Source organism: Paenibacillus nitricinens, from assembly GCF_052056485.1.
Lineage (GTDB): Bacteria > Bacillota > Bacilli > Paenibacillales > Paenibacillaceae > Paenibacillus_AQ > Paenibacillus_AQ nitricinens.
Genome location: NZ_CP183948.1, coordinates 5,594,139 through 5,709,481 on the forward strand (window position 1 = coordinate 5,594,139; position 115,343 = coordinate 5,709,481).

Annotated in this window: 95 protein-coding genes and 2 riboswitches (2 of these 97 cut by a window edge); of the genes, 25 read left to right on the forward strand and 70 right to left on the reverse strand. The window is 46.1% G+C overall.

What is annotated here, in order from left to right:
* Both ACN6KS_RS24955 and ACN6KS_RS24960 read left to right on the forward strand, forming a co-directional pair.
* Positions 1 to 252 carry the 3' portion of an RNA polymerase sigma factor gene (locus tag ACN6KS_RS24955; protein WP_440960726.1) on the forward strand. Its footprint begins 282 nt before the window's first position, so the window shows 252 of its 534 coding nt (coding positions 283–534); the start codon falls outside the window, past its left edge; its stop codon occupies positions 250 to 252.
* Positions 239 to 1,408: a DUF4179 domain-containing protein gene (locus tag ACN6KS_RS24960; protein ID WP_440960727.1), complete on the forward strand. Its 1,170-nt coding sequence runs from the start codon at positions 239 to 241 to the stop codon at positions 1,406 to 1,408. Before ACN6KS_RS24955 ends, ACN6KS_RS24960 begins: the two co-directional genes overlap by 14 nt.
* Before the next feature lie 128 nt (positions 1,409 to 1,536).
* Here ACN6KS_RS24960 and ACN6KS_RS24965 read toward each other — a convergent pair whose 3' ends face one another.
* The 16 genes from ACN6KS_RS24965 to ACN6KS_RS25040 form a co-directional block, all read right to left on the reverse strand.
* Positions 1,537 to 3,489 carry an AraC family transcriptional regulator gene (locus tag ACN6KS_RS24965; RefSeq protein WP_440960728.1) on the reverse strand — a complete coding sequence of 651 codons (1,953 nt, stop codon included), beginning with the start codon at positions 3,487 to 3,489 and terminating at the stop codon, positions 1,537 to 1,539.
* A 472-nt stretch (positions 3,490 to 3,961) separates the two neighbouring features.
* Complete coding sequence (locus tag ACN6KS_RS24970; protein WP_094877982.1) at positions 3,962 to 4,426, reverse strand: phage tail protein; 465 nt, start codon at positions 4,424 to 4,426, stop codon at positions 3,962 to 3,964.
* A 92-nt stretch (positions 4,427 to 4,518) separates the two neighbouring features.
* Positions 4,519 to 5,418, reverse strand: coding sequence for a hypothetical protein (locus tag ACN6KS_RS24975; protein WP_094872606.1), 900 nt, complete (start codon positions 5,416 to 5,418; stop codon positions 4,519 to 4,521).
* Between the two features lie 145 nt (positions 5,419 to 5,563).
* Entirely contained in the window at positions 5,564 to 5,962 is a 399-nt protein-coding gene (locus ACN6KS_RS24980) for a hypothetical protein (protein ID WP_341135640.1), read from the reverse strand.
* A 151-nt stretch (positions 5,963 to 6,113) separates the two neighbouring features.
* Positions 6,114 to 6,527, reverse strand: coding sequence for a hypothetical protein (locus ACN6KS_RS24985; protein WP_440960729.1), 414 nt, complete (start codon positions 6,525 to 6,527; stop codon positions 6,114 to 6,116).
* Between the two features lie 32 nt (positions 6,528 to 6,559).
* Positions 6,560 to 8,299: an ABC transporter ATP-binding protein gene (locus ACN6KS_RS24990; protein ID WP_440960730.1), complete on the reverse strand. Its 1,740-nt coding sequence runs from the start codon at positions 8,297 to 8,299 to the stop codon at positions 6,560 to 6,562.
* A complete protein-coding gene (locus ACN6KS_RS24995; protein WP_094872672.1) occupies positions 8,296 to 10,077 on the reverse strand; it encodes an ABC transporter ATP-binding protein in 1,782 nt (593 codons plus the stop codon). Before ACN6KS_RS24995 ends, ACN6KS_RS24990 begins: the two co-directional genes overlap by 4 nt.
* Positions 10,078 to 10,247: 170 nt before the next feature.
* Positions 10,248 to 11,273: a helix-turn-helix transcriptional regulator gene (locus ACN6KS_RS25000; RefSeq protein WP_094872613.1), complete on the reverse strand. Its 1,026-nt coding sequence runs from the start codon at positions 11,271 to 11,273 to the stop codon at positions 10,248 to 10,250.
* A 187-nt stretch (positions 11,274 to 11,460) separates the two neighbouring features.
* Positions 11,461 to 13,194 carry a family 10 glycosylhydrolase gene (locus ACN6KS_RS25005; RefSeq protein ID WP_341135643.1) on the reverse strand — a complete coding sequence of 578 codons (1,734 nt, stop codon included), beginning with the start codon at positions 13,192 to 13,194 and terminating at the stop codon, positions 11,461 to 11,463.
* 37 nt (positions 13,195 to 13,231) lie between these two features.
* Positions 13,232 to 14,878, reverse strand: coding sequence for an extracellular solute-binding protein (locus tag ACN6KS_RS25010; protein ID WP_280787861.1), 1,647 nt, complete (start codon positions 14,876 to 14,878; stop codon positions 13,232 to 13,234).
* Between the two features lie 34 nt (positions 14,879 to 14,912).
* Positions 14,913 to 15,803, reverse strand: a complete 891-nt coding sequence (locus ACN6KS_RS25015; protein WP_094877989.1) for a carbohydrate ABC transporter permease — start codon at positions 15,801 to 15,803, stop codon at positions 14,913 to 14,915.
* A 95-nt stretch (positions 15,804 to 15,898) separates the two neighbouring features.
* Entirely contained in the window at positions 15,899 to 16,825 is a 927-nt protein-coding gene (locus tag ACN6KS_RS25020) for an ABC transporter permease (RefSeq protein ID WP_283908901.1), read from the reverse strand.
* Between the two features lie 24 nt (positions 16,826 to 16,849).
* A complete protein-coding gene (locus tag ACN6KS_RS25025) occupies positions 16,850 to 18,148 on the reverse strand; it encodes a 6-phospho-beta-glucosidase (protein ID WP_440960731.1) in 1,299 nt (432 codons plus the stop codon).
* Positions 18,145 to 19,122 carry an N-acetylglucosamine kinase gene (locus ACN6KS_RS25030; protein WP_094872621.1) on the reverse strand — a complete coding sequence of 326 codons (978 nt, stop codon included), beginning with the start codon at positions 19,120 to 19,122 and terminating at the stop codon, positions 18,145 to 18,147. The genes ACN6KS_RS25025 and ACN6KS_RS25030 overlap by 4 nt, the downstream gene beginning before the upstream one ends.
* Before the next feature lie 21 nt (positions 19,123 to 19,143).
* Entirely contained in the window at positions 19,144 to 20,133 is a 990-nt protein-coding gene (locus ACN6KS_RS25035) for a LacI family DNA-binding transcriptional regulator (RefSeq protein WP_094872622.1), read from the reverse strand.
* Between the two features lie 389 nt (positions 20,134 to 20,522).
* Entirely contained in the window at positions 20,523 to 20,747 is a 225-nt protein-coding gene (locus ACN6KS_RS25040; RefSeq protein WP_019908812.1) for a helix-turn-helix domain-containing protein, read from the reverse strand.
* Positions 20,748 to 20,994: 247 nt separating this feature from the next.
* Between ACN6KS_RS25040 and ACN6KS_RS25045 the strand changes: the two genes are divergently transcribed.
* The 8 genes from ACN6KS_RS25045 to nagA all read left to right on the forward strand — a co-directional run bounded on the left by ACN6KS_RS25045 (position 20,995) and on the right by nagA (position 30,078).
* A complete protein-coding gene (locus tag ACN6KS_RS25045) occupies positions 20,995 to 21,162 on the forward strand; it encodes a hypothetical protein (protein ID WP_179281690.1) in 168 nt (55 codons plus the stop codon).
* Positions 21,163 to 21,706: 544 nt separating this feature from the next.
* The gene (gene efeO, locus ACN6KS_RS25050; RefSeq protein ID WP_379425053.1) at positions 21,707 to 22,603 is read left to right on the forward strand and encodes an iron uptake system protein EfeO; all 897 of its coding nucleotides are present in this window, start codon (positions 21,707 to 21,709) and stop codon (positions 22,601 to 22,603) included.
* Positions 22,604 to 22,608: 5 nt separating this feature from the next.
* Complete coding sequence (gene efeB / locus ACN6KS_RS25055; protein WP_440960732.1) at positions 22,609 to 23,940, forward strand: iron uptake transporter deferrochelatase/peroxidase subunit; 1,332 nt, start codon at positions 22,609 to 22,611, stop codon at positions 23,938 to 23,940.
* Between the two features lie 57 nt (positions 23,941 to 23,997).
* Complete coding sequence (locus tag ACN6KS_RS25060) at positions 23,998 to 25,797, forward strand: FTR1 family iron permease (protein WP_440960733.1); 1,800 nt, start codon at positions 23,998 to 24,000, stop codon at positions 25,795 to 25,797.
* Between the two features lie 288 nt (positions 25,798 to 26,085).
* Positions 26,086 to 27,063, forward strand: a complete 978-nt coding sequence (locus ACN6KS_RS25065; RefSeq protein WP_341135652.1) for a LacI family DNA-binding transcriptional regulator — start codon at positions 26,086 to 26,088, stop codon at positions 27,061 to 27,063.
* Between the two features lie 233 nt (positions 27,064 to 27,296).
* On the forward strand, positions 27,297 to 28,175 hold the full coding sequence (locus ACN6KS_RS25070) for a MurR/RpiR family transcriptional regulator (protein ID WP_094872654.1): 879 nt from the start codon (positions 27,297 to 27,299) through the stop codon (positions 28,173 to 28,175).
* Positions 28,175 to 28,903, forward strand: a complete 729-nt coding sequence (gene nagB / locus ACN6KS_RS25075) for a glucosamine-6-phosphate deaminase (protein WP_094872656.1) — start codon at positions 28,175 to 28,177, stop codon at positions 28,901 to 28,903. The genes ACN6KS_RS25070 and nagB overlap by 1 nt, the downstream gene beginning before the upstream one ends.
* Positions 28,891 to 30,078, forward strand: coding sequence for an N-acetylglucosamine-6-phosphate deacetylase (nagA, locus tag ACN6KS_RS25080; RefSeq protein ID WP_440960734.1), 1,188 nt, complete (start codon positions 28,891 to 28,893; stop codon positions 30,076 to 30,078). Before nagB ends, nagA begins: the two co-directional genes overlap by 13 nt.
* Positions 30,079 to 30,166: 88 nt before the next feature.
* Here the strand turns inward: nagA and ACN6KS_RS25085 are convergent, their stop codons facing one another.
* Positions 30,167 to 31,282, reverse strand: coding sequence for a YhcN/YlaJ family sporulation lipoprotein (locus tag ACN6KS_RS25085; protein ID WP_440960735.1), 1,116 nt, complete (start codon positions 31,280 to 31,282; stop codon positions 30,167 to 30,169).
* A 202-nt stretch (positions 31,283 to 31,484) separates the two neighbouring features.
* On the opposite strand from ACN6KS_RS25085, the gene ACN6KS_RS25090 reads away from it, so the two are divergent.
* Positions 31,485 to 32,555: a glycosyltransferase family 4 protein gene (locus ACN6KS_RS25090; protein ID WP_341135655.1), complete on the forward strand. Its 1,071-nt coding sequence runs from the start codon at positions 31,485 to 31,487 to the stop codon at positions 32,553 to 32,555.
* Between the two features lie 63 nt (positions 32,556 to 32,618).
* Here ACN6KS_RS25090 and ACN6KS_RS25095 read toward each other — a convergent pair whose 3' ends face one another.
* The 12 genes from ACN6KS_RS25095 to ACN6KS_RS25150 all read right to left on the reverse strand — a co-directional run bounded on the left by ACN6KS_RS25095 (position 32,619) and on the right by ACN6KS_RS25150 (position 43,948).
* On the reverse strand, positions 32,619 to 33,659 hold the full coding sequence (locus ACN6KS_RS25095; protein ID WP_440960736.1) for a glycosyltransferase family 4 protein: 1,041 nt from the start codon (positions 33,657 to 33,659) through the stop codon (positions 32,619 to 32,621).
* A complete protein-coding gene (locus tag ACN6KS_RS25100; protein WP_440960737.1) occupies positions 33,656 to 34,378 on the reverse strand; it encodes a glycosyltransferase in 723 nt (240 codons plus the stop codon). Before ACN6KS_RS25100 ends, ACN6KS_RS25095 begins: the two co-directional genes overlap by 4 nt.
* A 31-nt stretch (positions 34,379 to 34,409) precedes the next feature.
* Entirely contained in the window at positions 34,410 to 34,985 is a 576-nt protein-coding gene (locus tag ACN6KS_RS25105; protein WP_440960738.1) for a class I SAM-dependent methyltransferase, read from the reverse strand.
* Positions 34,986 to 34,992: 7 nt separating this feature from the next.
* Positions 34,993 to 35,709: a glycosyltransferase gene (locus ACN6KS_RS25110; protein ID WP_440960739.1), complete on the reverse strand. Its 717-nt coding sequence runs from the start codon at positions 35,707 to 35,709 to the stop codon at positions 34,993 to 34,995.
* A complete protein-coding gene (locus ACN6KS_RS25115) occupies positions 35,706 to 36,689 on the reverse strand; it encodes an NAD-dependent epimerase/dehydratase family protein (RefSeq protein ID WP_440960740.1) in 984 nt (327 codons plus the stop codon). The genes ACN6KS_RS25110 and ACN6KS_RS25115 overlap by 4 nt, the downstream gene beginning before the upstream one ends.
* Positions 36,686 to 37,525 carry a dTDP-4-dehydrorhamnose reductase family protein gene (locus ACN6KS_RS25120; protein ID WP_440960741.1) on the reverse strand — a complete coding sequence of 280 codons (840 nt, stop codon included), beginning with the start codon at positions 37,523 to 37,525 and terminating at the stop codon, positions 36,686 to 36,688. Before ACN6KS_RS25120 ends, ACN6KS_RS25115 begins: the two co-directional genes overlap by 4 nt.
* On the reverse strand, positions 37,522 to 38,508 hold the full coding sequence (locus ACN6KS_RS25125; protein WP_076285977.1) for a polysaccharide biosynthesis protein: 987 nt from the start codon (positions 38,506 to 38,508) through the stop codon (positions 37,522 to 37,524). The genes ACN6KS_RS25120 and ACN6KS_RS25125 overlap by 4 nt, the downstream gene beginning before the upstream one ends.
* Complete coding sequence (gene wecB, locus ACN6KS_RS25130) at positions 38,498 to 39,592, reverse strand: non-hydrolyzing UDP-N-acetylglucosamine 2-epimerase (protein WP_094872670.1); 1,095 nt, start codon at positions 39,590 to 39,592, stop codon at positions 38,498 to 38,500. The genes ACN6KS_RS25125 and wecB overlap by 11 nt, the downstream gene beginning before the upstream one ends.
* A 101-nt stretch (positions 39,593 to 39,693) precedes the next feature.
* Complete coding sequence (locus ACN6KS_RS25135) at positions 39,694 to 40,038, reverse strand: hypothetical protein (protein ID WP_440960742.1); 345 nt, start codon at positions 40,036 to 40,038, stop codon at positions 39,694 to 39,696.
* Positions 40,039 to 40,058: 20 nt separating this feature from the next.
* Positions 40,059 to 41,522 (reverse strand): glycosyltransferase family 4 protein, encoded by a 1,464-nt coding sequence (locus ACN6KS_RS25140; RefSeq protein WP_341135659.1) that lies wholly within the window; start codon positions 41,520 to 41,522, stop codon positions 40,059 to 40,061.
* Between the two features lie 242 nt (positions 41,523 to 41,764).
* Positions 41,765 to 42,880 carry a CgeB family protein gene (locus tag ACN6KS_RS25145; protein ID WP_094874808.1) on the reverse strand — a complete coding sequence of 372 codons (1,116 nt, stop codon included), beginning with the start codon at positions 42,878 to 42,880 and terminating at the stop codon, positions 41,765 to 41,767.
* Positions 42,881 to 42,931: 51 nt separating this feature from the next.
* Positions 42,932 to 43,948 (reverse strand): CgeB family protein, encoded by a 1,017-nt coding sequence (locus ACN6KS_RS25150; RefSeq protein WP_094874807.1) that lies wholly within the window; start codon positions 43,946 to 43,948, stop codon positions 42,932 to 42,934.
* Positions 43,949 to 44,462: 514 nt separating this feature from the next.
* Between ACN6KS_RS25150 and ACN6KS_RS25155 the strand changes: the two genes are divergently transcribed.
* The gene (locus ACN6KS_RS25155; RefSeq protein ID WP_094871710.1) at positions 44,463 to 45,218 is read left to right on the forward strand and encodes an AAA family ATPase; all 756 of its coding nucleotides are present in this window, start codon (positions 44,463 to 44,465) and stop codon (positions 45,216 to 45,218) included.
* A gap of 51 nt (positions 45,219 to 45,269) precedes the next feature.
* Here ACN6KS_RS25155 and wsfD read toward each other — a convergent pair whose 3' ends face one another.
* The 10 genes from wsfD to ACN6KS_RS25205 form a co-directional block, all read right to left on the reverse strand.
* Complete coding sequence (wsfD, locus tag ACN6KS_RS25160; protein ID WP_440960743.1) at positions 45,270 to 46,685, reverse strand: glycan biosynthesis hexose transferase WsfD; 1,416 nt, start codon at positions 46,683 to 46,685, stop codon at positions 45,270 to 45,272.
* Between the two features lie 8 nt (positions 46,686 to 46,693).
* Positions 46,694 to 48,586, reverse strand: coding sequence for an LTA synthase family protein (locus tag ACN6KS_RS25165; RefSeq protein WP_440960744.1), 1,893 nt, complete (start codon positions 48,584 to 48,586; stop codon positions 46,694 to 46,696).
* A 199-nt stretch (positions 48,587 to 48,785) separates the two neighbouring features.
* Positions 48,786 to 50,123 carry a 5'-deoxyadenosine deaminase gene (locus tag ACN6KS_RS25170; RefSeq protein ID WP_440960745.1) on the reverse strand — a complete coding sequence of 446 codons (1,338 nt, stop codon included), beginning with the start codon at positions 50,121 to 50,123 and terminating at the stop codon, positions 48,786 to 48,788.
* Positions 50,124 to 50,190: 67 nt separating this feature from the next.
* Positions 50,191 to 50,289: riboswitch (purine riboswitch) on the reverse strand.
* A 123-nt stretch (positions 50,290 to 50,412) separates the two neighbouring features.
* The gene (locus ACN6KS_RS25175; RefSeq protein WP_094876888.1) at positions 50,413 to 50,931 is read right to left on the reverse strand and encodes a hypothetical protein; all 519 of its coding nucleotides are present in this window, start codon (positions 50,929 to 50,931) and stop codon (positions 50,413 to 50,415) included.
* 583 nt (positions 50,932 to 51,514) lie between these two features.
* Positions 51,515 to 52,033, reverse strand: a complete 519-nt coding sequence (locus tag ACN6KS_RS25180) for a GNAT family N-acetyltransferase (protein ID WP_440960746.1) — start codon at positions 52,031 to 52,033, stop codon at positions 51,515 to 51,517.
* A gap of 206 nt (positions 52,034 to 52,239) precedes the next feature.
* Complete coding sequence (locus tag ACN6KS_RS25185; RefSeq protein ID WP_440960747.1) at positions 52,240 to 52,656, reverse strand: hypothetical protein; 417 nt, start codon at positions 52,654 to 52,656, stop codon at positions 52,240 to 52,242.
* A 4-nt stretch (positions 52,657 to 52,660) separates the two neighbouring features.
* Positions 52,661 to 52,963 carry a hypothetical protein gene (locus ACN6KS_RS25190; protein WP_042130853.1) on the reverse strand — a complete coding sequence of 101 codons (303 nt, stop codon included), beginning with the start codon at positions 52,961 to 52,963 and terminating at the stop codon, positions 52,661 to 52,663.
* Complete coding sequence (locus ACN6KS_RS25195; RefSeq protein WP_042191502.1) at positions 52,960 to 53,304, reverse strand: hypothetical protein; 345 nt, start codon at positions 53,302 to 53,304, stop codon at positions 52,960 to 52,962. Before ACN6KS_RS25195 ends, ACN6KS_RS25190 begins: the two co-directional genes overlap by 4 nt.
* A 24-nt stretch (positions 53,305 to 53,328) precedes the next feature.
* On the reverse strand, positions 53,329 to 53,616 hold the full coding sequence (locus ACN6KS_RS25200) for a hypothetical protein (RefSeq protein WP_042191504.1): 288 nt from the start codon (positions 53,614 to 53,616) through the stop codon (positions 53,329 to 53,331).
* A gap of 203 nt (positions 53,617 to 53,819) precedes the next feature.
* Positions 53,820 to 58,979: a glycosyl hydrolase family 8 gene (locus ACN6KS_RS25205; protein ID WP_440960748.1), complete on the reverse strand. Its 5,160-nt coding sequence runs from the start codon at positions 58,977 to 58,979 to the stop codon at positions 53,820 to 53,822.
* Positions 58,980 to 59,255: 276 nt separating this feature from the next.
* Here ACN6KS_RS25205 and ACN6KS_RS25210 point away from each other — a divergent pair, with 276 nt between their 5' ends.
* Complete coding sequence (locus tag ACN6KS_RS25210; RefSeq protein WP_094871714.1) at positions 59,256 to 60,134, forward strand: AraC family transcriptional regulator; 879 nt, start codon at positions 59,256 to 59,258, stop codon at positions 60,132 to 60,134.
* A 98-nt stretch (positions 60,135 to 60,232) separates the two neighbouring features.
* On the opposite strand, the gene ACN6KS_RS25215 is transcribed toward ACN6KS_RS25210, so the two are convergent.
* The 5 genes from ACN6KS_RS25215 to ACN6KS_RS25235 form a co-directional block, all read right to left on the reverse strand.
* Entirely contained in the window at positions 60,233 to 60,964 is a 732-nt protein-coding gene (locus ACN6KS_RS25215) for a sugar phosphate nucleotidyltransferase (protein ID WP_094871694.1), read from the reverse strand.
* A 47-nt stretch (positions 60,965 to 61,011) separates the two neighbouring features.
* A complete protein-coding gene (locus tag ACN6KS_RS25220) occupies positions 61,012 to 61,749 on the reverse strand; it encodes a glycosyltransferase family 2 protein (protein ID WP_094871692.1) in 738 nt (245 codons plus the stop codon).
* The gene (locus tag ACN6KS_RS25225; RefSeq protein ID WP_094871690.1) at positions 61,746 to 62,729 is read right to left on the reverse strand and encodes a glycosyltransferase family 2 protein; all 984 of its coding nucleotides are present in this window, start codon (positions 62,727 to 62,729) and stop codon (positions 61,746 to 61,748) included. The genes ACN6KS_RS25220 and ACN6KS_RS25225 overlap by 4 nt, the downstream gene beginning before the upstream one ends.
* Positions 62,726 to 63,568, reverse strand: coding sequence for a glycosyltransferase family 2 protein (locus tag ACN6KS_RS25230; RefSeq protein ID WP_440960749.1), 843 nt, complete (start codon positions 63,566 to 63,568; stop codon positions 62,726 to 62,728). Before ACN6KS_RS25230 ends, ACN6KS_RS25225 begins: the two co-directional genes overlap by 4 nt.
* A 309-nt stretch (positions 63,569 to 63,877) precedes the next feature.
* Positions 63,878 to 68,923, reverse strand: a complete 5,046-nt coding sequence (locus ACN6KS_RS25235; protein ID WP_440960750.1) for a WIAG-tail domain — start codon at positions 68,921 to 68,923, stop codon at positions 63,878 to 63,880.
* A 239-nt stretch (positions 68,924 to 69,162) separates the two neighbouring features.
* Here ACN6KS_RS25235 and ACN6KS_RS25240 point away from each other — a divergent pair, with 239 nt between their 5' ends.
* Together ACN6KS_RS25240 and asd are read left to right on the forward strand one after the other, a co-directional pair.
* Positions 69,163 to 70,257 (forward strand): YheC/YheD family endospore coat-associated protein, encoded by a 1,095-nt coding sequence (locus ACN6KS_RS25240; RefSeq protein ID WP_094876882.1) that lies wholly within the window; start codon positions 69,163 to 69,165, stop codon positions 70,255 to 70,257.
* Positions 70,258 to 70,343: 86 nt separating this feature from the next.
* Positions 70,344 to 71,135: an archaetidylserine decarboxylase gene (gene asd / locus ACN6KS_RS25245; RefSeq protein ID WP_094871683.1), complete on the forward strand. Its 792-nt coding sequence runs from the start codon at positions 70,344 to 70,346 to the stop codon at positions 71,133 to 71,135.
* 73 nt (positions 71,136 to 71,208) lie between these two features.
* Here asd and ACN6KS_RS25250 read toward each other — a convergent pair whose 3' ends face one another.
* From ACN6KS_RS25250 to pdxR, 5 genes are all read right to left on the reverse strand, one after another.
* Complete coding sequence (locus ACN6KS_RS25250; RefSeq protein ID WP_440960751.1) at positions 71,209 to 78,072, reverse strand: glycoside hydrolase family 3 N-terminal domain-containing protein; 6,864 nt, start codon at positions 78,070 to 78,072, stop codon at positions 71,209 to 71,211.
* A 574-nt stretch (positions 78,073 to 78,646) separates the two neighbouring features.
* Complete coding sequence (locus ACN6KS_RS25255) at positions 78,647 to 79,639, reverse strand: ABC transporter substrate-binding protein (RefSeq protein WP_440960752.1); 993 nt, start codon at positions 79,637 to 79,639, stop codon at positions 78,647 to 78,649.
* 216 nt (positions 79,640 to 79,855) lie between these two features.
* Positions 79,856 to 80,599 carry a 2,3-diphosphoglycerate-dependent phosphoglycerate mutase gene (gene gpmA / locus ACN6KS_RS25260; RefSeq protein WP_094876879.1) on the reverse strand — a complete coding sequence of 248 codons (744 nt, stop codon included), beginning with the start codon at positions 80,597 to 80,599 and terminating at the stop codon, positions 79,856 to 79,858.
* 550 nt (positions 80,600 to 81,149) lie between these two features.
* Entirely contained in the window at positions 81,150 to 81,935 is a 786-nt protein-coding gene (locus tag ACN6KS_RS25265; RefSeq protein WP_094871677.1) for a helix-turn-helix domain-containing protein, read from the reverse strand.
* A gap of 214 nt (positions 81,936 to 82,149) precedes the next feature.
* On the reverse strand, positions 82,150 to 83,655 hold the full coding sequence (gene pdxR, locus ACN6KS_RS25270) for a MocR-like pyridoxine biosynthesis transcription factor PdxR (protein ID WP_094871675.1): 1,506 nt from the start codon (positions 83,653 to 83,655) through the stop codon (positions 82,150 to 82,152).
* Positions 83,656 to 83,798: 143 nt separating this feature from the next.
* Here pdxR and ACN6KS_RS25275 point away from each other — a divergent pair, with 143 nt between their 5' ends.
* The 3 genes from ACN6KS_RS25275 (at position 83,799) to ACN6KS_RS25285 (ending at position 86,169) form a co-directional block, all read left to right on the forward strand.
* Positions 83,799 to 84,416 (forward strand): pyridoxamine 5'-phosphate oxidase family protein, encoded by a 618-nt coding sequence (locus ACN6KS_RS25275; protein WP_094871674.1) that lies wholly within the window; start codon positions 83,799 to 83,801, stop codon positions 84,414 to 84,416.
* Between the two features lie 179 nt (positions 84,417 to 84,595).
* On the forward strand, positions 84,596 to 85,897 hold the full coding sequence (locus ACN6KS_RS25280) for an aminotransferase class I/II-fold pyridoxal phosphate-dependent enzyme (protein WP_094871713.1): 1,302 nt from the start codon (positions 84,596 to 84,598) through the stop codon (positions 85,895 to 85,897).
* Positions 85,898 to 86,046: 149 nt separating this feature from the next.
* Positions 86,047 to 86,169 carry a YjcZ family sporulation protein gene (locus ACN6KS_RS25285; RefSeq protein WP_218641867.1) on the forward strand — a complete coding sequence of 41 codons (123 nt, stop codon included), beginning with the start codon at positions 86,047 to 86,049 and terminating at the stop codon, positions 86,167 to 86,169.
* Positions 86,170 to 86,310: 141 nt separating this feature from the next.
* On the opposite strand, the gene ACN6KS_RS25290 is transcribed toward ACN6KS_RS25285, so the two are convergent.
* The 5 genes from ACN6KS_RS25290 to ACN6KS_RS25310 all read right to left on the reverse strand — a co-directional run bounded on the left by ACN6KS_RS25290 (position 86,311) and on the right by ACN6KS_RS25310 (position 91,136).
* Complete coding sequence (locus tag ACN6KS_RS25290; protein ID WP_094876877.1) at positions 86,311 to 87,531, reverse strand: ABC transporter permease; 1,221 nt, start codon at positions 87,529 to 87,531, stop codon at positions 86,311 to 86,313.
* 1 nt (position 87,532) lies between these two features.
* A complete protein-coding gene (locus tag ACN6KS_RS25295) occupies positions 87,533 to 88,279 on the reverse strand; it encodes an ABC transporter ATP-binding protein (protein ID WP_094871670.1) in 747 nt (248 codons plus the stop codon).
* Positions 88,276 to 89,778: a DEAD/DEAH box helicase gene (locus tag ACN6KS_RS25300; RefSeq protein WP_440960753.1), complete on the reverse strand. Its 1,503-nt coding sequence runs from the start codon at positions 89,776 to 89,778 to the stop codon at positions 88,276 to 88,278. The genes ACN6KS_RS25295 and ACN6KS_RS25300 overlap by 4 nt, the downstream gene beginning before the upstream one ends.
* Before the next feature lie 97 nt (positions 89,779 to 89,875).
* Positions 89,876 to 90,652, reverse strand: a complete 777-nt coding sequence (locus tag ACN6KS_RS25305; RefSeq protein WP_076300333.1) for an SDR family NAD(P)-dependent oxidoreductase — start codon at positions 90,650 to 90,652, stop codon at positions 89,876 to 89,878.
* A 28-nt stretch (positions 90,653 to 90,680) separates the two neighbouring features.
* Entirely contained in the window at positions 90,681 to 91,136 is a 456-nt protein-coding gene (locus ACN6KS_RS25310) for a chemotaxis protein CheX (protein ID WP_042130872.1), read from the reverse strand.
* Positions 91,137 to 91,389: 253 nt separating this feature from the next.
* Between ACN6KS_RS25310 and ACN6KS_RS25315 the strand changes: the two genes are divergently transcribed.
* Together ACN6KS_RS25315 and ACN6KS_RS25320 are read left to right on the forward strand one after the other, a co-directional pair.
* Positions 91,390 to 92,292 carry a LysR family transcriptional regulator gene (locus ACN6KS_RS25315; protein WP_094871667.1) on the forward strand — a complete coding sequence of 301 codons (903 nt, stop codon included), beginning with the start codon at positions 91,390 to 91,392 and terminating at the stop codon, positions 92,290 to 92,292.
* Between the two features lie 69 nt (positions 92,293 to 92,361).
* Entirely contained in the window at positions 92,362 to 93,171 is an 810-nt protein-coding gene (locus ACN6KS_RS25320; RefSeq protein ID WP_094871666.1) for a histidinol-phosphatase, read from the forward strand.
* Between the two features lie 98 nt (positions 93,172 to 93,269).
* Here the strand turns inward: ACN6KS_RS25320 and ACN6KS_RS25325 are convergent, their stop codons facing one another.
* The 7 genes from ACN6KS_RS25325 to ACN6KS_RS25355 all read right to left on the reverse strand — a co-directional run bounded on the left by ACN6KS_RS25325 (position 93,270) and on the right by ACN6KS_RS25355 (position 100,009).
* On the reverse strand, positions 93,270 to 94,010 hold the full coding sequence (locus ACN6KS_RS25325; protein ID WP_440960754.1) for an NADPH-dependent oxidoreductase: 741 nt from the start codon (positions 94,008 to 94,010) through the stop codon (positions 93,270 to 93,272).
* Positions 94,011 to 94,184: 174 nt separating this feature from the next.
* Positions 94,185 to 94,727, reverse strand: a complete 543-nt coding sequence (locus ACN6KS_RS25330; RefSeq protein WP_094876874.1) for a GNAT family N-acetyltransferase — start codon at positions 94,725 to 94,727, stop codon at positions 94,185 to 94,187.
* Positions 94,728 to 94,761: 34 nt separating this feature from the next.
* Positions 94,762 to 95,694 (reverse strand): metallophosphoesterase, encoded by a 933-nt coding sequence (locus tag ACN6KS_RS25335; protein ID WP_094876873.1) that lies wholly within the window; start codon positions 95,692 to 95,694, stop codon positions 94,762 to 94,764.
* Positions 95,695 to 95,713: 19 nt separating this feature from the next.
* Complete coding sequence (locus ACN6KS_RS25340; protein ID WP_440960755.1) at positions 95,714 to 96,505, reverse strand: DUF3891 family protein; 792 nt, start codon at positions 96,503 to 96,505, stop codon at positions 95,714 to 95,716.
* 187 nt (positions 96,506 to 96,692) lie between these two features.
* Positions 96,693 to 97,457, reverse strand: a complete 765-nt coding sequence (gene sdhB / locus ACN6KS_RS25345) for a succinate dehydrogenase iron-sulfur subunit (protein ID WP_042130877.1) — start codon at positions 97,455 to 97,457, stop codon at positions 96,693 to 96,695.
* 75 nt (positions 97,458 to 97,532) lie between these two features.
* Positions 97,533 to 99,275, reverse strand: coding sequence for a succinate dehydrogenase flavoprotein subunit (gene sdhA / locus ACN6KS_RS25350; protein WP_094871658.1), 1,743 nt, complete (start codon positions 99,273 to 99,275; stop codon positions 97,533 to 97,535).
* Positions 99,276 to 99,343: 68 nt separating this feature from the next.
* On the reverse strand, positions 99,344 to 100,009 hold the full coding sequence (locus ACN6KS_RS25355) for a succinate dehydrogenase cytochrome b558 subunit (protein ID WP_094871656.1): 666 nt from the start codon (positions 100,007 to 100,009) through the stop codon (positions 99,344 to 99,346).
* A 402-nt stretch (positions 100,010 to 100,411) separates the two neighbouring features.
* On the opposite strand from ACN6KS_RS25355, the gene ACN6KS_RS25360 reads away from it, so the two are divergent.
* Entirely contained in the window at positions 100,412 to 101,314 is a 903-nt protein-coding gene (locus ACN6KS_RS25360) for a LysR family transcriptional regulator (RefSeq protein WP_341135676.1), read from the forward strand.
* A 71-nt stretch (positions 101,315 to 101,385) separates the two neighbouring features.
* Here ACN6KS_RS25360 and ACN6KS_RS25365 read toward each other — a convergent pair whose 3' ends face one another.
* The gene (locus tag ACN6KS_RS25365; RefSeq protein WP_094871653.1) at positions 101,386 to 102,054 is read right to left on the reverse strand and encodes a potassium channel family protein; all 669 of its coding nucleotides are present in this window, start codon (positions 102,052 to 102,054) and stop codon (positions 101,386 to 101,388) included.
* 13 nt (positions 102,055 to 102,067) lie between these two features.
* Complete coding sequence (locus tag ACN6KS_RS25370; protein WP_094871711.1) at positions 102,068 to 103,363, reverse strand: TrkH family potassium uptake protein; 1,296 nt, start codon at positions 103,361 to 103,363, stop codon at positions 102,068 to 102,070.
* 133 nt (positions 103,364 to 103,496) lie between these two features.
* Positions 103,497 to 103,678: riboswitch (cyclic di-AMP (ydaO/yuaA leader) on the reverse strand.
* A gap of 314 nt (positions 103,679 to 103,992) precedes the next feature.
* On the opposite strand from ACN6KS_RS25370, the gene ACN6KS_RS25375 reads away from it, so the two are divergent.
* On the forward strand, positions 103,993 to 105,678 hold the full coding sequence (locus ACN6KS_RS25375) for a CPBP family intramembrane glutamic endopeptidase (RefSeq protein WP_440960756.1): 1,686 nt from the start codon (positions 103,993 to 103,995) through the stop codon (positions 105,676 to 105,678).
* A 106-nt stretch (positions 105,679 to 105,784) separates the two neighbouring features.
* Here ACN6KS_RS25375 and uvrC read toward each other — a convergent pair whose 3' ends face one another.
* Together uvrC and trxA are read right to left on the reverse strand one after the other, a co-directional pair.
* Positions 105,785 to 107,737 (reverse strand): excinuclease ABC subunit UvrC, encoded by a 1,953-nt coding sequence (uvrC, locus tag ACN6KS_RS25380; RefSeq protein WP_280787889.1) that lies wholly within the window; start codon positions 107,735 to 107,737, stop codon positions 105,785 to 105,787.
* Between the two features lie 121 nt (positions 107,738 to 107,858).
* Positions 107,859 to 108,176, reverse strand: coding sequence for a thioredoxin (trxA, locus tag ACN6KS_RS25385; protein WP_042130884.1), 318 nt, complete (start codon positions 108,174 to 108,176; stop codon positions 107,859 to 107,861).
* A 356-nt stretch (positions 108,177 to 108,532) separates the two neighbouring features.
* Between trxA and ACN6KS_RS25390 the strand changes: the two genes are divergently transcribed.
* Positions 108,533 to 108,688: a YqzM family protein gene (locus ACN6KS_RS25390; RefSeq protein ID WP_094871648.1), complete on the forward strand. Its 156-nt coding sequence runs from the start codon at positions 108,533 to 108,535 to the stop codon at positions 108,686 to 108,688.
* A gap of 329 nt (positions 108,689 to 109,017) precedes the next feature.
* On the opposite strand, the gene dnaI is transcribed toward ACN6KS_RS25390, so the two are convergent.
* The 3 genes from dnaI to ACN6KS_RS25405 form a co-directional block, all read right to left on the reverse strand.
* On the reverse strand, positions 109,018 to 109,974 hold the full coding sequence (gene dnaI, locus ACN6KS_RS25395) for a primosomal protein DnaI (RefSeq protein WP_094871647.1): 957 nt from the start codon (positions 109,972 to 109,974) through the stop codon (positions 109,018 to 109,020).
* Positions 109,975 to 109,992: 18 nt separating this feature from the next.
* Complete coding sequence (locus tag ACN6KS_RS25400) at positions 109,993 to 111,531, reverse strand: DnaD domain protein (protein WP_440960757.1); 1,539 nt, start codon at positions 111,529 to 111,531, stop codon at positions 109,993 to 109,995.
* A gap of 292 nt (positions 111,532 to 111,823) precedes the next feature.
* Positions 111,824 to 112,120 carry a YuiB family protein gene (locus tag ACN6KS_RS25405; RefSeq protein WP_042130887.1) on the reverse strand — a complete coding sequence of 99 codons (297 nt, stop codon included), beginning with the start codon at positions 112,118 to 112,120 and terminating at the stop codon, positions 111,824 to 111,826.
* 483 nt (positions 112,121 to 112,603) lie between these two features.
* Here ACN6KS_RS25405 and hemQ point away from each other — a divergent pair, with 483 nt between their 5' ends.
* Complete coding sequence (gene hemQ, locus ACN6KS_RS25410) at positions 112,604 to 113,356, forward strand: hydrogen peroxide-dependent heme synthase (RefSeq protein WP_094873342.1); 753 nt, start codon at positions 112,604 to 112,606, stop codon at positions 113,354 to 113,356.
* 51 nt (positions 113,357 to 113,407) lie between these two features.
* Here the strand turns inward: hemQ and ACN6KS_RS25415 are convergent, their stop codons facing one another.
* A complete protein-coding gene (locus ACN6KS_RS25415; protein ID WP_094873340.1) occupies positions 113,408 to 113,686 on the reverse strand; it encodes a hypothetical protein in 279 nt (92 codons plus the stop codon).
* Position 113,687: 1 nt separating this feature from the next.
* Complete coding sequence (locus ACN6KS_RS25420) at positions 113,688 to 114,881, reverse strand: NAD(P)/FAD-dependent oxidoreductase (RefSeq protein ID WP_042130890.1); 1,194 nt, start codon at positions 114,879 to 114,881, stop codon at positions 113,688 to 113,690.
* Positions 114,882 to 115,212: 331 nt separating this feature from the next.
* On the opposite strand from ACN6KS_RS25420, the gene ACN6KS_RS25425 reads away from it, so the two are divergent.
* Positions 115,213 to 115,343, forward strand: partial view of an NAD(P)/FAD-dependent oxidoreductase gene (locus ACN6KS_RS25425; protein ID WP_094877850.1) — the 5' portion only. Its footprint extends 844 nt past the window's final position; only the first 131 of its 975 coding nucleotides appear in the window; its start codon is at positions 115,213 to 115,215; the stop codon falls past the right edge of the window.

The following is a 115,343-nucleotide window of genomic DNA, read 5'->3' on the forward strand; positions in this document are numbered from 1 at the left end:
CTTCCCGAAGTCCCTTCCATTTCCAAGGATTATGAGAAAATCGAAATATGGGATGCCGTTCAACATCTTGAGGAGAATCTACGGATTGTCATTCACCTTCATTACCTACAGGACATGCCGATCAGTCAAATTTCCGACATTCTCGAAATTTCTACGGTAGCCGTGAAGACCCGGCTGCATCGCGCCCGCAAAAAGCTAAAGCATTCATCTCAATTCATTCAAGAAATGGAGTTGCGACATGGTAAACACTAAGTTAGAAGAACAATTAAAGAGCTGCCAAAGCCTACTTCCCAATCAGTTATCGGATATTGCCCGCTCCAAGCTGAATGAGACTTACCAAATCATCAGGGAAACCGATAATTCCAATTCCCACGTTCAGAAAAAGAAAAATGTATCAAAATCTTTTAATAGATGGTGGATTTCCACTGCAGCCGCTGCAATTCTTGGAGTTACAGTCCTTGCTTCCGGCTTTGTATCGCCCGCAATGGCTGATGCACTCAAGCAAATTCCGGTTCTGGGACAAATCTATTCATTATGGGGCGAAAACAACGGAGATCCCGGTGTTCAACAAGCCGAGGATTTCATCACAAACGTAAACCAAAGCGTGACCCATGGCAATGTTACTATGAATATTCCAACGTTGTTATTTGACGGGACCCGGATTCTTATGAACATAACCACTCCTGGAAACCGTCTGGCTTCGGAGCCCAATTCGCCGCCTTCAGATGCCAATAAAGGAGCGGTGGATAAGTTTGAGGTTCTCTATAAAGGCCAACCTCTGCTCTGGAGTTACGAACACATGGACGGTGAGACTGCTTCCAGCATAATGGTTCAGGTTTTGGACACTTATTATGAGCCGAGCACGACAACACAGACTGTCCAGTTCCCTGATCAGTTTGACTTGACTGTAAATGTAACGTTAAAAGGCTACGATGCCCCGTTCGAATTCGTTCTGCCTGTCACAAAATCAACGCCCGTTACCGCACTAACTTCAGAGGAAACCAAGCATCACGATAACATTAACTTGCAGATCAGTAAGGTGGAAATCACCCCAATCACAACGCAGTTATCCATTGAGTACACAACCAAACCGGGCCAGAGCAAAGAAGAAATGCTTGCTTCTATCCCTTCGAAATATAAGGGTGCTAACGGAAGCGTCATCGCTCTTCAGTTTGACATTGTGGATGAACGTGGTGTTCAACTGAAGCCCATCGGTGCTCACCCCTTAAACGAATCTTATAATGTTCGTTTTGAGCCTTTCAAGACTATACCGAGTACCATAACCATCAAACCGTACTTAGTCGTTTCCGAAGGTCAAGCCCCAGCTGGGACTACAGGACTGTGGGAAGACAACAATATGGTCAAGGAATATATTCCTGAGCTGGAGACTATACTTTCGGTGCAATAGCATTTGTAAAAAGGACCTAATACTCCAGGAATAAAAGGGTGTGTAAACCTACAAAAGACGAAGCCATAATTGGCTTCGTCTTTTGTTTGATATTTAAATGAATTCAGATAGATTCAATTCCAATAAGGTTATTTAGATGAAGCCAGCTTCGATATTTTGTCGGCAATATCTTCCGCTTGTAACAAGGAGGAGTAGGAATCTGCTGCAAAATATTTCTCCATATCAATCTCAATCACTCGATTATTTTTAACTGCATCTAACATTTTCCATGTTGCTGGTAACTTAGGCGGCTGTTTGTCTTTCACAGTAAGGACAATGACATAGTCGCCTACATAATCATTTACGGTTTCCCAAGAAACTTCAACACGGCTCATTTCCTTATCAATGATTTCACTTTGAACTTTTGGAGTAGGTTTCATACCCAAAATATCGTAAGTAGCTCTGCCGCCTCTCTCCCCCTGATTACCAATGACCATTAAAAATTTCTCTACCGTGATATAATCTACGATAGAAATAGTTGCATCTTTTGCAATGGCATTTTTAATTTTTTCGCGGGCAGCTATTTTACGTTTTTCGAAACCTGCCACAAACTGTTTAGCCTCTTCTTCTCGATCAAGGATTTCTCCCATAGCTGTAATCTCTTCTTGAATCGTTGCGTATTTACTTGTATCAAATAATACGGTCGGTGCGATCTTAGAATAGTTACTATAAGCATCTTTATTCCAGGTTATGATGATGTCTGGCGCTAGCTCTAATACTTTCTCAAAAGAAATACTTCCTTCTGCCCCTATGTCCTGTACTGTCTCATCTAAGAAAGGTTTGAGAAACTGAGAATACTCCAATTGTGTATTTGATGCTCCAACCGGTATTACCCCAACTGCTAAGACTGGCCCCAAATCCCAATCAACTACAACACGTTGGGGATTGGCTGGAACATTAACATCCCCCATGACTGTTGTTATTTTCCGTAAACCCGTATTTTCAATGGCTTGATTGGAAGGCGTACTCTGTGTCGGTTCTACTATCTGATTGCTATTACGGCTAGTGCTCCCATTTCCACAAGCTGAAAGTAACAGTGTAAACACAAGCATTAGCGTTAATCCTATTTTCGTTTCGGTCCCCTTAAACATCTGTTTATCTCCTTCAAGTTTATATTGATAATGATTATCATAATCAATATAACAAGAAGAGGAATTTTTGCCCATGGAGGATAAGAACTCTTGCCATGGACTATCTGAAACGATCAAACCTGTCTTCACCTTATTTTTGTATTGAACTGGCGTCGTCCCGACCTGCTTTTTAAACAGACGGGTAAAATAAAAAACATCACTATAACCTACGCTTACAGCAATCTCCTGTACGGTAGCATCGGTCTGAATCAGTATCTCCTTCGCTTTAGCCATCCTCGTCTGAATTACATATTCAATGGGACTTCTCCCTGTCCGGCGTTTGAACTGCCTCGATAAGTACTGAATGCTATAATTCCATTCTTCGGCCATAGATTCAAGTGAAATAGGCCCATTATAATGTTTGTGAATGTATTGAATGATCTGTTCAACTAAATCTGTTTCTTTTAGGGCAACTCCCTGAAGCTGTAACTGCTGTGCAAGTGTATATACGAACTGATAAAGCTGGATTTTCCCTTGAAACCGTTCCATAACCTGCCTGCGATTCCATTCCTCATACATCGATTCCACATGACGATATAAAACAATCGGAGAAACAGGTTTACATGCATATTGCAGATGAAAAGGATTGTTTATATGATAAGATTTCAATATTGTTTTACTAGCTTTAGCAGAAATACTACCTTTATATAAAATGTAATAGTAGGTGACATCCTCAGGTCCAACCTCGAACTTGATGTTACTTCCTTTTCCCGCATGTAAAACAAAGAATCGTTCTAATGGATGTCGATTACCATCCAACCAGATCGTACCTTGTCCACGCACGACAAATATAAAACTACTAGCTGGGAGTACATGTTGCTGCTTACTCTCTCTGCGTATCACATGTTGGCGAATATCCACCAGTTGAATCCATGAAGTGTCCCATATCTGGATATATTCTTCCCAATTCACTGTTAATCCTCCCAAGTCCAATAGCTTGCTAATCCTTTGCAGCTGCAAATCCCTATACAAGCCAAAATCGTAAACGATAACCATTATCATTGTCAAATGATTGGTGACTAGTCAAACCAATTTTAATAGATCAAATCTGACGCCCCTGGAGAGTCTCCAACCAAGTCGATATAGCCATAGCTACCTCAGCTCTTATCTGCGGGATTTATACCGTACATTCCACCACTCCAGCCATCTCAGCTCTTTTCTACGGGATTTATACCGTACATTCCAGCATCTCAGCTACTCATGCAAAGTAATTGTTAAGTAGGCACACTACTCCAGTTTTCGTTGCTCTATATAATAAATTCGGCCTCTTAAATGAGAGTCCAATCCCATAGATAACCTAAGCAAATTATTTATACCGGCAAGATTTAGGGCCATCCTTTTACAGGATGGCCCTCTCATTGATTAAGTTGCAATTTTGCTAACCTTAATACTGTCCTTTAATTACAAAAAACGAACCCCGAATTGTTCCGGCTAGCTTGGACTTCTGCCTAGCAAACTTAAACTTCTCTTCTAGCTCCTTTGGGATCTCCATCCCCTCAGAAAGCTTAAAACCAACAGCCCGCTTCTTAGGGTCATCCACCGTATACATAACGTTGACTGCAAGACCATCCTCATAAAAGACATAAGCAAATTTAATATTTCCCACTTGAAAACGCGACGTTTCTAAAGGTTTGGCCGCAAACTCAATATCACGTTCTTCTTTTAAAATTCGGTTCACATAATCAAGGGTCTCCTGACTTTCACTGGCTTGTACAACCGTAAACTCATGTTTGTATTTGTTCATAAAGTAACGGGCCTCATTAGCACGCAGACCAGCAAGTGCATCTACTACAGGTGAAGATTCTAACCCAACCGTAGACACATTTTTGAATTCAACGATATAGGACATTTTCATCTCTCCTTTTCTCTCATTATTACCAAAAAAACTTATCGTTACTTAGGATACGGTTCGCGTGCTGTCTGTAACGGCAAGTTTCTGTGTTAACTGCTGTGCTCTTTTTCTATTAAAGTGACCATCTCGCGCTTCCACTTTTCTCGCTCCTCTGGCGGGATCGGCTTCCCTTTGTCATACAGAAATCTAATCATATAGAACCCATCCTTCGTAAGCAGGCTGGTAACAAGTTCATGCTCTAATACATTATTGTTCATCAACTGCGTCTCCACTATAGAGCTATTAACAGTCTGATGCAGTACTTGAGCAGTCAACAAGGTTTCTTGGGAGATATAGTCCGCTGTATGCTTCTCTACAGAAGACGCTGCTATTTCATCAAAATAATTAATCGTGAACGTATGCGAAGGTTCGTACCGATGGTATTCTCCTAGCGGATAATATCCGATAAATTGACTGTTACTGTAGACATGGAATGTTGCAGGTACATAGCTGTCAAGCTGAAAATAAGGGATGAATCGCGCAATGCCTGAATTGATCTCTTCTCCAGGAGGAATGACAGCATCCACACCACTAAGGAAATCACCCTTCTTATCTACAAAAATCGTGCTATAAGGGCTGTACCTCGTAATCCAAATTGAACCATTCTCCTTCACAGCCTCAACGAAATAACTGATAATTTGATTTCTTTTTTCCTCACGTTCATCGGCGGGGTTGATACAGGTATGAATGTGCTTCCGAGTGTATGTAAAGACTGCTTTAGTGGCATCCATTGACAGCAATTCAAATTCAAGAATTTCAGATTTTATATTATAGATTTGAAATGTCATCATTAATTGAAAGTGATTTAAAAAGGACATTCCCCTCTTATCTGGATGAAATCTTTTGCTCAAACCTTCTTCATCCTTATCCATATAAGCCTGCTCCAAGCCTTCAACCAGGGCATGCAGCTCCTCTTTTGTGATGCCTTTATTTTTCTTAAAGAAAAACATGTCTTCTCTCCCCTCATCATCAGTCTACTGCCAATTACTTGCTCCTATTTATTATACGGGCACACCTGTGTACTTTTCTAGTTATGAAGAAACCATCCCTGACAAAGGAATGGTTTCTTTGAGTAGGTATACCTTTCGGTCATCCTTACATTTTAAAATGTTCACAAACTAACCTAAATTGTTCTTCTACGCTCATGTTTGGTGTTCTTTCTATGGTTTTGATGCCCAGCTTAGTGCAAGCGTTCTTTATTTCATTGGAGAACTTAATCATAGATTTATTACTGTGTTTCTCAATCTCCGCATCGGATGTATAAAAACATATCATTCTCTCTTCCGGGATAAACGGTAATATAAATTCAGGCATTATTCCTAAATCTATTAGGATTGGTTTGACATCAGGTAACTTCAGCAAGTCAATAATAAAGAATTCCATCATCTCTTCGACCACTTGAAATAACCATTGGCAGTGTTCATCTACAGGTTTATTAAACCACTTATTCCAATCTAAACTAGGATTAGGGAATTGAAGGGCAGGATATTCCATAGGACTAGAGAATGGTCTATATAAAAGCTTACTCTGACACGTTGGTTGTGAGGGGTTGGCGGATTCTTATCTTTCTAGATAAAAAAAGCCTTCCCCACCCAAAAGGGTGAAGAAAGCTTAAATGTGTATCCCCAAATTATGGGCAGCTATATTAGCTTTTCGTACCCGAAGGTGCCTTAGCCAATTGCTCCTCCACCCACCTTATGATCAGCCTCTCCGGAGAAAGCGCCTCCGGAGCAGCCGTAGGTTTTTTAGTGGACAACGCTGTAACTGGCTTGTAGACAGCAAGCAACTTAGCATTCTGCATTACGACCGCGATGCCTGAACAATATTGGGCGATTTCCCGCTTGTTCATCTTGCACCAGTTCATATACAGCTGTGTGACCGCACGCTCTGGACGTGTGTTTTTCTTAGCAGAATGCACCATCAGCAGGCCGAAGGCAGATCGGCGCGCGAGCAGCTCTTCCCAATAAGCGATATATTCTTCTACGGTCACCTGATCAAACGCCTCCCCCAAACTAAGGCTTATAATCGGCCAAGCGAATTCATCCTTTGTTATAGCCATACGTTTTCCTCCTAAAATGTGCCGAGCATTTCCTAAGATGTGATGCGGAATCCGACAGATTGATGCTGCAGCTTCCAGAGACGGTCGTACAATCCGCCTCGTAGTAGTAAAGCTTCATGCCGTCCCTGCTCCACCAGCCGGCCATCTTCCAGCACAATAATCTTGTCCGCACCGCGTATGGTTTTCAGCCGGTGGGCGATAACAATGACGGTTCTGCCCGTAATCAATGCATCAATTCCTTTCTGGATTTCGGCCTCATTCTGCGGGTCAAGCGATGCAGTAGCTTCATCCAACAGCACAATTGGAGCATTCTTTAGAATCGCACGGGCAATGGAAATTCGCTGCTTCTCCCCTCCGGAGAGCGTGCTGCCGCCTTCGCCTACCGGCGTGTCATAACCAAGCGGTAATTTCATGATGAAATGATGGCAATGGGCCATTTCTGCTGCTTGTTGAATATCCTGCTGCGACGCGCCCAGCCGCCCAAAAGCAATGTTGTTTCCAATGGTGTCTTGGAACAGGTACACATCCTGAAACACAACCGACACAGACCCTAGTAAATGTTCTGGATCAATATCTTTAATATTGCGTCCGCCTAGCAGAACACTTCCTTCGTCAGGATCATAGAAACGCGAGATCAGGCGCAGCACTGTACTCTTTCCGCTGCCGGAGGGACCCACAATTGCAGTTAATGAGCCTTGCGGCATCTCTATGCTTAATTGTTTGAGAACAGGCTCACCTCCATAACCGAAGGTAACATTGTCAAAGCGAATGGTACTGCTCTCGGGAAGCGGAGCTGTAGTCCCCGTCATGACCGGCTGGCGAAGCAGGTCTACGATGCGTTCACCCGCTTGTTCGTTGTACCGGAATTCGGCATAGTTGGCGAGCGCCGTCGTCAATGGATCATAGATGCGTGTGCCGACAATAAGGAATACAGCCAGTTGCAGAATACCGAGCTCCCCTCCTAACAATAGATGTACACCTACGTATACCATTAAGGTCAGACCCGCACGAAGAAGAGCCATAGCCGTTAGAATGACCGGTCCGAATATTCCTTCAAGCTTCACACTTTCCTTCATCAAAGTTCTAAAAGAGCTATCCAGACGGACAAATCGTTCTCCCGTCAGGTTGTAGGCTTTCATCACCCGAATACCATTCAAATACTCCTGTAGCCGATTCGCGGCGTTCAATTTGGCTCTCATATGATTCGTCCCTAATCTCCGCCGCAGTCTACCTGACAGGTACATAATTAGAAGGGCAACCGGCAGCGCCACGAACATGGAAAGCGCCATCCGCCAGTCGAGGAATAGTAAACCTGCAAGTGCAAATATCGGCAGTACAAAAGCCCCTGCAAGCTGTGGCAGCAGATGTGAAATGCCTGTCTCAACCAGCGTGAAATCGCCCATCATCATATTCGCCAAATCACCGGGATCCCGGCGAGTCAGGTAGCCTAGCGGAAGCTTACGCAGATGTTCTGCTAATTCCGCCCGTCCCTGTGCCGCAACATTGTAAGCCCCGCGGTATGCAGTGCGGTAAGCGGGAATCTCGCTCAGGAACATCAGTACCATGACAGCAGCTAGTCCCGCGCAAATCCACCAAAGCCGTTCTATCTGAAGCTCTGCACCCACCGTAATATAAGGAGCAAAAATCAACCGCACCGCCTCAATCACTAGCGCATACGGAAGCACACTGACTAAGTTAGCCAGTAAGGAAAAAAATACAGGCTTCAGCAGCTGCTGTGGTTTGCCAGCAGTAATATTGTGCAATACCTTCATAGCTGTTCCCCCCTTTTTTCCAAATGCCAATCTCCGGCGTCACTGTAGACATGCCACATTTGAGTGTAAAGTCCATCGCGATCAATCAAACTATCGTGATCTCCACGCTCCACGATTTGCCCATCTCGCAGTACCAGAATTTGTGCGGCTTCACGAATAGAGGAGAGTCTGTGAGCAATGACAATAACCGTCTTCCCGCGCATAAGCTCCGTTAGTGCCAGCTGCATGTGATGCTCATTTTCCGGGTCGGCAAAAGCAGTTGCTTCATCGAGCACAAGTACCGGAGCATTTTTAAGGATAGCCCGGGCTACCGCAATACGCTGCTCTTCACCGCCGGAGAGATAGACACCACCTTCACCGATTAACGTATCGTACCCCTGCGGAAGCCGAGAGATGAACTCGTCGCATTGTGCCGCTCTGGCTGCAGCCTGAACTTCCTCCAGCGTTGCTCCCGGTTTACCGACGGCAATATTCTCATACAAAGTGTCATAGAACAGGAAGGTCTCCTGAAATACAAAGGCAACTGTATTCATCAGTTCATGAATCGCCATATGGCGGATATCCACTCCACCGATACGGATCGCACCCTCTTGCGGGTCCCAGAACCGCGGCACCAAGCTGGCCACCGTCGATTTACCTGAACCTGACGGTCCAACCAGCGCTGTAACCTTCCCTTGTTCTGCCCGGAAGGAGACCTCGCTGAGCGCAGCCGCAGCCCCCTCTTCTTCACTGTAGGAGAAGGTTACATCCATAAATTCAACGTCGAAAGCTTGCGGTGACAACGGCTTTGCTATTTCTGGTACAGGCTGCTGTGCCAAAAGACGATCCATCCGCTCTACACCTTCGCCGATATCCCGAGTGCTCGAAGCCAGCATAAGTAGCTTATAGAGCGGAGAAGATACGCCTGGTGCCATAATTAGAAAGAACAGCAATACAAGCGCAAAGGACATGGAATTCGGCTGGCCGCTTAGCATAAAGACACCCACCGGTAAAATAAAGGTAAATGAGGAGGCCAGCAATGTTTTGAACAGAATATAGCCTGACTGATAACGGTCCGTAAACTCCAGACAATAATCACGGTATCTGGTCATATCACTGTAGAACCTTCGGAAGGAATGCACCGTCTGCCCGAACACCTTCACCGCTGGCATCCCCCGCACATACTGCACTGCTGAAGCATTGATCTGCTCCAAAGAATCATGATACTGCTTCACACTAGTTTTCCCCTTACTACTCATCATAAGTGCTGACTGCACAACCATTCCTATTAGGATCGGTAGAAGACAGGCAACAGCTAACGGCGGACTCAGCCAGAACATCGCCACAATCATAAGCACCGTGGACGCCAGCGCGCTGACCAGATCAGGGAGCTGATGCGCTACGAAATTTTCCACCTTGTCGACATTCTGTTCCAGCGTCTTCTTCACTGCGCCGGTCGAAGTTCCATTCAGGAAGCCGAGCGGCAGTCTGCCTAGATGTTCAGTCATTCGCACACGCAGATTATACTGAATACGAAAAGCCGCAATATGCGAACACATAATACCGCAATATGAGGTCACCAACCCTCCGATCAATCCGCCAAGTGCAATCCATCCCCAGCGGATCATTGCATCACCGTCAACCTGTCCAGGAGACGCGGCATGCCGCAGTAGCTCAGCCAAGATGAAATAAACAGACAAAAATGGTACCAGCATTAACACGGCGCTGACAGATGACAATATGCCAGATAGGATCAGCAAGCCCCGCTTCTCTCCGGCAATCTCTAGCAGTCTCGACATGCCAGTTTTGGTTTTACTCACAGTTGTTCCCCCACTCTTTATAATTACGCACAAAAAAGTGCACTGAGAATGATTCTCTGTGCACTAGTGTAAAGGAACGCTCTTCATGGTTGCTACCGTTTCCGGGATTATAATCAACCAAATCAGGAGCATCTGTTTTCGATGTGAGCTTACATCCTTGTTCCTAAAGAACGCTGTCTACCACTGATCAGATATGCTCCAGGACGCACACCGAATTTTTTACGAAAGGCTGCTGAGAAATGGCTGACATTCACGTATCCGACTCTGGATGCTGCTTCACTTACCGTCATATTTCCATGTTCTAGCAGCTGCTGTGCCCTTTGCATCCGTTGTTCGATCACATAGGCATGGACAGTATAACCGAACATTTCCTTAAAGCCCTTCTTCAATTTGAACTCATTGAGGCAAATAATGCGAGAGAGCCCTGCTAGTGTCGGTGGATGTAAATAATCACGCTGCAGAATTTCCTTGGCTAGCCGCAGGCTCTCCATATCATCTCTAGATAGCTTGACTGTGTGGGAAATCCGATCAGCTTCAAATAAAGATTCATTGAGATAGACAGCCATTAGCTCCAGCATTTTCCCCTCCAGATAGAGTTCCCGCATACCCTGACTATAGGAACAGTCCGCAATTTGAGACAGAATAAGTCGGATAGATGGTGTGATAGCGTTTTTGCCAAAAAACAACCCAGCTCCTCCTCCGGCTTGGAGCCGTGTATCCTCGGTCAGTCCGCTGGTCATCCGCTCAAATTGTGCCGGACTCATATCTATGCTGAGGAATCTGTAGCCCGCTCCGCTAAGGTATATACAATTTTCACTTCTTACTCCGCCGTGAAGCAGCACACTTTCTCCTGTATCTATGGCAAAGTAGTCCTGCTTCAGCGAGGTCCCCCATTCAATTCCATGTCCCATACAGAATATCAGCTCCGTACGAGGTGTTCTAAACTCGCCCTTCGCTTCGATATCCCGATTAAATTGGAGATCAAAATCCGTCATCTGAAGATAACGCTGAGTAAGCAGGCTCCGGCAGCTGCCCTCCCCTAGCTCGACCGGTGGTTTTATCTCAAAGTGGCTTCCGTCCAACTGGTAAGTAATATTAAACCCTTCGCATCTAAGCGTCTTATGGGCATCAATCGTTTCTGCTTCAATCAGACCATCGTTACGCTTCATGCTCATCCCTACTTCCCCTTACTTTGGATTAATTATATATGTATTGAGAATGATTATCAATTGAATGTTCTTTTAGCAAACATGCATATACAACAAAAAACCTTCCCCCCCTAAAGGTGAAGAAGGCCTAAACGCGTCACTTCTGAAGACGTGGCCAGCTATATTTTCAGCTCCCCAAGCTATTGCATTAGACTTAATCCGTAATTTTCACATTTCCAAATACGGCCTTATTCCTCGAATCATCCCCCGGATTGCTGAGCGCTATGCCAATATACACCTTATCATTCATCGGGATTTGAACAGTTCCAACTGTTTGCCAGTTATTCCCGTTCGCCGAAATAGCCCCTTTGAAGGTATTTCCGCTTCTGGTCAGCTTTAGCCATCTTGGAGCCGAGGCAGCCGCAGTATGGTCGACCATATTGCCCGCGGTCTCTGCACGATACTGGAAGGTTGCCCCATTCTCGGGGGTAAGCATCATATCTGCGTGCTTCGAATTATGACCCAACGACTCCCGAATCATAATGCCGGCCTTGGCCCAGCCGTCCAATCGGCTAGTGGACTGCACTTTAACAATAATCTCCGCATTGCCGCTCGCGGATTGGTATATATAATTCAGTTGATCTCCATTTCCCCAAATATCCGTAGAGCTGCTATTGAGTGTAAATTGCTTATTGGATGAATTGTAGGTAACGTTCCCCGGCATGGAACCGATATTTCGAGCCTTCCATCCAGCTGGTAATTGAGCCGGATAGTCTTGTTCTGCCGGAGGCGTCCAGCCTGGCGTCGGCCAGGTTTCACGTTCCTTGATATTGGCCAATTCATCTTCTGGCCAGGCCCCGTAGGCAAAGAACGACAGGCGCTTCACGTCCGGATAATTCTCGCGGATTCCCTTGTAAATCTCCTGATATTGATCATCAGTCCAGTCATTATCCAGTGTGGCTACAATCTCCACATCACTGCCACTGATCCGGTCGCTCGTATCCTTCAGGATGCCGTAGGAAGTGCTGTATACCCAATCACTATTGAACTCCCAGTCATCAAAGTACGCCATCGGTGCGACAAAGTCGATATCATCCTTGAATTTGGCTACATTCTGTCCAACCTCTGTAAATTCCGGCGGCAAAATATACACACCGAACTGCACATCCGGATTTGTGGATTCAGAAATATCCTCACGGATATCGCCTACATACTGTCCAATTTGTTCTGTTCTCCATTCATTCCACTGTTCCCGCTGAGGCGAATCCGTATCGAAGTCAATGCTGAGCGGGGAATACCCGAACTGTGCCTGATACTTCGCAACCGTGTAATCACTGACGTCCATGTTGTAATTGTCGAAGCGGATCCAGTCTAGCACAACACCGTCAACAGCATAATTCTCGATCACTTCCTGAATGATGGAACGCTCATACAGCTGCACTTCGTGGTGAATCGGATTGACGAAGTATTCGTTGCCGTTAGAACCTGTGAATGGAATCTGAACCCCGTTAACCAGCGCTTGCATCTGCCATTCATCGTGAGCAAGGAAGGCTTGCTGATCATGGAACTGGGGAATCCAGGCATGAACCTTGATTCCTGCAGCATGGGCTGCTGTAATGACAGCCTGCAGAGCATCGAAATTCTCGTAGCCTTGCGCGATCGGAGCGATATCACTCTGATAAAATACACTTCCAGACGGAACCTCATCATCTTCATCCTGCTTCACGTTCATGCTGATGACATCGACACCGTAGCTTGTGGACAGCTGGATGAAATTATGGACATCCGCAGTGTTCTTAAACTGGTTTACGGTCCGTACAATAACTTCCGTTTCAAAAGGGGGATTACTCTCCTCATCGGCCTTAGCCGGCACGGAACCACCTGCTATCGAAGAAACCAATACGAAGCTTAACATTGCTATGCATCTCGATCTCAGCGCAAATGCCATAATATCGCCTCCAAAAGTATAAAATTTCATAAAAGTCTTATTTCGTCGCGTTGATTTTCTTGACATTCTCCTGCCATTTTTCGGTTCTGAACTCAAGCAGCTTATCCAGCCCCGCTTTTTGGGTGTTCTTTTTGGCTGTCTCCAGTGCCGACAATACCTCTTCATCCGACTTCGCCTGAACCATTTGTGCGTAAGCAAGGGTATAAATATCCCCGATATTCTGTGCGATGATGCCAATCTCCGTATCCGGAAGCGGATCGGTATTCACAAATTCCGTAATGTCCAGCGCGGTTTTCCAGGTCACCGTGGACTGCGCCACTGTCTCCCATGATTTCTGGTTCGCGGAAAGCAGTGCCTCTAAGCTCATTTTCGCCGTATCAATAAAGGTCGTATTTCCCGCCCAGTTAAAGTCCTCGAATTTTCTCATTGTTTCGGTACGCTCGTTAGCAGGAGTCGTCTTGTATTTCTCGTTCGGAATTGGTGCTCCGTCTGCGTCCTCCTCATCCCAGTACAAGCCTTTAGGACCGAAGAAAAGCACCTTCTGTCCCTCCGGACCCGTAATCCAGTCAAAGTAAGCGAAGATGGCCTCCGGATCCTTGGCCTTTTTCGTAATGACACTGACGTTCCAACCCAGCGTCTCGAAACCGCTTACAAACACTTGCGTTTTGTCTAGTCCGGCTTTATGAATAGGCCAAATAATTTCATAACCGCTGTCCGGATTGTTCGCAGTCAGTGCACGATGTCCCTCGGCTCCATACGTAGTGATATTGGATTCGACCATGACCGCTACCCGGCTGGTATTGACCTTTTCTTTGACCGCATCCTGGGTTTGCTGCAGTGCATCCTGCGTAATCAGCCGTTCACGATACAGCTTATTGATATACAGCACCATCTCCTCGTAAGCGGGATCATCCAAGATAGATGACAGCTTGTCGCCTTCCGGATATCCCATGAGTGAAATGAACTTACTGGTAGAATGCTCCTTAAAACCGCCATACATAATCTCCAGACCTGCCCCCTTCTCGCCAACCTCCAGAGGTACAACATCGGGATACTTCTCTTGCACCAAGCGTAAATATTGATACAAATCATCAAAGGTCTCCAGCACCGGTCTGCCGAGCTCATTATAAATATCTTTATTCACCATCCATCCGCCGTTGCCGAATTGCCCGGAGGTATACCAGTTCGGGATTTGATAGATTTTCCCGTCATCTGAACGGAGCAAATTCAGGGTGGATTCCTTCACATATTTCTTGAAGTTCGGATACTTGTCATAGTAATCATCCAGCGCAACAAGTTGCCCTGCCTGCACCAGCCGTTCCACTGAGGATCCCCGGTCAGTAAAAATGACATCCGGTAAATCTCCGCCGACGATCATCGTGTTGAGTTTTTCTCCGGCCGCACCTCCCGATTGAATCGGTTCAACTGTAACCTTACGGTTCTCCTGAATCCATTTTGTCGCCTCATTATCCCCCCATGGTGATGTCGTAAGCCAGTCATAGTTTCCATAGAAGCTGAAGGTGACAGGCTTGATCCCGCTGCCGTCATCAGTGGCGACCTCGGTATTCAAATTTTTCTCGCTTGTGTTTGGTGAAGTGTTAGAATTCCCCCCTCCGCTACAGGCAGCGAGAAGAAGCACCAGCGAAGTCAGCAGAAGCGATACCCATTTCATACGATTGCCCATTCTTTTCCCTTCTTTCTACATAATATGGACACTGCTATTCTTTCAATGAACCGATCATTACGCCCTTCACAAAGTACTTTTGGAGAAAAGGGTACGTCAGGATAATCGGAATAGTAGCGATCATCATCGTAGCCATGGTCAGTGACTTCGTAGTAATCGTCCGATTTCGGTTCATATGATCCAGCGCGATGGCATTCGATGAGCCAATTTGGGTCATAATGTTGGAGTTCATAACCTGCCGCAGCAGGGTCTGTATAGGAAGCAGTTCGTCCTTCGTAATATAGATCGCTCCCGTAAACCAGTCGTTCCAGTAACCGACCGCAGTAAATAAAGCAATCGTGGCCAGCACCGGACCGGAGACGGGAATAACGATTCGGAAGAAAATGCCGTAGTTACTGCAACCGTCGATTTTGGCCGATTCCTCAAGCCCCTCCGGCAAAGCGTTGAAGAAGGTGCGGATGACAATCATGTTCCAGACGCTGATGATACCGGGGATAATCAGAACCCAAAAGGTATCCAGCATACCCAAAGAGCGAACCAGTAAATAACTAGGGATGAGCCCTCCACTGAAGAACATCGTAATCATGAAGAACACCATATATTGTTTTCGAAAAAGCAATGTTTTCTTGGACATTCCGTAAGCTAACAGGGCCGTGAAGAAGACGGACAACGCCGTGCCGCTCATCGTTCTAAGAATGGTGATCAGAAAAGAATTCAGCAGGCGATGATCCTGAAACACAATATAATAATTTTCCAGGGTAAATGCTCTCGGCAACAAGGTTATACCGCCGAGCGCCGTATCGCTCCCTAGATTAAAGGAAATGACCAGCGCGTTCCAAAATGGGTACAGCATAAGTAGCGCCAGCAGCGTCAAAAGGATATAAATACTCCGCTGCATGATTTTGTCGCCTAGGCTTAGTCTCATTGTTCACCTCTCCTAAAAGGTTTATGGAGCATTACTTACAGTCGATACATTCCAATAAAACTTGCATCGGAAGCATTCGCTATGAGTAGTAGTACCTACCAGAGACTAACATCTGCCCGGCGGGCTATTTTGTTGGCCATCACCAGCAGAATGACACTGATCACCGCTTTGAAAAGCCCTACCGCTGTCGCATAAGAGAATCTGGCATTTAATATCCCAACACGGTACACATAGGTGTCGATAACATCGGAGTAGGGTCGCAGGATTGGATTGGTTGCCAGCAGCAAAATGTCCTCGAAGCCCGCACTAAGCAGACTGCCGATCGCAAGAATCATAAAGATGATGATAATGGGGGTAATGCTGGGGAGTGTAATCAAGTGAATTTGCTTAAATCGGCTTGCTCCGTCTATGGAAGCGGCTTCATATAAAGTCGGATCAATGCCTGCAATCGCGGCCAGATAGACAATGCTCCCAAATCCGACCTCCTTCCACACATTTACACTTACTAGAATAGACCAGAAGTATTTGGGTAATGCCAGAAAGTTAACTGGCTCCCCTACCAGATTGAATCGCTCCAGCACATAGTTCACCGTTCCGTTATCAACAGATAATAGCGAAAATACAAAACCGGATACAATAACCCAAGACAGGAAATAAGGTAAATAGCTGACGGTCTGGATAACGCGTTTAAAGCCCATATTACCGATCTCATTCAGCATCAGTGCAAGAAGAATCGGTGCTGGAAAAGAGATAATCAATTTAAGCAAGCTAATCACAATGGTATTTCGCATCACATTCCAGAACTCCGGTGCCTCGAAGAACATTCTGAAATGCATAAATCCAACCCAGGGGCTCTTCATCATGCCGCCAAAAATATCGTATTGTTGGAACGCCATGACCACGCCATACATCGGAATGTAGCTAAAAATGAATACAAAGATAATTCCCGGCCAAACCATGGACTGCAAATCCAATTGGCTGGTGAATTTCTTCCATCTACTTGGTTTCTCGGCCGTGTTCATCCGCTTTTCCTCCTCTGGACGATTCTAGTGAAACAACGGCAAAAACGCTTTGTTCTTCTCCAGCATTTCATCCAGCAGCTGTTCAGCTACAGTGACCGAGGGCACGAGCGGATGATGAACCATAGCCTGCAGGGCCATATCCCGGTCTCCGTGCACAGCCGCCTCGATGGTGAGGCTCTCGTATTGCTTGACCGCGGCCAGCAGGCCTTTGACGGGCTGCGGAATTTTGCACAGCGGAATCGGCAGCGGACCTTGTTTGGTTACCACACAGTTCACCTCAATGGAGGCATCGTCCGGCAAGAAGTCAATCATTCCGTTATTCCTCACATTCAACGTCTGGATATCGCGGGAATCATTATAAATGGAGCGCATCAGCAGCACTGCCGCCTCCGAGTAATAGGCTCCACCACGCTGCTCCAGTTGCTTTGGCTTCTCCTTAAGCTCTACGTTCCGGTACAGCTCAAACAACTCTTCCTCCACCTTCTTCACTACCTCAGCGCGCGATCCGGTCGTTGCTGCTGCTTCCTTCTGTTCCGCAAGCATCGCGTCCGTCATGTAGTAATAGCTAAGGTAATAAGAAGGGATGGCTTTCAAAGCATTCAGAAACCGGTGGTCCCAGGAATCAAACGGCACATTGCTCGCCTTGTAGTTCTGGGGGTAATCAATGAGCTCCTGTAGCTTGCTTTTACCGTCAATTACGATATCGGATACCCAGTGCAGATGGTTGATGCCGACAAACTCCGCGTAGATCTTCTCCATAGGAAGTCCGAAAAACTCAGAGAGCCACTTTTGAAAACCGATCGGCGAGTTGCACAGGCCTACGCTTTTTACCGATGAATATTTGTGAACAGCTTCAGTCACCATACCGGCCGGATTCGTAAAATTCAGCAACCAGGCATCCGGAGCTAGCTCCTCAATGTCCTTGCAAATATCCAGAATGACCGGAATGGTCCGTAGGCCTTTCATCATCCCTCCAGGACCCGTCGTCTCCTGACCGATGACATCGTATTGAAGCGGAATTAATTCATCCCACTTTCGCGCTTCCAGCATACCTACCCGGATTTGAGTGCAGATAAAGTCTGCTCCGGCGATGGCCTCCCTCCGCTCAAGCGTCTGGTCCACGGTAATTGGCAGTCCGGACTCAGCAATCATACGCTTGCTTAGTTCCGCAATCGTATGCAGCTTCTCCCTTCCCGCCTCAATATCCACCAGCCATACTTCGCGGACGGGAAGCTCTTTATGATGCATGATGATGCCTTCAATAAGCTCAGGCGTATATGATGAACCCGCTCCGATGACAACGAGCTTCAAAGTCTCCTTCATAATAATAGCCCCTCCTTACCCAGTGATAGACGATCAAGAACCTCCTGATTCACACGCATACCGCTGCTTTCCATTGCCAGAACGACCGCGCCTACAACCGGTTCCCGGGTTAGAATCTTTAAAGTGCCATTTGGAGCCGAATGCTTCACACTCTGTTCAATGGCCCGCCGGATGATGCCTGAGCGATCCCCCTTGGTTAATAAGCTGCCTGCAAGTACGATGTCAAAGGAATCCTCCTCCATAGCCAAATGGCGGATTGTCGAGACCGCTGCCAAACCGAGCTCATCCCCTTGCTTGGTCAGCAGTAGGGTGGCAACCTGGTCTCCTTCATCTGCCGCTTGAAACAGCAGCTCAGCAATCTGGGGAGGCAAGTCTCTCGAATGATCCAGGTAATCCTCCCTTAACTCCGAAACACTGGAATAGCCCAGCAAATGAATTAAGCGTTCGCTTAAGACAGTCTCTTTCTCTCTTCCATCATCTGCCCGAAGAACGCTACGGAATACCTCAATACTTAGATCATAGCCGCCGCCGTAATCACCGAACCGATAGCCAAATCCACCACATTGATATGTAACGCCTCGCGGATTTTTACCGGCGCAGTTCACTCCCGAGCCGCAGATCAGCACGATCCCATAATTACTCTCTGTACCTGATCGCAAGGCAATCCAGGTATCGCAGGAAATCTCAGTTCGGGGAAGGCCAAGTCTGCTGATGATGGGTCGTAAAATTTGAAAATCGGATTCTCTATCCGCTCCAGCCAGGCCAAACCAGGAATACTCCAACTGATCCTTTGTCAGTCCTGACGCCAGAATCGCTTCCGATACAGCCTGTTGCAAACTGTTCTCCGCCTGCTCACGATTATTTTGATGATTCCCGTTCCCTCCCCTGCCTGCACCAATGACCGATCCCTGTTCATTTGCAATCATTGCATAAGTTTTGCTGCCCCCTGCATCGACTCCCAAAAAGTACTTCACAGTTCGTTTCACTCCTAATATTTAGGTTAACCTTACAGATGCGGTGGATTCACGCACGAGAAGCTGAGGAGCGAGCTTCGTTACACCAGCAGGCATCACCTCCCCATTGATTAATTTCATCAGCAAATCAACACCAATGCTGCCCATTTGCGCCTCAGGTTGTCTGACTGTCGTCAATCGGGGATAAAATTCACCTACGAACTGCTGATCATCAAAGCCAACCACTGAGATATCCTGAGGTACCAGAATTCCTTCCTCACGCAGGGCTTGAACAACACCGAGAGCAATAAAATCGTCTCCGGAAAAAATGGCTGTCGGCAGCTTATCTTCACGAATCCATCTCTTTGCCACCTCATAACCGCTACTTACTGTAAATCCGCAATATTCCGTGCCGAAGGGCGTTAGCCCCGATTCATCCAGCGCCTGTACATAACCCCGCTTGCGCTCCGCTACACTCAGGAACACCGAAGGGCCACCGATATAGGCGATCTGCGTGTGTCCAAGACCAATCAAGTGCTTGGTAGCTTCATACCCCCCTTGATAGTTATCGACGACGACACTGGGAACATCCTCATGCTGGAGCTGGTTATCCAGCAAGACAAACGGAATACTTTTTCTTTTCAGCTCCTCCACATATTCTTTTTCCTCAAGCGGAGATAACAGGATAATCCCGTCAACGCGGTCCTTCTGAAACAGGAAGTTAACGCCTTCATCCTCATTCTCGGCTATCGACAGGGCCAAGAAGTAACCTTGTTCTGCCAGCTTCCGGTTCACCACGCGAATCACGCGGTCATAGAAGGAGTCGTTAAAGTTGGTAATCGACATACCGATGACTCCCGTCTTACCACGCACGAGACTCCGCGCCGCTGAATTGGGCTGATAATTTAACTCCTCCATAGCACTCAGCACTTTCCGCCTATTGCCTTCACGCACAGAAGGTGAATTGTTAAGAACTCTGGATACGGTCACTACAGAGAGCCCCGACTTTTTGGCTACATCATGAATGTTCATCTAAGCTTATATGCCTCCAAATTCAATAGTTTAAACGTTATAACTTTTAAGGAAATAAAAAGGACTAACTCTTCTCGACAAAACTACATTCTGACTGATAATCGAACATTGAATGTCAGTTTCACCTTTATCGAAAGTATCAAAATGATTTCAAAAGTTTAAAGGTTTTAACTTTAAGATGATTTTACAATCATTCCCAATATCCGTCAATCCATAAACTGCAGTCAAACTTAATATTCCGCAATCTAAATCTTCAAAATAGCAAAGTCTTTCCGCAGGATATAATTCGCTTAAGGAAATATCATTATTCAAGAACGACAACAAAAAACCTCCCCTCACCCCTAGAGGTGGAGAAGGCTTAAACGCGTCACTTCCGAAGACATGGCCAGCTATATTTTCAGCTCCCCAAGCTTGATCAGCTCGACAACCGCTTGTGAACGGCCTTTAACGTTTAGTTTTTGCATTACATTGGAGATGTGGTTCCGAACTGTTTTTTCGCTGATAAATAATAAACCAGCGATATCACGAGTCGTTTTGTCCTGCACGAGAAGCTCAAAAACTTCGCGCTCACGATGAGTCAACAGAAATTTGCTGTGGTGTTCGTTCCCCTTCAATGGTGTCACCCCTCCTTGCCCTGGGTTTGTTTGGTATAACAAGGTAAAGGGATACAGTCAAAACATATTATGTATTGATGAAGTTAATGGTGCTGTCATAACTACAAAATGGGCTTAACCATCCGAAGCTTATTACACCGCTTTAGTGAGGACATTCAGCCGCAAAACTTGAAATTGTCTTGGATAGAATCATCTCCTTACAGGGCAAACTACAACTTGTTGTTTCTTATTAAAAGGAGGTGTAAGTATGAGCAACTCGAAAAATAATCAACCTACTAAGGCAGAGGTACAAACTACGAAATTAAACAAATTGCCACTAGTCGGTAAATTCGAACCAGAATTTTCTGCTGAGGAAGCCGCAGAAGTATTCAAAAATCAACCCTCTACGGAACATGAATCCCATAATGAACAATAAAATAAAGACGACACAGAATGGGGCTGTCGAATAAGTAGCTTTTTCCAATAAATGAGACGGTCCGGTTAATTATAAAAACTGTAAGCAACATTAGCAGCGATTCATCCATTATTGGAGAATCGCTGTTTTGTGTTGTTGGTCGTGAACTGCCGCTCCTACAGTGTATTCGTCATTTCCTTCTGATGCTTGCAGACCGAAATGACGTTATTTGCGGTGTTTTATAGGCAAATAGCGACTATGAGGGCCGATAGCGATCCAAATCTCGAAAAAAATCTGCGTTTAAGGGCCGCTGTGTCCGATAGCTACTTCGTACGTGCAAATAAATGATCAAATCAAACGAAATGTTACTTGCTAATTCCCGCATATAATTAGATATATTTCTACAAACTCAACTCCCAGTCCCAGGATTTTTTTTGTCGTGCAAAATATAACTATGAAATACATCACATTTTTATATTGACAGTAAATGTATACGGACTTATGATAAGTCCAGCATAAATGATAACGATTATCATTCACATATAAAAAAGGGGTGCTTCATTCAATGAAATTCACATATGCCGTGCCTGCAGGTCTACTTGCAGCCTCCATACTATTTACCGGGTGTGCCAGTAACAACAATAACAGTAATAGTAACACTAGCAATAATAACTCTGCAAATGCTGCTAACAGTACCAAGGCAACAAATACATCTGATACCACTACAGCAACTACTGCCGACTTTACATCAGCGGTTGAACAATATCGTACATATGTCATCGAGCAATGTGATGAATTTGTAAAGCAAACAGAAAATTTCACGAACGCAGTTAAAGAAGCAAAAATTGAGGATGCAAAGGCACTTTATGCGCCAGCCCGCATGTATTATGAGCGAATTGAGCCGATTGCAGAAGCACTTGGTGATTTGGATCCGAATATTGATGCCCGCGAGAATGACGTAGATGCTGCTGAATGGCGCGGCTTCCATAAGCTTGAAAAGGCACTCTGGCAGGATAACACAACCAAAGATATGACCGAAGTTGCTGACCAATTATTGAAAGATGCCCAGCTTCTACGTGCAAAAGTAGAGACCGTAGAAATCGACGCCAATCTGCTCGTTACTGGTGCTGTAGAACTGCTTAATGAGGTTTCTTCTTCTAAAGTAACAGGTGAGGAAGAACGTTACTCCCACACAGATCTGTATGATTTCGTCGCTAATGTTGAAGGTGCCCAAAAGATATACGAGCTGTTAAAGCCAGAACTGGCGAAAAAAGATGCTGAGCTGGAAAAAACGATTGGTGAACGGTTTGCAGCTTTGCAAGCTGAGCTTGCTCCTTTCAAATCTGGAGATGGATATGTTTCCTATGAAGAGCTAAAGGAAGAAGATGTCCGTAAGTTGAGTCAGAATTTGGATGCATTGGCTGAGCCATTGTCCAACATGGGAACTATTCTAGGAGTGTGATCATCATGAATAAGCAAAATAGATCTACCGGTGTACCAGCGAATGCAGAAGGTGCCCTTCTCAATGAACAATCCAAGAGCAACCTTATATTAGATAAAAAACTAAGCCGCCGCGATATGCTGCGGCTTACTGGCGCCACTAGCCTTGGTCTATTATTAGGTGGTGGAGGTGTTGGGGGAATTATGGCTGCACGCAATGCCGTAGCTGAGCCAACAGTAGCCTCCGATGCTGATTCCATTCCTTTTTACGGGAGTCATCAGGCCGGCATTCTAACCCCTGCGCAGAATTTCATTTACTTCGCAGCCTTTGATCTGACCACAACGAAGCTATCCGATGTAAAAAAGCTAATGCAAGCATGGACAACTGCCGCAGCTTCTCTTACTACTGGCAGCCTCATTGGAAACGTCAATGACAACCCTAATCTCCCACCCTCCGATACAGGTGAAGTGGATGGTTTAAACCCTTCGCGCTGTACACTTACCTTTGGTGTCGGCCCTTCTTTTTTTGACAACAGATTTGGTTTATCTTCCAAGCGTCCAACCCTATTAGCCGATCTTCCAGCATTTACGGGAGACAGCCTGGATCCTAAGTGGTGTGGTGGAGATATTTGTGTCCAAGCATGTGCTGATGATCTGCAGGTGGCCTTCCATGCCATCCGAAATCTGGCACGTATTGCCCGTGGCACAGCCGTACTCCGCTGGACACAGGAAGGCTTCCAGCGCACAGGTACAGCTGATCCTAAAGGGACGACGCCACGTAATCTTCTTGGTTTCAAAGATGGTACGGGTAATCCTGATACTGCGAATGAAGCAGAAATGAACGAAGTGGTCTGGAACAGCAGCAGTGACGGTCCTTCATGGATGAGCGGCGGCACTTATATGGCAGTTCGCCGTGTACGTTTCCGAATTGAGGTCTGGGACCGTTCCTCTCTGAGCGATCAAGAAGCCACCTTCGGCCGTTATCGTCATAGCGGAGCACCTATCGGTGCAAAGGATGAATTCGATGATCTGAATCTTAAAGCCGCTGATGCTTCCGGGAAGCCTATTATCCCGCCGGATTCACACTCTGCCTTAGCACATGGTGACGGCACAGTTAAAATGCTGCGCCGCTCCTACTCCATTTCCAGCGGATTAGATGCCGCAACGGGTCAGCTCGATGCAGGATTATTATTCATTAGTTTTCAACGGGATTTAATGAAGCAATTTGTTGCGATCCAGCAGCGTCTCTCCAAGAGTGATCGTCTAAACGAATATATGACTCATACAGGCAGTGCGGTATTTGCCTGCTTCCCGGGTATTCGTAAAGGCGGCTACATCGGGGAAGCACTTTTAGGCTAAGTCAGCCCTATTTTCCAATCAAATGTTCCTGTCCATTATTGAAAGGGGATTATCCCGATGTACTCTCTTAATAAACGGCTGCTATCGAAGGCAGCCGGACTGATTCTGTTTAGCATCATATGTATGCTGATGCTGTCTAACCCGGCGGGGGCGGAGGGTGATGGCCCGGTCGACGAGCTGCTGCCGCCTGTCGGCAGCGCGCTCGTCGAAGCCGGCCAGAGCCGCTGGGACGCGGCCGCGGCCGATGTAGAAGCGTTCGCAGCGCTGTGGCGCACCGCGAACGCGAATACGCCGGACCCGGCACTTGCCGGTCCGGCTGCCGCCGTTGATGCCGCGCTTGCAGACGCGGCGGCGGCCCTTGCGGCGGGCGATGGTGCGCCCGCCAAAACGGCACTGTCCACGCTCGCAAGAAGCGTGGACGCGTATGTCACCGCCGCCTCCGGCACGGACGGCGGTGACACCGGAGCCGCCGGCCAAGAGACGGCGGCGAAACTGTTGCCCGCAGCGGAGCGCACGCGGGATGCGGTGCGCAGCGCCGACTGGAACGCGGCAGCGGCAGCGTACCGCGACATCGTCAGCGGATGGAAGCCGGCAGAGCGCAACATCCGGGCCGATAATTCCGCCGTCTACAGCTTGCTGGAGACGAAGATTAGCCTGCTGCGCATCGCGCTGCAGGCAGAACCGCTCCGCGAGGAGTCGGCGAAATCAGAAGCCGAAGCCTTGTATCAGCTGCTTGCCGATTACAGTGAAGGCAAAGCAATAGATGCTGGAGATACTTCCGGTAAACCAGCATCTATTGAAGGATTGATCAGCCATCTCAACAAAGCTTCTTCCACTGCCAAAGCAGGAAACAGCGCAGAAGCAGCTAATATCATGGAGCAATTCATCGTAGATTGGCCTTCTGCTGAAGGACAAGTACAGATTGCATCTCCAGCGGTCTATACCAATATTGAGAACGAAAGTGCAGCAGTCACTGGCTACCTGCTCTCTAATCCACCTAAGCTAGATCAAGCCTTAAAGATCATGGATAATATGGTCACTGAGCTGACTCCTTTGGCTGGTGAGACAACCTATAACGCTTGGGATGCTGCGCTAATTCTTCTGCGTGAAGGACTGGAAGCGATCCTCGTATTGTCTGCCCTTCTTGCCTACCTGAAGCGTGATGGCAACACAAAAGCACAGAAATGGATTTGGTCTGGCGCAGCTGTAGGACTTGTAGCAAGTATCGCATTAGCCGTTATACTCACCTATACCATTTCCCGCGCAGCTTCTGGTGGAGCACGCGAGATGATTGAAGGCATCACAGGTCTTGTAGCCGTCATTATGATGCTTACCATTGGACGCTGGCTGCATAGTAAATCAAATACCGCAAATTGGAATAACTATGTTGGACGGCAAGTGGATGGAGCATTAGCAAAGGGCAATCTTTGGTCTTTGTCCTCCGTAGCAGCGCTTGCGATTTTACGTGAAGGAGCAGAAACCACCATTTTTTATGTAGGGATGGCCCCTTCCATTAAATTGTCTCAATTGCTGCTAGGGATCGGTAGTGCTCTAGTGATTCTAGGAATTGTAGGTTACGCAATTATTGCCTTAAGTGCGAAATTGCCGATTGCCGCCTTCTTCCGTACAGCTACACTTCTTATTTACTATTTAGTATTCCGCTTTCTTGGAGAGAGCATTCACTCCCTTCAAGTCGCAGGGAAACTACCCGCACATGTACAGGATGGGTTACCTTCTATTAGCTGGCTGGGGATGTATCCAACTTGGGAAACTTTAGTGCCTCAGCTGCTTGTCCTTGCATTTATTGTGTGGGAGATACTGCGCAATAGAGCACCAAAAGCGTCACAAACTGTATAGCTACAAAGAAAAACGGTTGTCATCTTTAACGATGATAACCGTTTTTTGTAGATTTTAAATGAAGCCGATCCTATGGCCTTTATATTAGAAATGAAACTAGATGATACCGGTCCGTCACGCCCGTTAGGTTACGCCGGTTTAGTCCGGTAATCTCTTGCAACTACAGTCTAATTTATGAAATGGATTCCATAGCAAGCTTTTTATTTGCGATGTAATTTACGGACGATATAATAGAATAAAAAGACTATATACAACACAAAAGCATCAAAGGGAGGCTGTTGTTCTCGAATGGCTAATATAAAAGAAATCGCCCGTATGGCTGGTGTTTCCGTGACAACGGTCTCGCGAGTACTCAATAATCATCCTTATGTAAGTGAAGCCAAAAGAACCATTGTCCTAAATACCATTGAAAAATTAAACTACACGCGTAATATGAACGCCGTACATCTAATTACCGGCCGTACCCAAGCCATTGCGGTTATTATCCCTAACATCAACCTTTTTTATTTCTCTGTAATTATTGGAGGCTTAGCCCAAGAAGCGCTGCTAGCGCATTACCGACTCATTCTGTGCCAGACCAATTATCGTCATGAAGAAGAGCTCAAGGTACTGGAGATGCTGCGCAACAAAGAAATTGACGGCGTGGTAATTGTATCTACGAGAATGAGCTCAGAAGTCATTGAAGAATATACAGCATATGGCCCGATAGTCATCTGCCAAGATAGAGGCGAATGCCGCTTCTCTTCCGTGTATATTGAGCATTATTCTGCTTTTCGTTCCGGCCTGCAGTACTTGAGTGACAAGGGGTACCAACAGATCGGTTACTGTGAAGGCAGGCAGCACGGCAGCAGTAGTTCCATCCGGCAAATTGCCTTTAGTGACTTTCTAGCCGCTACCGGACAGCCTTTTCATGAAGAATGGATGATGTATGACTGTATGAATGAAGAGGATGGCGGTCGTGTATTGCACCAACTGCTGAAAATGAAGAAGCGACCCAATGCCCTGATTATATCAGGCGATCATGTGGCAGCCGGTCTGATCATCGAAGCGTGGAAGAACGGAATCCGTATTCCTGAAGATCTGGCGGTCATCGGATTTGACGACCAGCCGATCGGACGAACTTTAGGTCTCACCACCATAGATAACCAGTTACCTGAAATGGGTGTTACAGCTTTTCGGATCATCTATAATCAGATCCAAAATAATGATAGTCATCCTGTACACCGTAAGCTTGAGTATCGCATTATTGAACGTTCTACGGTATAGCTCGATTCAGTTATTGTTCAAAAACGGTCCACCTCGCAGTCTTCTGTGAGTGGGCCGTTTTTATTTAAATAGAAGAGAGACTAATAATTCTCGCATATTATCCTTATTGTATTCATTTTTACCCCTTGCATCCGGTTAGATTTTGTTTTATTCTGAATATGAAAATAATTTTCTTATTTTAATAAATAATTTTAAAAATAATTTTAAAAAGCTTTAGAAGTCGAGGTGAATGGATGTCCCCAATTTTATATGCACTTGAGCATGAAAAGTCCAAGCTATCCCAAATGGAGCGCAAGCTGGCGGAACGGATCCTGTCTTCGCCAGGTGAAATCGTTCATATGGGCATCACAGAACTCGCAGAGCAATGCGGTATTAGTCCTGCTACTATCACACGTTTTTGTAAGGTTCTGCATTTTAAAGGCTTCCCAGATTTCAAAGTAAAGCTGGCAGCTGAAATTGCTCATAGCGATGCAGCGCCTCAGGATGGCGGTTCTTCTTATCAAGATATCGTTGCAGGTAATCCGCTTTCCGTTATTGTGGAAGCGATGCAAACGAACCACCTGACCTCCATTCGGGATACGACTTCACTCCTAGATCTGGAACGATTACAAGCAGCCGTTAATTTATTGTGCCAAGCAAGGCGAGTGGATCTTTACGGCATGGCAACTTCCTCCATTGTTGCACAGGATTTCTATCAGAAGCTGATCCGCATTGGCGTGAATTGCACCGCTTTCGCCGATTCCCATATGCAGATTACATCTGCCTCTTCGCTCTCTGAAGGCGATGTCGTATTCGCAGTATCGTATTCCGGGGAAACCCCAGAGACCATTGATGCTTTAACTTGTGCCAAAGCCAGCGGAGCAAGCACAATCGCTTTAACCTCTTACGGCAGCAGCCCCTTGGCAACTCTGGCTGATATTCCACTGTTCTCCTCTTCTCTGGAAAAAGGAATGCGCCGAGGAGATATGGCCTCACGAATTGCCCAGCTACACATCATTGATATTTTGTTTACTGGAATGGTCAGCACCCGTTTTGGGGATTTTATTCCTAGACTGGAGCAATCTTATTTGAATGTCCAACATTACCGAAACAAACGAGGAGGTCAATCTTAATGAATATTCTTAAGTTCAACAGTGATGAAGATTTTGTACAAACGGGTGCGAATCTAATTGCCAGCCTGCTTCAAAGCAATCCAAAAGCGGTGCTCGGTCTAGCGACCGGGAGTTCCCCAGTTGGTGTTTATGCCAAATTGGTTGAAATGCACCAAAAAGGACTTGTAAGCTTCTCGAAAGCTTCTTCCTTCAATCTTGATGAGTATGTCGGACTTCCTGTTGATCATCCGCAAAGCTATCGCAGTTTCATGAACGAGCAATTATTCAATCATATTGATATTGACCCAGGGCAGACACATATCCCTAACGGCAATGCTGCAGATATGGAAGCGGAGTGCCGCGCATACGACAAAATGCTGGAAGAGAACGGACCGGTTGACTTGCAGATCCTTGGGATTGGAAGCAACGGGCATATAGGTTTTAATGAACCAGATGCTAATCTGAGCAGCAAAACACATGTCGTTGATTTGCTTGAAGACACACTGGAAGCAAATGCCAGATTCTTCGACTCTTTGGACGATGTACCACGGCAAGCAGTCACTATGGGCATCGGCGACATTCTGAAAGCTCGCCAGATTCTATTGTTAGTACGTGGTGCCGGCAAAGCTGAAGCCATCCGGAATGCCGTTGAAGGTCCGATTACTACCCAGTGCCCTGCATCTTTACTGCAAAGCCATCCGAATGTAATTGTCCTTGTAGATGAAGGAGCAGGAAAATGGCTGAAATAAACGAAGCGCTAGGAAAATTACTGTTTGGTAAGGTGCTAACCCCCCAAGGATTAATTAAGCATGGCGTAATTGCAGTATCTGGTGAGCAGATTCATTATGCCGGCGAGGCAGCATGGCTTCCAGAGATTTACGCTCACTGGCCTGCTAGTGGTCAAGCTTCGGAAGACCTGCTTATCCCTGGATTTGTGGATGTGCATGTACATGGTGGAGCTGGCCACGACTTTATGTATAGTGATGCTGAATCTTTAAATACCATCACTAAATTTCACAGCTCCCAGGGAACAACTACCATGCTGGCTACAACTATGACTGCCTCTAAGTCAGCCATTGACCAAGTCTTTGCTGAAATAAACGCATATCGCGCCACTGAGATGCCATACACACAAATCGTGGGCATGCATTTGGAAGGACCGTTCATCAGCCCGAAATGGTCTGGAGCTCAGAATCCTGAGCATATTGTTCTGGCTAATATTGAGTGGCTGGAACAATGGGAGAATGATTATCCAGGCATGATCCGGCAAGTCACATTGGCTCCGGAACGTGAAGGTGCACTAGAAGCTATCCTCTGGCTACGTAAGCATGGTATTACCGCGGCTCTTGGTCACACCGATGCTTCCTTTGAAGAGGTTATAGCTGCGGCAGATGCCGGATTAAATCAAGCCGTGCATATGTTTAATGCAATGACACCACTACATCACCGCAAGCCTGGAGCTGCTGGTGCTGTACTATTCGATAAACGCATACGTGCGGAGATCATCGCCGATGGCATACATGTTCATCCTGCAGCGATTTCTCTAGTGGCTAATCTAAAAAAAGATAACAATTTGTTATTGATTACAGACGCCATGTCTGCAACAGGTCTAAGTGATGGTGAATATACAATCGGTGATTTACCTGTGCTAGTTCAAGATGGCATCGCAACACTTAAAGATAACCCTGCCGCTTTGGCGGGTAGTACACTTACCATGATTCGTGGCTTCCGTTATCTCATACAGGAAGTAGGGCTCACCCTAGAAGAGGCCTCCCATGCTGCAAGCCTTACTCCGGCGATATCCATTGGAATGGAGCGTTCCATCGGTACCTTGGAAGCCGGAAAACGCGGTGATATCCTGCGTCTTGACGCTGAATTGAATTTGCGAGGCGTATGGATTGGCGGTCGCCCAATTACCATTTAATAAGGTGGCTATATAATAAAAAAGCAACAATTCTCGCCACAAAGGAGAGGACTGTTGCTTTTTTTTGTTTATAAAATCGAACTATTGATTAATAATTACGCGTTGGGAAAATTCGCTCAACCATCGTTCGGAATTCATCCACAAAACCCTTGATCGGATGACCCGCTCGGGCCTCTTCTGCATAAACGTTAACACGCTCTACAAAGTCTGGGTTTGCTGATACATATACATCCTTAATTGTTGCATCATGTTTTTTAACTTCAGCAGCGATTTTCGCTTTAATTTCTTTAGTAACCGTATCTGTTTCTTTCATATTCATCGTGTTATTTGTATTGTTCATGTGAGTCGAATGAGTACCGTTCATGTGAGTTGAATTACTTCTATAATTCGTACCATGAGTACTATTGGTGTAGTTTGGAGTGGTACTGCGAATACCCATTCCAGTCCCCAAACCATCTGTCATCCCTGATCCGGTTCCGGTTCCGGTAGAATTTCTAGTTCCCATGCCCATTCCATTACCAATGCCCATTCCCATATTGACATCACGTTTCGAACCGTTGCTATTCAGCAGAGGTCCATTATTATAAGTATGGGTTCTGGTCCCCGTTGTCCCAGTACCTGTACCTGTTCCCAGACTTCCCATTCCGGTTGTTCCATTTCTGTGAGTACCCATGCCAAGTGTTGCAGGTCCAGTGCTTGTTGTACCAGGGACTGTATTCACAGTGCCTCTCAGAGCTCCGTTCGTTCCATTCGTTACGGCCCCTGTATCATTCATTCCATCGCGCCCTATTTTCACTCTTCCTGTACCCGACATTACTCCAGTCGGTCCATAATTGTGTGGAACTGTAGATGATTTGGCTCGATACGATGTAGTACCTTTGGCCCGAAGACCAGTAGTTGTATCATGTAACGTTACGGCGACATACGCATTTTTACCTGCAAGCATTACGTTCGCTGTACGAACTTCAGGCATAGCAGCAATACGATCAGCAAGCTCCTGACTGACCTCCATTTTAGTAATATTATGCGTACCCATTGTTCCTCCGCGTACGGAGTTTACACCGATACGTCCGTCATTTACCCCACGGACACTATTAGTTTGCACATTAGTCTTTTCTGCCGTGTTCGTCCCACACCCTGTAATACTCACCAAGCCTAGAAGTAATGCGGCTGAGACTGACATGCTGATCTTGGATCGCATCATGAATTCATCCTCCATCTCTATTGTTGTATGTGTGCAGCGTAACAGTCGTTAGCATGACCTTCCGAAGAACAAGCTATCCTGAAAGGATTTGGAACTATGTCTGTTTACCGTCACCTGCGAATGCACATCGGCGTATCTTATAAACAGTAAGCCGTATTTCAACGAAGTCGGTATTGCTCCGCAAAAGTCAGGAGGCACGTGCATGAAAGTTTTATTCACGTTTTATATACCGAGTGGCGGGGTGGAAACTTTAAATAAGCTGCGGTGCGAGAGTCTCCAGCGGAATGGGATCGAATGTCATGTTTTATATCTAATGCCTGGTTCAGGAAGCCAGAATAAGGCTAACTTTCCGGTCTTCATTTCCTCTTTAGATGAGGAGATTAAAGAAGTTCTTGAGACACATAACTATGATGCCATTATTGTTACATCCGATTATTTATTGCTTAAGCGTCTGCGCGAGCTCGGTTATGGCGGTATTTTGATATACGAATCTCAAGGACTTGGAAAACGGAGTCATGCGGAAGATCTAATCAAAGACGCTATCCCTTATTTCCGCTCCTACTGTAACGCAGTCTTAATCCCACCAACGGATCATTTACTGGAGCTGTTTATTGAAATCTGTCCATGGCTACATCGGTATGTCATTCCCAATATTGTTGATGTTCAGTCCTTTCAGCATATCCCTGCAGATCCTCCGGCTGATCCGGTCATCGCTTGGGTCGGGCGTCTGGAAAGCAACAAAAATTGGCGGGAGTATTTGAAAATTGCCCATCAAATTCGCCTTCACAAACCAAACCTTCATCTATGGATGTTTCATGATCCTGAATTAGCCACAGAGGATCAAAAGCAGCTCTTCCAAGAAGAATTGCATAGGTTAGGTCTGAACGACCGTCTAAGTACCTTTACCAACATCCCTAACCATGTGATGCCGATTTATTATTCCTCCATAGCTAATTCTGGAGGGTTCCTGTTATCCACTTCTGTTACAGAGGGATTTGGATATGCCGTTGCGGAAGCCATTTGCTGTACTTGTCCCGTGCTTAGCACGGATTCCGACGGCGTTAGATCTTTTATTGTGCATAATATTTCAGGTAAATTTTATCCTCTTGGCAACATACAAACGGCCGTCAATGAAGGGCTAGAGCTAATGAACAATATATCACTGCGAAATGCACTCCGTCAGCAAGGAAGAATTTATATGGTTTCACGTTACGGTACGGAAAAATATGCGCAGTCTTTTCGTGAAATGATGAACTCCTTTGCCATCTTTTAACTGCAAAAGAACCTTCAAACCACTTTATGTGGATTTGAAGGTTCTTTATAATTTTGGGACATACTAAGATGGATTTCTTGATACAATCTCAAATAACATATTTTGAAATATTCGTGTACTTTTTTCCCAAGTGAACTCCTGTGAAACCTCTTCCCCCTTACGAGCCAATCGTTGACGTAAAGACGGGTCTCTGATTAAGGTTATAATGTCATCTGCAAGCCGATTCTCAAATCGGTAGGACATTAAGCAGTTATGACCATGTGTACAATATTCCTTATTCCCGCCGGCGTAAACCGTAACGAGTGCTGCACCACAACGCATGGCCTCGATCCCTGGTAACGAACCTGTATCATACGTGCTCGAACTTACAAAAATATCGCTCTCACTATAGTGGAAACAGAGTTCTGTATCATTCGCTGGAGTTCTTATTTGGTAACGTTCGTCGTTCACTAGGGCTTGTAGTGTTGTAGATTCCGCTTGTTCTCCGGGAGGAGAAATTAAATATATTTCGACCTCTGGATGGTAGGCTTTTACCTTGTTTAATTGCTGAAGTAAATAATCCTGCTCACGGTGAGCTGAGAATCCGCCCTCTGGTTTTCGCATAATCGCGGAAATTACCAGCCTTTTATTACGATCACGGATTTTCGTATTTTTAAAAACAGGACCTACCCCGATCGGAACGATTCTCCCTTTAATCCCATGGTTCATCTGGACAATTCCTTGTTGCCAGTGTGATAGAACGAGTAGGTTAGGTGCAATATTATACGATGAAAAAGAACGGCTATTGTCAGGTAAAAAGGTAGGCTCATAACAAAGCGCCAATCGAACATGAATACCTTTCCCCTCTTCACTTGCCTGCTGTGATACCTCTACTGTGGTATAGAAGTTGGAGATAATCACATCTCCTGCAGGAAAATCGCTTGTTGCCAGTTCTCCTTCTTTTGCATAGATCAGTTTACATTTCATCTCGTATTCTACGACACCATCGCTGGGTAAGAGGATCGTCACTTCATGACCCATTTCTGTCAGACGATTAGCCAGCTCCGTGAGCATACGCTGCGCCCCGCCTCTAGTTAGAGTTAGAACAGGAAATATTAATTTCATTTCCCTCTCTCCTTTTGCAACAAGCGTGATAGAACCCGGCGATGTCTTACTTGTACCTGCTCAATCTCCTTTTTCTGCTCCTCTTTGTGAATCACTGAGCCCATTTCATTATGAACTCGGTAATCAAGCAGCGGCTCCTCTATATAAGACCATGTATAATACGGCAAAATACGCAGCCATAGATCATAATCTTGTGTATACAACAATTTCTCATTAAATTTCCCTACTGTGCGGAAGATATCCGTATGGAGAAGAACCGTACTTCCATTCACCGGACAGCCTAACATCATGGTCTCAATAAACTGTGCCCTGCTGTCAAAAATCATACTTATCGTCTCTGAAATCCGCTCACCCTGCTCGTTTACATAATAATAGGCTGTATAATTAAACAAAGTGTCTGTGCTCTTGAGCATTTGCATCTGGTGATTGATTTTATTCGGATGAAATAAATCGTCAGCACTTAGCCAGGCAAAATAAGTTCCGGTAGCCACTCCTATCCCTTTGTTTAGTGCGGAGGCGGTTCCTCCATTGCTTTTTCGTATATAAATAATCTTATCCCTGAAGGGCTCAAGCTTCTCCATCCAAAGCGTAGATCCATCATCGATTACAATGATCTCTATGTTCGAATAACTTTGTTCCAAGACGCTTTGGATGGCGAGATCCACATATGGACAGTTATAAAAAGGAATGACCACCGACACTTTAGGTTCTTCACTCATGCGCTCACCTCCTTCACCTGAAGCTCGCTCTTTATACTGTTTTGCAAGCTAATAAGGCATCTACCGGAGCATGGCTTTCACCATACGCCTCACGAAACGATGGATTTTGAGCATGATGAAAGCCTTTAAGTACAGTTACAGCATACCCCAGCTCTATAAAGTCCTGCGGCTCCCATCCGCTCCGATGTTTTTGATAATGTTCTCCTTGCAAATGATAATGGTCCGTTCCCTCCTGCGGAAAAAAACCCCGAGGCGTAAACACGACTACCCGATTATAGGCGATTCTCTCGGCCATCCCGAGTAATCTCTGTCCTTCCTTCCTTTCAAAATGTTCTATGGAATCGATAAAAGTGACTGCCGAGAACGTCTTAGGAAGAAATAATTTATCCATATGACTAGCATCCCCATGCACTGGAATGATGTGAGGTGATTTATATTCACGATGCAGCAGGTAAGGTCTGTGAATTTCTAGTCCCAGGACAACTGCGGCATCATACCGTTCAAGCAGGGTACCGGTGCCGCTGCCGATATCCAGTATACTCTCACAGAATTTCAACTGCTCCAATAAGATTGGTAGAAAGTCATTCACTTCAATTTCCCGGTACATAACCTTCTTACCCCCCCATAGAAGAGATCAAGTGTTGGAGCGGACCCTTGTAGCGAGCGTTGGTTGCAGCTGCTTCTGCCATAATGACATCATAATACTTAAGCGTCCCCATCCCTTCATGATTACGGTAAGCAGTGAGTGACTGATTCAGCATCACAGGTGCATACCCGTTCAGAATCGCGCGGTACCATAAATCATAGTCATGTGTATAGGGTAGTGATTCATCAAATAGCCCAATTGCTCCAAAGACCTCTCTTTTGAACATCACCGTACAGCCATTAATAGGGTTACCTTGCAGAAAGCAACGTAAATAATCTAACTGATTCGGAAACAGAATTGCGGCGTTCATCTGAGTTAATTGAGATTGAGCGTTAATATAATGAAAGTTGGTATAGGAGATGAACAGGTTGTTCTGCTCCATGAACAGCACCTGATTATTGATTTTATCTCGATAGAATAAGTCATCTGAACTGAGCCAGGCCACATAGTCTCCGGTTGCATGCAAAATGCCGTGATTCAGTGCGGAGGCAGTCCCTCCGTTACTTTTTCCCAAATAATGAATTCGCGGAAAATACGGTCTAATCAGATCTGCATGAACGGTCGAGCCGTCATCGACGACGATGATCTCGTAAGGCTCCCAAGACTGTGAAAGCACACTTTGCAAGGCATGTTCTATATAAGGGCAGTTATAAAAAGGAATCACTACCGATACTTTCGGTCTCATAACATCCGTCCTTCCCAGTTCACGCGGCAATATTCCAAAATATCTGTTAAGGACTGACTAAACTCAATTCCCGGCTTCCAGCCCAGTGAAGATACATTTTCTTCAGGTGTCAAAGAGGGATCTGAAGTTATTAGTTTATCCCCCGTCACTCCGTTAACCGGAATAGAGAGAGCAGCTTGTGCTGGTCCCCAGTCCATCGGAATTGAAGCACTGGAGCGGCTTATCAGCTGCTCCGCAATATCCCCAAGTTGCCGCTGTGTCCCTGAGTCAATTTGATATATGGTTCCATTAGTACCTTCGCGCAATATAAAATCATAAGCTCTTACAGCATCGCGTACATCCAAAAAATCACGTAATGCATAACGAGATGAAAGTTTAAAGGGAGGTATTCCTTCGCCTGCATGTACTTCACTACGAACAATATGCTGTGCCAATAAAGAGCAGAAACCAGTAGAAGGACCGGGACCGATTAGGTTACAGGGCTCAGCCAGCAGAACAGGCTGTTTAAACAGCGTCCCCCAAGCCAGAGACACCAGCTCTTCTATTGTTTTGCTAAGGCTATATGGGTGTGGGGGTCCTGCCACCACACCCGGTTTGAATTTAAGCCGTGAGCCTGCTACAAGAATTCGACTGGCAGGTAGACTTCGCATGGCTTCGAGCAAATACAACGTAGCCATCACATTCGTCTCCATAAAGAGCAAAGGGTTACGCCAAGACTCGGGCACCGAGTTGTTTCCTGCCAAATGAAGAACAGCCTCCGGCGTAGTTTCCTTGATCATCTCAGCTACGGCCTTCCGATTGCTTAAATCACAGTAATAAACCTTCACTCCTTCTGGAAACAAGGCGGAAGCCAGGGCACCCGCTGTCGATGGCGGACGCACCACAGCGGTAACCTCAGCACCTCCTGCCAAGAACAAATGAACGGCATGTCGACCGGTGAATCCGGCAGCCCCCGTAATCAGTAGTTTTTGACCTTTCATGGGGACATCTCTGACTGTTTCATCCAGTCAGCCAGCTCTTGCAGCATCAATGGGTACGAAGGCAACGGCAAATTAACATCCGTTCTTGTATTCACTAATGTTCGATCTTGAACATGTTCATCCTCAGGGATGATTTCCACATCCTCTTTATGAAAAGCAGCCTGAATATGCTGAAGCAGCTCATACTTACTCACCGGCTTCGGATGCGCTAAATGGATCAGCCCCGATACCGTGGAGTCCAGCAGCTTATCCATTGTCTTAGCTAATTGGAGTGTAGTGACTCCGTTCCACATCACCCTGCGGTATCCTGACACTTGACCACGCTGTGCCAGAAACCAATCCATCAAACCAATGCCGTCCGGGCGGATTTCCGGACCAATAATCGAAGTGCGGATCGTAAGATGTCCAGGTTGCCGCACCTCACCAAGACTTTTCGAAATCGCATAAGCAGAAGTTCCATCAGGAACATCCTCTTCTGTGTACCCCCCGCGTGTTCCTTCAAACACGCAGTCGGTACTGATATGAATAAGTCTTGCATGCACAACTTCCGCCATCCGCCACAAGTGATGAGGAAGAAAGCCATTCACGTGGTAAGCGCCAATTTTGTCACGTTCTGCGAATTGATTGAGTACCCCCATCGCATTAATGATGCAATGAGGGGAGACGATATCGACCAGCTTCTCTACTCCGGCTATATCGTTCGCATCTACATACAGCCCGCCAAGATCGCTCTTATCCCGGGTTGTATGGAAGACGTGATGCTTGCCCTGGCGGCGGAAATAATCCGCCAGCATATGCCCCGCCATACCGTTTCCACCAAGGATAAGCAGCTTCATTGCAGGAACCCTCCTCGAATCAAGATGCTTTTGATCTCTTCCTGATCCATTAGATTCGTCTCGGAGCTGAAGCTATTAAAAGAGACATGAGGATAAGCGCTATAATGTGCCTTTAACTCTGGCATGTTCAGTGTAGGGAGGATCACTAGATACTGTTCATCGTAGACAACGGTTGTTAAGCTTTCGAAATCGCTCATTAGAATCTCGTGTATTTTCTCCCCCGGACGAATTCCGGTCTCAATAATACTTACATTCGGCTCTCCTGAGGCCTCGATTAATACCTCAGCCAGGTCGATAATCCGGCAGGTAGGCATCGTCATGACAAAGATTTCTCCACCTAAGCTAACCTCAGAAGCTTTAAATAACAACGTAATCGCATCGCGCAGGGTAAAAAAGAAGCGGGTCATTTTCATATCGGTAATACGTACCTGTCCCTTGTCCTTGATCTGCTTCATGAACAAATGTACTACGCTGCCGTTCGTTCCGAGCACATTCCCTCCACGTACGGTTACAAAACGGGTGTTTGAGCCAATTAGATTGGCATAGACGAACAATTTTTCCCCAATCGCTTTGGTCATTCCATAGAAGTTCGACGGGTTTGCAGCCTTATCCGTAGAAATGTAGATGGCTTTCTCAACGCCATTCACAATGGCTGCTTCGATCACATTCTGAGTGCCTACAACATTGGTTTTGAGCGCTTCATAGGGCTGATCTTCACAGACCGGAACATGTTTGAGCGCCGCCAAATGGAAGATATAATCAACGCCGCGGCAGGCGGCGACCAGCGCATCCTTGTCACGGATATCACCAATGATAAAGCTGAGACGTTGATCCTCGAACTCCCGGCTCATCGCCACCTGAGCGGACTCACTGCGGGAGAATACGATGATTTCCTTAGGATTTTGCGGCAGAAGTTGCCTAATCAGCTCATGCCCCCAGGAACCGGTGCCGCCTGTGACCACAATCCGTTTATTATTGAACATGCAGGTTCCCTCCAAGCAAAAATTTAACTACCTTTACCGAAACATCCGGAGTCAAGTACCCTTCCGGAGCTTCCCAATCCCGACGAAGTGCCGTCATCAGCTTGACGCTACGTAGAATACTTTTCTGGTCTACACCTGATACCACATTACTTCCGCAATCCACCGTTTCTGGACGCTCCGTTGTTCTGCGAATCGTAACGGTTGGTACTTTCATCAAGCAGCATTCCTCCTGTACGGTCCCACTGTCGGTGATGGCACACAAGGCGTGCTGTTCCAAATAAACAAAATCAAAAAATCCGAAGGGCTCATGAAATTCAACGAGAGGGTTCATTGGAAGAGAAAATTGCTCAGTTAATTTGGAGCGGGTGCGAGGATGAATGCTGCATATTAAACGAATTCCAAAATGCTCAGCCACTGCGTTAAGACCTGACATAATTTGTACAAGGGACTCTGGATCATCTACATTCTCTGCACGATGTGCTGTGACTAGGAAATACTGCCCTGAGGTAAGATTCAGCTGCTCCAGAATGCTGCTGGCCTGGATTTTTGCTCCAAAATGAGTCATGACCTCATGAATCGGATTTCCTGTTAACACAATACGTCTGCTTGGGAAGCCTTCGCTGATTAGATGTCTTTTGCTCTGCTGTGTATATGGCATATTAATGGTCGAAACGGCATCTATGACACGGCGGTTTTTCTCTTCGGGCACTTTTAGGTCATAGCAGCGGTTGCCTGCCTCCATATGCACCACCGGAATACCCATTCGTTCCGCCAAAATCGCGCATAACGCGCTATTCGTATCCCCCAGAAGCAAGACACGGTCTGGCTGTTCTTTCTGTAAAATGCTCTCTAGCCCTCCGAACATGGCGGCAAGCTGGCCGCCGAGTCCTGCTTGCTTATCCTGCAGCACATAATCCGGTGCCCGCAGTCCCAGCTCTGCAAAGAAAATGCCGCTGAGACTGGCGGTGAAGTTCTGGCCGGTATGCACCAGGATATGCCGCTCAGCATGTTCGTCGAGAAGCGGAATGATAACACTGAGGCGGATGATTTCAGGCCTCGTGCCTAAAATCGTCATGATCTTCATGAGTTCACTCCCCTGCCTGTTTGATGATGGTCTGACTTGACTCAGTCGGGTGGACTGAGCGGTTAAAGGGAGGGGGCAATTAACGGGCTGGATTCGCAGCATTATGGGGCATTTTTGCCTTCCTTTTCGCTCATCTGGCTGGATTCGGGCATTCGAGGGCATTTTTTGCCTTCCTTTTCGCTCATCTGGCTGGATTCGCGGCATTCGAGGGCATTTTTGCCTTCCTTTTCGCTCATCTGGCCGAATTCGCGGCATTCGAGGGCATTTTTGCCTTCCTTTTCGCTCATCTGGCCGAATTCGCGGCATTCGAGGGCATTTTTGCTTCTCTTTTCGCCCATCTGGCCGAATTCGCGGCATTCGAGGGCATTTTTGCCTTTCTTTCGCTCATCTGGCCGAATTCGGGCATTCGAGGGTATAAATGCCCCGCTTTTCGCTCCGCCAGCCACCTCCGCGGCAATCGAGGCATTTACGCTGCGCGCCGCCGCCCACCCCGGCGGGCCCGGCGGCGCTTGCCCCCGGCGGTGCTCCGCCGCCGGGCAGAACCCTTACGCCGCTTGCGAGCAACGCGGCGCAAAACCAACGGGCGCCCGCTTCGGCGGCGCGCCCGGGCTTTGCCGCGTCGCTTGCGGGCGACGCGGCTCGGCAGGGCCTTGCTTCGCGGCAAAGCCGGCGACGCAGCGGGCAATTCAGGCAGGACAGCGGGTGGTTCCACCACGCTGTCGGCCTCGCGCACCGGTGGTGCGCTGCAGTAGCGGAGGCTCCACATCTCCGCAAGACCCTGCAGGCGGCTCCGATAAGCCGCCGGACCATAAACGGCGTCGACGCGCTCCCGCGCTTGGGCACCTATGGTTATCGCCAGTCCCGGCTGCGCCAGCATGACGTTGACTCTTTCGGCCAGCGCGGAAATGTCCGACGCGGGCACGAGATTATCGCCGCAGCCTGCTGCGTGCAGGATTTCCCGCAAGCCTCCGGAATCGTAAGCAACCACGGGCTTTCCAAACGCCATTCCTTCCAAAGCGGTCATTCCGAAGCCTTCGCGGATCAAGCTGGGAACAACCAGCACATCCATAGCGCAATAAGCAGATGGAAGGCATTCGGCATAACCAACAAATTTAAATCGGGTATACAGACCCTCAAGTTTTACCTTACGGACACAGCGATCATAGTAGCTTTTGTCACCAGCTGAACCTATGACAACAAATTTCGCACTAGGATGGACCGCGTACACAAGCACAGCCATTTTCACAAAATGTTCCAATCCTTTTTCCTTATTAATAAAGGAAGAAATATAACCGACCAGCTGCTCCTGCGGTTTAATCTTTAGCTCTCGCCGTCGTTCGCCCCGAAGCTTGCTCCAAGCCTCAATCATCATCTCTTTGTCATTCCAAGAAGGGGGAAGCTGAATTACTTTCTCCGCTCTCACTTCCTCTGGAAAGCAAGCTGCTGCCGTCTGTGAAATAGCCAGAATCTCATCACTATTCCGATGAATCAGCCCTACACTAATGGGTGTATATTCATTGTCTGTTATCGTCTCTGATATTTTCCATACCACCGGAATGCCCAGTGACTTGGCAGCCATTGCTGGCAAAGCATGGACACAGGTACTTGTAATAATAAACGCCGGGCGCAGAGAGGTCAGCCAGTCTGTTAACTCGTGATACTCCCTGCTTTCCTGGAATTTACGAGCATCTGCCTCGAGCCCTGCATAAGGAGTGTACATTCCATATAAAAGTGGAATCGAGAGCAACTGTACACTTATCCCGAAGCTTCTAGCCTGAGCAGTCAGCTTGCCGTCCTGTGGTGCAACGAGAATACAATTAAAGTACGGAGAAAGCTCCTGAGCGAAGAACAACAACAGCTTCTCCGCTCCGGTAATACTGCGTGTATTAGATACATGTGAAAAGAGGACGATTGTAGCTTTATCAGCCATGGCGTTTCGGCGCTCCCTAACGAGGGCCTGGAGCAGCCATTCACCTCCCTAAAAGTTTTACGAAGCGTTGCTCACGTTTCTTACTTCGCAGTAAAACTCACTTCGAAAGCATCAGCTTCTTTTCATCAGGTTACAGGCATACGCTGAGGTCCGGTTCTACAGTATATCGAGGAAAAACAGATGCCGGCACGACACCTGTCCCCTGCTAAGCGCACATTTCTATATCCAGTTTAGGCCTAAGTCTAGCCGTAGATTACTGTTAGCATCTGGTGAATACGTTTTGCGTAAGTGTGATCCTTGAGCGTCCGTTCAAAAGCCCGCAGCGCGATTGCCCGGCGTTCCTCCTCATGGGTTAAGTAATAACGGATCTTATCCATCATTTCCTGAGGGCTCGCAAAGGTCTCAATTTCTTCACCAGGCTTGTAGAAAGATCCCATATCATCTCTGGCATCTACTAATTGCAACGTGCCCGTTGCTGCAATTTCAAAAGTACGCGGATTAGGAGAAACAGCAGGAATCGAAAGCGTATTGTTATTAACTACTTCATCAATGTGTGAGCGGTGGAGGTTAATGACGATTTTAGAGCCGCTGTAAGCTACTGACGTCTCTTGCGGGGACATCCATTTACCAATTTCAATACGGTCACCGTAGAGCGGAGCCTCAGGCAGACGATCCCACCAGATTCCGTTAATCACCGTGTTATAGTTCATCAAATCAGGAAGAATCTCACGGAAGAAGTTTACCCGGTTCCAATAGGCGGAGCCAATAAAGCTAACTTCCCGATTCACTGGCGAACGTGTTGTAGTAGGACGGTAATGCTCCAGGTGAGCAGCAAAGGGGAGATAATGGACCTCTGGGCAACCAAGTCCCCGATAGAAATCAATACAATTACGTTCAAGGGTGAATACAAAATCGTAGTGTGCCACAATCTTGATCGTAAAGTCAGTATAATAAGGATCATCTGTAAGCCAAATAGCGGTCCGGATGCCACTTGCACGAATAGCATCAATTTGTTCAAGAGGTAAATCCATACCGTCTAGCACCAATACCAGATCCGGTCTTTGCGCTGCAGCCAGCTCTACTAGATTTTGACGCACATCCGTAATTGTGACTTGAGCTGTTAATTTTTGTAATGCGCAAAGAACCGCATCATCTAAAGGAGAGTAAGGGTAGCCTTTGCCAGAAGCGACATACATGACATGAATATTCCGTACAGGAAATACTTCTTCTGGCCGACCATTCAGGATCGCAAGGCGCCCCCGTAAATAGCCTTCATCATAACCACCCTTGAAACCACTCAGACGACCACGCAGCTTTTCTTCCTCCGGAGGTGTCAGAGGTAATGGGGGTGTAGGCATAATAAATTCATTATTGTTCATAATCCTCGCTCCTTTATCCCTTTATAGATTTCATACACGTGAAGCAATCACATTCAGCAAATGAGGCAAACGAGCAGTGAATGTATGGTTTCGCATGGTAGTCTGTAATCCCCGTAAAGCATAGATTCGCCGCTCTTTTTCATGCTTCAGATAGTACTCAATCTTCTGCTGCAGTTCCTTAGCGGAGCCAAAAGTATCCAGATCATAACCAGGCCGATAATAATTGCCCAAATCCTCACGAACATCCGTAAGCTGCATAGTACCGCAGGCGCTGATCTCATAGGTGCGCGGATTAATAGAACGAGAAGGAAGGCGGTAGCTATTCCGGTTATCCTGACCCTCTTCCCACGGGCGGTGAATATTAATGACTATTTTTGCACCACTGTAGTAATTCGCTGTCTCCTCAGGCGGGATAAAGCCATTGCTGATAAAAGGTGTAAGTTGATCATAGGTTGCGAGGCGTTCCCAGAATCCCCCAGCGATAAGCACTTTCTTCCCCTTAAGATAAGGTGCCAGTTCGTCGAACAGCTCTGTCCGATTACGAAATGCATTACCAATAAATACAATGTCATACTGGTATTGCGGGCCGGTACGCCGTGGGTAGAACATCTTTGGATTGACACATAGTGGCAAATAATGAACCGATGACACCCCAAGGGATTGATAGAACTCTACACAACCCAGCTCATGTGTAAATACGTGATCATAATGCCTGCAAATGACTGAAGTGTCCTCTGTAAAATAAGGATCATCCACAAACCAAATGGCGGCTTTGATGCCTAGCTTTCTTATCTCCGAAATCTGTTCTAAATGATTTTCCGGGAATACATGAAGCCCATTCATCACTAGCACTGCCCCAGGCATTTCCCGTGCCGCGGTTTCCAGCATCGTTTCAGGAGTACTTATTACAAGCTCACTTACAAGCTGCTGCAGCGCCTCCGTTACGCCAGTGTCGATCGCCTGAAATCCCTGAGGAACATACATTAACTTAAATGGTCGGCAGGCTTCGACCCCTGGAGTATTCAGACGCTGCACAGCCTCACACATGCCAAGACGATATCCTTCGTGATAACCGTCGCGATATTCTCGCGGATGCTTGTGTTTTTTTCTCTTTCTCGCTTTCACGGCCTTCACCCTGCCCCGTCGTATTCTCAAGACAGTATAACTATATGCGGAGTCAGCACCCGCCTCATGGACATCTGTCTTTACTAGAACTAAATTGGCAGATGTCCCCTGTCTTTTGCCCGGCTTGCCCGAACCTTAGATGATTTCATCCACTCACAGGATGCTGGTATACTATAAGAGGCTGTTTAAAAAGTCCGCTTTTGATCACAAAGTATCCCAAGAAGATTACTCGACATCGAAGATTGAATTCAGGCGAAACTTCCGGTGCTCACGTAGCTTCCACTACGCTCCACTCCTCAGTTTCTATCTTCTTTCAATCTTCTCGGTGCTGAAGACCGTACTTTTTGAACACGCACTACAAAGGTCTAACTTGAGACTTACATCTCGTCAGATCTGAGCGGAAATGATTATCTATGGCATTCACAAGGGGGAGACTATGAATAACACCACGTTGTACTTGCGCCATGCAGAACTGCTTCGTGATCAGGTTCCATCATTCCAAACCTATCCATTTCATCTGCCGGCCGTAAGAACACTGGATCGGCTTATTTTTCAAAAGCCAGTAACCTTTCTTGTCGGGGAGAATGGCACAGGGAAATCTACCTTGCTAGAGGGAATTGCTGCTGCGTGGGGCTTTAACCCTGAAGGCGGAACACTTAACTTCTCTTTTAACACTCGTTCCTCGCATTCGAGTCTCTATGAGTATTTTAGAATTGCTAGAGGGGTTAGACGTCCAAAGGATGGTTTTTTTCTACGCGCGGAGAGCTATTATAATGTGGCTTCCTACATTGATGAATTAGATGAACAGCCTAGTTTTGGTCCACCAATCAAGAACTCCTATGGAGGCAAGTCTCTGCATGAGCAGTCTCACGGAGAGTCTTTTTTCGCAGCGTTCGTTCATCGTTTTGGAGGGCGTGGTCTTTATATCCTCGATGAACCTGAAGCGGCTCTGTCTCCTCTGCGGCAAATGTCTCTGCTGGTGCGTATGCATGAGCTAGTCGGGCAGGATTCACAGTTTATTATCGCGACCCATTCTCCCATTCTGATGTCCTATCCGGGAGCTGAGATTTTTCTCCTAGAAGGTGAGGGCATTCGGTCCGTCGCCTTAGAAGAAACAGAGCACTACACCGTGACCAAAGCATTTATGAATGACCGGCAGGGCATGTTACGCGAGCTATTGGAGGATGAATAAAAACAGCAAGTCTCCATAATCGGAAACTTGCTGTTTGAGTTGTTCCTTCTATTAACGTCTTACCATTCCCACTACCTTGTGTACAATCCATCCGAACATGACTACAACCATCATATCGAAGCACACATTAAACAAGAATAAATGCTTACCGATGTCCGCCCTTCCGTCCCCAAGAATCGGAACCAAGAAAGAGAAAATCCCTATCAGTCCCAATAACATCAGCAGTTCACCAGCAACTCTTCCCCGAACATCCCGGCTACGGAAATATTGGAACAACGCCCCGGCAAAATACACCAGATAGAATATAGTGAGAAATCCGAGCGTATGCGGAATATGCTTGTTCTTGAATTCGCTCCACCCGCTATAAGCGTACGATAATGCACCTGCTGCCTTATTTTCACTCTTCTCATAGTTCCCTAGGTAATAAGGACGAATCGCCATACTGTTACTCGCAGCATATTCCATATTATCTATTAACCGTCCTGGATGTTTTAAGTAGAAGAACAATACATCCTTATGGGATACCCGGTCGTAGAAATCCGTTACCAGCGAAGGATCATCCTGTTTGATGACTGTATCGGTCTGAAAATAATTCGTGCCCGCAAGAACCTCCAACCGCTCCGGCAATCCGAGATCCTGCAAATCTCCCTTCACATCCGGTGATTCATTTAATATCCCAAAAAACACGGTCTGATACAGGTTAATATGCTTCAGCTCTTTCGGCGCCGTCACGTACATAACGATGGATACCAGAAATATGGCAATCGAAAAGCGTAAGGCGAGCTTTCTCCATTTTCGCTCACTATCAAGTGTCATAAACCGCAGGAAGATCAGTGCAAAGGCAATTCCAATCGGCGCATTCTGAATTTTGGAGGTGACCAAAAAGAGAATCGCAATAAAAAATAAGGTTAACCCCTTAGTCGTAGGCTTTTCTTGGCTTGTTAATCTTAACCCCAGCGCAAAGGTCAACAGCATAAACACCATCGACACCGGTTCTCCGAATAAGGAGTTAAAGTATGTCAAATACCCAATATCAAAAAATACAAATAATATAGCTGCACCTAGCAGCAGGCCAGTAACATAAGAGCCGCGAGCATTGTACTTCACCAGCAGCCAGGTCGCCACCAGTAAAAGAAGACCGTAGACTGCACCAAGCAATCTAACATCAAAAAAGCTGCCATGGATGAGCCCGCCGATCAACCTCGGTACAAGCACAATCAAAATCTGTGAAGAAGGATAGAAGCCCCTAAACAAATTCTCATACGCAAAACGAGAATGGCTAAAATTAAAAAACTGGTCGGTATACGATGCTGCAGTATCATAGTAGTTCAGACCGATGGTATTCATCATACGCAGGAAATCTCCATTATCAGCAACCCCAATAAAAGGTCCTACGAATAGCAGATAAATAATGACACCGCAGCCGGCAAGGCTTACGAGATACTCCGGTTTCCAGAACTTTTTCATGATTCCCCCTATCTCTGTGGTAACAGCTTCACATATTCGTCGGACAAATTCATTAGCTTTAATACATACTCATAATCGCTCTGATATTTCGAGAAGTCCGTTACCGGCTTGAGCGTATCCAGCGACACAGCTTCACCATCTGCAAATCCTTTTCCAGGGACATAGAGAATGTCATCATTAAAGAAGGAACCGGAAGGCAAATAATACCTCATCCCTAACACATTACGATCAATGTTGAGCAGGTCATGACCAAAGGCTGTATAACCTTCTTGTTGTAGTGAAACGCCCATTAAATTAGCTATCGTAGGAAGGATATCCAGTTGTCCTCCCGTACGCTCTACTACCTTCCCTTGCTCCATTCCCGGTACACGCACAATGAGTGGAATATTAAAGCGGCTGATCCGGGAATCGTATGGAATACCAAGTGCACTTTCCACTTGCTCTGGTGGAACATCCTGAGGCTGTAGGCCAAAGTGGTCGCCATACATGACCAGAACCGTGTTATCCCACATTCCATTTTCCTTCAAACCTTCTATTAAAGTACCTATGGCATAATCAGTATAGTTAATAGCCGTCAAATAGTCACCTAACATCGTGTCTTTCATGTCATCAGGTACAGTGATTTTCTTAAAAGAATCTGGAACTTTGAACGGATGATGACTGGATGCGGTCACCATCTGTGCGTAGAAAGGGGTTCCTTTCTTCTTCAGCTCTGCCAATTTCTCGACACCCGTAATATACAGCTGTTCATCGGAAGCACCAAACGCATTAAAATGATCATTCGTAAAATAATCCTTGTCATAATAGCCGTTAAACCCAAGCGCCGGGTATAACTCATTCCGATTCCAAAAGCCTACTTTATTCACATGAAAGGTGTACGCCTCATACCCTTTATCCCTTAGCAGTCGCGGTAAGCTTGGCAGTTCTCTGTCCCCGAATCCGGTAGACATGGCCAAAGTACCCATCGGATAAATAGACGTATTGCTCATGAATTCAGCGTCAGACGTATTCCCTGGTCCAATCTGCTGATAGACATGCGGGAAATAAAAGCCCTCATCCGCTAGCTTATTCATGACTGGCGTCAGTTCCTGACCATCCAGGGATTGATGCAGCGGGAAATTCTGAAAAGCTTCCAATTGCAGCACAATTACATTTTTACCCTTTTGTGAGCCAAAATAATCAGGAGTCGTACCCGCTGGCTTGTCACTATATGGATAGGAAGATTGCAGCGCGTCAACCTTCGCAATCGTATCCTTAATATCACCCGTTCCAATGAGATTGTTATCTTCATTAATCTTAATCGCTGCAACGACTTCATAATTTAGAAATCCGGCAGTTTCTGCCTGCACAAGCTCATTTGTAATCCCCCGTGCAGAGCGGACAGAATATGCCGATAAAGAAAAACCTCCAATAATGGATACCAGAATCACCACCACATGCACGAATCCTGTCTTCCGGGAACTAAAGCGTTCACGCGGGTAGGTCTTTCCTTGTTTCCATCTGCGAATCAAACCATAGATAGCGAAGAGGACAAAATCCGCGAAGAATAAGTAATCAATACTCTTTATGGTAGATTCTACGCTTGCCTTCACTTGAAATACCTGATTGATTTCAGATAAGGCCAGATAGGTTGGAACAGAACCAAAGTGATTAAAATATACAGCGGCTGCGAACAGCAACAGCGATAAAAAGCCGTTAAATATCCAATAGACGGTTGTTCTCACCCTAGAAGGCGTAATCACCGTTAAAATCCCCATAATCAAAAGGACTGGCGCTACATCCGCTGCAATCCATTCCCAAGCAATTCTATCAAAGAACAACACTCTCAGAAGCAACAGCTTTAACCATAACAATATAACAACGATAAAAAAATGGGCACGATCCGGCCCTTGCTTTTTCACTTATAATCCCCTCTTACATGTTCATTTGTTCGAAATATCAAATCTATTCTAGTAATTTGTAAAATATCAGGTTGTTCTAGTATAACAATACTTACTTTTTTTATCAAAATGGTAGAATTATCTTCCACTCAAAAAAAAGAGATGCCCCGCTGCCCTTTCGGCATTGGAATATCCCTGTTAACTATGAGTTGATCAATCTTCAGACGATTGAAGTAGACTTAAGCAATCTTTTAATAGAACGGTTCGCTTCATTTAACACAACTTCCTTATCTACAGTCTTCAGCAGACCTCTTTCCATCACGAGCTCCCCGTCGATAATCGTAGTTTCCACATCAGCCCGGGTAGCAGAATATACAATTCTAGAGATGGGATCTACGTCGTAGGAGGGGAAGGTATGGAAATTGAAGAGATTCAGAAGCACTAGGTCTGCTTTTTTACCTACCTCGATACTGCCGATCTTATCCTCCATCCCTACCGCTTTTGCGCCACCTATAGTTGCCATACGAAATACACTGCGGGCATCCATTGTCGTAGGTCCATGTTGAGGCTTCTGAATAATTGCCGCGAGCCGCATTTCATTAAACATATCCAGATTGTTATTGCACGGTGCACCGTCAGCACCCAGACTTAGTGACACCTGCTCATGGAGCATCCCCGGTGTATCAGCAATTCCGGAGGCTAGTTTCAGATTTGAGCCAGGGCAATGACTTACATGAACTCCACGATCCCGCAATATGCGCCGCTCCTCGGCATCCAGCCATACACAGTGCGCCAGTATTAAGCGCTCATTAGCTAATCCTAGGTGATCCAGGTAGACGATGTTACGCATCCCAGTCATCGCCTGCACAATCTCAATCTCCCCTAAATTCTCAGAAGCATGGGTGTGCACCTTCACATCATACCTTGCGGAGAGATCTCGTACCTCGGTTAACAAGGGTTCGGTGCAGGATATTACAAAACGCGGAGAGAATGCATATTGAATCCGTCCATGGCCATAGCCATTCCATTTTTCAAGCAAATCCACACTTTCCTGTAAAGAAGAAGCGGTGTCCTCCTGCAGTGCTTCAGGCACATCTCCTCCTTTTTGATCCATCATTACCTTACCGGACAAAGCACGTATTCCACTTTTAGCAATGGCCTGAAAAGCATAGTCCGTATGGTGAACAGTCTCCATATCAACAATCGTAGTGGTTCCGCTGGAAATCAGTTCTCCTATACCGAGCATCGCCGAATAATAAAGGGATTCCTCATCATGCGCTGCCTCTAACGGCCAAATCCGTTTACGCAGCCAGTCCATAAGCTCCAGATCATCTCCCTTCCCACGGAATAACGTCTGGCATAAATGAATATGCGTCTGAACAAAACCGGGAATTAACGTACGGTTCGTGGCATCGATGACCTTTTCGTCTCCCTGCGGGATCAGACCAATGCCGATTTCTACGATGATATCATCCTTAATTCGAACATCCCCGACAATAATTTCCTCCTGTCTGTTCATTGTAATGATCTCAGCATTTTTGATCAGAATGTTCCCCATTGTCCTTATCCCCCTCATTGTTCATTCGTTTGCCGTTTCACGGTGTAACACAAAAAAGCCACAAAAATATGCCGTAGCATATTTTCGTAGCCAGAAATTTACGGTTTCCGGTAGAGACCCTTAAACCAATTATTAAGGATATACGAAAAAAAGGACTATTCATTTGTACGTTGAATAATCCAATAGTAATTGAAAGACAACTCTAATGTCAATATATATAACATAAATACAAATTTATTTTTGTGAAATGATCATACTTCACCTTAATACGTCACTTTTCATAACACAATTATTCTTCTCCAAAGAGTCCACCCTCAAATAGCTCCCCATTAAACAAATCAGCTTGAGGTTCAACCTCCAGTCCATCTTCGGTATCCAATTGTATATTTAACTCTCCGGCTGCCTTTTGTCCAACCCATTTAATAGCACTACTACCTTTAGGAATATTTAGAATAACTTCTTCATCCTTTTCCCCACTCCAAATAGTGGTTAATTGCTGATCTGCTGTAGTCTGAATTAACTTAAATTTTCCGCGTTTGTTATTACCCTGTATTTTTATTTTCAATGAAATATCTTCTTGGGAATTCATTCGCCAGACCGTATACACCCCAGAAAATCCACTGTATTGAATAATAGCGTGTTCCTCGTTGATTTCCCCCTTTTTATTTGAAAATGTAAAACTGTCCCCAACCTCCAATAATCTGTTCTCATTATTAAACACATTCTCTTGTTTACTCGCAAAACCTCCACAACCGCCCAACCATAAAATCGCACATGCAATAACCATTAACTTAACCGAACGGTTCAATTACAAATCACTCCTTTTAAAATCCAAGGGTTCCAGCTGTTTAACAAACTATGGCGATATAATCTCATATTAAATAAATTTATATCTTGGGAGACATAGCTAATTTTCCCACGAAGTGCTTCGACGTCTATTTCTAATATATTTATTTCATTACAACTAATATGATCTCTCAAGTCTGTAAAAACCCAATAATAATTTAACTAACGTACTTTTTCCGTCAAGGATTTGCGGGAATGCAACATCGTCTAACATTTCACCTTGCATATCAAAATACTCGTATATTCGATCAAATACAACCTTACAATTAATTACATATTAATCCAGTTAGAAATATCATATATTGCTTATTTTTCAAATTAAAACACAAAAAAACCTCTATTTCAGAGGCCTCTTACATGTCACTCACGCAATCTTTATTCTGGAAAGTAATGATCTCTTACATATTCAGCACGAAATTAATAACAGTTCATAGATAATTTGATTTTCCTAGTTATCCATTAGATTGCATTCCTGCTAACACTTCAGTGGCAGATCAGTAGAGTGATCTCGTATCCTTACACCACTTTTATATCAATTCACCATCTCAAACCCTCAGCACCTTCTCGAATACTGGAAAGTTCGCCGTCCGGTTCGGAAAATCCACTTCACCTCTATGGTCATAACCAAGGCGAGGATAGATTTCCAGTGCTCTAGTATTCTTCGCATAAGTATCCAGCCGAATACTTGTGTAACCATTACGCGCTGCGTAATCCTCTGCGAAAGCAATTAGCCTAGTCGCAATCCCTTTTCCCTGAATATGTGGATGAACTGCTAAACGATGCATAATCAGATGTGGCCCTTGATTTTGCTTCCACTCGATCTTCTTATATTCCTCAGAAGCATTCTCATCCAGTACAAGAATACCCGCGATAGCTTGATCTTCTTCACATACATATAAGGTACCCTGTGCGATATCCAGTTCGATAATCTCTTTATTCGGATAGCTTTCATCCCACTGGTCGCTTCCAGCGGCCTGCATAACTTGTACACATTTTGAGATCAATTCCATGATCTCTTCGATCTCATCCTGTCTAGCTTTTCTAATTCCATTTCCTACTTGCATCCTGCTATCCCCTCTTTCTTATCGACATCTGAAAACCTCTGAATAGATTCTCGTTTTAGAAGTCTATCATATTCGGAGACAAATTCCGATAGTAGGATGATTCCAGAGAGGATGCAATCCCTCTAAGCTGAGGGACACGAAAGATCAGAATAACGCGTCATAGATTAGATCTCCGGGTCCCTTCCTCTTAACTTACCTGCCGCTGCTCAGTTAAACTCCAGCTTATGCCCGTCCTCGAAGCCCTTGGCGAAACCGGCATCGAACCCCACGTTGTATGCTTCGGTGTAGCCCTGCTGAAAGGCGTCTGCCGGCGGCGTTTCCGGCGAAACGCCAAGATCCGTGGGGAGCGGAATGACCTGTGGAGCAGGTGGAGCCTCGATAACCGGCACTACATGAACTGGTGCTTGTATAACCCTCACCTTTCGAACAAGCTTGCGGCGAAGTCTTCTTTTCTTTCGTACCAAAAGACCCTTCTTCGTCTTTCCATAACGAACGATTTTCCGAGAAAGTCCTCTGCGGGGTTTGCGGGCTAGACCTCTACGCACTTTCGTTTTCCGCGAGAGCAGTAGTGTGCGTCTGCGGGTTCTGCCTGAACGTAATGTTCTAAGGCTCTTTTTCTTCATGCCTCTATTCCTCCTGTGCTCCATGATCTCTGGAGGTTCCTACGGCGTATGCCTTGCTCAGCCATGGCGCAGCAGGAATTCCCCGTTTCGGTTGATGCAGTGAAATCCCGGACATCATCCGGCACATCGCGCTCTGATACCCACTTAAGATTCTGATATTGTCGCTCAATTTGCGGGCCGTCAGCTCAGATTGCCCCGTCAATTCGGCGATGCTCTCCAAGATGGCCGCCAAAGCAGCCTGACTGCGCGAAATGGAGCGGATCATCTCCAGCTTGACGGCATGTTCAGAGAGACGGTCCCCGCTCATTTGCTGTCTTCTCCAAAACTGAACCCATCACCTGACATGTCTCCAAAACCTTCCCCGCCACCATCATCTTCCCCACTGCCCAGCACTGCTTTTAAATTGCTGTAGAGTCCATTCTCCAATTTAGTCAGCCCTTCGACCATCTCCACGATAACTTCGTGAATGGAGAGAGATTCCTTTAGCTGCTCTTCATGAGATTCGAAAGCTCTAGCGTGGATATGATGTTGTGCCCACTGTTTTACCTTTTCAGCTTCAACCGCCTTAGCTTCCAGAATCATTGCAATGTTCCACTGGATAGTGGCGGTCGACTCCAGCATTTGCAGATAAGCCTTTTCTCTGCTCATCATCCGCCTCCTGCTCCTATAGCGTTACTCTTCTTCTTGGCCGTTCAATTCCTTAATTACTCTGCCTACCCCTTCAGCCATCGCTTCTTCCAGATCTGCAAGTGCGTTCAAGTAAGCAATAATATTCTTGTTTACTTGAGTTGAGCTTTCGATCATCCCGCTGATACCGTCAAAACCGGGATCTGCATCTGGCAGATCGTGGACAATTTGCGACATACGGACAGCCACGTGGCGCTCAGCATCTAGTATCCGCGCCATCTGTTCGTGTGTATGGGCCATGTGCTGCAGGACTTTGGTTATTTTATTCTGCACCTTCATGTCTCCTTTGCTCAAACGCCCTGCTACAGCATATGCGGCAGAAGCCGGGACGGTGCCGAGGATATAAAGGCAAGTTAGGGCTCTATACAAGCGGATTGGCGGACACAGGATACTTTAGAAGATTGAAACAGCCCGTCTATATGGAAAATAAAAGACCAACAGCCCGGTCCATTGGAACGGGCTGTTGGTCTTTTGGATTAATAATATTTATTAATGATTCTGTAAAAAAGAACCGCCGTTTCGGCGCGGGTTGCAGCTCCCGTTGGATGGAGCAATTTCCCGTCACCAAGGACAATGCCCTCCCTGACCAGTACGGCTGCTGCCTTCACGGCATAATCAGCCACTTTAGAGGCATCCGCAAATTTGCCAAAGTCGGAGATGGAACCGGCTTCTGCTAATTTTCCTGACTTCTGCAATGCTCTTACGATAAATACCATCATATCCTGCCGGGAAATCTCTGCTCCCGGATTGAACCTGTTGCCGCCGACTCCGCTGGCAATGCCCAATTGTTTGGCGATTCCCAGCGCTTCATAATAGTATGCGTCCTGATCGGCATCCGCGAAGCTCACTTCAAAACCAGCCTTTAAATCAAACGCTCTGACCAGAAGCAATATAAAGTCCGCTCTTTTCATCTTGGCGCCCGGTTCAAAGAAAGTTCTCGACGTTCCCTGAACGATTCCTTTAGCCGCCAGAGCTTCAATAGCCTCTTTGGCCCACAAATGGCTGCCGATATCACTGAAAACAGGTTTCTTGGGCTGCAGTTCCGGTGTGGGTGCCGGTGTTGTCGACGGACCTTCACTTGGCTTCAGAGCTGCCGGCGTTGGCGTTGGAGTCGGGTTACCACCTCCGCCGCTGCCCGAGCCACCGTCCCCGCTGGCCTTTAATGTAGATACGATTCTCACATTGCTTATCTTGGACGTATTTCCTGCTGCATCAACAGCTATAATATAGTATTTGTACTGGGTATCCGCAGATAAACCGCTATCTCTGTATTCTGTTGCCTCCAGTGTCTTGATTTCAACGTCATTGCGGTAAATCCTGTATCCCGTTACTCCCAAATTATCCGTGGAAGGTGTCCATTTTAAATCAATAGCAGAGCTGGATACCGCTTCCGCTCTCTCTATTGTTGGTTCCATGGGAGCCTCAGTATCAACGATGGTTGGTGTCCACCAGTTGCCGGATGCCACAATCATGCTGAGCAGACGCAAATTATTGCCAAAATATAAATCGTCTTCGGTGGAAACAGCCGCATTATAATCCCATAATCTATTCAGCCACTCCTGATTGGATGAATCAATCATGGCGCTGACCATCATCGGTGCGGAGAAGGATGTGTCTGCATAATCATTGATTGCTTCCGTGCCGTCCAGCTTATATCCCGCAAGGATCTTGGCCGGATCATTATCCGCCTTGGCCCGAATCCAGCGGTTCAGCGTGCTGAGCTGCTCTTTAGCCCGGTTATCACCTGTCAGGAGATAATCCGTACTGATCCGCCAGGGAATACGGGAAGAGTTGTAGTTGTAATCCCCGTCATTTTCCGATTCCAGGAAGTATCCATCCGGGGTATCCCATATCTTCTGGCTTACCGGTTTGTATTGCCCATCCGTATCATCCTTGAATACAAAATCCGGCAACAAACCGGCTTTGGGACTGTAATTTTCATACAGACTATTAATGATGTTGTACGTCTTATCGGTAACACGATCCCAATTGGGGTCTCCGGATACATTTTTAAAATCTTTCAGATGCTGCAGCATAAAATCGGAAGGACGTGTAGCATTGCCGAACGTGGAATCATTGTCACTGACCCAATCCGCCAATTTCAATGTCCACTCGGAATGGTTGACATCGCTTTTCATAATGGCGTTGATTACCTTTTTGGCCTGGGACAAGTAGTTAATTTCCCCGCTGCTGCCCCATTGGCTGTCGGCAAGCAGAAGAGCGTAAGCAATATCCATATCGCCGTCGGTTGCCGAATCCACACCATTGATATCAATAATTTTGGTGCCGGTATCCGCTTGCTGCCATGCCATTAAATCGGGATTGATTTCACTTGGATGTGCTCTGAAATAGCGATACATCCCGTCAAAATACTTCTTAGCCTCCGGATCATGACCCGCGAGCAAAGCGGTAATCAGCATTCCGTAGCCATGTGCTTCCGAAACTGTAATCTCGTTATTCTCAAACCAGTCACCATCGCTATACCATACGTAATATTGGTCTGACTGATATGGATTTTGTTTCAGATATTTCGTTTTCCACTCGGTATATAATCTGCCCACCGTAGCGTCCAGTTGGGCCTGAGTCAAGTGATTCGGCTTAATGGAGCCAGCCACATAAGACGTATGCTGCGGAAATGCCTTATGGACACCCGCTCCAGTGGATGAAGGTTTGGTCGTTACTTGAACGGTATTACTCGCCAGCGATTCCATCTCTTCTGCATTATAGGCCTTCACAGTATAACTATAGGCCGTATCCGGAGTTAACCCGGTATCGCCGTAGGAGACTTCCTTCGTCGTGCCGACTTTGCTGCCGTTGCGGTATACGTTGTAGCCTGCTGCCTGAATGTTACCGGCCGAAGCCGTCCATTTCAGGTTGATTTGGTAAGGAGAAACCGCAGCTCCTTTTAAATCAGAAGGTGCTGAAGGCGGCTCCGACTCGCTTGGACCTTCGATTGTTCTGACTTCAACCGGATCTGAATTAATTCTTGTGCCGACCGTTTTGACGATAAATTCATATTTTTTTGCAGGATTGATATCATCTACCGTGTAGGTGTATTCCGTTTGACCTTCCGCTACCGGCACATATATACTCCAGTGTGTCTTCACCTTGTCATTCTTCTCATAAATCCGGAATCCTCTTACTGGTTCTGTACTTGCAGAAGGTGCACTCCAGGTCAGAACCGCCTTGCTGCCGTTCAATTTCACCTTCACCGCTTCCGCCGGGTCCGGCTTGGTGTCCGTTCGCTTGATCCCATACTTGTCATATGCTTTTAGTCCGTCGCCAACGGTGTCCGGCTGACTCTCATCTGCTACGGCTGCGGTATACGCTGTAAAGGAAAGCACCCGGTCAGTGATGGAAACATCCGTAAACATCTTCTTCTCCGGCTGTTCGTCGATAGCTGCAAAGTAATCATCATAAGGAACCGGATTCCCGTTTTCGTCCCGAATCTCGCGGGGTTCTCCATTCTCATCCAGTTCATATTGATTGTTCTTATAATAGAATTTATTTCCGAATGCATTGGACATGAGATAGACCGTACCTTTGGGGTTGAGCGCATTGCCCTCTCTATCAAATGTCAGCTTCTCCTTGGGAATAACTTCATCATTGTACATTTGGAAGGATCTCATATACATATGATCATGGGCCTCGAACACCATATCAATGCCCATCTCGTCAAAGGCGGGAATCAGGTATTTCTTGTAAAACTGGACGCGATCGTCTTCCCATTGTGCAGAGTTGTCGCCTGCTGCATAGGGGCTTTTGTGAAAAGTAACAAACTTCCACTTCTTGTCGCTGCGGGCGACCGTACTCTTCATCCAGGCCACTTGGTCCCAGAATTGGTCATCCGCCCATTCCACATCTTTCCCATTCTCTGCAAGTGCCCCCGAGTACTGCGAATTGAAGACAAGATAGAGTGCATCACCGTATTCAAAAGAATACACAGAGCCTTCTTGGGTATCCGCAACAACCTGTTTCGGCAAGTTGAAATGGTTGTAGAAGTTGTTATTCGGTGTCGTCTCATCTCCGTCATAATCCATGACCTCATGACCGCCAAGTACAGGCACATATGGCACTTGCAGCAATTGATTCTGGGCTGCCCCGAGCATCCATTGCCACTGCTCCTCCAAATCACCGTTATCCACCAGATCTCCGGCGCTGATCAGGAATTTAGGGTCGCCTATATAATCAACTGCTTTCCGGAAGGTATCACCCCAAGGCTCAAAGTCAGACTTGCTGGAAGCCTGTGAATCGGAACCGGCGATAAAACGGAAAGGCTGGTGGCCGGCAGCATCCGTAGTGAACGAACCGATAGAGCTCCAATCACCTGATTTTCCGTTACCTGCCCGAAACTTGTAAGCTGTTCCCGGTTGAAGCTGGTCTGCAATGACTTTATGACTAATAAATTTCGTTTTATGGTTCGTGCTTCTATCGCTTTTACTCATAAAGGTCTCAATTTCATCGGCCTCTCCCTGATAAGTCAAAGCCCCGTTCTCCGGGAAAATGTTCCCCATAACCTTTGAGGCTTCTATAACCTGTACCACGGTATCCGTCATTGCATCCGTGTACCAGGCCAAGGCAATGCTCGTCTTTGGATCTCCGTTAAACGTCATATTAATGGATTTTGGAGCAAGAGGCGAATCCTGAACGCCAAAATTCCAGGAAACTTCCCGAACCAGCGGCACAAGATTTGCCCCCTTGATAAGCTCCTTGGGTACAGTTACCGTGTAAGACTTCCCATAAGTCAACGGAGGATGGTTTATCCGCAAAGTATCTCTGTTTAAGACTTCAAGTGTAACCCCATCAACCGGTTGATCGTTCTCATCGGCAAATCGGACTGCATAGCCCGGATCAAGGGCAATGGCCTTGTTGAATTTGATTTCAACGGGAGCTTCGGGAGACACATTTCCAGAACCGTCTGCAGGTTGCTGGACAAGATCTACAGTAGGAATGACAGGTTCTTTCCCCGGGATCGGCTCGCCGGACACCTTGATATTTCGGATTCTACTGGAACCTGAACCCCCTATGCCCTCATCATTCCCTCTAGTGTTGCTATCGGAGCTGACGATCCAGCGAATATATAATATTTCCCGATCATTGCTGTTCGGAAGGGGAGTATTCACCAGTCTGCAGATATCGCCCGGGCAATCAAAACTGGAGACAGCCATTTTAAGATTCGTATTCGGCACATCCTCCCACGTTTGTCGGTCTACACTTGTCTGCACTTTAAAATCACGCGGACCTGACCCGGATGAATTTTGCTCAGAGGATAAGGTAATATTCTCAAATCCGGTTGTAGACACGGCAGCAAGCCAATACTTTTTCCCGTTTCCATTGTCCCAGCCCTGATAGCTGATCGCTTTCTTGCTTACATCCACATCCTCGAACACACCGCCTACATTGCGAAAAGTAGACGCTGTCTCATAGATGCCGTATGTAGCCGAGATTACCCCCACATTTTCAGCGGCCTCATCAAACACCCATTCGGCAATCGTCTTTACACCGGGTATTGAATCTGAACCGACAGCATCTGGTGCAGGTGCAGCATTTGCAATCTGGTATGGCAGCAGTAAAAGCACGAGCAACAAAGAAATGGATTGGTGCAGCCTTCTTTTCAAATGACCCTTCTTTTGCACTCTCGTTCCCTCTTTTCGCAAATAATAGTTTAAGCGCTTTAACTTTCACTTGCAGCGGACCCTGATTTTCTTTTCCCCTCCTTAAATACAATTTATATGTAAATATAGCGCATTCATTTCTATTCAATCTCTGCATATTTTGTTATTGTTAATGATTTTCTACTTTTACCGCTATTTAATTTCTAGCCTGTTCAACAGGTCAATGAACGTGATACGATTGATTCAGATTTGGATCATGTTTCTACGAGTGCGAGGATCATTCCCGCCGGATTGGAGATGACACCCCTGGAAATCAACTTCTACAAGTCTGATCCCTTTCACATTAGCCGAGAGAAAAAAAATGTTTCAAGTATGCCTTCAAATCATTATCACGATGCTTATGAAATTCTCTACTTAGTGTCTGGAGAACTGTACTATTTTATAGAAGACCGAACCTTTCAAATCGTCAGCGGGGTTCTATTGTTCATTAACGCTAATGACCTGCACAGACTGATTAATGTAAACGGTATGATGTACGAAAGAGTTACTTTATTGTTTAAAAGAGAGTTCCTTCGCGACTTTTTTGCGGACAGCCCTCTTCCATTCGACCTCTTCTCCTGCTTTCACTCCAGATCAAATGCGATCAAGTTAAGCGGCTACGACCAGAACTTTGTCGAGAATCTTTTCAGCAAATTGATTCATGAAGACACCAAGAGACCTCCAGGCTTCGACTACTATCGGAAAATCCTGTTGATGGAGCTGCTGATCTTCATCCAACGAAAAAAGCTTCCGGATCAAAACGAGCATTTTGTAGTAACGAACCGGACCCATAAGAAAATTTCCCAAATCATCCATTTCATCAACGGTAACTTCGCTGAGCCTCTGTCTCTGGAATACATATCGGACAGGTTCTCCATAAGCACCTCCCATTTAAGCCGAACGTTCAAGGATACAACCGGTTTTACTTTCAGCGAATATGTAAATAATACCCGCCTCAAAGAAGCCCGCTCTCTGCTGCAGGACTCCAAATTAACCGTTTCGGAAATCGCTGAGCGTGCAGGATTTGGTAACCTTACCCATTTTGGAAGAGTATTTAAAACCATGACCGGAACCTCACCGCTCAAATACCGCAAACAGAACCGGGTTGATGAAGATAATATCTCTACGCAAGCATGAGATCGGGTGCTTCGTATGGTGAAAGATACACTTTCTTATATTTTATAAAAAAAAGAGTGCCCGACCCAAGGCCGGCCACTCCACGTTACCGCTGCCACTTATGGCAGTGCATCCTTCAGCTTCTCTCCCGCCTCCCGCAGAGACTGGAACGTCCCCGCATCGCTCCACCAATCCTTGAGAACATCATAGCTGAGCCTGCGGTTAGCAGCATATATATTATTTACATCGGTAATCTCCAGTTCCCCCCTCTTGGAAGGGGATACTTGACGGATGATGTCAAATACAGCTTCATCGTACATATAAATACCTGTTACGCAAAATTTGTTCTTGGGATGCTCGGGTTTTTCTTCGATATAAGCGATCCATGCAGCATCTTGACTATCGAACACGGGAACACCGTATCTACGTGCGTCGTCCACCGGCTTCAGCAATACCTTGGCTGTACCTTCAGGCTGCCGGAGATAGCTCTCCACGTAAGGCGTCAGATCATCCATAAATAGATTATCACCAAGCAATACGACAAACCGTTCCCCAGGGAAAATGAATCCTTCTGCTAAATCGAGAGCCTCTGCAATGCCTCCAGCAGCTTCCTGAATCTTATAAGTCAGAGATACACCAAATGCTGCACCGCTGCCTAAAAAATCCGTATACAGACCCGCAGATTGCTTGCTGATGACCAGAAGAATGTCGGTAATCCCTCCCCGGCGAAGCCGATCTATGCCGTAACAGACCATAGGATATTTGCCGACCGGAAGCAAATGTTTGTTCATAAGCCGGGTCAGCGGCCACAGTCTGGATCCTGTTCCGCCCGCCAGTATGACTCCCTTCACTTACTTTCCTCCTCTTTATCTAAGTCCTTTGCCTTCGGATCTGCACTTTATATGAAACTCGTTGGATCCACATTCCATTTGTTCATAAAGAGCTTACGATTTCGTTCCACCAGCTCCTGTAGCCCGGTGTGGTATACCTGCTTGAAGCTCGCACTTCCTTCATGGTGTACCAGACAATCTCCTGCGATAAGCAGTCGGTACCCCTTTAGCCTGGCGCGATAGCAAAAGTCATCATCCTCGTAATGTCCAGGTGAATATCTCTCATCCAGCAGACCTACGGAAGTAAGTAGCTCTCTTTTGAATAAAAAACATAATCCTACCAAACGTTTAGTCTCCAACCATTTTTGAGGATTGGAACGGTTAGTTATCTCTGCAGCCTTATGAAAATCTAACAGACTTTCATAATCAGTCTTCACCTGTTGACGTCCACTCGCATAGTTTGTCACTGGCCCAACAATACCGACTTCAGGAGCACTATATAGCGATCTCTTCAGATTAGTTAACCATCCATGAGAAACTACCACATCATTATTCAGCAGTAACAATTCATCCCCTGATGCTAGAAGTAGACCTAAATTGCAGGCGGATGGAAAACCTCGATTCTCAGGCAATGAAATAAACGTTATACGATTCGCACGGCAATAGGCATCCGTTCCATCTGATGAGGCATTGTCTACAACGATGATCTCGTAAGGCAGTGGAGTATAAGCACGTATCGATTCCACACAGGACCGCAGCAGAGGCAACGCGTTGTAGGTCGGAATAATAATACTAGTCATCGTCATATCCGGTTCCTCCAAGCAGCTACTTGTCTGCGGTATTCGCGCTGCGTTTCGCTATTAAGTAGGCCCCCATCATCTTGACGGGAAAGCACCTCAAGGAGAGCCTCTGCGTGATCCCCTATGATCAGTTTCTCCACAGCATTTCCAGCACCTATATTCGCTTGACGCAGCCGGTTATGCTTAATCACATTCACCGTTCCAACTTTCTCCACCCTTAGCTTCTCTAATACAGAACGAGCTTGGGCTTTAGGAGGAACTATTAATTCACGGTAGCCTATGGTCTCAAATGCTCTCCGGGAAAGCGCGTGCGGGACAGCCGTCATAGAGCTAACTCCGAGATCGTACCGTCCAAGAGCATAATTCAGAAACAGCTTGCTGCGAGTAACATCATCGCATAATCCAAAAGAAGGCATCAGTGGATCCAAATCATTAAGAGCCACGTCAATTCCACCATCTACAGCAGCTGTGAATAATCCGAGCTGAGCTGCAGGGATAACCATATCTCCGTCCAGGAAGAGTAGAATATCTCCTCGACTCAGCTTCGCACCAATAGCCCGCCCTACATCATGTCCAACGGACTCCGGGCAATGCACAACTATAGCTTGACGATGTTGTCTGGAAATGGGAAAGCTGCTATCGCTGCAACCGTTAAGCACGACGATAATTTCAGTAGGTCCCAGCCGCGTTACCTGTTGCAGCAGATGTCCCAAGGTCTGCTCCTCGTTACGCGCGGAGATAATAACTGACAAGGTCCCACGTAAGCACGGTAAATTCAATACCTCGCGACCTACCTTTGATTGCCGGGACAGAATCGGTGGCCGAGCGGTAGGGGTGCCTCTTTTTACCGAACGATTCGCTCCCCTTTGGCGGGGTGCCAGTTTTGTTTTGGCCTGACTAGATGCTGAACGTTTCTTTACCGTACGAGTTGCTGTTCCTCGTCGAACGGCAGAGCTACCAGATACTTGTAACAGAGCAACCATCATCTCACCATCTCTCTGCGCCGGGTTCCGTCGCTAAACCCCGCCCTGTTTCCCCGGTGTTCAAGCAAGAGGGATACAGCCTCCATATGATCTGCTGTAATCAACTGCTGCAAAGGATCTGTGCCATCCTCCTTACGTCTGACCGCATTCAGTTTGCCTACATGTACTTTGTGAGCAGCCACCACACGTAAACCACTCAGAACTGCCTGAGCATGTGCCAGAGGGGGACGAGATAATAACTGACTCCCTAAGATTTCAAGCGCTCTTCGGCTGATTGCATGCGGAACCGCCGTCATCGAACATCCTTTTAGATCCGGACGGCCAAGCAAAATATTAAGTGCATGTTTGGATAGCACCACCGGATGGGGCGAAAGGCTCCGTACCGGTCCGGAATAATCATTAAGCGCTATGTCTGCGCCACCGCTAACAGCCGTGACGAAAGGACGTAGCCCCGAGGCAGGAATCACTAAATCCCCATCTGTAAACAAGAGAACCTCTCCCTTAGCTGCCTCTGCTCCGACACTGCGGCCAACGTCGTGTCCAAGCGGTAACTCATAGGAAATAACATGCGCACCAAGCGAAAGGGCAATTTCTGCCGTTTGATCGGCTGATCCGTTGACGACTACAATAACCTCGCAGCGCGGATGGACTCCTCTAGCTCCGGCTATCGCTCCCGCGATGGTCTTCGCTTCATTCATGGCCGGAATAATAACCGAAACATAGGGATTTGGATGGTTAACAGTAGGGACTGCAGCGACTTGCCGCACTGGGCGAGAAGTCCGCCGCTTGATCCGAGAGACCCGCCGTCCCGTGCGGCGGGCAGAAGTACGTTTGGGCTTCATGCTCATCCACCTTCCTTACAGAGCCTATTCGTCAGGCTGAGGGTTACATCACAGTTTATGTACTTTGCCGAACAGAGTAACGGCCTTTGTCTCCTGTCGTGTGGAAAACAGGACAAATGTACTCACCGCCAAACTTCAGCTGAGACACATTTGCTTATACAAAATATGCTATCGGACACAATTAACTCTAAACGCCGCGTAGCGGGTACTAGGACTTGGCCGTACATGTAGCTAACGACCTAAAAACAGAACAGCGATCTCCAATAAGGAGAATTGCTGCTCTGTTTTTTAAGAGAGGCTATTTGAATTTCAATCAAACACACGATCATCCACTGCCGGTTTGGCTAACGGAGCGCCGATAGCAATCCAAGAGATGACCCCGTAGAAATGCGGAGTTTCGCGCAAGCGCACCACTTGAATAACTGCATCTCCATTGGCTCTGCTCTTTAAAGAAGCATAGAAGTAAGGTTGATTGGTCATAGCGACAAGCACATAACCCGTATGACCAAAGTTCTCATCGAACGATACGGTCACCTCCACTGTCTCAGCATCCCCATTGAACATAAAGGCTGTCATCCCAAACTGCTGAAGCGCCTCCCGCTTCCCTGCAGTCTGAATCGGGCTGAAGGATAGATGTTCAGCATTTACAGAATTCACTGCCAAATGGGCACCATTTACTGCACCGGGAGCAATATGATAATCCTGAACGCTTTCTTCCTCCAGATGACGAGCTTGAATGGCAAAAGAAGAGATTTTGGAAGCCACAACCGCTTCATCCTGAAGCTCTGCCGACCCTACCGCACCATCAGCCAGATGAGTGGAATCAATGCTGCCTGCCATCAGCTTAGCTCCGTTGATGCTCGCATCAGGAAGCAGCGCTGCACTGCGTGTTTCATCCGCAAGATGCTCTAATTTGATGATACCCGGCTGCAAATGTCGATCTGCCACAATCTGGTCAGCAAGATGCTCTCCGTACACACTCCACGGTTGTAAATGTAAAGAATTCACAGAACCTTCGGCCAGTTTCTCTTCAGTAATACTACCTTCCGGCAACAGATCGGCGCTACGCACCTCTTCTGTCAGATGTTTCAGGGTGATGCTGTCAGATCGAATGTGACGACTATCCACCGAATCCCCAACCAAATGACCACCATAGACACTACCTGGGGCAAGATGGAAAGAATGGATAGATCCACCTTCCAGTTTCTCTCCTGTAATACTGCCATCCGGTAACAGATCCGCACTACACACTTCTTCTGCCAGATGATTCAGGGTAATGCTTCCTGAGCGGATATGGCGGCTATCAATCGTATCGCCCGCCAAATGCCCGCCATACACACTGCCTGGAGCCAAATGAAAGGCATTGATCGTTCCGCCCTCCAGCTTATTACCGGTAATGCTGCCGTCTGGCAGCAGCTCGGAGCTACGTGTCTCTAACGCTAGATGAGCTAGAGTGATTTCACCGTTTCCAATATGATGACCTTCTACTGCTCCCGGACTCAGTTGGCCACTTCCTACACTTCCAGGCACCAGATGAATAGAATCTACAGAATGAATTGCCAGCTTCTCACCAGTAAGGCTACCATCTGGCAACAGATCTGAAACACGAATCTCATCCGACAGATGAGCTAGTGTGATTTCACCATTTCCAATATGATGACCTTCTACTGCTCCCGGACTTAGATGACTACTTCCTACACTTCCAGGTACTAGGTGAATAGAACTTACCGATCCTTCTGCCAGCTTCTCGCCAGTAATACTACCTGCAGGTAACAAGTCCGCGCTTCGGGTTTCTGCTGCCAGATGAGCTAGTGTGATTTCACCATTTCCAATATGATGACCTTCTACTGCTCCCGGACTTAGATGACTACTCTCTACACTTTCTGGTGCCAGATGAATAGAATCTACAGATTCTTCAGCCAGCTTTTCACCGGTAATACTGCCTTCTGGTAACAAGTCCGCGCTTCGAGTTTCTGCTGCCAAATGAGCTAAGGTGATTTCAGCGTAACCGATATGGCGGCCTTCCACTGAATCTGGACTCAGATGACTACTCCCTACACTTTCTGGTGCTAGATGAATAGAACTTACCGATCCTTCTGCCAGCTTCTCACCGGTAATGCTACCGTCCGGCAGAAATTCAGAGCTGCGCGTTTCTTCTGCCAAATGAGCCAGCGTAATCTCACCAATTCGGATATGGCGGCCTTCTACTGCACCCGGACTCAAATGACTGCCATCTACACTTCTTGGTACTAGATGATTTGAATCTACGGATTCTACGGCCAGCTTCTCACTGGTGATACTGCCGTCAGGTAATAATTCAGAGCTGCGTGTTTCTTTTGCCAAATGAGCTAAAGTGATTTCACCATTTCGGATATGACGGCCTTCCACTGCGTCCGGACTCAGATGACTGCCATCCACACTTCCAGGTATTAGGTGATTTGAATTCACAGATTCGTCCGCCAGCTTTTCTCTGGTAATGCTACCGTCTGGAAGCAAGTCTGCGCTACGCGCATCTTTGGCTAGATGAGCCAGCGTAATCTCACTGTACCCGATATGACGTCCTTCTATTGTATCTGGACCCAGATGACTGCCATTCACACTTCCAGGTATTAAATGACTTGAATTCACAGATTCGTCCGCCAGCTTTTCTCTAGTAATACTGCCATCTGGGAGCAAGTCTGCACTACGTGCATCTTTGGCTAGATGAGCTAAGGTGATTTCACTGTGCCCAATATGACGTCCTTTCACTATATCCGAGCTCAGATGACTGCCCTTTACGCTTCCAGCCACGAGATGAATAGAACCTACGGATTCCTCAGCGAGCTTCTTGCCGGTAATACTACCGTCAGGCAGTAGCTCAGAGCTAAAAGTTTCTTCTGCCAAATGAGCCAGTGTGATCTCACCATGCTGGATGTGACGACCTTCTACTGCACCCTGACTCAGATGACTTCCGTCTACACTTCCTCGTACAAGATGAATAGAATCTACGGATTCTTCTGCCAGCTTCTCCCCGGTAATACTGCCCTCTGGCAACAAGTCAGAGCTGCGTGCATCTTCGGCTAGATGAGCCAGCCTGATCTCACCATGCCCGATATGACGTCCTTCAATCGTATCCATGCATAGATGGCTGCCGTCTACACTCCCCGGTGAAAGATGCTGGGAATCCACAGCCCCTTTGGCCAGCTTGGAGCCACTAATGCTGCCCTCCTGCATTTGAATCGAAGAGATGGAATTAGGAATGATATGACCATTTCCGATGGACAACGGCCGGATATGTGCTCCGCCGATGCTTCCCGGATTCATATGTCTGCTCTGAACCGCACTATCACTGATGGATTTTGAATGAACTGCATTCACAGATAAATGCTCTGCCTGCACTGCCGCGACTGCTAATTTACTGGAATCCACACTTCCATCGGCAAGCTTAGCCGATGTGACCGATAAATCACTAATCTTATCCGTCGATACACTTTCGGGAGACAGCTTTAACGACGTTACCACATGATCTGCCAGATGATGTGGCTGCACTGCTCCAGCTGCCAAATGAACCTCTCTTACCGCAGCAGAAGCCAGCTTATCTCCTGAAACCGAACCGGACTGAATCGCAGCAGCAGTCACACTATTTTCGCCGAGATGTCTGCGTTCCACAGCTCCAGTGGCAAGATGATCTTTATCCACCACAGCATCCTGCAAGGCACGACCGCTCACGCTGGCATCTGCTAGATGTTTCTCCTCCACTGCACAAAAAGCAATATGCTCCCCACTCACCACTTCACGAGCAATCGTGCTGCCGATGACCGATCCTGCTGCCAGTTTAGCCGAGCTCACTCCTCCATCCGCTAACTTGGCAGAAGTAACGCTCTGTGGACGAAGATGCTCCGCACCCACAGACTCTGAAGCTAGCTTCTCTCCAGTAACAGCACCGGAGGATAAATGATCCGTATGAATAGCTTCATCCATAAGCTGCTCCGAGCCTATCGCCTCCGAAGCTATATGGGAGTGATTCACAGCCTCACGTTCCAGATGATTAGAGGAAACAGCTTGCATAGCAATTTGCGGTCCGCGTATAGCGGATTTGGCAATATGTCTGGTGGTTACAGCTTCATCTGCTAGCTTATGTGCGAGTATGCTTTGATCAGCAATCTTCGATGCGGTGACCGCTTGCTCAATCAGCTGTGCAGTACCTACCGCACCCTCCGACAGTTTCAAGAAAGAAATGCTTCGGTCAGCCAAATGGCGACTCGATATTTCTCCATCCCCGATATGGGAGCCGTGTACACTTTCTGCACTTAAGTGGATGCTTCTCACCACTTCTGTACCTAGCTGCTTGGAACCAATTGCACCATCCGCTACATGCGCACCTTCGATAACACCCGACTGGAGCTGTTCCTTGCCAATAAGCTTGTTGGCAAGCTGCTCTGGTCCGATCGCTCCGGGAGCTAAATGTCTGGCGGTTATCAATGCATCGCTAAGATGGCGGCCCTCAATAACAGCATCAGCCAGCTTGGAGCTGCTGATTTCGCCATCAGCTATTTTATCGCCAGATACCGCTGCATCAGCCAGCTTAGAACGGTCAACACTCCCGTTTGCCACATGGCGGCCTGTGATACTGCTACTTCCTATTTTTTCACCAGTAACCGCGCCATCTTCCAGTAGATCCGCCGTAATAATCAGATCGCTTAAATGACGGCTCTCAATGGATTTATCTGCAATTTGACCGCCGCCGATAATCCGATCAGCCAGCTTCTCTGGACTAATACTACCGTTCTTCAGCTTCTCTCCACTGATGGAATGATCCAGCAGTTTACCGCCACTTACGCTTCCTTCAGCTAAATGCTCACCCACAATGGATTCAGGCGCAATTTTCGAAGAAGTAACTGCCTTGTCCGCGATATTGATACTTTGCACAGCGTAATCTTGCAGCCATGGTGTACCGATAATGCCAAACTTCAGCTTTGAACCATCAATAGTGCGTGGAGCGATTTTCGCCCCAGTCACTGCTGCATCCGATAGATCATCTGTATAAACGGGCTGGAACCGCTCTTTTTCAGGAGCGAACCAAATCGTCTCAGGAAGATTATCCGCCTGTTTCTGAAGCTGCTCTTCCACTATAGGCTCAGGCTCTGGTTGCAGAACTGGTACGGAAATTGATTCCTCTTGAATGAATTCAGCTATTGCCCCTCCACTTACCTGAACATCAGCGAGCTCTGCTTTACTGACTCCGTCATTGCTGCTCCCCGAATCCTTAGAACTGCTTTTGCCTTCCAGCATGTTCAGTTCCTTTATATTGGGATTATCTACATAGTAGAGTCGTTTTTGTGGACTGCGCGGCTGCTTTTTTTTGGAACCCCTCACAAGCAGTCTCCTCCTTCCATCTGTTGTTTCTCCTAGGCATCATATGCAGCGGTATGGGCTGATGACACCCTTTTGCGATAAGCCCCATAATAAGATTCTGATGAAAATTATATTTTCTTATATTAAAAAAAGGCTTCTGCCGCCGCGCATTCGTCCACCCTGACACGCGGGTACAAACATACAATGACAAGAGTAGTAAAAGCGGGAATCACGTGACCGAAGAAACAGGAGGAACAAACATGGGGCATAAGCTCGTTGGAATACTACTAAATGCCGATATGCACCGGGGCGTTCCCCGGCTAAAAACAGGACAGGAGTCTCTATCCAACTATGAAGAGGCGGCCGCTGCATACGGCTTGGTCCCCTGCTTCCTGAAGCTCGCGGACATCGATACAGACTCAGGCTTCAGTGCCGCCTATATAAAGGGATCTCATGGATATAAAAGCGTAGTAGTCCCTACGCCCACTGTCATCCATAACCGGGCCATATACAGTCAGAATAGCCCAGGAATGCAACGTCTGCTGCGGCACCATCCTTTGGTGTACAATACTTGCAATCGATACGGCAAGGATGAGATCCATGAACTGCTTGAGCAGCATGAAGAGCTGCGCGAGGTTTTACCAGCAACAACTGGAGGATCTGGACTCAAACAAATGATGAATCGTTACCCCGATCTTATTCTTAAACCTTGCCGTGGAAGCATTGGGAATGGTGTCATGCGACTGGTTCGTAAAGGGTCTCAGCGCTGGAGCTTAAATTATCTATCACCCTCAATGCGTCGCTGGATAAGCACTCCCGTATATCAGGGGGCACTGCCAAAAATGCTCCGAGCACGCCTTGCCTCTGTCCCTTATCTCGTGCAGGAGCGTATTCCCCTTGCTGAGATTGGAGGACGTCCCTTTGATTTACGTGTCACCGTTCAACGTGGCTGGGGAGGCGATTGGCAGGTCACGGGTCTCTTTGCTAAACTTGCACCCCCTGGGGGGTTTGTCTCTAATATAGCCCGTGGAGGAGAAGCGCTAAGCTCTTCCTTTGCGCTGGAAAAAGCCTTCTCTAGAGCAATAGCGGCCCATATCCGTATGGCTGTCGAAACACTTAGCCTTGTTATAGCCCGTTGTCTCGAACAAGACCTTCCAGGTCTGGCCGATATCGGACTGGATATTGGCATTACTAAGGATGGTCGCATCTTCTTCATAGAGTGCAATGGCCGCGATCAACGCTATGGATTTCATAAAGCCGGCCTTACGGAGATTTGGAAGGAGAGTTACCGAAGACCTATGGGATACGCACGTTTTTTACTAGAAAAGAACAGCCTCATATATAACAGTTATTGATTTGTCTCCTATTCTATGTCAATATAATGCAGAGCAGATGGCGGCCACATACGACCGTACTGCTGTATTATGGAAGGGAGATGGGCATGGTAAAACAATTGCTGCGGCTAATGACCGAGCTATCCTCGCACCGATGGCTTTCACGGTTAATGGGGTCTTTTTCTCATAGTAGACTCAGCCGTTTTCTAATCCCGGTATTTATTAAGACTTATCAAATCCCCTCCGCTCAAGCGGAGAAGAATCCTGGAGAATATCACACTCTTAATGAGTTTTTCAGCCGCCGGCTGAAGCCTGGCATGCGGCCTATTGCAACCGATGCTGACGCTTTAGTGAGTCCCGTAGATGCAATGATTACTGCTATGGGTGACATTTCCTCTGGTACGATTATGAATGTAAAAGGGCAGGATTATAAGATCGAGGATCTACTTAATCATTCTCCGCATCTGGAGCTATACAAGAGAGGTTTTTTCTTCGTCCTTTATCTAAGTCCTACGGATTATCACCGGATTCACTCTCCCCTTACTGGACATAAGGTTGAGAGTGATCATATTCGTGGACGAGCCTATCCTGTCAACGATTTCGGCATGCGACATATGAAGGGCGTACTGAATCGCAATGAACGTCTTATTACGTATATCGCCGGAGACTACGGAGAAACCGCAGTAGTAAAGGTAGGCGCGATGAACGTCAGCAGCATCGGGTATACGGATGCTAACGCTACCGAGTGGCAAATCGGCGATGATCTAGCCTATTTCGAGTTCGGCTCCACTGTAGTACTGCTTATGGAGAGCGGTACTTTTACCCCAAGACCCAAGCTTGAGGTCAACACGAAGGTAAAGATGGGGGAATTGCTGGGGACGCTGCATCGGCCGCTTTAGTAAAGCTGCGATATAACAAAATAAGGGTATCCCTAACCGATTGAAAATCGGCGCCGGGATACCCTTGTTTTGTTTATTTCACTTTAGAGCTTGTTACGCTAGCATAGTAATCCAGTACATTGTTAATGATCACAGCTGCTTCAGCTCTTGTGGCCGAAGCTGTCGGATCCATTTCTCCACTGCTGCCTCCATTTACAATAGCAAGATCTTTGAAGGCATACACCGCTTCTTTAGCATAACCCGCAATAGAAGCATCATCTGGGAAGTCATGGTTAGTCACTTGCGGCAATTCAACATTCAGTTTCTTCAGTGCATTGAATAGAATTACACACAGGTCCTGACGGCTAATGCTGCTGTTAGGAGCAAACATGCCATTACCGATACCATTGATCAGTTGATTAGAAGTCCCAATCTCAACATAGTTTTTATACCAAGCATCTTTCAGAACGTCAGTAAACTGCTTTTGATTCTCGCCCATGCTGAAGTTGAAGCTTTTTACTACCATGGCAACAAACTCTGCACGGTTTACCTTCCCACTTGGATCAAAGCTTCCGTCTGTTCGTCCGCTGATAATATTTCTCTCCACCAGCGCTGCAATCGCAGATTCTGCCCAGCTAGGAATTAGAGTAGCATCTTTAAACTTATTCTTAAGCTCTTGTCTGATTAGCTCCGGTGTCTTCGTTTTTCCATCTGTTGTTGGAGGCTGAGGCTGTTCTCCAGGTTTTACGACTTCTCCAGGAATCGATGGTACTGAAGGTACCGCTGGGGTAGCCGGTGTTGGTGTACTTGGTTGACCATCACCTCCACCGCTGTAAGGCTTAACGATCACAGAGAACTGTACCTTCAGGCCAAGTGGATTAGTTATACCCTCCGGCAAGATCAGATCCCCCTTGATGGTGTACATTCCTTCCGTATTACCGTTATAGCCTTCCTTGTGCCACTGAACAGAAACGACCTTAGTCATCCCGGTATTCAGGGTTACTGATACTGAAGCTGGAAGCTCCAGCACGTCAAAGCTGGTACCATAAGCAACACTTTTACTTGCTAGTGCTTGCACTGCCGTGATTTCCGGTATCGTAATGACCTCCGGCAGTACTTCGATCGTAATCGATACCTTCAGGTTCTTTGGATTGCTGATACCTTCCACAGGTACTAGCGCTCCTTTCAGGATATAAGCTCCTTGCTTATCGCCATTATAACCTTCACTATTCCAATCGATGGATATCGCCTTTGTCTCACCGTTGTTCAAGGTAGCTATGACCGATGATGGCAGCTTCAATCCATTAAATGGAGTGCCGAATGGAACGCTCTTACTTTCCAAATCCTGCACTGTGACAATCTCAGCGACACGAATCACTTCCGGCATTACCTGAATGGTGATGGAAGCTTTCAGATCATTAGGGTTGATCATTCCTTCTTCTAATATCATAGTACCGTTCAGTACGTATGATCCTTCCACATTGCCGTTATAACCAGCAGGGCTCCATTTAACAACAAGTTCCTCCTGCTCATACGTATCAAGCGTTACTGTAACTGAAGACGGCAATTCCAACTTATCAAAAGCGGTGCCAAATTCAACATTTTTGCCCTCCAGCTTCTCAACTTTAGTAATCTGGATAGGTTTAGTGCCTTCTGGCAGTACAACCACTGTAATAGAAACAGTTTGATGGGTACTATTCAACACACCCTCAGGAAGCTCAAAGCTACCTGCCAGCGTATAACTCCCCGCTTTTCCACCGTTGAAATCTTTACTATCCCATTGTACAGGCAAGTGAATTACCCTTTTGTTGCCCAATGTAGCTTCCACTGTAGCTGGTAGATTTAATTCTCCTGCAGCAGTTCCGAACAGCACACTCAGCAGTTGCGGCTGAGCAATCGATATAATTTCTTTAGCATGGGTATCTTCTGTCCATTTGGCATAATACACCGCGCTTATGTTCATTACCGTTTCTACGGTTAATGCATTACCGGTCCCTTCTTTATTATCAAACCAGCCAGTAAAAATGTAGCCTTCACGTTCCGGTACCCGAGGTAAGGTGCTTAATGCTTCACCTTTAAATGCGGTTACTTTGGCAGGAGCCGGTGAGTCCAGATAATTCTGATCGAAGGTGACTTCAATCGGATCAGCATAAATGAGTTCAACATATTGTAAATTCGCGTTTAGTCCGTTAAAAATCATATACACATTTTGTTTTCCAGTCACTTTAGTTCTGTCTAGGAAGGTCTCCGCTGTCAAATAATGATCAATGTAAGAATTTCCAGGCGTTTGTTTGGTGCTTGCTATTCCATAATTTCCCCAAGCAGCGCCTGCTTTCTGAGCAAAACTAATGCTTGCAAATTCATTACCAAGTTCAAAAGAACCTCCGCCGCTGTAGGCATCAGCGTATGCTCTTCCTTGTGTAGTAGCTCTTTTAACTGGTTTACCCGTATTGTCAGCCTCTGTATAGAATTTAAAAGATGGAGACGATCCGCCTTCACGGGCATACTGCACTCTTACTTCCACAAGATTAGTCAAGTCAACCTGACCGAAATAAACAAGGTCATTAGAATTGACATAACTCATGGCGTCCGTACCACTTTCGAATCTGAACTGGATATTCGTTGCATAAATCCATGGTGCATTATAAGGATAGATTCTAATACCGTTCTCTACTTTCAGCGTTTCTATCGGAGCAATATGGATTGGCATAGATGATATGCTCAAATCTGTTATAGCCGCTTTCAAGGAAGCTATGGCTTCTGCTACAACCTCGTCATTGACCGGCTCGGCAAGTACTGCCTTAACCTCTTCCAATACAGCGTTAAATTTGAGCTTTTTATAAGCAGTATATGCATTCATATCGATGTTTTGAGCAGCCTCAATTTCCGCACCTAACGCTGAAGTGTCAACATTGTCCTGCTTCAACTGGAAGGTTAACCAGTTCAGGTCAATGCCAGCACTCTCAAATACAATTCTAAGGGTATGCTCGCCTGCCGACAGCTGAACATCAGGAATTCTGAAGGTTTTCCATACCCCTTTAGTTGTGGTAAGGTCGAAGGTCCCCAGTAGCTTGTCGCCATCATAGATACCAAAGGACATTTGGGCGACATCCGATTGGCTAGAGCGAATTCGTGATGTGATTTTGTACATGCCTTCTTTCTCCACATTTACCTTATAGGAGATGGCTTCACCCTTGCTTGTATTGGTGTAGCATAATCCGCCGTCTACATCATTACTGCTTACTGGCGTGATTATCGGAGTAATGGAGGCAAATTCCGTCTCAGCTACCTTCAATTTAGTATTTTTCCCAATCTTCTTGACTGCCAAAGCTACATCACTGTTGATTCTGACATAATCAAAATCGGCAATAAATGGATCTGTGAGATTCTGACTTCCGTTGGACGCAAGTAACCCGAACTTCGGATTGGCATAGTTGGCAGTTGTACTGCCAAGTGAAATATACTCTTTGCCATCAGCACTGACATAACCGGAATAGCTGTTGCCTATTTTTTTCAGGCGTAAATACAACTCTTTCTTTTCACCAAAAATACTCGTGAGCTGAGCGGCAGACAGTTGCCCAATCGTAACAGGCTCCGTACCTCCGGTCTCTTTGGTCATACCGATGATCTTTCCGCTACTGTATTCATACTTCACCCAGATATAGTTATTGTTATCCTGTGAAGCTGTGATGCCGACACCGTTATAATTTTGATTTGGCGCTTTGCTCATATTAATTTTCACTGTTGCTTCCCAGTTTCCAAAGGCCTCCTGCTGGAAATAGTTCTTCAAATCTGCATGATCACTCCAGAAGTCGCCTCTTTCAGCGATGATTCTCAAATATCCGGGAACAGTGCTCAAAGACCAATTTTTGTTATTTTCTGTATTGGTAGCCGTCTCTTTATTAATCATCCAGAAGTTGCTTAAATTCTCAGTGTCGAACTCATCGCTTTGTGGGGTCGTACCAAACTGTATCACATAGGAGTTGGCCTGATCGGAGCTGATACATTTGATCGTCACTCTTTTATTGATGAGGTCTACGTTGGCCGTTGCTTTTACACCATCATTCATTTCGAATGTAACTTCAGGTAAAGTAGCCCCATTACTGAGACCTACATCATAACTGAACCTAGTCTGTGAAAAGCCCTCAAGCGGCTTACCATCAATAGAGATATTCTTTAAATAAGCATAGGTCGGATTCTCAAAAATCGGTTCCAGGCCTTCCTCCGACGTGAAGATAACCTTGTAGATCCGTTTCTCTCCTCCGGCCGAAGCAGTAATTACAGCAGCCGGTCTATCTTTATCGGCTTGTCGTATACTTACGTCTACACCAGCTATCGCCGTAGCTTTGACTTCCGGGTAGCTGCTAGTTTCAGTCGGCTCACCAAAGGCTTTATAGTCGAGTTTCAATGGATTAAATATTTTGATCTTTTTGCCGCCAACCGTAATATCAGAGAGCTGTGGATCTCCTGATTTGTCCGTATTCACCCGGAACCAATCTCTTCCCGGCGTATAATTGACCACGTAATCAATCTTTGCCGTTCTTGCAAAGGCTGGAGATTGCATCAAAAAGCTCGTGATATTCTTGGCAGAACGCTGCAATTCTCCCAGGGTCAGACTGCCGTTAGCAAGCGATGTCATTGTATTAAAGGTACTGTTATTCCGATTCTTATGCGTTTCTGCATAATCGTTCGGAATGACCATGTAAAGGTCATTTTGGGCACGGACCATGGCTTTGCCGTTGGTTTCATCATAACGATTGGTAGTGGCATAGAAGCCCTGATCCTCACTCATCTTCGCCCACCAGTCTGTCATGACAATTCCGTCAAAGCCCCACTCTCCGCGGAGGATCGTGGTATTCAGATCATAGTTACTGGAAGCCCATGTTCCGTTTACCGGACCATAGGACGTCATCACTGAACGCGCCTTTCCACTCTTCACTGCCATTTCATAACCTTTCAAATAAATCTCGCGAAGCGCTCTTTCAGAGACAAGTGCATTCACAAGATGTCTATCCGTTTCCTGATTGTTCGCAGCGAAATGCTTAATAGTAGGCGCCGTACCGTTCTTCTGAAGACCTCTTGTCTGTGCAGCAGCCATGATGCCTGTCAGTAACGGATCCTCCGAAAAATACTCGAAGTTTCTCCCGTTCAGGGGACTTCTGTGGATATTGATTCCCGGTCCTAGCAGCGTATCGATATTGTTAATCAGCATTTCTTTGCCAAGAAGATCAAATAATCTTTCATTCAGCTCGGTGTTCCACGTACAGGCAAGCATCGTCCCGTTCGGGATACTGGTTGCCTTCTCTGCATTGGTCTCCATCCGGATTCCTGAAGGGCCGTCCGCAGCACTATCGATAGGGAGCCCTAATTTCAGCAGATTTTTAGTAACACCACCAAAAGCCGCAGCGGTACCGGCAGTAACTTTGGGGCTGGACATCCCTTCCCCTAAAATAATGGCCCCCAGATCGTTGTTGGACAATTGTGCAATGAACTGATCCATAGTCACTTTCTGATTGTATACATCCAATAAGGTATAACCCTTGTCTCCCGTTTGTGGAATGGACGCAGGGAGATTTTGCTTGATTCTCTCATCCAAGTCGGTAGTCCGTGTCGGTACCTTTTCAGTGACAGTGGTAAAAGTACCATTTTCATTCGGTTGACCTGGTTTGATACGATCAAATTCCTTAGTTGGCGCGAGCGCTTCCTGCAAGGTTTCTACAACCTTCAAAGCATTAAGGCTGTATACTCCTTGCTTTTCGCTGTCACTTACACTGTTACCTACGTAAATATTATAGTCACCAGCTTCTAGAACATAAGATGAATCATGACCTGTAATTCCACTATCATCATAGGAGGCCATATCTTTGGTGTCATACGTGATGGTGATCGACTGTGATTCCCCTGGCTGTAACAGCCGGGTCTTAGCAAAAGCAGCAAGCTCCTTGGCCGGCTTGCCAAGTTTACCCTGTGGTGCACCGTAATAAATCTGTACAACTTCTTTGCCTTCCACCTTACCTGTATTCTGAACAGTTACAGTCACTGCAACCTCATTCTCACCAGCGTTGACATTATCAGTCGTGATCTTGAAATTGGTATAGGACAGTCCGTACCCAAATGGATAGAGCACCTTATCCGGAGCAAAGGTCTCAAAATAGCGGTAGCCTACATAAATATCCTCACTATAAGAATTCTCAGTTTTGCTGCCAAAATGTGCAGTAGAAGGGTAGTCAGCAAGTGTAGCTGCAATCGTATCGCTCAATTTACCGCTTGGCGTAACGTCTCCGGTCAGTACGTCGGCTACTGCGCTACCGCCTTCCATCCCCCCTTGCCATGTGTACAAAATAGCAGCTTTGGGATAGTTTTTAGCCCATGACATATCGATAACGTTAGCTACGTTCAATACGATGGCCACTCGGTCGAATTTGGCATAGACCCGGTTAAGCATGTCTACTTCAAGGTCTGTCAGTTTATAGGCACCCTTGACGTCCGTATTATCCTTATCTTCACCGGCTGTTCTACCGATGATGACCACAGCTGTATCCGTTTTTGCTTTTGCTGCATCCACTATTTCGTCGGTCAAGGGCATTTCCGCCTGGGACCACGGCTCTGCTGCCCAGCCACCACCGCCATTGTTGAAAGGATTCTTTTTGATCCAGTCAGCATATACCTTCGCCAGATCTTCATTTAACTTGAGACTGGGATTGTTCCGGAGACCTTCCAGAATCCCATTCACATAATCTACCCTTACCGCACCGCCAGATCCTGTGCCAGACTTGTAATAATGCGCTTGTATGCGGCCAAATACCGATACATTTTCACTCTTCTTGATAGGGAGCACTTGTTCATTCTCATTTACTTGTGATCCTGCTAGTTTATACGCCGGATTTTGCAGCAGCACAATTCCTTCAGCGGCCACTTCTCTGGACACATCCGCTAAACCCGGGAGAACCTTGGCCATAACGGGAGAACTGGTACTAGGCGTTATGATTGAGGTTATCAGAATGCAGCAGAATAATATTTTAAGTAAGCGATTACAATATTTCCTCATACTTATCACCATTCCTTTCGATTAAGGTATAGCTTAGGATTATGGGTCATCGTAAAGAGCGAGATTTCAATTAAATTTCTAATGCATAAACGTTCACTTCATAAACCGATAGGATGAATTTACTTTCAGGAAGGAGTTATTCTCTAGAGCGCTAGCCGCTGTGGAGTAAGGCTTATTCAAGCATCAAGTGTGTTACTGATTAAATCTAAACCGGTTTAGATTTTTTGCATAATTCTCCTAACTCATACTTACAAATTAAAACGTGCGAAAATGTTCATTAATTCCTCCTTTACTTTTTAAACTTACATTGAATACTATCATCAGAAATATCATCCTAACATAGAAAATCCTCATAGATTTATTGAATATACTCATATATCACAGAACTAAATTAAAAATAGCAGGGAGAATCAGCATCGCTCAATGCCGATTCTTCCTGCTATAAAAACCAAAAGCAAGTTCGTGGACTTTCGTTGAATTAGAATTATTTTTCAGATAAAAGACTCTCAGTAATGTAATTTAACTGCGCTTCAAGCGTAACGGGATCACTATATGTATCAGCGGTTGGGTCCAGTTGGAATACGTTGCCTGCTTTTACGGCAGGGAGATGCTTCCATAAGGGGTTGTCATAGACGATTTTCGGATCGCTCGTATCGCCAGCCCATGGGCATGTGAATACAATATCTCCAGCAAATTGAGGCAGCTTCTCAAGGGAGATTGTTGCCCAACCAGTGCCGCTGTCTATAGCTTCTTTCTGCGCTTCAGGAGGTGCTTTCAGGCCAAATTCATTATAAATAATTTCTCCACCGCGCCCGTAGCTGTGACCGAATACGAATAGTCCACCGGAATACGGATTTAGAATAGAAACGGTTCTATCACCTACAGCTGCCACCACCTTAGGCTTCAATTCACTGATTTTTTTGTTCCATTGTTCCACCCAAGCTTTAGCTTCGACTTCTTTCCCCGTTAATGTACCGAAATCAAGCATTTGATCTCTGATAGTTTTTGCTCCGTATTGAATGGCTACTACTGGCGCTATTTCGGCCAGCTTTTCGAGTCCTTCCATTCCGGAGAATACAACAATAAGATCAGGATTCAGCTCTAAAATGTGTTCAAGAGACGGTTCATCCCCAAGGCCTTGAACGCCTTCCAGCATTCCTTCAAAGTAGGGACTGTTTAAGACACCATTCATAACACCAACAGGTTTGATACCTAACGCCAAGAAGTATCCAGTGTCGAAGGAGGTTAAATCGACAATCCGCTTCGGATTCCTGGGTACTTGAATATCTCCGTTACTTGCCTGATATGTAACCATGTCCACTTCGCTGGATGAGTCATTGCTGTTTGATGAAGATGCAGCACTTTCTGTCCCTTCTACTGAGGTGGTGTGCTCAACTGCTTGTCCGCAAGCTGATAGCAGTAACGTTATAACCAAAGTAAACACAAGCAATAGGTAAGTTTTTGGAGATTTAAACAAAATAAATTCACTCCAATCGACATATTATATAATGATACTGATAATCATTATCAATACAACTATATAGTATTATTCTATCCTTGGCAATGGAGAATACGTTAACATCTACTGCATTTACCTTTTGGATGCCTACTACACACTACAAACAAAAGGACAGCCCCACGGCTGTCCTTCCTCTTTTCAAGCCATTATCTGCTCTTTACACCTGTTACGCTATTACACATGTCCTTGCTTAGCAACATCAAGCGCCTTGGCGGCAACCTGTTCTGGATCTCCTAAATAAAAGCGGCTGATTGGATTAATGTCCTCATCCAGTTTGTACACGAGTGGTACCCCTGTAGGAATATTGAGCTCCAGCAGTGCTGCCTCATCAATATCCTCCATAAATTTGATCAACGCTCTCAGTGTATTGCCATGGGCTGAAATGAGCACCCGTTCCTTTTTACGCACAAGGGGGACGATGCGATTTCTCCAGAAATCACCCACACGATGAACAGTATCTTCCAGACTCTCGCCTCGCGGAATATCCTCCGGACGAATACTGCTATAACGAATGTCGTTTCTGGCATACCGAGGATCATTAAGCTCCAGCAGTGGAGGCCGAACCGATAAACTCCGTCGCCAGAGATGCAATTGTTCTTCACCGTATTTTATCGCCGTTTCACTTTTACTAAGTCCCTGAAGTGCACCATAATGCCGTTCATTCAGCTTCCAGGACTTTTGCACAGGAATCCACAGCAGATCCATTTCATCGAGAACATAGTTGAGTGTTTTGATCGATCGTTTAAGTACCGATGCAAAAGCTAGATCAAACGTATACCCTTCATCCTTCAAAAGCTTGCCAGCAGCCTTAGCCTCTAGAATACCCTTTTCGGTTAAATCCGGATCACTCCAACCCGTAAACAAATTTTGCACATTGTACTGGCTTTCACCATGACGTATTAGTACGATTTCGTACATTTTATCTCTCCTCCCACCTGTATGCTCTGGAACTCTGTTACTTCATGCAATAGATCAGCCTGATAATCTCTAGTATGGGCGTTTTTTCGCCAATTGAATGTAAGATATGCAACAGAATGCAAAATTACCCTCACAGGAGATTTATTCTATTGTATCAAATACAACAAGAGGAACGATAAATCCTTCAGTTTGCCAAGCATAAATGCCTAGCGGCATCCTTATAAGGACGGTAAGCGTTGATCTCTTATATTTCAAAAAAACCGGAAGCCTGTTGGCCCCGGTTATTTAAAGTCTTTGGTCATGTCCAGCGATTATATACCTATTTACTCAGTTTAGAACCAGCTGTCTATGGCAAAAGCACTCGATTGCTTTAATCTTCTTAAACGGTTTCTAAAAAGCCCTGCGCCTCCACTTTTACAATCGGTGTTGCAGATTCGGCGTCTGATCATCATCCCATGCGTCTCCCCTTCCAAGAAGTATGTAAATTCTCTGTAAACTAAACTGCAAAGTATTTACCCTTGGATGAAATAACTGAAACAACGAATGCAAATCAGCGGATCTCAGATGGACTTTTTCCGGTATACTGCTTGAACTGGCGGCTGAAAAAGAATATGTCACGGTATCCAAGCGCATCTGCTACTTCAGTAACATTCATTCCTGCGTAAAGCAACAAATGCTGAGCACGCTCAATCCGGGCTCGAATGACATAAGATTGAACGGAAGAGCCAGTAAGCTCCTTGAACTTAATTGAGAAATACCGCGGCGACAGCCCTGCACGTGCAGCAAGATCCTCTACGCGATGCGAAATCCCGGGATGTTGGCTCACATAGTTCGCTATTTCATGAATAATCTCTGTTAAATGGTTGCTAGCATAACGTTCCACAGGCTTCACTCGGTCCTCCCTAAGCAGATGAATCATTAGTTGCTTTAGAACAAGCTGCCCTTCTTCCTCAGCTGCGTACGTATCCACTAGGAACAGCCTGACGTAACGAGCAAGCAGATGCTCAAATTCAACGGTTTCTGCGAGTACGCGATAGGGCAGAGGAATTTCCGTCACCTCTCCGGTGACATCAAAATGAATATATGTAAGGACAAGCGGTCTTTGCGGATTATGAGTAGCGCTAGTATGGTCACCCGGACGGAACAGGAAGCAGCTTCCCTTGCCCACTTGGAAGGGTTCCCCGTTACGTATAACCGTCCCTTCCCCGCTCCATACATAGAATAAATCATAATTTTGCAGCGACTTCTCTCTTTTTTGCCATTTCCAGCTTGGTTCGCACACAATCTTCGCCAAGGCAGGTAATATAACAAAAGAGGACGGCGATGCGTGCAGCATAACGTTCCCTCCCAAAAGTTTTGTTAGCATAAACTACTTTGAGTTTCTTCGCAAAACTTGCTTCGTAAGCATTCGTTTCGTTTTGTTAGCATAAACTGCTTGAGTTAATTGTCAAAACTTACATCGTTAGCATAATCTACTCTGAGTTACTTCGCAAAACTTGCATCATAAGCATTCACTTCGTTTTGCTGTCCATCCTCACCATCATACCTTGTCATGTTGCATTTTGTACATCTTGCCACGACAAAAGGAGCCGCTTTATTCCTTCCTCCAGCTCCACAGCATTCAGATGGGCAAAAGCAAAACATGCGGCTGGCTCCCCAGCCGAAACTTGATATAACGCCGCATCTCTGAAATCTGTGCCGCGCCTGTGCGCCGCCGCCCGGAATGCCACGAACTCTTCTCTACTGCGCAGCCACCGCGCATATACTTGTAGCCCCGCATCGCCAGGCAACAGTTCAAACAGCTCATTCAACTGTTCCGACAGCAGAGTCCTAAGAATACGGCCACGTTCGCCGTAAATGCGGGTCATCCGGCGCAGATGACGACTATAGCCGCCGGTATTCATGAACCGCGTCAACGCACGCTGTTCCAGCAGTCCTACTGGCAAGGGCTCATATAACGCCTTGGCGGCGATCGTCGGCTTCACCAGCGAGGGTGGGAGCACTGCGAAGCCAAGCCGAAGGCCAGAGAACATCGTGTTTGAGAAGGAGCCAATATACACGACCTGTTCTCCGCGATCTAGCGCTTTTAAAGGCTCAATTGGACGTCCTGACCACCGAAACTCACTGTCATAATCATCTTCAATGATCACCGCATCATGCCGCTGCGCCCATTCCAGCAAGATTCGCCTCCGTTCCAAAGGCAGCACCACACCTGTAGGAAATTGACGACTCGTTGTAACAAACAACAGACGCGCATCCCAATCCTCCGGGATAAGACCGCTGTCATCCAGCTTTCCTGACAGCAATCGTCCCCCGTTAATCTCTACCGCTCGGCGAATCCCATGAAAGCCTGGGTCCTCGACAACCGCTGCGCCTCCTGCATCCAGCAGTAACTGTGTCAAAATAACGATGCCTTGCATCGAACCGCTAAACAATACGATATGCTCTGCATCCGCACGAATTCCGCGGGTAATCCGCAGATGTGCAGCAATAGCTTTCCGAAGTCCTTCATCTCCTTGAGGTGGACAAGTACTTTGAAGCAATCCGCCTTCCTTCCCTCCGGCATAGGACAGCGCACTACGCCATTCGGAGTAAGGAAAATGCTCCATCCTCATACCACTGCTAAGAAAGCTTATAACATTGTTGCTACGCTGCTCATACAAAGGTGTCGGACGCGCAAGTAGTCGCCTTCCCCATGCCGAGAGTGGGATCATTCTCTCTGATGCAAGGCCTCCCCCAGCAACATCTGCCACTTCACCCCAAGCTGCATTTTCACGCTTAATATCTCCAGAAGCTGAAGAGAAGCTATCTTCTGATACGAATGTCCCCCGCCCTGTCACCGTCCTTACATAACCATCAGCAAGCAGCATTTCGTACACCTGCGAGACTGAACCGCGCGACATGTCATAGTGCATAGCCAAACTTCGTGTAGACGGCAGCTGCGTGCCACCTTGGAGAATCCCCTCCAATATTGCAGCGCGGAGCGCATGATATAGCGCTAGATATTTGTAGCGGTGTATTGCCAGATATTGATCGTATGCCAGCGTGATATTCATTGTTTCCCTCCTTGGCCAGCAAGTGGTCCATTAAAAACTATCTTAATTGGTCCTTTTTAATTGTCAATGACTCTTCTATTCTTGAAAGAACATCTACATCGGAGCAAACGCTCTACACTAATAAGAAAAAGGAAGTGATCCCTATGCGCAGAAAAGAATTTCAAGTAGATCAGGAGGAAGAATTGGCCTCTTTTCTAGACGGAATGAGCTATGGTTTTCTCGGGACAAGCGATGAACAAGGGCTACCGCGGGTGACGCCGCTGAATTTTGTATATACAGATGGGTGTTTCTATTTCCACGGCAGTCATGCTGGCGGCAAAATGGAGGCGATCCGCAATCAGCAGAAGGTCTGCTTTACCGTAGCAGATGAGTATGCGCTGATTCCGTCTTATTTTAGTGATCCTGAGATGGCCTGCCCAGCCACCGCATATTTTAAAAGTGTCACCGCCTACGGCATAGCCGAACCTGTAGATGACATTAGCGAAAAAGCCATCGTACTCTCCTTGTTTATGAAAAAACTCCAGCCCGAGGGTGGTTATGAGCCTATTGATGCTGAAGACCCTAGGTACCGTCCCCGTCTAAAGGGAGTCGCGGTAGTGCGCATTACCCCGGATGAGATCACGGCAAAGTTTAAGTTTGGGCAGAATCTAAAAGAAGAAGGACGTTCCGGGGTCATTTCCGGCCTATCTGAAAGAAATCATCCACGGGATGAAGAAACCATAGAAATGATGAAAAAATACTGCCCCTACCACTCCGAATAATAGTTACGGATAAACCAGTTTCTCGTACAAAATAAGCACTACGTATAGTGTAAAACTTAAACTTCCTTAAATTTTAAAAAAACGTATCTTTCCAAGTGACGGTTGCAAGTGGCGGTGATATAATGTTAGGCAATGTTAACAGTATGTTATCCCCAAAGAACCCTGGAAGGATGAAACTGATGAATCCACTAGCTGGACAATTAAACGAAAGTATCAAAGCAGGAAATGAACATGTGTACGATATGCTCTCTACGCTTGGCAAAGAAATTTATTTTCCTAAAGAGGGTATCCTGAGCCAATCCGCTGAAGCAGGAGCTCACGCCAAGAAATATAACGCAACCATCGGTATTGCTACTGAAGGTGGCGTGCCTATGCACCTCGGCGTCATCCAGGATAAACTATCCGCTTACAGCCCTAAGGATCTGTATAGTTACGCTCCTCCAGCAGGTAAACCAGAGCTGCGTACTGTATGGCGTGAAAAGATGCTGCGCGAAAATCCATCGCTAGAAGGTAAAACCATCAGCAATCCTGTTGTAACCAACGCCCTGACTCATGGGCTTAGCATTGTCGCTGACCTCTTCGCTGAGCCAGGTGACGCTATTATCTACCCAGACAAGAACTGGGAGAACTATGAATTAACCTTCGGAATCCGCCGCCATGGGGAAACCGTTAACTATCCGCTGTTCACAGAAGAAATGACTTTCAATAGTGCGGGTCTGGAAGAAGCCTTGCTGGCTCAAAAAGAACGCGGCAAAGCCATTGTGCTTTTGAACTTCCCAAACAATCCTACAGGTTATACTCCGGGGATTAAGGAAGGCGATGAAATCGTCGCAGCTATCCTTCGTGCGGCTGAGGAAGGCATTAACGTGGTTGTCGTAAGTGATGATGCCTACTTCGGACTGTTCTTTGAAGACTCACTAAAGGAATCATTATTCGGTAAGCTTGCTCATCTGCACCCACGTGTGCTTCCAATCAAAATTGACGGTGCTACTAAAGAAGAATTCGTCTGGGGCTTCCGTGTTGGCTTCATCACTTATGCCTCGGAAGACAAGGATTTGCTGGCCGCATTGGAGCAAAAAACATTAGGCATCATTCGCGCCACTATTTCCAGTGGTGCACACCCATCACAGACCTTCGTACTGGATGCACTGAAATCTCCACAATTCGAAGAACAGAAGGAAGAGAAGTTCCAAATCATGAAGGGCCGTGCGAATAAAGTAAAAGCGCTGCTCGATAGCGGCAAATACGGCGATGATGTATGGACGTATTATCCTTTTAACTCCGGCTACTTCATGTGTCTGAAGCTGCATACTGTTTCGGCTGAAGCTCTTCGGCTTCACCTGATTCATAATTATGGACTGGGCACTATCGCTCTCGGTGAAACAGATCTGCGGATTGCTTTCTCTTGTATCGAAGAGGCTCAGCTCGAAGATCTGTTTGATCTTGTATACGCAGGCGTTCGTGATCTGGAAAAAGCGTAACAAATCTTTCATACTCCTTACAATCAGCTCCGTTTCTACGGGGCTGATTTTTTTTCTGGACTCCTCCGGCATTGGCCTATACATGCTTCTCTCTCCGCACATACAATACGATGTACTCAAGTACAACACACACCGAAAGGGGAATGAACATGAGCGAAGAAGTAAGAGGCGGATTTAACGGTTGTTGTGGAGGCGGCGGATTCACAAGTACTGGCGCCATTCTGGTTCTCTTTATCCTGCTGGTTATCATCAGCCGTTCACTCTTTGTCTAACTAGAGATGACAGTTACGGGAGAGAGCCTTGAGCTCTTTCCCTTTTCCAATGCTACACCTCATTCCCCACACAAAAAAAGGCTTCCTCATCCGTAGAATCCTCTACTTTTGAGAAAGCCTTTTTTATTTTGAAATCATCTCTTACAAATCCTCGTCAACCATCCGTGCCGCTTTGCGGGACAAGTATCCCTTAAACAGAAAGGATACCAGAATCCCTGCTACAAATGTACCAATCACTGGTAGTAGACGGTCGCCTATAGAGGCTAAGAAAGGTAAACCAAGAATCAGTGCCACTACCAGATGTGCGCGGAATACAAATTGTGTTGTGTTATCCGCCTTACTGCCTTCAGGAAAGGGATACACTGTCAGCCAAAAAGACTCACTATGCAATTTGCGGAGTGCCGACAACTGTACACCAATAATGAACAGGAAGAACAAATAGATGGCGGTGCCGAAGTAACTGTCATGGTTCAACCCATTCAGCAGCAAAGCCAGTACCGAAATCCGCATAATGATTCCGAAGATGTCTCCCCGGGCGAAGCTCTTGGTCAGCAGATAGCGGTAAGCTGTATCCTTACGCCAAGGGAGCTTTGCGCCCCATTTGGAAAGATAACGACGAGCATATACCCGTTGCTCACGACCCGGTACATCCACGAACCAGCCCAGAACCATCAGCGCGCGTCCACCTTGATTCTTTTCCATGGCGATTAGTCTTTCCCATGGTACAGCGTGACGTGCAGGGACAGACAGTGCGACAAGATAGGCTGCTGCTAATAACACGATAAAGATTAGACTTGAGCCGACTGGCTGCCACAACCAAGCGGCAATGATTAATCCGCCGACTGCCCAGCGTAAGAAAGTAAATAGACCTGCCATCGGACGCGACAGCATAGCTATCTCTTTCCATAAACCGTAACTCGCAATTAACTTCACAGCTATCAAAATCAATATGGTAAATAAAAGTCGCTTAGGATTGTCATCTGTACGTATGTACAACGGCCAAAGAGTAATGAGCACAAATAACAATCGAACAATCTTCCATACGTTCCCACTAACCCACGAAGGTGCAAAATATTCCTTCATCCGATGACCTTGAGGCAGTAGAAAGATCGTATCTGGGGTCTGCAAATAAGTACGGAAGCTGCTATGCACTGCCGCAGGCAACAGTATTGCAAGCATAATCCAACGAATGGGAATGCCTTCAGGCACATTCTGTAACAGCGATGTATACCAAGCTGAGAAGACAATTAACACAAAGAGGAAGACCATAGCTACGCCGCTTTGAATGATATATCCTACATAAGGAAGCATGCTTCCCATGAATCGACCTCGCCGCGTGCGCCGCAGCTCTTTCAAATCCATATTATTTCCCTCCCTGAACCAGCTCATAGAACAGCTGCTCCAAAGTCAGCCCCTGTAGTCCAGTGGTTGCCGCAATTTCTTCCAGCGTTCCCTGAGCAATCACCTTACCTTTATGCAGCACAATAAAGCGGTCGCAATAATTCTCAATGGTAGAAAGAATATGAGAGCTGAGCAGAATAGAGGATCCTGATTTTTTCAGGTCCATCATGAAATCAAGCAACGAGCGAATACCTAAAGGATCTAGCCCTAAAAAAGGCTCATCGATTACATATAACGCCGGCCGCGCAACGAAAGCACACATGATCATGACCTTCTGCTTCATGCCTTTAGATAGATGGGTCGACAACGTGTCCATCTTATCTTCCATATGGAACAGCTTGGCTAGATGTGAGGTGCGGGTTTCGTAATCACTTTGTTCAATCCCGTACGCTCTTGCTGTAAATTCAACATGCTCACGTACCGTCAATTCATCATATAAAAGAGGCGATTCAGGCACAAATGTTAAAGCATTGTGATATCCGATGGGATCTTCTGCACGGGTCTTACCCTTTACTGTGATATCGCCCTTATGGGGCGACATCAATCCTAGAATATGCTTCATGGTCGTACTTTTTCCTGCTCCATTTAAACCAATTAAACCAACCATCTCGCCAGGCTGCACCTGAAGTGCAATATCATGCAGCACCGGCTTATTCAGGCTGTAACCACCACTGAGGCCCGTAATTTGCAATACGGGAGAATTATTCATTGACCGTCACCTCTCGGAGTTTTGTCTTTCAACCACTTTGGTGCTCCTTTATTCTTACGGTTCTTCTCACGTTCCGCATTGCTGCTGCGTTTGCTTCGTGCAGGAGACGCACCTCCACGCGCGCCTGTAGAAGGATTCACACTGCGCTGAGAATCGCGCTGTGGTTCTACGCTTGCCTCACTTGTCTGGATCGTAGCCAGTCTTTTAACAGGTTGCCGCTCTGTGCTGGTTGTAGACGGCTGGGTTCCTGCATTCCCAGATGTTCGCGCCTGTGGCTTACTGATATGCGGAGAAGAAGCATCGCGGCGTTGTCCGCTGTTCTCATTTCGTCCCCGTCCACTATTCAAAGCATTGCGCGCTTCATCTGCTGCTAGCACCTTGCCACCGACCATTTCCCGCTCTTCAAGGGAAATATCCAGTTCACGCGCAAATTTACGCATAATAAAGGTCTGCTGCTCTGTCACAATCGTTACGGATAATCCGCGTTTTCCCATCCGGCCCGTACGACCCGCACGGTGTACATAATGCTCGGAATCAAAGGCAGGATCGAAGCTAACTACCAGTGACAAATTCTCAATATCCAGTCCTCTGGCAGCTACATCACTGGCAACAAGCACACGGAATTTTCCCTCACGGAAACGTGACAATACATTACTGCGCGTTACTTTATCAGCATCACCGTAAAGTGCCGCCGCGGTTAGTCCAAGATGGTTCAGCTTAGCCTCTACCTCTGCAATATCATCTGTAGCATTCACGAACACAATCGCTTTATCTGGATTGTAATGACGGATGACCCGGCGTAGCATGTCTATTTTATTGCGTTCTTCAGTGACAACATAATGATGCTCTAAACTCTCTGCCGTCATTACACCTGGAGCAATTCCAACCTCTGCCGGGTTCTTCATTTCACGATTTGCCAAGGCTTTCGTCTCCGGCCCAATGGTTGCAGACAGCATAACGAGCTGGCGTGAACGCAGTGCGCTGCTAACAATTTTCGTTACCTCTCCGGCCCCGCTTAGCTGGAACATTTGGTCCGCTTCATCTAGAACAATCGTGCTGACTTCATGCATCTTTAACTTGCGAAGACCAATCAATTCGCGAATCCGGCCAGGGGTTCCCACAACAAGCTGTGGATGCTCACGCAGTTTGTCAATCTGCCGTTTGATGGCTGCTCCGCCAATAAGACCCATTACTCGAATCCCACGGTGTTCGCCATAACGTTCCGCCTCACGTAAGATTTGCATCGCCAGCTCCTGTGTAGGGGCGAGCACCAGCTTTTGGACCACCTTCTGCTCCGGGTTGATCGTTTGAAGCAGAGGCAACAGATAGGCCAAGGTCTTACCCGTTCCAGTCTGGGAAGCAGCAATAACATCTCTTCCCTCCAGCAGAAGTGGAATCGTCTGCTCTTGTACCGGGGATGGGGCGTTAATACCGAATTCCGACAATCGGGCAACTAGGTCTTCCTGAATGCCGATAGCCGCAAAAGAAGCTTTATTCATAAGTGTAATTCATCCTTTTCGCTTGAGATAATATCTTCATTATATGCCAAAAAGGCCTCTCCACCAAATGGAAGGCCAATAATGCTGACGGCAGGCTCTATTTTCTGTTCATCGCATTATAAGTAAGCTTGTCCGCCAGACGAGGAAACAGACCGTAAAGCCGAATACCAAACCCTGCTAAACCCGGTAGATCAATCTCTTCTTTGCCAGTTTCCATGACCTTTACGATCTTGGAAGAGACATGTTCTGGTGTCATCATCATCCGAGCTACACTCTTTTCATAATTGCCGGAAGGGTCAGCCGTTTTGAAGAAATCAGTGGCAATGGGGCCCGGGTTGACAGCCGAAACGATAATGCCGCTCTTCCGCAGCTCCTGACGGAGTGCATTCGTGAATCCGAGAACAGCATGCTTGGTGGCTGTATAGGCTACCGATTTGGCTGTACCGATCTTCCCTGCCATAGAAGCCACATTTACGATCTGGCCACTTCCCCGCTCTAACATATGTGGAACAACAGCCTTTGTACAACGAACAATCCCCATATAGTTAACATCCATCATATCATCAAACTCATGAGGCTCCATCTCTGTAAAAGCGGCGAATTTACCGTACCCTGCATTATTTAGCAAAATATCAATTCTGCCGTAAGTCGCCAAAATTTGAGCAAAGGTCTCTTGTACACCATCGGCATCTGTTACATCGCATGTATACAGTCCAAAAACGCCCGGAATACCGGCCGCCGTTTCTTTCAACTTCGCTTCAGAACGTGCCAAAAGGATCGGAATCGCACCTTGCTTACTAAGCATTTGTGCGGTTAATGCACCAATACCGCTGGATGCTCCTGTAATCACAACAACCTTATCTTTAAGTACCATAAAAGGTATTTCAGCTCCTAACTCTTGCCTAAGAGATCATCACCTGAATATCCATCTCTCCAACCCCATCCATCAACAATGGAATACTAAGTGCTCTGCGAGGCAAAAAAGACATACTCTCAAGCTTCATAATTTGGGGAGGACTTATATCCACTGAAACCCCCTGATTATATAAAATCGTACTAGCATTTCCACTGATCATATTGCCTAGCTCTGAAATTGCACTCTGACCCATCTCATCCATCTCCGTAATCACATAGCCGCCCATCATAATCGATACCATTCGCAAGGCTACCTGCTCTGCGATACCAAATATAATATTTCCGCTCAGTTGGCCTGTCATTCCCACTTGAATCCATATATGATTATCGATCAGTTCAATTTCTTTGATGCCTAAATTCCCAGTGGAAGGCGAGACCTGAATCACTTGTTCTATAACAGTCCGTGCAGATTCTAAAAAAGGATTAATTACTTCTGCTTTCATGAAAGTCCAGTCTCCTCCTCTATCGTGCTTTAGTCATATACCAAAAGTCCCAAGTAATATGGATTTATTATACTTTATATATCGGCACAATTCAGCAAAAATTAATGTACATGTCGAATTCGAACCCAAGTTTGTTTATGTTGCAACATTGCTCTGTCGGGTATTATCTCCTATAATTTAAATCAAATGCCAACATGGAACGTAATATTTCACCCTATCACTTTCATATTAGCTTGTCCAAAGGAGGTATTCCATGAACATCAGCCAGCTGGAGACATTAATAACGATCTCCAAAACGATGAGCTTTCGCAAGGCCGGAGAACTGCTTAACTTGACCCAACCGGCGGTTTCAGCACAAATCAAGAGCCTTGAAGAAGAGTTCAAAACACAGCTGGTTGACCGGAACCAGCCTGTTACGTTAACCGATCGAGGGACTGTATTTCTGGAGCATGCGGAACAAATTGTGTCGATTGTCGAGGAGCTTAAACAGAGACTTGCGGATCTTGAAGATAATCCCCAAGGACATATTATTCTCGGCACTACTACCTCTATCGCCATTCAAATTTTACCGCGTATTTTATCCTATTTTAAAGACCAGTTCCCTCATATCAAAACATCTATTTCCTCTATGTCCTCGTCTCAAATTTATCAACATGTCGAGAATGGCATTGTCGATGTCGGCATTGGCTATTTGATCGGACGTAGTCCGAGTATGACTACTTCCATTCTTTATTATGATACATTCGAGTTGGTGGTCTCACCCAGACACCCCCTGGCTCAAGTTAAGACTGCAGGTATTGAAGCCCTAAGCAAAACCCCGCTAATTCTGCTCTCACCGGATACAGTGGGCCGTAAATTTGCCGATGAAGTATTCTCCAAGCATGGCATAGAGCCACAGGTAATAATGGAACTGACCAGCAGCGAGGAAGTGAAACGGATGGTAGAGCTCGATTTAGGTGCAGCCATTATTTCCAAGCAGTCAGTAACCGCTGAGGTGCGAGCCGGTTCCCTCAAAATTGTGCCTATTATTGAATTGGAGGTCACGCATCCTGTAGGTGTCATAACAAAGTCTGGAAAATACGTGAACTCAGCTATGAGACAGTTTCTTAGTGATCTCAAAGGTATGCCGGAGACACAATTTATTGGGTCTGAATAAAAAACACCCAAAAGTGGAATCGATACTTCTGAGCTAATTGCATAACCTTGTTTAAAGGAGTTGATCTTGATGAAATTTGACCTGCATACACATCATTTTCGCTGTGGCCATGCCGATGGAACGATTAGAGATTATATCGAAGCCGGAATTTCAGCAGGGTTAGGGGTAATAGGCATTTCTGACCACACCCCTTATTTTGGAAGCCCTTCCGAGCAAGCTTTTCCTCTAATTGCTATGGGTAAGTCCGAATTCTCAAATTATGTTCAGGAAGTGCTCTCCCTCAAAAAAGAATACGAAGGTGTAATCGACGTTCTGCTGGGTATTGAATCAGACTACTTCCCTGAGCATGCCGAGCTTTACCGCAAAACATTATCCGCCTACCCTTTTGATTATGTGATTGGATCGGTACATAGTGTTGGTGGCGTCAGTATCTTTAACAAGGGTCGCTGGAAAGGGCTTAGCAAGAATGAACAGATTCGTGTGAAGTCTGATTATTACCGATTGATTGCTGATTCCGCCCGCAGTGGCATGTTCCAAATTCTCGGACACATTGATGCGATGAAGGGAAATTATCCTGCTTTTTCAGAAATTCCTGCTCCAAAGCCAATTGATGACTGTCTGCAAGTCATTAGTGAATGTGGCGTGGCGATCGAAATTAATACCTCAGGCGGAACCAAGCTGGTTGGCGGTTGGTATCCATCAGAAGATATACTGGAGCGCGCACATCATTTTGGCGTTGAGGTTACTTTCGGATCGGATGCGCATAAGCCATCCCGTGTCGCAGAAGACCGAGATGCGGTAGCCGAGCAGCTTAAAGCGATAGGTTTTACGCATTGGGTTTATTACAAGCAGCGCGAGAAAATTAAAGTTTCACTGTAAAGATTTCTTGTATTTGAACAAATGCACCAAGCGTTATTGGTTTAGGGGTGGGGTTACCCTCCGTTAAACCAATCTCCGCTTGGTGCATTGTCGTTTATTTATAGGTTATCGCAGGTAAACCCTTGCTGCTTCAGAGTACGCTTCGCATCCCCATATTCCGGGTTGATATCGTAAAAATGAGCAATTGTGCTCGTCCAATCCCTCACCGTTAATCCCTGCTGCTGCATATATTCACGGTGGCTTTGATTATACGCCTCCAGGAGACCTTCCACATCCGGATTATATTGTTCCTCATGAAACACCGCATCCAGCGGCAGCCGCGGCTTCTGTGCGACCTCTTCGGCCGGATATCCGACACAGAGCCCGACGATAGGGAATACGTACTCCGGTAGCTTCAACAGATCAATAACGTCTGCTGTATTGCGCCGGACACCCCCAATAGGGATGATCCCGAGTCCCATGGATTCTGCCGCTGCAATCGCGTTAGCCACTGAGATACCGACATCTGTAGCTCCAACGAGCAGAGCATCTACATCTTTTACGGCTTCAAAAGACTTGCCTTCCACTTTACTTGCTAATTTCGCTCTATAGAAGTCCATGCAGAACACCAGAAAGACAGGGGCTGCTGCTACATGCTTCTGATTGCCGCACAAGACCGAAAGCTGCTGTTTACGCGCAGGATCTTTGATAGCTATAATGGAGACCTGCTGTCCATGAACCCATGAGGGCGCTGCTTGGGCGGATTCGATCATTATCTTTAGCTTATCCGGCTCCACTTGTAGATCAGAATACTGCCGGAAAGAACGGTGACTCATTAACGTCTGTATTACATCATTCAAGATGTTACGCCTCCTTCTAAATTCATTCGACTGTTTGTTAATCATAAACGATCGGATTAGGTCCTGACAAAAAAAATGGACCCGAATCATCGGGTCCCAAAGCAGTATATTTTTAAAAGGGGGTCATGTACTTAGTTTAACCGGACACTGTTAGAGTTTCATAACGGCATTATTTCATTTGTGTAACAATGTGAATACTTTCATTACATCGTCCAAGGAGCCTACTCTGGGCATCACCCGTTCCAGCATCATGCCGTTCTTAAGCATCACACGTTCGGATCTAATATTATCTCCTCGGCAGCGCCCTTCGATCCGTGTTATCCCAAGCGTATGAACACTGTAATTTAAAAATAAGCCAACCGCCTCTGTTGCCAATCCCCCTCCCCAGTACACCGGGTCTAGCATATATCCTAAAGTGGCCTTTCCCTCACGGCGGTTCCAATGCTGCAAAGCAACAATACCGATCAACTTCTGCTGCTCCTTCAAATAGATACCCGCATGTAACGCGCAAGGATCGAATGCGAATAACATCCGATTCACCAGCTTCTCCACCTGAGCAAGTTCTGATCCAGCTCCGGTGCGTATTTGAATATGAGCCTGCACTTCTGGACGGGAGAGCAGTTGCTGTAAATGACAAGCATCCTCGGGCGGAATCCTCCTAAGATCAACCGCCATACCTTGTTGCGTCTGGAAAGATACTGCCTCATAGGTACTCATACTCTCTCCTCCTCCATGCAGCTAAAATATCAGCCTATTCATCCGTTGAATGATGCAATGTCAGCACCGTTAATTCAGGCCTACATAGAAACCGAAAAGGCATGACTGTTTCGCCGAAACCTCTATTCACATACACTGGCATGCGCTTGGTATCTGTATAATACAATCCATTTATGTACTTTTGAGACCCATAAGGGGTGAATGGAGCACCTACAAACGGCAGGCGAATCTGTCCCCCATGGCTGTGCCCGGATAGCTGCAGGTGAAATGAATGAGCCTGTGCTATATCAGCATAATCCGGTTCATGCATCATCAGAACGGTAAAGGTTCCTGCAGGCACACCCCTGAGTGCCTTCACAGGGTCAGGCTCACCATGCAGCAGATCATCCAGCCCGGTCACAGCCATAACTGCTCCGCCTCTTTTTAGAAGATAAGAATCATTCCTTAGCACCCGGAATCCAGCTGATGTAAACAACTCGATAATCCGCTTCGTATTCTTGAAATCATGGTTGCCTAGCACCGCATATTTTCCTAGAGAAGCACTCAGCTCTGCCAATACAGGTATGGCATCTACAAGATCCTCAGGGTTGCTGTCCACGATGTCACCTGTAAAACATATAAGATCAGGTTCCTCCTTAGCGATACGCTCTGCAAGTCGAGCCAGATCACGGGCATCCTTATTAAACCCAAGGTGAGTATCACTGAAATGGACAACCTTCATGCCTGAAAAAGCAGAGGGAATATCTTTGAAGGACAATTTCAGCTTAGTAACCTGAATCCAGTTGGGCTCCCCTTGCCAAGCGTAACCACTTGTGAGCAAGCCTGCGCCGATTACAGTAGCCGCACCTCGAACAAGGAATTGCCGGCGGGTCATCGTTGTCTTGCCCTTAGATCGACGTTCAGAGGTGCTAGAGTGAGTGTCTTTATTTTTCTTATTGGGAGAAGCCCCAGACGATTGTATCTTCATACGGAGTTTCTCCTTCCCTTCAGCTTTCGTTTAGAGCCGTTAGTACAATTCTACATTCTTCCTCTGGCGTATCACTGTATGCGGATGCGATGCCTCTCTTAGCAATTTCTGTTTTTGGGACTCGTTTCATCATAAAGGCTACTTCCACCGTCTTCTTAAAGGGAAAAGGATCCAGCACTAACGTTGACTTATCTTTCCACTCCACGGTTATCGTACGACCTGACGTAAAACTGAAATCTTCACTGCCAGAGAATCCTTCACGCCACCATGGATGCTCCTCAGATTTCGGGCTACCCGGCTCATTTAAAGCCAAATATAAAGATAAATCATCGCAGAATTCCAAAAGACGGGCATCATAATACAGCTCATCCTCACCAATCGGTTTAGATACTTCCAGTTCTCGGTGAATACGGGATCTACGTTCCTCTTCATGCGCTTGATACAATTTCAGTTCTGGATTATCCAGTCCCGAAATCTTAATGAGTCGTTCAAAATGCAAGCTGCACAGAAGCGCTCCATAGGGTGTTCGCTCTTCGATCTCATCAAGTCCTCGCTTATAAAAGGTCAGCTTCGGTACCACAGGAAAATCAATAAAGGTGTAAGGCGCGCTCTCCGCATCGTTCCAAAAGGGCGTCTCATCCAGATCAATCCAGCCCCGGTCATGTTCAGCTACCGCCCAAAGCACCTCATCCCGGCGTCCTTCTTCTGGCACATGCTCTTCCTTGAACCAAATGGCAAGCTCTCCAGCTAACTTCCCGTGATCATGCTGTTTAACCATTACAATTGCTCCATCATGCTCCCGACAAATCACGATTATTCCTCCCTGTTGTTCCACACCTAACGTACGTTAACAATGGATATTATAGCATATGCTATTCATTCTTCTGATCTAGACAATTTCCTATTCCCTACCAATTATAAACAAAAAAGCTATCCTCAGCGAATAAAAATCCACCATTGAGGATAGCTCGATATTAAAGATCTGGCGGTACTACTTATTACACACCTAACCAGCGTTTGAACATATGTTTTGTCGTCTGCTTATTAATTTCTGCAATGGAGGTAGTCAGAGGAATCCCTTTTGGACAAGCGCGTACACAGTTCTGTGAGTTACCACAGCCGTCAATACCGCCATCTTCCATCAATGCGTCCAATCTTTCATCAGCATTCATTTCGCCCGTAGGATGAGCATTGAACAGGCGTACTTGAGAGATGGCTGCGGGTCCGATGAAATCCGTCTTCTCGTTGACATTCGGACAAGCCTCCAAGCATACGCCGCAAGTCATACACTTAGATAATTCATAAGCCCACTGCCGTTTCTTCTCCGGCATCCGTGGTCCCGGCCCAAGGTCATACGTACCATCGATTGGAATCCATGCCTTTACTCGTTTCAGTGCATTAAACATCCGAGTCCGGTCAATCACTAAGTCACGCACCACCGGAAATGTCTTCATTGGCTCAATGCGTACAGGTTGCTCCAGATTGTCTATTAGCGCTGCGCAGGCTTGGCGGGGTTTGCCGTTGATCACCATCGAGCAAGCTCCGCATACTTCTTCTAGACAGTTGGAATCCCAGCATACCGGAACGGTGCTGTCACCTTTGGCATTCACAGGATTACGCTGAATTTCCATCAAAGCACTGATTACATTCATACCCGGACGATAAGGAAGCTCAAATTCCTCAACATAAGATGAGCTTTGTGGATCGTCCTGGCGGGTGATGATAAACTTTACGTTTTTGGGAGCTGTAGCAGTTTCCGCCATAATGGTTCCCTCCTCAAATTGCCTAATTTTATTTCATTAAGCTTGCCTCGCAAGCTGTTTCACTGCTGGGAAAGATTAATCCTTCGAATAATCACGGACCCGCGGAGGGATCAGTGAGACATCGACTTCGTCGTAAGAGATTTGCGGACCGTCTGCAGTCCAGGCAGCTTTCGTGGTCTTCAAGAATTCCTCATCATTACGATCCGGGAATTCCGGCTTGTAATGAGCGCCGCGGCTCTCATTGCGCATAAGCGCTCCCAGTGTCATCGCTTCGGACAGCTCCAGCATGTTCCACAGCTGACGGGTGAATGCCACTCCTTGGTTATTCCAGCGTGACGTATCGTTCATATTGATATTGCGATAGCGTGCTTTAAGCTCTTTGATTTTGCCAATGGTCGCTTCCAGCTTCGGATTGTGCCGTACAACCGTCATATTGGCGGTCATCCATTCGCCCAGTTCCTTATGAATCACATAAGCGTTCTCTGTACCTGACATCGCTAACAGAGATTCATATTTGTCCGTCTGCTTTTTGTGGAAGCTGTCATATACGGAAGAAGAGATATCTTGTGATGATTTCTTCAAACCTTTAATGTATTCAACAGCCTTTGGTCCAGCAACCATACCACCGTAAATGGCAGATACCAGAGAGTTAGCGCCTAAGCGATTCGCTCCATGATATTGATATTCACATTCGCCTGCCGCAAACAGACCAGGAATGTTTGTCATTTGGTTGTAATCAACCCACATACCGCCCATAGAATAGTGCACAGCCGGGAAGATTTTCATCGGTATTTTACGGGGATCATCTCCCATGAATTTTTCGTAAATTTCAATAATCCCGCCAAGCTTTACGTCCAGTTCTTTCGGGTCCTTGTGAGAGAGGTCCAAATACACCATGTTCTCACCATTAATACCCAGCCCTTGATCCACACACACATTAAAAATCTCACGTGTAGCAATATCGCGCGGCACCAAGTTACCATAGGCCGGATATTTCTCTTCAAGGAAATACCACGGCTTTCCATCCTTATAAGTCCAGATACGGCCGCCTTCACCACGTGCTGATTCCGACATTAAGCGGAGCTTGTCATCTCCTGGAATAGCCGTTGGGTGAATCTGTATAAATTCTCCGTTGGCATAATGTACGCCCTGTTGGTACACCGCACTTGCGGCTGTGCCCGTATTAATTACGGAGTTCGTTGTTTTACCAAAAATAATACCCGGACCGCCGCTAGCTAAAATAACTGCGTCTGCGGGAAAAGTCTCAATCTCCATCGTCTTGAGATTCTGGGCACTTATGCCGCGGCATACACCTTCGTCGTCGATGATGGCCGAGAGAAATTCCCAGTTCTCACGTTTCGTTACAAGACCTTCAGACTCCCAGCGGCGCACTTGCTCATCCAGTGCATACAAAAGCTGTTGGCCTGTCGTTGCGCCAGCAAATGCAGTGCGGTGACGTTTCGTTCCGCCGAAACGACGGAAGTCGAGTAACCCTTCAGGTGTACGGTTAAACATTACACCCATCCGGTCCATAAGGTGAATGATACCCGGTGCTGCTTCACACATCGCCTTGACTGGTGGCTGATTCGCCAGGAAGTCACCGCCATAAACGGTATCGTCGAAATGCTCCCAAGGGGAGTCGCCCTCCCCTTTCGTATTTACTGCACCGTTGATGCCGCCTTGCGCACAAACGGAGTGTGATCTTTTTACAGGAACTAATGAGAATAAATGAACATGTGCACCGGACTCCGCTGCCTTGATGGTAGCCATCAGGCCGGCCAGACCGCCGCCCACAATAATGATATTTGCTGTTGCCATGATAGTTCACTCCCTTTATCGAAAATATCAGAAAGGATTCTGGAATGTAGTCCTGAGAGGGCAATTACTTAGATGAAAGTCTTTATGGACTGAGCTATGGAAGCTGCACTTTGAAATTCAGCATCACGGAAAGTGACTAGCGAAATGAGGAACATAAACGTTACAAGAACAAATATACCGAGACAAAGGTAAGAGGATACCCGCTGTGAACGAGGTCCTACCGTGATTCCCCAGCTGATCAAGAAAGACCATATACCATTGGAGAAGTGAAAGCATGCTGCAACGATACCGATAATGTACAGTGTCAACATCAGTGGTTGAGTCACGATATCATGCATCAGACCCCCTAATTCTTCATGCTCCACACTACCGACTGCCACCTGAACCCGGGTTTGGAACAAATGCCAGACTATAAAGATAAAGGTAATAATTCCTGTAATGCGTTGCAGCGTATAACGCCAGTTTCTTTCAATGTTGAAACGGTTCAAGTTCGGCTTGGATTGATACGCAATATACAGTCCGTATACGCCATGGTACAGCAGAGGAAGCCATATACCGAACAATTCCAGGAAGAAGACAAGCGGCAGGCTATTCAGCCATATCACGCTGTCAGTGAAACCGGAAGCGCCACCCTCTACAGCCGCAAAATTCGTCATCATGTGCTCAATGAAGAAAGCTCCAAGCGGGATAACGCCTAGCAAGGAATGAATCTTTCTGGAATAAAATCCTTTCATACAAAGTAACCCCTTTCCGATTAAAACAGCGTTTTCATTATTGTGTATTCACCGCCGGAACTACATTTGACACAGGATAACGTAGACTATGTAATGACAGAACGTCTATATTTTACCGCTATCCTTGGGTTCCCGGACTTTGTTTTCTTTTTCACAAAATGTGAATATCTTGTGTCACTTTTCATGTTACTCCTTTTTCCCTTATAAGGGAATTGCAATCTAATTATTAAACGTTATACAATAAACGCATAAGAATAGATTTTATATGATAATAATTCTCATTTAGAAAGACAACATTTTCCGACAAATCTTTTATTTCCTTATGGAGCAAGAAGTATTGTCTTCATGGCTATGAATTTCGTCACTACTGTTTATAGATTGCACTACGAGAGGAACCTAAATATGTTTGACGATTTAGATGTTTTTGCAGCGGTTGTGGAGCACTCCAGCTTGAATCGGGCCTCCCGCCAGCTCAATCTGTCCCAACCTGCCTTATCTCGTAAAATCTCCAAGCTGGAAGAACGGCTGGGTGTCGCGCTATTTAATCGTTATGGCAAGCGCCTGGAGTTAACCGAGGTTGGGCGTCTTACTTATTCCTACGCACTTGAACAACGGCAGCAGCGCTCTAAATTTCTGGAGGCTTTGTCTAAATACAAAGAAGGCGAGCCTAAGCTGGTCACCTTAGGGGCTTCACTTACCTCACTGCAGACCACTCTGCCTCCACTAGTTAACGCATATATGGAGAAATACCCGACTTCGGAGTTAAAGCTAATCACCGGCCGAACGCATGAGATTGTCTCCTCTGTCAGTGAAGGAAAGTCAGATATAGGTCTGATCGCATCCTCTATTCAAGAGCCTGGACTGCGCTGTATTTCTTTGTTTGAGGATCAGCTTCGACTGGTTGTCTCTGAGCATCATCCTCTGAATCATGCTTCTAAGCTAACCATGAATGATCTGTCCCGACTGCCGATGATCCTCTTCTCCAAAGGCACCTGGTACCGCCGTCTAACAGACGATCTGTTCCAGCGCTGCGGGATTGATCCGGACGTACGTATGGAGATTGACTCCTTCGAAGCCATCGTGCGGCTGCTGCCGACAGTCAATGTGGCAGCCTTACTGCCCAAGTCTTATCTGCGTCCGCAGCTGTTAAACGGCGGTGGGCTGGTATCTCTGCATATTAAGGAGCTGGAGCAGACTCAGCGAACTACCTGTCTGATTTACCGTGACGATGGAAGCCTGAGCACAGCGGCCCGCAGCCTCGTGCAGGTCACAGAAGAGATGTTTCTGACGGAACGAGAGGTATAGTACATACTCTGCGTGCAATCTTAATTAAAAAAATCCCTCCGTCCTATGTAAAGGACGGAGGAATTATCTATTTAATCCTGGTTTACAACTTCATCCTCAAATCGATCAATACTTTCATTAGAACCAATGAGTACCATAACGTCTCCCTCACTCAGATGATCATGTGCCGTTGGAGCCACTATTATTCCACTTTCCCGGTTCAGGGCAACAATACTGCAGCCATATTTTGCTCTTGTATTTAAATCTGATAAGCTTTTCCCGTTCATGCAAGACGGAACGGTTAGCTCGACGATTTTATAATCCTTGGAAAGTTCAATATAATCCAGCAAATTGGGTGTCACGAGCTGATGGGCTACACGAATGCCCATATCCCGCTCTGGAAAAATAACCCTGTCCACACCCAGCCTAGACAACGCACGACCATGAAGGATCGAGATCGCCTTGGCTACTACTTGCTTGACTCCGATCTCTTTTAACAATATCGCCGCCAGAATGCTTCGTTCCATATTGTCACCAATCGCAACAATCCCACAGTCAAAGTTCCGTACGCCAAGCGAGCGCATAATTCCTTCATCTGTAGCATCAGCCACTACCGCATGCGTCAGATGATCGCTCATATCCTCCACGCGCTCCTCTTGGTGATCGATGCCGAGCACCTCGTAGCCCATTTCCATCAGCTCAAGTGCAAGACTTGAACCGAAGCGGCCTAAGCCGATTACTACAAATTGCTGTGCTTTCATTTCGGATTAACTCCTATCCAATAATTATTTTACCTTCTGGGTGCTTATACAATGGTTTACCCTGTTTTGGTCCTAGCGCATACACTAATGTTAATGGACCTAGGCGACCCGCAAACATCGTCAGACAAATCAGAATCTTGCCGATAACAGACAGTTCAGGTGTAAGCCCCATACTTAGTCCCACCGTAGCAAAGGCTGAGGTCGTCTCAAATAATATTGCTAAGAAATTACTATCCTCTGTTGTGGACAGTAACATTGATACAGAAAGGACCAATAGTAAAGCCAGTAAAGTTAACGTCAACGCTTTATAGATACGCTCCTGCGCCAATCGGTAACGGAACAGCACAACATCTTCACGCCCGCGCAGCATCGCGATTACTGCACCAATCATAATGGTAAAGGTCGTAGTCTTGACCCCGCCACCCGTTGAGCCCGGTGATGCACCAATAAACATAAGGATAACCATAAAGAACTGTGAGGCTTGCCGCAGTCCGGCAATATCCACCGTGTTGGCGCCAGCGGTTCGGGGCGATACAGACTGAAAGAATGCCGATAATATTTTGCCGCCAAAATTCAGATTACCCAGAGTGCGCTGATTTGTAAATTCGAATATAAAAATAACCAAAGCGCCGATAAGAATAAGCCCTGCCGTGGTGGAGAGTACAACTTTGCTATGCAAAGATAATTTACGTTTGACACGAAACTCCACCAGATCCGACATGACAATAAAACCAATCCCGCCAGAGACAATCAGAAACATCACCACGATGTTCACAAGCGGGTCATATACATAATCGGTTAAACTCCGGAAATCCCCGAAAATATCAAATCCAGCATTATTAAACATAGACACCGCATGAAATATTCCAAAATAAATGGCCTTTCCCAGTGGCATATCAAACGCCCAGCGTAAGGACAGAAGCACCGCTGCACAGCCTTCGATGACCAAAGAATAAATAAGTACTCTACGGATCAGTCGAACAATCCCCTCCATAGAGCCTTGGTTCATGGCTTCCTGAAGGATCAGTCTGTCCCGCAAGGAAATTTTGCGTTTCATCATCATGGCAAATAAGGTCGCCATTGTCATAAACCCTAAGCCACCAACCTGGATAAGCACCATAATTACGGTTTTCCCAAAAATGGTGAATGTCGTCCCGGTGTCCAGCACCACAAGTCCTGTCACACAGGTGGCCGATGTTGCAGTAAACAACGCATCAATAAAACTCACAGCATTCCCGCTGGTACTCGAAATGGGAAGCATAAGCAGCAAGGCTCCAATCAGAATGATCGATGCAAAACCAAGCACCATAATCTGAGGCGGAGAAAGCTTCAGAAACTTTGATTCAGAAACCCTGCGAAACTGTGAAGCCACTACGTCACCCTCTTATCTAAATTTAAAGAATTCCAACAAAAAAAGCACTGGAAAACCAATGCTAGCCTTGGTTCCTGCAGTAAATTAGCCTACGAGGTTAGCTGACGGATTCGGACTGTGCAGGCTGCCCTATTCGCTCCTAGAACGAAATTCACCCCTGATGAATAAAGACACCGCCTATGGTGTATACTCATCTTTTCATTACTTCCTGTGGTTCCCCCGTTTTCACCTGAAATTCGGCTATATACAATTGCATACAAATTATATATGTTATTTCGATAAATCACAAAGACACTATTAATGGTGATTCATATGAAAAATGCGGTTTGGAGAGGATGTACCAGTAGGAGTACCTTTTCTCATCACTTTTCCGTGTTTTCCCTGCAATTGCATCGATTTTCATGAAAAATGAAGAAATGATCACTTTAAATTCATGGTATATATTCAGATACCTATTCTATAATATCTCTATTACCCATAAAAAGAATGTACGATGATTTTTGTAACTATCATGGCACTAATACTATAATGGAACATAACATTGTCAATTTACAAGGAGGCGTTACATGAATCCCGTCGGCCAGCCCTTACAGCAACGTGCCCTCTCCAAGAGGCTCATCATCTCGGGCATTATCGGTCTTATTCTATTTATTATGTTTCAGATTGCTCCCTCAGTGCTAAATAGCCCCGTGGGGGAAGATACTACTGTCATCAGCAAGGCGGAAGCCCGCGACAAAGCGATATCATTTGCAGAACAAAAGCTAAACTACACCAAAGCACCAAATGATCAGTGGAATGTACTCTATGATACGGATTCTTCCTTTTATGGTTATATGTCCCGCGAGAAGCTTTTGGAGGACTATACAAAGAAGAAGCTGGATCAACGATATCCTTTTGACATTTTCCGTGTAACACTTAGTCCTTCAGCGGAACAAGAGCCGCTAATCACCGTTGACCTCAATATGTATACTGGCGTGATTGTCGCCTTCAAACAAGGAGTAGAAGGATCATCTGCAGGGTCACCAAGCAATGTATCCACTAGTGCAAAAGAAGAGGACAAGGGAACTGACTTGTCTCTAGCCCAAAAAGAAAATCTTGCCCGACCTTGGCTTCAGGAATGGGGGGTGAATCCCGCCAAATTGCAAATTGAATCAAATACGGGAAACTATGGGCTTGTGTATACAGATCGTTCCGTTCAGGTTGGCGAATCCTTACTACACTATTATTTCAATTTCACTGGCGAACAGGTATCCAGCTTTAAAGCAGGATTCACCGCTCCAGCCTGGCATACCTCCTATGTAAAGGATCAGACCTCTCTCGCAGAAAAGCTTACTTTATTCGGCTACGGTCTGCCTACTTTAGCTTTAGGAATTCTGGCACTCATCTACAGCATACTTAGAAGAGAACATACTTCCTTTAAGCGCGGAATATTCCTAAGCTCAGCTTATTTTGTAATCATGATGATCAGCACCTATAATATGCTTCCTGAATCCTCCGGCGAAGGACTCGAGGCTCAGATAACTTCCGTCATTATGTTCATCATTTATGCCTTATATAGCCTCCTAATGTCCTCCTTGCTATATTTTTCTTTAGTTGGAGGGGACGGCCTATGGAAAAAAGAAGAGGGGATGAACCCATGGCCTCGCGCTAAAGAGCCTGGCTATGGAAAATATGTGCTGGATAGTATCCGGGCTGGATACGTCTGGGCATTCGTGCTGCTAGGGGTGCAGACCCTTATGTTCATCGTATTATCATTTACCTTGCAGAACTGGTCCACTACTGACGCCACTCAATCTCCTTACAACATGAGATATGCTTGGCTGCTGCCCATCGTTGCATGGCTCGCAGGTTTATCCGAGGAAGCTATTTATCGTTTTTTTGGAATCCCTATGTTGAAAAAAGTATTCCGTAGCACGTTCATTGCTAGCCTGATCACCACGCTGGTTTGGGCGTTTGGCCATACGTTGTATCCGATCTATCCCATCAGTTCCCGTCCCATTGAGCTGACCGTGATCGGTTTGCTCTTTAGCTATATTTTCCTTCGTTACGGCTTTATTGCCGTCATGTTCAGTCACGTCGTGTTTGACAGCATTCTGATGGGCGCTACGCTGATCTTTATGAAGGAAAGCGTGAATGTAGGGGCTGGTATCTTCGCGATTATCATGCCGTTCATAGTGGCCTACATCGTCTATCGGTTTAACCCGCCGCAAAAATCAGAACCTAAGCCGGTTGAACCTACATCTGTAGGTTAAAGAAGTAACGGTGAGACACCCGATCATGAAAAAAGATGTCATAGCAGAAAATCTGCTATGACATCTTTTTATATTTACGTATACATCTTTCCTGCGTTTCTGATGCCTATGATGATGGCTCTTCATCCTTGAGTGCCTCAAGAATTTGACTAGCCAGCTTTTCGCCAATAGAAAGTGATTTGAAATCCTCTATGGAGGCTTCTTTAATTTTCTTTAGCGATCCGAAATGCTTAAGCAGCGCCTTGCGCCGCTTCTCGCCTATACCTGGTATGGAATCCAGTTTAGAAGTAACCATGGACTTCCCACGTTGTTCACGGTGGAAGGTGATGGCGAATCTATGGACCTCATCCTGAATCCGTTGCAACAGATAAAATTCCTGACTATCACGAGCCAAAGCGACGGGTTCCGGCGGATCTCCAACCAAAAGCTGAGCCGTCTTATGCTTATCATCCTTAACGAGACCACAGACCGGAATGAATAACCCCAGCTCGTTCTCCAGAATATCAATCGCTGAAGATATCTGCCCTTTACCACCATCGACTACAATAAGATCCGGTATCGGCAGGTTCTCTTTCAGCACCCGTTCGTACCGACGCCTGATGACCTCGCGCATCGTTCCATAATCATCCGCACCCACTACCGTACGAACCTTATATTTACGATACTCTTTTCGTGCGGGCTTGCCATCAATGAAGACAACCATCGCAGAGACCGGATTAGTCCCTTGAATATTCGAGTTATCGAACGCCTCGATCCGGCTTAAGCGTTCGAGCCCCAAGCTCTCGCCTAAGCTCATTGCAGCACCAGAGGTACGTACTTCATCTCGTTCAATAAGCCGGAACTTCTCGTCGATTGCGACTGTTGCATTTTGGCAGGCCATACCGACCATCTGCTTCTTGAGGCCACGCTGCGGCACTAGTACTTTGGTGCCGAGCCACTCCTGGAGAATAGAGGCGCCACCTGCAGCATCAACAACACCTGCTGCTGATGCTTCAGCAGCGGCCATTTCACGGGCCTCAACTTCTTCAGGCGATTCAGGGGTATCTTCCCCCTTTTGCAGATCTTCTTCGGCTGGAGCGGCAATGACAATCGCCGGTTTAGCTTCTTTATCAACCACTGCTTCCTCATCAAGCACATCCGGCAGAAGAATCTCCTGCGGCAGAGCAGGATTATCACTGTAATACTGCGTCACATAAGACATAAAGTCACTATAGGCTTCCCCATAGAATGGAAAGACAGAGGAGTGGCGCTGAATCATCTTCCCTTGTCTCATGTACAGAATCTGTACACACATCCATCCCTTGTCTACCGCATAACCAAATACGTCCCGATCCTTAGTATCTGTGGTGTTAATCTTCTGTTTCTCCATCAATGCATCAATATGGATAATTTGATCCCGCAGTTCCTTTGCCCGTTCAAAATATAATTCCTCAGCAGCTTCCTGCATCTTCTGCTGTAGATCCTTCTTAACCGCATCATGACCTCCGCTCAGAAAAGCAGCGATATCTTGCGTAATCTGCTCATACTCGGATTTCTGCACTTCCTTCTCGCACGGCGCCAAGCATTGGCCCATGTGATAGTAAAGACAGACTTCCTTTGGCATTACGCCACATTTACGGAGCGGATACATACGATCGAGGAGCTTTTTCGTTTGCTGTGCAGCATAACCGTTAGGATAAGGGCCGAAATATTTTGCTTTATCTTTAATCACCCGGCGTGTGACTTCAAGCCGAGGGTGAGTTTCATTCGTTATTTTAATATAAGGAAATGTCTTATCGTCCTTCAGAAGCACGTTATAACGCGGCATATGCTTCTTAATCAGATTGCACTCGAGAATGAGCGCTTCCATGTTGCTGGACGTAACAATATATTCGAAATCAGCAATGTTAGCGACAAGCCGCTGCGTTTTACCATTATGACTGCCTGTAAAATAAGAACGAACCCGGTTCTTAAGTACCTTCGCCTTCCCCACATAAATAATGGTGCCTTCTTCATTCTTCATCAGATAGCACCCGGGCAGATCGGGTAATAGAGCCAGTTTATTGCGGATGTTGTCCAAAATGATCCCCTCCAGCTAAATTGGACCCATGATTAGTTGGCATTCAGCACACAAAACGCCTCCGGAATGAACCGAAGGCGCTGAGCGGCAGGGCCGAGGCCCGAACAGTAGCATTTAACAATTATTGATGTTTAGCTACGATATTTTTCAGGGATTCTTTGGAGTTCAATCCCACAACTTTATCTACCGGTTGACCGTCTTTGAAGAAGATCAGGGTTGGGATACTCATCACGCCAAAACGGGAAGCCGTTTCCGGATTCTCATCCACATTCAATTTAGCAATCTTCACGCTGTCTCCCAGTTCTGCGGACAATTCGTCCAAGATTGGAGCAATCATCTTACAAGGACCACACCAAGGAGCCCAGAAGTCTACTACTACAGTACCTTGACCTTCCACTTCGTTACTGAAGGTTTGGTCAGACACATTCACGATAGCCATGATATTGTTCCTCCTCTAAGTTTTACGAAGCTTTACTCCATTCTAAACCAAAGCTTAGTTTATGGAAGTTACTCCGAAAATATAAGTTAATAAGTTGTTCATGTAATATGATAACCAAATTACCACTTACCGACACAATTCCAGTATAACATATCTTTAAGGGATATGTTATATATCACATACAATTATATTGCCCTCAAACTAATTTTATTTACGTTACTCTTTTCTTTACAATCTCCCCAGCCTTTCGGTATACTCTAAGAAAGCGCATTAAATGTCAATGACTTATTTCATAATGGTCAACTCAATTTGCATCTTAACAATACAGGCATTGTCCCTGTAAGGAGGCAGAAGCTATGGATGTCAACGCGCAAGTACGGGACCCACGAGAACATATCAACGAAGAACCCCGCAATGATCTAGGCGATTTAATGAACGGATTTTTCGGAATGACTGCATTTATGACCGTTGTCTTTTTCGGCATGGTTATCATTAAGTTCATTTCGGAGTAAGGGAATCATCACAATATAAACAGAGGCCGTCTCAAAAGTAGTAAATGCTACTTATCGGGCGGCTTCTGTTTTTAAGGGTGATTAGGGGAAATCTCCCTGATAATAGCCGATAATTACTATAATTGAATGGAATCAGGGAATTTGTCCCTAATAATCAGGAGAATATCCGTTTTCGTTGATGAATCAGTTGTATTTTAGGGAGATATTCCCTTATTATTCATCAGAGTCAGTATGCCATGGCAGCCAGAGGCTGCAAGCAGAAAAGCGATCCTCCAATAAAAGGAGAATCGCTTTTCTTTTGAATGTTACGGTTATGAATATTTAAAGTTTTATCTAATCGTCCCCCGCTGATTTTCTCCATGCAGTGGAATAACATCCACAAAAGGAGCAATACGATCCATCAGACGTTGACCTTTATAAATTTCCTCGCCATCCTTACTTGTGAAGCTAAGATGTTTCTCCAAACCGTCGAGCGGATAATTCGAGGTATAGAACGTTGGTTTACGGTTCATCCGATAATTCAGAATCGCACCAAGCACATGATCGCGCGCCCATGGATTCAAATTCTCCGCACCGATGTCATCAAAAATAAGTAAATCGCAGTTTTTCAGCGTATCAACGGTTTCCTTCATCTTCTGGCCGTCCATCATAATCGATTTTAAATCCTCGATAAAATCCGGCATATATACGATAACTCCAGTATAGCCGGCAACAGCAAGCTCATGAAGCAAGTAACACATCAGAAACGTTTTACCCGTTCCGAAGGTTCCATGTACATAAATCCCGCGTGAAGTCAGACCTTCCTCTTTCACGCTCGTAATATAATCAAATATTTTATTAACCGCCGAGACACGGCGTGGATCCTTGCCCATAATATCTATTTCATCATAACCGCCATTGAGCACACGCTCGTCCACATAAAAGCTACGGATACGTTTGCGGATGCTATCCTGATTATCTTGTGCCACTTTAAGCCGGCATGCCGTCTTGCGTTCATATAAGTCCGCCGAACCATTCACGCTCTCTACCGTAAGTTTGCTAAAGTGACCAGGGAAATCATTCGGACATTTCTCTAGACCCGGACAGTTCGCACAGTGACGGCTTTCCTCTACATATTGATACAGGCGGCTCATATGAAGCCGCAGTCGCGAATCATCTAACTCAGGATGTTCAGACTGTAATGCCTTCACAAGTGGATGATTGAATAACTCCTGTTCAAGATCGCGTTGACGCTGCCGTAGAGTTGGATTGTTGATCGAACGAAGCACATCGCCCATAGACTCCATAGTTCCACCTCTCTTTCATTACGGCGCTTGGGAGACGCCTTTTTTCTTGCTGGCTTTAATTTCTGCCGCTTTCTTCATCATCGCCGCGAATTCCTCTTCCGATACCGTTCCTGCACTTCCATCGTCAAGCCCAATCGGAATTTCCGGTTTAGCGGATCGACCTGTATTTTTAGCATATGAACGTGATCGAGATCCTGCCGCCGTGTTAGTTGTAGCTCCCTTGCCTTTCACTTTGGACTGATCCCTGATATATTTTACAGCCTTTTCGTAGGTGTTCACCTGTTTAACCAGCATATTGGAAGCGATAGCCTCCACAAAATTGCGGTTCATTCGCTGTTCTCCACCTGAGGCTACCATAGTCATTAAGTAATGAATAAGTACATTAATTACTTCACCGCTTAGCTTATAGTTCAAATCTATTTTCTCGAACATATCCATCAAATGACTGGGTACTGCACCTGGGAAAAAAGTTTGAAGCAGCCGCGTATAAGGTTCGTTCCGCAGCATCATATTATATTGGTGGATGTCACATTTGGACAAAAATTGTGGTGGTACTTCTACATAATACTCCATCTCTACAGATTGCTCCGGTGGTGCTATAGAATCATCATTCTCTTCAGAGGCACTGGAACGGATGGAAACAACCTTAGCAGCAGCAACTTCACGCTTTTCTTGTCGTTTCATATCCTGCCTGAAATGCTGGCTCGCTTTATATTGCAGTGCATCCAGAATAACCTCACCATCCGGTGCGAACACGCCATCTTCATCCAGCAGACGACATAAATCCTGCGGACTGAGTTCGTACTTATGAGCTACATAGTTAATAACACCCATTTGAGTATGGTCAAAACGCAATTTTTCTACATGAGCCCGGTTTACAGACTCCCGCGGAAAACGCAAAATAATATCACTATATCCAATCGCTTGTTCTCCAGATTCACGCATGCCAGGCTGACGCACAGTTGCTACTTCTGCAAGTGCCTGCTCCAGCTCATAATCAATGACATGTGTATTAAGTTGAAAAATATCATAAAAAGGCACGGAGATATTCTCTTTGCCTATGGATCTGCGACTCCACTCTTCTGGCTCTCGGTTCCAGAATTGTTCCCGTAAGGACAGCACAGCAAATTTGCCGATTTTATCGCGTAACAGCAACGTCAAATGCTGAGTGGCAAAAAAGTCAGCTGGCGATAGCGGCGGCATAAGCTCATATTCATATAAGTAATCATCAGTTTCCGGTACATAGATTCGACAGGTCTGTAGCAGACCTACCGCTTCTAACCGGGAAGCCTGATCTATTAAATATTTGCGGCCTTTCTCATTCGGTTCAACGCCTAGCGTCATAAATAATCTGCGCTGCTGCTCCACTCCAGAATAGCCAATGCTATCTGCTGGCACATGTTCAACCAGCAAGCGATAGAAACTGATTGCAAAAGCTCCTACCATAGGCTGATACACAGAGCTAAGCATACGTCCATCTATAACACTAAGACCAAATTCGCGGGAAACGCAGTACCGATGATGTTCGGTGAAATGATGTAAGTTACTCATGCGCATCTACGGATACCCCCTTGTTTTCACGAATTCATACAGGATTCTATTCTATCATAAAAAACGTCGCCGGAAATGTAAATAAACTACCAATTCCGACTCTTTTCGCTATATAATCAGCTTTTTCTTACGAATATCTGCCTCTATTAAACAAGAAGAAACGGCTTCGCTGTCCTCTGGAAGAGGAAGGTTCCGTTTCTCGCTGAATTTCAAAATTGATTCTTAGCGTAGAACTAAAAGCTTATATGTTCAAAAAAACGACTCTTACATCAGAGCCGCAGGTCTTCCAATTAAATCTTTAAAACATCTTGTAACCGCCAAAGCGCAGTTTTTGAATGGTCCATCCACTCAATATAGCACCTGCAAGACCAGCGACACCAGTTAAGTAATCAACAAAGTGGAAACTGGAAAGATGCTCCCAGAGCGACATCGCGCTTCTATCCCAAATGGAATAGACTACGACGGGTAGAATAATAAGTACGAATAGATAAGCGGGAAACCAGGTTGTCTTCATTAACATGTTAAGAATAAATCCAATACCAAACATCATCACAAAGAATAAAACGGTTAGGATAAACACTGGAATAAACCCCATCTTACCGTCACTACCCCTTTCTATAAAGAAGCGCACATCTTATACGAGCTAGTAGTAAGTTTACTAGAAAAAATGTCACGAAGCAATGAACTTTATTCAAAATTAGGTCTAATACTCTTACAACGGAATGTCATCATTTGCTCTAAGCAACTTGATTGCGATACAATGCATATAGATTAATAAATCATACATAGTCTATGATGCAGGAGCTTCGTAGCTAGTTTTACGCGATGTTATTTCAAGCGGAGCTTATGCTTCGTAAAACTTAGCGTATGCTTCCAATGCAAGTTTTACGCGACGTTGTATCAAGCGAAGCTTATGCTTCGTAAAACAAAGCGTATGCTTCCGATGCAAGTTTTACGCGACGTTGTATCAAACGAAGCTTATGCTTCGTAAAACAAAGCGTATGCTTCCGATGCAAGTTTTACGCGACGTTGTATCAAACGAAGCTTATGCTTCGTAAAACTTTTAAGGAGTGAGATCATGAACGAAGCCGCTATGACACTGGAAGGCTGGTATGCATTGCATGACTTCCGCTCACTGAACTGGACCGCATGGACGGCAGCAGATGACGAAGAACGTGCTGTTGCTCTGGAAGAATTACATGCTTTTATGCAAGAATGGAGTCCTGTCGAAGAAGCTAAACAAGGCAGCTCCGCGGTATATTCCATCGTTGGCCAGAAGGCCGATTTCGTAATGATGTTCTTGCGCGAAAGCTTGGAAGATCTGAACAAGCTTGAGACGGCCTTTAACAAAATCGCTTTTGCTCAATATACAACTAAAGCCTATTCCTACGTAAGTATTGTTGAATTAAGCAATTACCTTGCGGGGGGCAGCGATGGTAGTGATCCTATGCAGAATCCGCATGTTATCGCACGTCTAAAACCTGTTTTGCCGCAAGCGAAGCATATTTGCTTCTATCCAATGAACAAGAAACGCGAGCTCGCCGATAACTGGTATATGCTTGATATGGATAAACGTCGGGAGCTGATGGCTTCTCACGGATTAATCGGACGAGGTTATGCTGGTAAAGTGAAACAGATTATCAGCGGCTCCGTAGGTTTGGATGATTGGGAATGGGGCGTAACCCTATTCGCTGAAGATCCGCTGCAATTCAAGAAATTAGTCTACGAAATGCGCTTTGACGAAGTCAGTGCCCGCTACGGCGAATTCGGACCTTTCTATGTCGGCAACCTGCTGACTGAGGATTCTTTTGAGGAAATGCTTAAATTGTAACAAAAAAAGGTGAGTCTCCAGATCTTTATGGAGACTCACCTTTTTAAAATGCTATAACGAAGTTCCTGCTTCCTCATCCTCTTCGCTGCCATCTTCATCATCACGCAGACTTTCCAAATATTCAGCCGTAGCCCGGTCACGTGCTCGCCCTTTTTCCTTTAAGCGTTCAATGCCAGGGAGAATGAGCAGATCAATTTCTTTTTGAACAACATACGCTAGATCGTACTGATTCTGATCCTCCAGATAAGATCCAACCTCAATCAGTCCGTTATAACGATCCAATTCTTCTCGGGTCAGCAGTCCACGCACCTGCACGCTGCAGTGACGCATCTTATAAGAATCTTCCTTTTTTCAGAACCAGCGGAATCCCACCAATAATGAACAAATAGCGCATATCCACAACTTTTTTCAATTGAGCTGCGGTCCAGCCCTTGTAAGTTTTGCTGCCAACTACAGCAATCCCTTGCCCTTTACCTAGTGAGGCGACTGTTCCTTTATTGCTGAATGCGAATTTCTTTGGTTGTTGATTACGGATCGCAGCCACCAAATTATGAGCACAGCATTCTCCCTGTTGCATAGCAATTTGTGCCGTTGGCGGGTAAGGACGGCCTTCCGGGTTAATCATTAAGGAGCCGTCTCCAATAATAAAGATATTGTCTTGGCCTGGTGCACGTAAATATTCATCTACTTTCACACGTCCGCGCATAGCTTCAAATCCTGCAGCTTCAATCAGACGATTCCCGCGAATTCCGCCGGTCCAGACAATTGTAGAAGCTTTAATCTCTTCGCCTGATGCCAGAATTACGCCATTTGGTAGACATTCCTTGATCGCAACACCCATCTTGAAGGTAACACCCTTCTTAGTGAGCAAGTTCATCGCATACTCAACAAGTTCAGGAGCAAATCCTGGCAGAGCTGTTGGAGCAGCTTCTATGTTATATATATTTACCATGCTTGGATCAACGTCAAATTCTTTGCATAACCCAGGGATGCGGTCAGCTAATTCGGCCACAAATTCAATTCCGCTAAAGCCGGCACCACCGACTACGAAATTGATATGCTCCTGTGCATTGTTCTCGTTCTTATATTTGGCAAATTGGTACTCAATATGTTCACGAATCAAACGAACGGAGTTGATGCTCCGGATCGTCAGTGCGTATTTATCAAGTCCTGGAATACCGAAGGTTTCAGGCTCTCCGCCCAAAGCAATGACGAGATAGTCATACGAAAGAGTACCATCCTCCAAAATAATCTTTTTCTGCTGGGTACGAATTTCCTGAACAGATGACTTAACGAGATCGATCTTGAATTCATCGATTAGTTTAGAAATAGACACCCGAGTGTGTTCAATACTATCTGTACCCGCGGCAGGCATATGTAGATGGGTAGTAAAATAGTGGTACTCGTGACGGTTTACGAGCGTGACATCCGCTTCATTATAGTTCAAAGCCTTCTGTAAGCGCTGTGCGGTCAAAATACCCCCATAGCCCGCGCCTAAGATTACGATTTTGGGAATACTACTCATGTTCCGGCTCCTTCCAAGAGGTAAATCTGTCTTTGTATTTTTTATTGAAACAATGTACGGTCCTTTTTGTGAATTTATACACTTATATTTAGAAGAAATTCCAATCAAACTTAAAGGATTTCTAAATTGACCATATCCATTGTAAACCTTAGTGTACTATTAATCAAACATTAAAATACTAAAAAACGTCACATTCTTATTGTGTTCTAAAGTCTTTCTTTGCAGGTATGTGTCACAATGTTTATAATAAGAAAGAATACAAGTATGGCAAAATGAATATATCAACTCGGAGGTGTAATATCCCGTGACACAAGAGCAATCCGGCGTTCCTATGAGCGACCTTTTAATCATAGGTGGCGGTCCAGCTGGCATGTTTGCCGCATTTTACGGCGGGATGCGTCAGGCATCCGTAACACTTATTGAAAGTATGCCCCAATTGGGAGGACAACTTGCTGCACTTTA

What these genes read in the sequence shown, in the direction of transcription:
- pdxR (WP_094871675.1), bottom strand. Translation starts at nt 83,655, where the DNA reads ATGAATATCACGCTGGCATACGATCAATATCTGGCAATACACCGCTAC.
- wsfD (WP_440960743.1), bottom strand. Translation starts at nt 46,685, where the DNA reads ATGAAAAAGTTCTGGAAACCGGAGTATCTCGTAAGCCTTGCCGGCTGC.
- ACN6KS_RS25155 (WP_094871710.1), top strand. Translation starts at nt 44,463, where the DNA reads ATGAATAACACCACGTTGTACTTGCGCCATGCAGAACTGCTTCGTGAT.
- ACN6KS_RS25305 (WP_076300333.1), bottom strand. Translation starts at nt 90,652, where the DNA reads ATGGTACTTAAAGATAAGGTTGTTGTGATTACAGGAGCATCCAGCGGT.
- ACN6KS_RS25265 (WP_094871677.1), bottom strand. Translation starts at nt 81,935, where the DNA reads ATGCTGCACGCATCGCCGTCCTCTTTTGTTATATTACCTGCCTTGGCG.
- ACN6KS_RS25120 (WP_440960741.1), bottom strand. Translation starts at nt 37,525, where the DNA reads ATGAAGCTGCTTATCCTTGGTGGAAACGGTATGGCGGGGCATATGCTG.
- ACN6KS_RS25400 (WP_440960757.1), bottom strand. Translation starts at nt 111,531, where the DNA reads ATGCGCATGAGTAACTTACATCATTTCACCGAACATCATCGGTACTGC.
- ACN6KS_RS25225 (WP_094871690.1), bottom strand. Translation starts at nt 62,729, where the DNA reads ATGATGGTTGCTCTGTTACAAGTATCTGGTAGCTCTGCCGTTCGACGA.
- ACN6KS_RS24970 (WP_094877982.1), bottom strand. Translation starts at nt 4,426, where the DNA reads ATGTCCTATATCGTTGAATTCAAAAATGTGTCTACGGTTGGGTTAGAA.
- ACN6KS_RS25330 (WP_094876874.1), bottom strand. Translation starts at nt 94,727, where the DNA reads ATGAGTACCTATGAGGCAGTATCTTTCCAGACGCAACAAGGTATGGCG.
- ACN6KS_RS25355 (WP_094871656.1), bottom strand. Translation starts at nt 100,009, where the DNA reads ATGAAAGGATTTTATTCCAGAAAGATTCATTCCTTGCTAGGCGTTATC.
- ACN6KS_RS25045 (WP_179281690.1), top strand. Translation starts at nt 20,995, where the DNA reads ATGAGCAACTCGAAAAATAATCAACCTACTAAGGCAGAGGTACAAACT.
- ACN6KS_RS25145 (WP_094874808.1), bottom strand. Translation starts at nt 42,880, where the DNA reads ATGCCTACACCCCCATTACCTCTGACACCTCCGGAGGAAGAAAAGCTG.
- ACN6KS_RS25240 (WP_094876882.1), top strand. Translation starts at nt 69,163, where the DNA reads ATGGGGCATAAGCTCGTTGGAATACTACTAAATGCCGATATGCACCGG.
- ACN6KS_RS25070 (WP_094872654.1), top strand. Translation starts at nt 27,297, where the DNA reads ATGTCCCCAATTTTATATGCACTTGAGCATGAAAAGTCCAAGCTATCC.
- ACN6KS_RS24975 (WP_094872606.1), bottom strand. Translation starts at nt 5,418, where the DNA reads ATGTTTTTCTTTAAGAAAAATAAAGGCATCACAAAAGAGGAGCTGCAT.
- sdhA (WP_094871658.1), bottom strand. Translation starts at nt 99,275, where the DNA reads ATGGCAACAGCAAATATCATTATTGTGGGCGGCGGTCTGGCCGGCCTG.
- asd (WP_094871683.1), top strand. Translation starts at nt 70,344, where the DNA reads ATGGTAAAACAATTGCTGCGGCTAATGACCGAGCTATCCTCGCACCGA.
- ACN6KS_RS25220 (WP_094871692.1), bottom strand. Translation starts at nt 61,749, where the DNA reads ATGACGATGACTAGTATTATTATTCCGACCTACAACGCGTTGCCTCTG.
- ACN6KS_RS25090 (WP_341135655.1), top strand. Translation starts at nt 31,485, where the DNA reads ATGAAAGTTTTATTCACGTTTTATATACCGAGTGGCGGGGTGGAAACT.
- ACN6KS_RS25170 (WP_440960745.1), bottom strand. Translation starts at nt 50,123, where the DNA reads ATGGGGAACATTCTGATCAAAAATGCTGAGATCATTACAATGAACAGA.
- ACN6KS_RS25315 (WP_094871667.1), top strand. Translation starts at nt 91,390, where the DNA reads ATGAACATCAGCCAGCTGGAGACATTAATAACGATCTCCAAAACGATG.
- ACN6KS_RS25285 (WP_218641867.1), top strand. Translation starts at nt 86,047, where the DNA reads ATGAGCGAAGAAGTAAGAGGCGGATTTAACGGTTGTTGTGGAGGCGGC.
- ACN6KS_RS25100 (WP_440960737.1), bottom strand. Translation starts at nt 34,378, where the DNA reads ATGAGTGAAGAACCTAAAGTGTCGGTGGTCATTCCTTTTTATAACTGT.
- ACN6KS_RS25290 (WP_094876877.1), bottom strand. Translation starts at nt 87,531, where the DNA reads ATGGATTTGAAAGAGCTGCGGCGCACGCGGCGAGGTCGATTCATGGGA.
- ACN6KS_RS24960 (WP_440960727.1), top strand. Translation starts at nt 239, where the DNA reads ATGGTAAACACTAAGTTAGAAGAACAATTAAAGAGCTGCCAAAGCCTA.
- ACN6KS_RS25300 (WP_440960753.1), bottom strand. Translation starts at nt 89,778, where the DNA reads ATGAATAAAGCTTCTTTTGCGGCTATCGGCATTCAGGAAGACCTAGTT.
- ACN6KS_RS25110 (WP_440960739.1), bottom strand. Translation starts at nt 35,709, where the DNA reads ATGAGACCGAAAGTATCGGTAGTGATTCCTTTTTATAACTGCCCTTAT.
- ACN6KS_RS25025 (WP_440960731.1), bottom strand. Translation starts at nt 18,148, where the DNA reads ATGAAGGAGACTTTGAAGCTCGTTGTCATCGGAGCGGGTTCATCATAT.
- ACN6KS_RS25180 (WP_440960746.1), bottom strand. Translation starts at nt 52,033, where the DNA reads ATGCAAGTAGGAAATGGAATTAGAAAAGCTAGACAGGATGAGATCGAA.
- ACN6KS_RS25140 (WP_341135659.1), bottom strand. Translation starts at nt 41,522, where the DNA reads ATGGCTGATAAAGCTACAATCGTCCTCTTTTCACATGTATCTAATACA.
- ACN6KS_RS25250 (WP_440960751.1), bottom strand. Translation starts at nt 78,072, where the DNA reads ATGGCCAAGGTTCTCCCGGGTTTAGCGGATGTGTCCAGAGAAGTGGCC.
- ACN6KS_RS25405 (WP_042130887.1), bottom strand. Translation starts at nt 112,120, where the DNA reads ATGGGGTTTATTCCAGTGTTTATCCTAACCGTTTTATTCTTTGTGATG.
- ACN6KS_RS25065 (WP_341135652.1), top strand. Translation starts at nt 26,086, where the DNA reads ATGGCTAATATAAAAGAAATCGCCCGTATGGCTGGTGTTTCCGTGACA.
- ACN6KS_RS25190 (WP_042130853.1), bottom strand. Translation starts at nt 52,963, where the DNA reads ATGAGCGGGGACCGTCTCTCTGAACATGCCGTCAAGCTGGAGATGATC.
- efeB (WP_440960732.1), top strand. Translation starts at nt 22,609, where the DNA reads ATGAATAAGCAAAATAGATCTACCGGTGTACCAGCGAATGCAGAAGGT.
- ACN6KS_RS25295 (WP_094871670.1), bottom strand. Translation starts at nt 88,279, where the DNA reads ATGAATAATTCTCCCGTATTGCAAATTACGGGCCTCAGTGGTGGTTAC.
- ACN6KS_RS25185 (WP_440960747.1), bottom strand. Translation starts at nt 52,656, where the DNA reads ATGAAGAAAAAGAGCCTTAGAACATTACGTTCAGGCAGAACCCGCAGA.
- ACN6KS_RS25005 (WP_341135643.1), bottom strand. Translation starts at nt 13,194, where the DNA reads ATGGCATTTGCGCTGAGATCGAGATGCATAGCAATGTTAAGCTTCGTA.
- ACN6KS_RS25370 (WP_094871711.1), bottom strand. Translation starts at nt 103,363, where the DNA reads ATGGTGCTTGGTTTTGCATCGATCATTCTGATTGGAGCCTTGCTGCTT.
- ACN6KS_RS25275 (WP_094871674.1), top strand. Translation starts at nt 83,799, where the DNA reads ATGCGCAGAAAAGAATTTCAAGTAGATCAGGAGGAAGAATTGGCCTCT.
- ACN6KS_RS25115 (WP_440960740.1), bottom strand. Translation starts at nt 36,689, where the DNA reads ATGAAAGGTCAAAAACTACTGATTACGGGGGCTGCCGGATTCACCGGT.
- nagB (WP_094872656.1), top strand. Translation starts at nt 28,175, where the DNA reads ATGAATATTCTTAAGTTCAACAGTGATGAAGATTTTGTACAAACGGGT.
- ACN6KS_RS25420 (WP_042130890.1), bottom strand. Translation starts at nt 114,881, where the DNA reads ATGAGTAGTATTCCCAAAATCGTAATCTTAGGCGCGGGCTATGGGGGT.
- nagA (WP_440960734.1), top strand. Translation starts at nt 28,891, where the DNA reads ATGGCTGAAATAAACGAAGCGCTAGGAAAATTACTGTTTGGTAAGGTG.
- ACN6KS_RS25320 (WP_094871666.1), top strand. Translation starts at nt 92,362, where the DNA reads ATGAAATTTGACCTGCATACACATCATTTTCGCTGTGGCCATGCCGAT.
- ACN6KS_RS25085 (WP_440960735.1), bottom strand. Translation starts at nt 31,282, where the DNA reads ATGATGCGATCCAAGATCAGCATGTCAGTCTCAGCCGCATTACTTCTA.
- ACN6KS_RS25020 (WP_283908901.1), bottom strand. Translation starts at nt 16,825, where the DNA reads ATGAACACGGCCGAGAAACCAAGTAGATGGAAGAAATTCACCAGCCAA.
- ACN6KS_RS24990 (WP_440960730.1), bottom strand. Translation starts at nt 8,299, where the DNA reads ATGAAGGTATTGCACAATATTACTGCTGGCAAACCACAGCAGCTGCTG.
- ACN6KS_RS25365 (WP_094871653.1), bottom strand. Translation starts at nt 102,054, where the DNA reads ATGAAAGCACAGCAATTTGTAGTAATCGGCTTAGGCCGCTTCGGTTCA.
- ACN6KS_RS24985 (WP_440960729.1), bottom strand. Translation starts at nt 6,527, where the DNA reads ATGGCTATAACAAAGGATGAATTCGCTTGGCCGATTATAAGCCTTAGT.
- gpmA (WP_094876879.1), bottom strand. Translation starts at nt 80,599, where the DNA reads ATGTACGAAATCGTACTAATACGTCATGGTGAAAGCCAGTACAATGTG.
- ACN6KS_RS25280 (WP_094871713.1), top strand. Translation starts at nt 84,596, where the DNA reads ATGAATCCACTAGCTGGACAATTAAACGAAAGTATCAAAGCAGGAAAT.
- trxA (WP_042130884.1), bottom strand. Translation starts at nt 108,176, where the DNA reads ATGGCTATCGTGAATGTGTCTGACCAAACCTTCAGTAACGAAGTGGAA.
- ACN6KS_RS25035 (WP_094872622.1), bottom strand. Translation starts at nt 20,133, where the DNA reads ATGAACATTCATGATGTAGCCAAAAAGTCGGGGCTCTCTGTAGTGACC.
- efeO (WP_379425053.1), top strand. Translation starts at nt 21,707, where the DNA reads ATGAAATTCACATATGCCGTGCCTGCAGGTCTACTTGCAGCCTCCATA.
- ACN6KS_RS25390 (WP_094871648.1), top strand. Translation starts at nt 108,533, where the DNA reads ATGGATGTCAACGCGCAAGTACGGGACCCACGAGAACATATCAACGAA.
- ACN6KS_RS24995 (WP_094872672.1), bottom strand. Translation starts at nt 10,077, where the DNA reads ATGTCGAGACTGCTAGAGATTGCCGGAGAGAAGCGGGGCTTGCTGATC.
- dnaI (WP_094871647.1), bottom strand. Translation starts at nt 109,974, where the DNA reads ATGGAGTCTATGGGCGATGTGCTTCGTTCGATCAACAATCCAACTCTA.
- ACN6KS_RS25310 (WP_042130872.1), bottom strand. Translation starts at nt 91,136, where the DNA reads ATGAAAGCAGAAGTAATTAATCCTTTTTTAGAATCTGCACGGACTGTT.
- wecB (WP_094872670.1), bottom strand. Translation starts at nt 39,592, where the DNA reads ATGAAGATCATGACGATTTTAGGCACGAGGCCTGAAATCATCCGCCTC.
- ACN6KS_RS25125 (WP_076285977.1), bottom strand. Translation starts at nt 38,508, where the DNA reads ATGTTCAATAATAAACGGATTGTGGTCACAGGCGGCACCGGTTCCTGG.
- ACN6KS_RS25000 (WP_094872613.1), bottom strand. Translation starts at nt 11,273, where the DNA reads ATGAGCATGAAGCGTAACGATGGTCTGATTGAAGCAGAAACGATTGAT.
- ACN6KS_RS25015 (WP_094877989.1), bottom strand. Translation starts at nt 15,803, where the DNA reads ATGAGACTAAGCCTAGGCGACAAAATCATGCAGCGGAGTATTTATATC.
- ACN6KS_RS25010 (WP_280787861.1), bottom strand. Translation starts at nt 14,878, where the DNA reads ATGGGCAATCGTATGAAATGGGTATCGCTTCTGCTGACTTCGCTGGTG.
- ACN6KS_RS25375 (WP_440960756.1), top strand. Translation starts at nt 103,993, where the DNA reads ATGAATCCCGTCGGCCAGCCCTTACAGCAACGTGCCCTCTCCAAGAGG.
- ACN6KS_RS25415 (WP_094873340.1), bottom strand. Translation starts at nt 113,686, where the DNA reads ATGCGTCACTGCAGCGTGCAGGTGCGTGGACTGCTGACCCGAGAAGAA.
- ACN6KS_RS25095 (WP_440960736.1), bottom strand. Translation starts at nt 33,659, where the DNA reads ATGAAATTAATATTTCCTGTTCTAACTCTAACTAGAGGCGGGGCGCAG.
- ACN6KS_RS25210 (WP_094871714.1), top strand. Translation starts at nt 59,256, where the DNA reads ATGACACCCCTGGAAATCAACTTCTACAAGTCTGATCCCTTTCACATT.
- ACN6KS_RS25060 (WP_440960733.1), top strand. Translation starts at nt 23,998, where the DNA reads ATGTACTCTCTTAATAAACGGCTGCTATCGAAGGCAGCCGGACTGATT.
- ACN6KS_RS25335 (WP_094876873.1), bottom strand. Translation starts at nt 95,694, where the DNA reads ATGAAGATACAATCGTCTGGGGCTTCTCCCAATAAGAAAAATAAAGAC.
- hemQ (WP_094873342.1), top strand. Translation starts at nt 112,604, where the DNA reads ATGAACGAAGCCGCTATGACACTGGAAGGCTGGTATGCATTGCATGAC.
- sdhB (WP_042130877.1), bottom strand. Translation starts at nt 97,457, where the DNA reads ATGGCGGAAACTGCTACAGCTCCCAAAAACGTAAAGTTTATCATCACC.
- ACN6KS_RS25150 (WP_094874807.1), bottom strand. Translation starts at nt 43,948, where the DNA reads ATGTGTGAGGCTGTGCAGCGTCTGAATACTCCAGGGGTCGAAGCCTGC.
- ACN6KS_RS25360 (WP_341135676.1), top strand. Translation starts at nt 100,412, where the DNA reads ATGTTTGACGATTTAGATGTTTTTGCAGCGGTTGTGGAGCACTCCAGC.
- ACN6KS_RS25105 (WP_440960738.1), bottom strand. Translation starts at nt 34,985, where the DNA reads ATGTACCGGGAAATTGAAGTGAATGACTTTCTACCAATCTTATTGGAG.
- ACN6KS_RS25195 (WP_042191502.1), bottom strand. Translation starts at nt 53,304, where the DNA reads ATGAGCAGAGAAAAGGCTTATCTGCAAATGCTGGAGTCGACCGCCACT.
- ACN6KS_RS24980 (WP_341135640.1), bottom strand. Translation starts at nt 5,962, where the DNA reads ATGGAATATCCTGCCCTTCAATTCCCTAATCCTAGTTTAGATTGGAAT.
- ACN6KS_RS25230 (WP_440960749.1), bottom strand. Translation starts at nt 63,568, where the DNA reads ATGAAGCCCAAACGTACTTCTGCCCGCCGCACGGGACGGCGGGTCTCT.